Source organism: Microbispora sp. KK1-11 (assembly GCF_006874435.1).
Classification (GTDB): Bacteria; Actinomycetota; Actinomycetes; order Streptosporangiales; family Streptosporangiaceae; genus Microbispora; species Microbispora catharanthi.
This window is the reverse complement of record NZ_VIRJ01000019.1, coordinates 1-112,929: the sequence shown is the minus strand read 5'-3', so window position 1 is coordinate 112,929 and position 112,929 is coordinate 1. Positions and strand designations below refer to the sequence as shown.

106 protein-coding genes and 1 tRNA gene (1 of these 107 only partly in view) are annotated in these 112,929 nt (G+C 71.5%); 55 read left to right on the top strand and 52 right to left on the bottom strand.

What is annotated here, in order from left to right:
• Both FLW16_RS25575 and FLW16_RS25570 read left to right on the top strand, forming a co-directional pair.
• Positions 1-161 carry the final stretch of a hypothetical protein gene (locus FLW16_RS25575; RefSeq protein WP_142562669.1) on the top strand. It extends 502 nt beyond the left edge of the window, so 161 of the gene's 663 nt are visible here — the last part of the coding sequence; the start codon falls outside the window, past its left edge; the stop codon is at positions 159-161.
• 73 nt (positions 162-234) lie between these two features.
• Positions 235-783 (top strand): kinase, encoded by a 549-nt coding sequence (locus FLW16_RS25570; protein ID WP_142562668.1) that lies wholly within the window; start codon positions 235-237, stop codon positions 781-783.
• A 75-nt stretch (positions 784-858) separates the two neighbouring features.
• Here the strand turns inward: FLW16_RS25570 and FLW16_RS25565 are convergent, their stop codons facing one another.
• Entirely contained in the window at positions 859-2,370 is a 1,512-nt protein-coding gene (locus FLW16_RS25565) for a M48 family metallopeptidase (RefSeq protein WP_142562667.1), read from the bottom strand.
• A 107-nt stretch (positions 2,371-2,477) separates the two neighbouring features.
• On the opposite strand from FLW16_RS25565, the gene FLW16_RS25560 reads away from it, so the two are divergent.
• The gene (locus tag FLW16_RS25560) at positions 2,478-2,939 is read left to right on the top strand and encodes a hypothetical protein (protein WP_142562666.1); all 462 of its coding nucleotides are present in this window, start codon (positions 2,478-2,480) and stop codon (positions 2,937-2,939) included.
• Positions 2,940-2,979: 40 nt separating this feature from the next.
• Here FLW16_RS25560 and FLW16_RS25555 read toward each other — a convergent pair whose 3' ends face one another.
• Positions 2,980-3,318 carry an Imm51 family immunity protein gene (locus tag FLW16_RS25555; RefSeq protein ID WP_142562665.1) on the bottom strand — a complete coding sequence of 113 codons (339 nt, stop codon included), beginning with the start codon at positions 3,316-3,318 and terminating at the stop codon, positions 2,980-2,982.
• 129 nt (positions 3,319-3,447) lie between these two features.
• Between FLW16_RS25555 and FLW16_RS25550 the strand changes: the two genes are divergently transcribed.
• Positions 3,448-4,119, top strand: coding sequence for a hypothetical protein (locus FLW16_RS25550; RefSeq protein ID WP_142562664.1), 672 nt, complete (start codon positions 3,448-3,450; stop codon positions 4,117-4,119).
• A 144-nt stretch (positions 4,120-4,263) separates the two neighbouring features.
• Here the strand turns inward: FLW16_RS25550 and FLW16_RS25545 are convergent, their stop codons facing one another.
• The 4 genes from FLW16_RS25545 to FLW16_RS25535 form a co-directional block, all read right to left on the bottom strand.
• Positions 4,264-4,716: a hypothetical protein gene (locus FLW16_RS25545; RefSeq protein ID WP_142562663.1), complete on the bottom strand. Its 453-nt coding sequence runs from the start codon at positions 4,714-4,716 to the stop codon at positions 4,264-4,266.
• Entirely contained in the window at positions 4,713-4,871 is a 159-nt protein-coding gene (locus FLW16_RS43925; RefSeq protein WP_185949586.1) for a hypothetical protein, read from the bottom strand. The genes FLW16_RS25545 and FLW16_RS43925 overlap by 4 nt, the downstream gene beginning before the upstream one ends.
• A gap of 61 nt (positions 4,872-4,932) precedes the next feature.
• Entirely contained in the window at positions 4,933-5,673 is a 741-nt protein-coding gene (locus FLW16_RS25540; RefSeq protein WP_142562662.1) for a VOC family protein, read from the bottom strand.
• Between the two features lie 156 nt (positions 5,674-5,829).
• Positions 5,830-7,413, bottom strand: a complete 1,584-nt coding sequence (locus FLW16_RS25535; protein WP_142562661.1) for a serine/threonine protein kinase — start codon at positions 7,411-7,413, stop codon at positions 5,830-5,832.
• A 235-nt stretch (positions 7,414-7,648) separates the two neighbouring features.
• Here FLW16_RS25535 and FLW16_RS46260 point away from each other — a divergent pair, with 235 nt between their 5' ends.
• From FLW16_RS46260 to FLW16_RS25515, 4 genes are all read left to right on the top strand, one after another.
• Positions 7,649-7,846 (top strand): NUDIX domain-containing protein, encoded by a 198-nt coding sequence (locus FLW16_RS46260; protein WP_221891278.1) that lies wholly within the window; start codon positions 7,649-7,651, stop codon positions 7,844-7,846.
• Positions 7,828-8,241: an RNA-binding S4 domain-containing protein gene (locus FLW16_RS25525; protein ID WP_185949585.1), complete on the top strand. Its 414-nt coding sequence runs from the start codon at positions 7,828-7,830 to the stop codon at positions 8,239-8,241. The genes FLW16_RS46260 and FLW16_RS25525 overlap by 19 nt, the downstream gene beginning before the upstream one ends.
• A gap of 610 nt (positions 8,242-8,851) precedes the next feature.
• Positions 8,852-11,737, top strand: a complete 2,886-nt coding sequence (locus FLW16_RS25520) for a glycosyl hydrolase family 95 catalytic domain-containing protein (RefSeq protein ID WP_142562659.1) — start codon at positions 8,852-8,854, stop codon at positions 11,735-11,737.
• A 613-nt stretch (positions 11,738-12,350) separates the two neighbouring features.
• Entirely contained in the window at positions 12,351-15,044 is a 2,694-nt protein-coding gene (locus tag FLW16_RS25515) for an RICIN domain-containing protein (protein WP_221891277.1), read from the top strand.
• Between the two features lie 186 nt (positions 15,045-15,230).
• On the opposite strand, the gene FLW16_RS25510 is transcribed toward FLW16_RS25515, so the two are convergent.
• Positions 15,231-15,305 (bottom strand) — tRNA-Arg (locus FLW16_RS25510).
• A gap of 149 nt (positions 15,306-15,454) precedes the next feature.
• Between FLW16_RS25510 and FLW16_RS25505 the strand changes: the two genes are divergently transcribed.
• Positions 15,455-15,823, top strand: coding sequence for a response regulator transcription factor (locus FLW16_RS25505; protein WP_142562728.1), 369 nt, complete (start codon positions 15,455-15,457; stop codon positions 15,821-15,823).
• 73 nt (positions 15,824-15,896) lie between these two features.
• Positions 15,897-16,517, top strand: a complete 621-nt coding sequence (locus FLW16_RS25500) for a LysE family translocator (protein WP_142562657.1) — start codon at positions 15,897-15,899, stop codon at positions 16,515-16,517.
• On the opposite strand, the gene FLW16_RS25495 is transcribed toward FLW16_RS25500, so the two are convergent.
• Positions 16,518-17,225 carry an alpha/beta fold hydrolase gene (locus FLW16_RS25495; protein ID WP_260615575.1) on the bottom strand — a complete coding sequence of 236 codons (708 nt, stop codon included), beginning with the start codon at positions 17,223-17,225 and terminating at the stop codon, positions 16,518-16,520.
• Positions 17,226-17,307: 82 nt separating this feature from the next.
• Here FLW16_RS25495 and FLW16_RS25490 point away from each other — a divergent pair, with 82 nt between their 5' ends.
• Positions 17,308-17,901 carry a TetR/AcrR family transcriptional regulator gene (locus FLW16_RS25490; protein WP_142562656.1) on the top strand — a complete coding sequence of 198 codons (594 nt, stop codon included), beginning with the start codon at positions 17,308-17,310 and terminating at the stop codon, positions 17,899-17,901.
• A 270-nt stretch (positions 17,902-18,171) separates the two neighbouring features.
• Entirely contained in the window at positions 18,172-18,759 is a 588-nt protein-coding gene (locus tag FLW16_RS25485) for a DUF5666 domain-containing protein (RefSeq protein ID WP_142562655.1), read from the top strand.
• Between the two features lie 56 nt (positions 18,760-18,815).
• Here FLW16_RS25485 and FLW16_RS25480 read toward each other — a convergent pair whose 3' ends face one another.
• The 4 genes from FLW16_RS25480 to FLW16_RS25465 all read right to left on the bottom strand — a co-directional run bounded on the left by FLW16_RS25480 (position 18,816) and on the right by FLW16_RS25465 (position 23,003).
• Positions 18,816-20,204, bottom strand: a complete 1,389-nt coding sequence (locus FLW16_RS25480) for a glycoside hydrolase family 16 protein (protein WP_142562654.1) — start codon at positions 20,202-20,204, stop codon at positions 18,816-18,818.
• 306 nt (positions 20,205-20,510) lie between these two features.
• Entirely contained in the window at positions 20,511-21,914 is a 1,404-nt protein-coding gene (locus FLW16_RS25475; protein ID WP_142562653.1) for a DHA2 family efflux MFS transporter permease subunit, read from the bottom strand.
• A complete protein-coding gene (locus tag FLW16_RS25470) occupies positions 21,911-22,441 on the bottom strand; it encodes a PadR family transcriptional regulator (RefSeq protein ID WP_185949584.1) in 531 nt (176 codons plus the stop codon). Before FLW16_RS25470 ends, FLW16_RS25475 begins: the two co-directional genes overlap by 4 nt.
• 55 nt (positions 22,442-22,496) lie before the next feature.
• A complete protein-coding gene (locus tag FLW16_RS25465; protein WP_142562651.1) occupies positions 22,497-23,003 on the bottom strand; it encodes an anthrone oxygenase family protein in 507 nt (168 codons plus the stop codon).
• A 141-nt stretch (positions 23,004-23,144) separates the two neighbouring features.
• On the opposite strand from FLW16_RS25465, the gene FLW16_RS25460 reads away from it, so the two are divergent.
• The 6 genes from FLW16_RS25460 (at position 23,145) to FLW16_RS25435 (ending at position 30,013) form a co-directional block, all read left to right on the top strand.
• Positions 23,145-24,092: an AraC family transcriptional regulator gene (locus FLW16_RS25460; protein ID WP_142562650.1), complete on the top strand. Its 948-nt coding sequence runs from the start codon at positions 23,145-23,147 to the stop codon at positions 24,090-24,092.
• A gap of 208 nt (positions 24,093-24,300) precedes the next feature.
• Complete coding sequence (locus FLW16_RS25455; protein WP_142562649.1) at positions 24,301-25,602, top strand: ABC transporter substrate-binding protein; 1,302 nt, start codon at positions 24,301-24,303, stop codon at positions 25,600-25,602.
• A gap of 86 nt (positions 25,603-25,688) precedes the next feature.
• A complete protein-coding gene (locus tag FLW16_RS25450; protein WP_142562648.1) occupies positions 25,689-26,708 on the top strand; it encodes a carbohydrate ABC transporter permease in 1,020 nt (339 codons plus the stop codon).
• Entirely contained in the window at positions 26,701-27,525 is an 825-nt protein-coding gene (locus FLW16_RS25445; RefSeq protein WP_142562647.1) for a carbohydrate ABC transporter permease, read from the top strand. The genes FLW16_RS25450 and FLW16_RS25445 overlap by 8 nt, the downstream gene beginning before the upstream one ends.
• The gene (locus FLW16_RS25440) at positions 27,522-28,913 is read left to right on the top strand and encodes a GH1 family beta-glucosidase (RefSeq protein WP_260615574.1); all 1,392 of its coding nucleotides are present in this window, start codon (positions 27,522-27,524) and stop codon (positions 28,911-28,913) included. Before FLW16_RS25445 ends, FLW16_RS25440 begins: the two co-directional genes overlap by 4 nt.
• Before the next feature lie 104 nt (positions 28,914-29,017).
• A complete protein-coding gene (locus FLW16_RS25435; RefSeq protein WP_142562646.1) occupies positions 29,018-30,013 on the top strand; it encodes a LacI family DNA-binding transcriptional regulator in 996 nt (331 codons plus the stop codon).
• A 13-nt stretch (positions 30,014-30,026) separates the two neighbouring features.
• Here FLW16_RS25435 and FLW16_RS25430 read toward each other — a convergent pair whose 3' ends face one another.
• Positions 30,027-30,365, bottom strand: a complete 339-nt coding sequence (locus tag FLW16_RS25430) for a rhodanese-like domain-containing protein (protein WP_142562645.1) — start codon at positions 30,363-30,365, stop codon at positions 30,027-30,029.
• 36 nt (positions 30,366-30,401) lie between these two features.
• Between FLW16_RS25430 and FLW16_RS25425 the strand changes: the two genes are divergently transcribed.
• Together FLW16_RS25425 and FLW16_RS25420 are read left to right on the top strand one after the other, a co-directional pair.
• Positions 30,402-31,040: a TetR/AcrR family transcriptional regulator gene (locus FLW16_RS25425; RefSeq protein ID WP_142562644.1), complete on the top strand. Its 639-nt coding sequence runs from the start codon at positions 30,402-30,404 to the stop codon at positions 31,038-31,040.
• Between the two features lie 243 nt (positions 31,041-31,283).
• A complete protein-coding gene (locus FLW16_RS25420) occupies positions 31,284-31,955 on the top strand; it encodes a hypothetical protein (protein WP_142562643.1) in 672 nt (223 codons plus the stop codon).
• On the opposite strand, the gene FLW16_RS25415 is transcribed toward FLW16_RS25420, so the two are convergent.
• The 3 genes from FLW16_RS25415 to FLW16_RS25405 are packed head-to-tail and all read right to left on the bottom strand — an operon-like array spanning position 31,936 to position 34,773.
• Positions 31,936-33,132 carry a hypothetical protein gene (locus FLW16_RS25415; RefSeq protein WP_142562642.1) on the bottom strand — a complete coding sequence of 399 codons (1,197 nt, stop codon included), beginning with the start codon at positions 33,130-33,132 and terminating at the stop codon, positions 31,936-31,938. The two genes, FLW16_RS25420 and FLW16_RS25415, sit on opposite strands and share 20 nt — an antisense overlap.
• 2 nt (positions 33,133-33,134) lie before the next feature.
• Positions 33,135-33,521 (bottom strand): Rid family detoxifying hydrolase, encoded by a 387-nt coding sequence (locus FLW16_RS25410; RefSeq protein ID WP_142562641.1) that lies wholly within the window; start codon positions 33,519-33,521, stop codon positions 33,135-33,137.
• A 13-nt stretch (positions 33,522-33,534) separates the two neighbouring features.
• A complete protein-coding gene (locus FLW16_RS25405; RefSeq protein ID WP_142562640.1) occupies positions 33,535-34,773 on the bottom strand; it encodes an alanine racemase in 1,239 nt (412 codons plus the stop codon).
• Positions 34,774-34,888: 115 nt separating this feature from the next.
• Here FLW16_RS25405 and FLW16_RS25400 point away from each other — a divergent pair, with 115 nt between their 5' ends.
• Complete coding sequence (locus FLW16_RS25400; protein ID WP_221891276.1) at positions 34,889-35,566, top strand: tetratricopeptide repeat protein; 678 nt, start codon at positions 34,889-34,891, stop codon at positions 35,564-35,566.
• Between the two features lie 151 nt (positions 35,567-35,717).
• Positions 35,718-36,584 (top strand): alpha/beta fold hydrolase, encoded by an 867-nt coding sequence (locus FLW16_RS25395; RefSeq protein ID WP_142562638.1) that lies wholly within the window; start codon positions 35,718-35,720, stop codon positions 36,582-36,584.
• Positions 36,585-36,922: 338 nt separating this feature from the next.
• On the opposite strand, the gene FLW16_RS25390 is transcribed toward FLW16_RS25395, so the two are convergent.
• On the bottom strand, positions 36,923-37,249 hold the full coding sequence (locus tag FLW16_RS25390) for a hypothetical protein (protein WP_142562637.1): 327 nt from the start codon (positions 37,247-37,249) through the stop codon (positions 36,923-36,925).
• Between the two features lie 125 nt (positions 37,250-37,374).
• Here FLW16_RS25390 and FLW16_RS25385 point away from each other — a divergent pair, with 125 nt between their 5' ends.
• Positions 37,375-37,680, top strand: coding sequence for a hypothetical protein (locus FLW16_RS25385; RefSeq protein ID WP_142562636.1), 306 nt, complete (start codon positions 37,375-37,377; stop codon positions 37,678-37,680).
• Here the strand turns inward: FLW16_RS25385 and FLW16_RS25380 are convergent.
• Entirely contained in the window at positions 37,662-39,143 is a 1,482-nt protein-coding gene (locus FLW16_RS25380) for a nitrilase-related carbon-nitrogen hydrolase (protein ID WP_142562635.1), read from the bottom strand. The genes FLW16_RS25385 and FLW16_RS25380 overlap by 19 nt on opposite strands.
• Positions 39,144-39,372: 229 nt before the next feature.
• Here FLW16_RS25380 and FLW16_RS25375 point away from each other — a divergent pair, with 229 nt between their 5' ends.
• Entirely contained in the window at positions 39,373-40,506 is a 1,134-nt protein-coding gene (locus tag FLW16_RS25375; protein WP_142562634.1) for a sensor histidine kinase, read from the top strand.
• Positions 40,507-40,510: 4 nt separating this feature from the next.
• Positions 40,511-41,191, top strand: coding sequence for a response regulator transcription factor (locus FLW16_RS25370; protein ID WP_142562633.1), 681 nt, complete (start codon positions 40,511-40,513; stop codon positions 41,189-41,191).
• Between the two features lie 35 nt (positions 41,192-41,226).
• On the opposite strand, the gene FLW16_RS25365 is transcribed toward FLW16_RS25370, so the two are convergent.
• The 5 genes from FLW16_RS25365 to FLW16_RS25345 all read right to left on the bottom strand — a co-directional run bounded on the left by FLW16_RS25365 (position 41,227) and on the right by FLW16_RS25345 (position 49,367).
• Positions 41,227-42,222, bottom strand: coding sequence for an RNA polymerase subunit sigma-70 (locus FLW16_RS25365; protein ID WP_142562632.1), 996 nt, complete (start codon positions 42,220-42,222; stop codon positions 41,227-41,229).
• Positions 42,223-42,386: 164 nt separating this feature from the next.
• Positions 42,387-43,463 (bottom strand): zinc-binding dehydrogenase, encoded by a 1,077-nt coding sequence (locus FLW16_RS25360; protein WP_260615571.1) that lies wholly within the window; start codon positions 43,461-43,463, stop codon positions 42,387-42,389.
• A gap of 35 nt (positions 43,464-43,498) precedes the next feature.
• Positions 43,499-45,043, bottom strand: coding sequence for an amidohydrolase family protein (locus tag FLW16_RS25355; protein WP_142562631.1), 1,545 nt, complete (start codon positions 45,041-45,043; stop codon positions 43,499-43,501).
• Between the two features lie 13 nt (positions 45,044-45,056).
• Positions 45,057-48,653, bottom strand: a complete 3,597-nt coding sequence (locus FLW16_RS25350) for a DUF4153 domain-containing protein (protein WP_142562630.1) — start codon at positions 48,651-48,653, stop codon at positions 45,057-45,059.
• A gap of 24 nt (positions 48,654-48,677) precedes the next feature.
• Positions 48,678-49,367, bottom strand: coding sequence for a response regulator transcription factor (locus tag FLW16_RS25345; protein WP_142562629.1), 690 nt, complete (start codon positions 49,365-49,367; stop codon positions 48,678-48,680).
• Positions 49,368-49,566: 199 nt separating this feature from the next.
• Here FLW16_RS25345 and FLW16_RS25340 point away from each other — a divergent pair, with 199 nt between their 5' ends.
• Positions 49,567-50,160 (top strand): hemerythrin domain-containing protein, encoded by a 594-nt coding sequence (locus FLW16_RS25340; protein WP_260615570.1) that lies wholly within the window; start codon positions 49,567-49,569, stop codon positions 50,158-50,160.
• 273 nt (positions 50,161-50,433) lie between these two features.
• The gene (locus FLW16_RS25335; protein WP_142562628.1) at positions 50,434-50,628 is read left to right on the top strand and encodes a hypothetical protein; all 195 of its coding nucleotides are present in this window, start codon (positions 50,434-50,436) and stop codon (positions 50,626-50,628) included.
• 73 nt (positions 50,629-50,701) lie between these two features.
• On the opposite strand, the gene FLW16_RS25330 is transcribed toward FLW16_RS25335, so the two are convergent.
• Positions 50,702-51,022 carry a DUF3817 domain-containing protein gene (locus FLW16_RS25330; protein ID WP_142562627.1) on the bottom strand — a complete coding sequence of 107 codons (321 nt, stop codon included), beginning with the start codon at positions 51,020-51,022 and terminating at the stop codon, positions 50,702-50,704.
• Positions 51,023-51,090: 68 nt separating this feature from the next.
• Positions 51,091-51,891, bottom strand: coding sequence for an SURF1 family protein (locus FLW16_RS25325; RefSeq protein ID WP_142562626.1), 801 nt, complete (start codon positions 51,889-51,891; stop codon positions 51,091-51,093).
• A gap of 138 nt (positions 51,892-52,029) precedes the next feature.
• Here FLW16_RS25325 and FLW16_RS43920 point away from each other — a divergent pair, with 138 nt between their 5' ends.
• Together FLW16_RS43920 and FLW16_RS25320 are read left to right on the top strand one after the other, a co-directional pair.
• Positions 52,030-52,203, top strand: coding sequence for a hypothetical protein (locus tag FLW16_RS43920; protein ID WP_185949583.1), 174 nt, complete (start codon positions 52,030-52,032; stop codon positions 52,201-52,203).
• Between the two features lie 219 nt (positions 52,204-52,422).
• On the top strand, positions 52,423-53,886 hold the full coding sequence (locus tag FLW16_RS25320; protein ID WP_142562625.1) for an NAD(P)/FAD-dependent oxidoreductase: 1,464 nt from the start codon (positions 52,423-52,425) through the stop codon (positions 53,884-53,886).
• Between the two features lie 18 nt (positions 53,887-53,904).
• Here the strand turns inward: FLW16_RS25320 and ggt are convergent, their stop codons facing one another.
• On the bottom strand, positions 53,905-55,674 hold the full coding sequence (gene ggt, locus FLW16_RS25315) for a gamma-glutamyltransferase (RefSeq protein WP_142562624.1): 1,770 nt from the start codon (positions 55,672-55,674) through the stop codon (positions 53,905-53,907).
• 171 nt (positions 55,675-55,845) lie between these two features.
• Between ggt and FLW16_RS25310 the strand changes: the two genes are divergently transcribed.
• Both FLW16_RS25310 and FLW16_RS25305 read left to right on the top strand, forming a co-directional pair.
• Complete coding sequence (locus tag FLW16_RS25310; protein WP_260615568.1) at positions 55,846-57,003, top strand: sensor histidine kinase; 1,158 nt, start codon at positions 55,846-55,848, stop codon at positions 57,001-57,003.
• Positions 57,000-57,662 carry a response regulator transcription factor gene (locus FLW16_RS25305; RefSeq protein ID WP_142562623.1) on the top strand — a complete coding sequence of 221 codons (663 nt, stop codon included), beginning with the start codon at positions 57,000-57,002 and terminating at the stop codon, positions 57,660-57,662. Before FLW16_RS25310 ends, FLW16_RS25305 begins: the two co-directional genes overlap by 4 nt.
• A gap of 106 nt (positions 57,663-57,768) precedes the next feature.
• On the opposite strand, the gene FLW16_RS25300 is transcribed toward FLW16_RS25305, so the two are convergent.
• From FLW16_RS25300 to FLW16_RS25290, 3 genes are read right to left on the bottom strand one after another with little or no spacing between them, the layout of a single operon-like run.
• The gene (locus FLW16_RS25300) at positions 57,769-58,587 is read right to left on the bottom strand and encodes a MerR family transcriptional regulator (RefSeq protein ID WP_142562622.1); all 819 of its coding nucleotides are present in this window, start codon (positions 58,585-58,587) and stop codon (positions 57,769-57,771) included.
• Positions 58,588-58,608: 21 nt separating this feature from the next.
• Positions 58,609-59,769, bottom strand: coding sequence for an anhydro-N-acetylmuramic acid kinase (locus tag FLW16_RS25295; RefSeq protein WP_142562621.1), 1,161 nt, complete (start codon positions 59,767-59,769; stop codon positions 58,609-58,611).
• Between the two features lie 20 nt (positions 59,770-59,789).
• The gene (locus tag FLW16_RS25290) at positions 59,790-60,434 is read right to left on the bottom strand and encodes a TetR/AcrR family transcriptional regulator (protein WP_142562620.1); all 645 of its coding nucleotides are present in this window, start codon (positions 60,432-60,434) and stop codon (positions 59,790-59,792) included.
• Positions 60,435-60,510: 76 nt separating this feature from the next.
• Between FLW16_RS25290 and FLW16_RS25285 the strand changes: the two genes are divergently transcribed.
• The gene (locus tag FLW16_RS25285) at positions 60,511-61,230 is read left to right on the top strand and encodes a carboxymuconolactone decarboxylase family protein (protein ID WP_260615566.1); all 720 of its coding nucleotides are present in this window, start codon (positions 60,511-60,513) and stop codon (positions 61,228-61,230) included.
• 248 nt (positions 61,231-61,478) lie between these two features.
• Here the strand turns inward: FLW16_RS25285 and FLW16_RS25280 are convergent, their stop codons facing one another.
• Positions 61,479-63,044: a glycoside hydrolase family 10 protein gene (locus tag FLW16_RS25280; RefSeq protein ID WP_142562619.1), complete on the bottom strand. Its 1,566-nt coding sequence runs from the start codon at positions 63,042-63,044 to the stop codon at positions 61,479-61,481.
• 245 nt (positions 63,045-63,289) lie between these two features.
• Here FLW16_RS25280 and FLW16_RS25275 point away from each other — a divergent pair, with 245 nt between their 5' ends.
• Entirely contained in the window at positions 63,290-64,189 is a 900-nt protein-coding gene (locus FLW16_RS25275; protein ID WP_142562618.1) for a MurR/RpiR family transcriptional regulator, read from the top strand.
• A 131-nt stretch (positions 64,190-64,320) separates the two neighbouring features.
• On the opposite strand, the gene murQ is transcribed toward FLW16_RS25275, so the two are convergent.
• From murQ to FLW16_RS25245, 6 genes are all read right to left on the bottom strand, one after another.
• Positions 64,321-65,295: an N-acetylmuramic acid 6-phosphate etherase gene (gene murQ, locus FLW16_RS25270; protein WP_142562617.1), complete on the bottom strand. Its 975-nt coding sequence runs from the start codon at positions 65,293-65,295 to the stop codon at positions 64,321-64,323.
• A 66-nt stretch (positions 65,296-65,361) separates the two neighbouring features.
• The gene (locus FLW16_RS25265; RefSeq protein WP_142562616.1) at positions 65,362-66,366 is read right to left on the bottom strand and encodes an ABC transporter ATP-binding protein; all 1,005 of its coding nucleotides are present in this window, start codon (positions 66,364-66,366) and stop codon (positions 65,362-65,364) included.
• Complete coding sequence (locus FLW16_RS25260; RefSeq protein WP_142562615.1) at positions 66,363-67,394, bottom strand: ABC transporter ATP-binding protein; 1,032 nt, start codon at positions 67,392-67,394, stop codon at positions 66,363-66,365. The genes FLW16_RS25265 and FLW16_RS25260 overlap by 4 nt, the downstream gene beginning before the upstream one ends.
• A 2-nt stretch (positions 67,395-67,396) precedes the next feature.
• A complete protein-coding gene (locus FLW16_RS25255) occupies positions 67,397-68,305 on the bottom strand; it encodes an ABC transporter permease (RefSeq protein WP_142562614.1) in 909 nt (302 codons plus the stop codon).
• Positions 68,302-69,309, bottom strand: a complete 1,008-nt coding sequence (locus tag FLW16_RS25250) for an ABC transporter permease (RefSeq protein ID WP_142562613.1) — start codon at positions 69,307-69,309, stop codon at positions 68,302-68,304. The genes FLW16_RS25255 and FLW16_RS25250 overlap by 4 nt, the downstream gene beginning before the upstream one ends.
• A 3-nt stretch (positions 69,310-69,312) precedes the next feature.
• Positions 69,313-71,130 carry an ABC transporter substrate-binding protein gene (locus FLW16_RS25245; RefSeq protein ID WP_142562612.1) on the bottom strand — a complete coding sequence of 606 codons (1,818 nt, stop codon included), beginning with the start codon at positions 71,128-71,130 and terminating at the stop codon, positions 69,313-69,315.
• A 257-nt stretch (positions 71,131-71,387) separates the two neighbouring features.
• On the opposite strand from FLW16_RS25245, the gene FLW16_RS43915 reads away from it, so the two are divergent.
• The 3 genes from FLW16_RS43915 to FLW16_RS25235 are packed head-to-tail and all read left to right on the top strand — an operon-like array spanning position 71,388 to position 74,232.
• Positions 71,388-71,588, top strand: a complete 201-nt coding sequence (locus FLW16_RS43915) for a hypothetical protein (protein ID WP_143737724.1) — start codon at positions 71,388-71,390, stop codon at positions 71,586-71,588.
• Between the two features lie 2 nt (positions 71,589-71,590).
• On the top strand, positions 71,591-72,661 hold the full coding sequence (locus FLW16_RS25240; protein ID WP_185949582.1) for a sulfite exporter TauE/SafE family protein: 1,071 nt from the start codon (positions 71,591-71,593) through the stop codon (positions 72,659-72,661).
• 59 nt (positions 72,662-72,720) lie between these two features.
• Entirely contained in the window at positions 72,721-74,232 is a 1,512-nt protein-coding gene (locus FLW16_RS25235) for a tetratricopeptide repeat protein (protein WP_142562610.1), read from the top strand.
• Positions 74,233-74,248: 16 nt separating this feature from the next.
• Here the strand turns inward: FLW16_RS25235 and ald are convergent, their stop codons facing one another.
• Together ald and FLW16_RS25225 are read right to left on the bottom strand one after the other, a co-directional pair.
• Complete coding sequence (gene ald / locus FLW16_RS25230; RefSeq protein WP_142562609.1) at positions 74,249-75,364, bottom strand: alanine dehydrogenase; 1,116 nt, start codon at positions 75,362-75,364, stop codon at positions 74,249-74,251.
• 67 nt (positions 75,365-75,431) lie between these two features.
• The gene (locus FLW16_RS25225; protein ID WP_142562608.1) at positions 75,432-76,814 is read right to left on the bottom strand and encodes an aspartate aminotransferase family protein; all 1,383 of its coding nucleotides are present in this window, start codon (positions 76,812-76,814) and stop codon (positions 75,432-75,434) included.
• Between the two features lie 244 nt (positions 76,815-77,058).
• Between FLW16_RS25225 and FLW16_RS25220 the strand changes: the two genes are divergently transcribed.
• Entirely contained in the window at positions 77,059-78,411 is a 1,353-nt protein-coding gene (locus FLW16_RS25220) for a M20/M25/M40 family metallo-hydrolase (RefSeq protein ID WP_185949581.1), read from the top strand.
• Positions 78,412-78,522: 111 nt separating this feature from the next.
• Here the strand turns inward: FLW16_RS25220 and FLW16_RS25215 are convergent, their stop codons facing one another.
• Positions 78,523-79,800 (bottom strand): pectate lyase, encoded by a 1,278-nt coding sequence (locus FLW16_RS25215; RefSeq protein WP_142562606.1) that lies wholly within the window; start codon positions 79,798-79,800, stop codon positions 78,523-78,525.
• Positions 79,801-80,190: 390 nt separating this feature from the next.
• Between FLW16_RS25215 and FLW16_RS25210 the strand changes: the two genes are divergently transcribed.
• The 6 genes from FLW16_RS25210 (at position 80,191) to FLW16_RS25185 (ending at position 89,495) form a co-directional block, all read left to right on the top strand.
• Complete coding sequence (locus FLW16_RS25210; protein ID WP_260615562.1) at positions 80,191-81,138, top strand: LysR family transcriptional regulator; 948 nt, start codon at positions 80,191-80,193, stop codon at positions 81,136-81,138.
• Between the two features lie 126 nt (positions 81,139-81,264).
• Positions 81,265-84,450: a M28 family peptidase gene (locus FLW16_RS25205; protein ID WP_142562605.1), complete on the top strand. Its 3,186-nt coding sequence runs from the start codon at positions 81,265-81,267 to the stop codon at positions 84,448-84,450.
• A 156-nt stretch (positions 84,451-84,606) separates the two neighbouring features.
• The gene (locus FLW16_RS25200; RefSeq protein WP_221891274.1) at positions 84,607-85,443 is read left to right on the top strand and encodes a carbohydrate-binding protein; all 837 of its coding nucleotides are present in this window, start codon (positions 84,607-84,609) and stop codon (positions 85,441-85,443) included.
• Positions 85,444-85,687: 244 nt separating this feature from the next.
• On the top strand, positions 85,688-86,539 hold the full coding sequence (locus FLW16_RS25195; RefSeq protein ID WP_221891273.1) for an ATP-binding cassette domain-containing protein: 852 nt from the start codon (positions 85,688-85,690) through the stop codon (positions 86,537-86,539).
• Positions 86,536-88,884 (top strand): YhgE/Pip domain-containing protein, encoded by a 2,349-nt coding sequence (locus tag FLW16_RS25190; RefSeq protein ID WP_142562603.1) that lies wholly within the window; start codon positions 86,536-86,538, stop codon positions 88,882-88,884. The genes FLW16_RS25195 and FLW16_RS25190 overlap by 4 nt, the downstream gene beginning before the upstream one ends.
• A complete protein-coding gene (locus FLW16_RS25185) occupies positions 88,881-89,495 on the top strand; it encodes a TetR/AcrR family transcriptional regulator (RefSeq protein WP_142562602.1) in 615 nt (204 codons plus the stop codon). Before FLW16_RS25190 ends, FLW16_RS25185 begins: the two co-directional genes overlap by 4 nt.
• Positions 89,496-89,507: 12 nt before the next feature.
• Here FLW16_RS25185 and FLW16_RS25180 read toward each other — a convergent pair whose 3' ends face one another.
• Positions 89,508-89,864: a hypothetical protein gene (locus FLW16_RS25180; protein ID WP_260615561.1), complete on the bottom strand. Its 357-nt coding sequence runs from the start codon at positions 89,862-89,864 to the stop codon at positions 89,508-89,510.
• Positions 89,865-90,031: 167 nt separating this feature from the next.
• On the opposite strand from FLW16_RS25180, the gene FLW16_RS25175 reads away from it, so the two are divergent.
• Complete coding sequence (locus FLW16_RS25175) at positions 90,032-91,861, top strand: substrate-binding and VWA domain-containing protein (RefSeq protein ID WP_142562601.1); 1,830 nt, start codon at positions 90,032-90,034, stop codon at positions 91,859-91,861.
• Between the two features lie 31 nt (positions 91,862-91,892).
• Complete coding sequence (locus FLW16_RS25170) at positions 91,893-92,645, top strand: hypothetical protein (protein WP_142562600.1); 753 nt, start codon at positions 91,893-91,895, stop codon at positions 92,643-92,645.
• 8 nt (positions 92,646-92,653) lie between these two features.
• Here FLW16_RS25170 and FLW16_RS25165 read toward each other — a convergent pair whose 3' ends face one another.
• From FLW16_RS25165 to FLW16_RS25150, 4 genes are read right to left on the bottom strand one after another with little or no spacing between them, the layout of a single operon-like run.
• Positions 92,654-92,860, bottom strand: a complete 207-nt coding sequence (locus tag FLW16_RS25165; RefSeq protein ID WP_142562599.1) for a hypothetical protein — start codon at positions 92,858-92,860, stop codon at positions 92,654-92,656.
• On the bottom strand, positions 92,854-93,312 hold the full coding sequence (locus FLW16_RS25160; RefSeq protein ID WP_142562598.1) for a thioesterase family protein: 459 nt from the start codon (positions 93,310-93,312) through the stop codon (positions 92,854-92,856). Before FLW16_RS25160 ends, FLW16_RS25165 begins: the two co-directional genes overlap by 7 nt.
• A 1-nt stretch (position 93,313) precedes the next feature.
• Positions 93,314-93,946 carry a TetR/AcrR family transcriptional regulator gene (locus FLW16_RS25155; protein ID WP_142562597.1) on the bottom strand — a complete coding sequence of 211 codons (633 nt, stop codon included), beginning with the start codon at positions 93,944-93,946 and terminating at the stop codon, positions 93,314-93,316.
• A 47-nt stretch (positions 93,947-93,993) separates the two neighbouring features.
• Positions 93,994-94,944 carry a threonine/serine dehydratase gene (locus FLW16_RS25150; protein ID WP_142562596.1) on the bottom strand — a complete coding sequence of 317 codons (951 nt, stop codon included), beginning with the start codon at positions 94,942-94,944 and terminating at the stop codon, positions 93,994-93,996.
• A 76-nt stretch (positions 94,945-95,020) separates the two neighbouring features.
• Between FLW16_RS25150 and FLW16_RS25145 the strand changes: the two genes are divergently transcribed.
• Positions 95,021-95,899, top strand: coding sequence for a LysR family transcriptional regulator (locus tag FLW16_RS25145; protein WP_142562595.1), 879 nt, complete (start codon positions 95,021-95,023; stop codon positions 95,897-95,899).
• Positions 95,900-96,011: 112 nt separating this feature from the next.
• Positions 96,012-97,226 (top strand): serine hydrolase, encoded by a 1,215-nt coding sequence (locus FLW16_RS25140; RefSeq protein ID WP_260615560.1) that lies wholly within the window; start codon positions 96,012-96,014, stop codon positions 97,224-97,226.
• 6 nt (positions 97,227-97,232) lie between these two features.
• Here the strand turns inward: FLW16_RS25140 and FLW16_RS25135 are convergent, their stop codons facing one another.
• Positions 97,233-97,751: a hypothetical protein gene (locus FLW16_RS25135; RefSeq protein ID WP_142562594.1), complete on the bottom strand. Its 519-nt coding sequence runs from the start codon at positions 97,749-97,751 to the stop codon at positions 97,233-97,235.
• 280 nt (positions 97,752-98,031) lie between these two features.
• Between FLW16_RS25135 and FLW16_RS25130 the strand changes: the two genes are divergently transcribed.
• Positions 98,032-99,165: a hypothetical protein gene (locus FLW16_RS25130; protein WP_142562593.1), complete on the top strand. Its 1,134-nt coding sequence runs from the start codon at positions 98,032-98,034 to the stop codon at positions 99,163-99,165.
• Between the two features lie 20 nt (positions 99,166-99,185).
• On the opposite strand, the gene FLW16_RS25125 is transcribed toward FLW16_RS25130, so the two are convergent.
• A complete protein-coding gene (locus tag FLW16_RS25125; RefSeq protein WP_142562592.1) occupies positions 99,186-99,461 on the bottom strand; it encodes a helix-turn-helix transcriptional regulator in 276 nt (91 codons plus the stop codon).
• 54 nt (positions 99,462-99,515) lie between these two features.
• On the opposite strand from FLW16_RS25125, the gene map reads away from it, so the two are divergent.
• The 4 genes from map to FLW16_RS25105 all read left to right on the top strand — a co-directional run bounded on the left by map (position 99,516) and on the right by FLW16_RS25105 (position 102,772).
• Positions 99,516-100,283, top strand: a complete 768-nt coding sequence (map, locus tag FLW16_RS25120) for a type I methionyl aminopeptidase (RefSeq protein WP_142562591.1) — start codon at positions 99,516-99,518, stop codon at positions 100,281-100,283.
• A 57-nt stretch (positions 100,284-100,340) separates the two neighbouring features.
• Positions 100,341-100,979, top strand: coding sequence for a LysE family translocator (locus FLW16_RS25115; protein ID WP_142562590.1), 639 nt, complete (start codon positions 100,341-100,343; stop codon positions 100,977-100,979).
• Positions 100,980-101,087: 108 nt separating this feature from the next.
• Positions 101,088-101,774, top strand: a complete 687-nt coding sequence (locus FLW16_RS25110) for a VC0807 family protein (protein ID WP_221891272.1) — start codon at positions 101,088-101,090, stop codon at positions 101,772-101,774.
• Positions 101,771-102,772 (top strand): hypothetical protein, encoded by a 1,002-nt coding sequence (locus FLW16_RS25105; protein WP_142562589.1) that lies wholly within the window; start codon positions 101,771-101,773, stop codon positions 102,770-102,772. The genes FLW16_RS25110 and FLW16_RS25105 overlap by 4 nt, the downstream gene beginning before the upstream one ends.
• On the opposite strand, the gene FLW16_RS25100 is transcribed toward FLW16_RS25105, so the two are convergent.
• Genes FLW16_RS25100 through FLW16_RS25080 form a run of 5 tightly spaced genes read right to left on the bottom strand, consistent with a single transcriptional unit; the run spans position 102,745 to position 109,020 of the window.
• Positions 102,745-104,355 (bottom strand): acyl-CoA synthetase, encoded by a 1,611-nt coding sequence (locus FLW16_RS25100; protein ID WP_142562588.1) that lies wholly within the window; start codon positions 104,353-104,355, stop codon positions 102,745-102,747. The genes FLW16_RS25105 and FLW16_RS25100 overlap by 28 nt on opposite strands.
• Positions 104,356-104,373: 18 nt before the next feature.
• Positions 104,374-105,522 (bottom strand): thiolase domain-containing protein, encoded by a 1,149-nt coding sequence (locus FLW16_RS25095; protein ID WP_142562587.1) that lies wholly within the window; start codon positions 105,520-105,522, stop codon positions 104,374-104,376.
• A 9-nt stretch (positions 105,523-105,531) separates the two neighbouring features.
• Positions 105,532-106,557: a thiolase domain-containing protein gene (locus FLW16_RS25090; protein ID WP_142562586.1), complete on the bottom strand. Its 1,026-nt coding sequence runs from the start codon at positions 106,555-106,557 to the stop codon at positions 105,532-105,534.
• Positions 106,557-107,471: a Zn-ribbon domain-containing OB-fold protein gene (locus FLW16_RS25085; protein ID WP_142562585.1), complete on the bottom strand. Its 915-nt coding sequence runs from the start codon at positions 107,469-107,471 to the stop codon at positions 106,557-106,559. The genes FLW16_RS25090 and FLW16_RS25085 overlap by 1 nt, the downstream gene beginning before the upstream one ends.
• Position 107,472: 1 nt before the next feature.
• On the bottom strand, positions 107,473-109,020 hold the full coding sequence (locus FLW16_RS25080) for an acyl-CoA synthetase (protein ID WP_142562584.1): 1,548 nt from the start codon (positions 109,018-109,020) through the stop codon (positions 107,473-107,475).
• A gap of 210 nt (positions 109,021-109,230) precedes the next feature.
• On the opposite strand from FLW16_RS25080, the gene FLW16_RS25075 reads away from it, so the two are divergent.
• From FLW16_RS25075 to FLW16_RS25065, 3 genes are all read left to right on the top strand, one after another.
• A complete protein-coding gene (locus FLW16_RS25075) occupies positions 109,231-110,046 on the top strand; it encodes a crotonase/enoyl-CoA hydratase family protein (protein ID WP_260615557.1) in 816 nt (271 codons plus the stop codon).
• Positions 110,047-110,146: 100 nt separating this feature from the next.
• Positions 110,147-111,571, top strand: coding sequence for a serine hydrolase (locus tag FLW16_RS25070; RefSeq protein ID WP_221891271.1), 1,425 nt, complete (start codon positions 110,147-110,149; stop codon positions 111,569-111,571).
• Positions 111,572-111,595: 24 nt separating this feature from the next.
• Positions 111,596-112,327 carry a MerR family transcriptional regulator gene (locus tag FLW16_RS25065; protein ID WP_221891270.1) on the top strand — a complete coding sequence of 244 codons (732 nt, stop codon included), beginning with the start codon at positions 111,596-111,598 and terminating at the stop codon, positions 112,325-112,327.
• 53 nt (positions 112,328-112,380) lie between these two features.
• Here the strand turns inward: FLW16_RS25065 and FLW16_RS25060 are convergent, their stop codons facing one another.
• Positions 112,381-112,917 carry an ARMT1-like domain-containing protein gene (locus FLW16_RS25060; protein ID WP_142562580.1) on the bottom strand — a complete coding sequence of 179 codons (537 nt, stop codon included), beginning with the start codon at positions 112,915-112,917 and terminating at the stop codon, positions 112,381-112,383.
• Between the last annotated feature and the right edge of the window lie 12 nt (positions 112,918-112,929).

Genomic DNA, 112,929 nt, shown 5'->3' with positions numbered 1-112,929 from the left:
TCGACGTCCCCACGGGACTCGCACCTGACGAGATCCGTCCCGATTTCTGCGCCGACGCCGTCATCAGGAGAAGCAACGGCTACCGCTTCACGATCCTGTGGATCGGCTCATCGAATGTCATGTGCGGGAGCCTCGCCACCCTGTACACAGGCACCGCGTAAGGACGTGGAGCCGTGGCGGGTCGAAACCCGAAAAGACGGCGTGTCACCCCCGGACTGTTCGGACCGTGAGCCGGTGCGTACCGGCTCCCTCGACACCCGTTTGATCGTTCTGCGCAGGAACTCCGGCTCCGGGAAGACCAGCGTCGCCCGTGCCGTGCGGGCGGCCTACGGCCGTGGTCTGGCGCTGGTCGGCCAGGACGTCGTACGCAGGGAGCTGCTGCGGGAGCGGGACGTCGATGGCGGAGTGAACATCGGCCTCATCGACACGATCGTCCGGTACTCACTTGATCACGGGTATCACGTCCTGCTCGAAGGCATCCTCACCGCCGGCCGGTACGGCGCGATGCTGCGGTCCCTGCGCCGTGACCACGCCGGGACCAGCGCCTTCTTCTACCTGGACGTGTCCTTCCCGGAGACGCTCCGGCGGCACGACAGCCGCCCCCAGCGGTCGGAGTTCACCCCCGACCAGATGCGGGAGTGGTGTCGGGATCGCGACCTGCTCCCGGACGGGTGCGAGACGGTCATCGGCGAGCACAGCCCGCTGGAAGCATCGGTACGGCAGGTGCTGCGCCAAGCGCGCCTGACCCCGGCGCGGACCACCGGTGACGACGCCTCACGATGACGGCCGCCTCGATCGAGAGTGATCCCCTCACCGTGGCCGGCGAGAAGGTCCTGACCTAACCGGCCGAGGACGCCATTACACGCGCTGGACGGCCTGTCCCGGCCCTCGGCCGGTGTCAGGGGTGACGGGCGTCTGCGGCCTCAGCGACACGCCGATCTGGGCGAACCACTGGCGCATGCCCGGCACCTGCGCGGGATCGGCCGCGATCCGGGCCGCGTACTCCTCGACGTCGACCTCCTTCCCCGTCGTGTCGCGCAAGGTGGCGGGGCCGGTCCACGACAGCGTCCACCGGGCCCTGCCGCCGGCGATCAGCACGCCCTCGACGGCGCGGGCGAGGACCTTGGCCACCAGGTCCGGCGACGGCCGCCACCCGAGGCGGACGAGCTCCTCATGGAGGGCGGCGGCCTGGCCCCGGGCCAGCGCCTCCAGGGCGGCGTCCAGGGACGGCCCCGGCCCGCCCGCGACCCGCTGGCCCGCGGCCGACAGGTCCTGCAGCGCCTCGTCATTGACGCCCACGTACATGCCCTGGGCGACCATCTCCTCCCAAGGCAGCGGGCGCAGCTTCAGCGCCTCCTCCGTCCAGAAGGTCTGCTCCACAGCGCGCGCGGCGACGGCGGGGTCCCGCAGGAGCGCCAGCGCGGGACGCGGGTCGCGGGTGTGCGGGACGTCCTGCAGTACGGCGATCGCGGCCAGCCGCTCCGGCAGGCTCGGATGGGAGTCGTACGGCCCGGCCCCCTCGCCGCCCTCGTCCGCCTGGGCGATCTCCGTCCGACGCGCATCGGCGAGGGCGTGGAAGCCGCCGAACAGGTCGGCCGGACGGCTGCCCGCCATGCCGGTCATGCCGACGTATCGCTCTATGAACAGGTCCCAGACGTCCGCCGTGCCGTGCACCTTGCGCAGGGCGTTCCCGGCGGCCTCACGGCTCGCGACGGCGGCTGCGAACCGGTCGGCCTCCAGTTCCTGCCGGCGGGACACGGCCTGGGAGACCCGCAGGAAGAGCCTGGCGTACAGGGAGAAGAGCTTCTGGATGAAGGCGTGGTTCCGCAGGGAGGCGACCGCCGCCAGCACGGCGATCCTGCCGCGATACACCGGTGCGCCCAGCCGCGTGTGCGCACCGCTGTAGTGGCCGAGCTCGTGCCCCAGCACCGCGCGCATCTCGTCCACCGAAAGCGTCATCAGCAGGGGCAGGCCGACGTACATGATGCGCCGGCCCGCCCGAAGTCCCAGCCAGCTCGTGTCCTCCCGCACCGCCGCGTTCACCTCGGCGACCAGCCGGATCTCGTCCGGCGGGCGGGTCCCCACCCGTGCGGCCAGCTCCTCAACCGTCTGCCAGAGCACCGGCTCATCCCCGCGGCCGACCCCAACGCCCGGCTCCTCCTGGCGTCCGCGGCGGTTGACCAGGATGAGGCCGCGCAGCAGCGCCAGGGCGGCCAGGGTGAGCACGATCGCGATCTTCAGCGAGCCTGCGGTGACGTGCCGCAGGACGGCGACGTCGACGAGCACCGCGGCCCCGATCACGGCGGCGACCAGCACGTAGAAGCCCGCGAGCAGGCCGAACGCGATCGTCGCGCGAAAGGCGGTGACCATGTCATAACTTCCGGTAAAGGTGAGGATGAGAGGGCGAAATTAACGGATTTCGTCGGATCTGTCACTCGGATTGCGAAAGACCCCGGGACCCACGCGCAGCCGAAACCGTGCTGGATATAGGGGTCTTCGGAGACCAGCGTCTCGACGCCGTCATCGTCGACCAGGCCGGTGACACCGCCACCGTCAGGGCCACGCACACCGGCGGCGCCCCGGGGTGCCTCGACTCGCTGGCCGCCGTGCTCGACGGCGAGGAGGGCGAGCTGCGTTTCGTCAGCGGCGTGGTCGGGCGGACCGCGGGCGGTGTCGTCATCGAGCCGCTCGGTCTGGCGGTCGGCGGCCGCGTCGTCGTCCCCGACCTGCAGCCTGCCGGTGGGAGCGGCAGGCTCATGGGTGCCGAGGACGACCGGCTCGCCGCCGCGGCGCGGCGGTTGACCGTGCTCGGACTGCACCGGATCGCGCAGGCCGTCACGGCCTTCGCGGAGACGCGGACCGACGACTCCGACGAGGCGGTCGAACAGGCCTGGGTCGACGCTTACCTGCGCCTGGAGGTCGCTCTGGACCTGAACTGACGGATCTGTGGGCGCACTGTCCGGCTCAGCGGCGGGCGGGTCAGTCGTCGAACTCGAAGCCGTCCGCCTTGGCGGTTGCGACGAGCCGCCGCATGCGGTCGGCGTCTGCCGCGACGGCCGACATCCGGGTGCCCAGTTCCTCCAGCGCGCTTCGGTTCCCTCCGTACGCGCAGAACATGCCGCCTTCGGGGTCGTAGGAGAACCGGCCTTCCAGGGCGGGGGCCTCGGTGCTGACGAGCACGTGCGCGACGCCTTCCCAGAAATATCCGTTCGGCTCGTGACCGAGCTCCTCGATCACGTCGTCGACCTGCGTGGTTCCCGCGTCCAGCAGCAGCGCGTACTTGCCGGGGGTGGACTCGATCAGCCTCAACGGATGCATCGGCGCATGCTGCCACTTCCGGCGCCGAGCCGCAAGATCACGCTGAATCGGTGCGGCGTAAAACCGCTCGTCACGCCTGCGCGTCGCTCCTAGCATGCTTTCCCGAACGAGACACGAAACGGGGTGGGAGTGCGCCTGTCGGAGCAGACATGGCCGACGTTGATCAGCAAGGTCCGCCTCGGTCGCGACGAGTACCGCGTGGTCCGGCCGGCTCGGGCCGTGCAGCACGCGATGCTGTACGAAGACCGGCTCGGCGCGCAGTTCAGCGTGGACAAGCGAGCGGCCGTGGTGCTCGCGATGGCCTGGGGACTGGCTGCCCGCTCCCCGCACAGCTTGATCTACCTGCCGCTGCGCACGGCCCGCCCGGCAGGCTCGGCCAACCGGGAACGGCTGCTGGATCTGGTCCTGCTGCATCATCGCCTGGCGTTCCCGGTCTCCCGCTGGAAACATGTCCGCGCCCCATTGGGAGCGGGTAGGCCGCATGGCGTGAGACTTCCGCCTCAGGCGTTTCGTCAGCGCCCCGATGACGATCTGCGACGATGGACCCATCAGGACTTCCGTGACCATCTCCGCTGGGACATCGCCGCCGACACCCTCTTCCTGATCGGCAGCCGCGAGGCGTTCGAACTGGAGGCGGATCCGGTGCGTGCTCTGGCCGAGGACTGCCCCGCGCACCTCGCGAGATTTCCCGGCACCCATTGCTGCTCCGAAATCACCATGGGCCGGGCGAGGACGGGGTATCCGGACCGCCGCCGTCCGTGGGCGGAGCTGCACATCGAGTACTGCCAGCGCCACCGTTGACGCCCCCCACGCCCCCGCCGCGTCGAATTCGCCTCGATGTCCAGTGAGCTCCGCACCGCCGGCGAGCGCAGCAGCGAACGGCCGACCGTCACCAGCGAGATCCATCTGTCGTGATGACGGCCGACCGGCGTGGCTGTATCCGCATCACCCGACGCGGGTGGAGTCCATGGTCCAGTTGGTCTCCCAGGTCTGGCCGCCGTCATAGGAGAAGGCCTGCTCCCAGTGACACGAGTCCGGCGTGATCCCCGACCAGATGAACCGGACGCGGATCGGGCGGCCGTCGTCGGTGTCGTCGGCGTAGAAGGTGCCGACCCCGTCGACGAAGCGGCCGACGACCGGGACCGGATCCAGGCCGCGCCTGCTGTTGACCCAGTAGATGGACCACTCGTCCCGCTCGGCGTCGTACGTCCGGATCGTCGCGCCGTCGAAGTCCCTGGTCGGCAGCGTGAGTGTGTCGAAGCTGCCCGCGCCGTCGAAGAAGCCGTACGCGACACAGCGGCCGGGGAACTCCTCCCACTCGTCGCTGCCGACGCCCCGCTTCAACAGTCTCCGGTTGGCCACGTCCCACGTGCCGACGAGGAAATCGAAGTCGTTCACAGTCCCGCCCCTTCCGGCCGGATGCCGGTCAGGTGGTCGGCGCGGTCCGGGGATTCGCCCCTCGGCTCGGATGCCCGCATGGGCCTGTCGTCGTGATGCCGGCCGTCGACCGCGATCGGGTCGAGCGGCCGCGTGATCTTCTCGATGAACGCCATGCCGGGACCGTACGGCCCATCCACTGACACGTATCGTCAGTGGATGACGGTGGGCTCCGCGTCAGGCTGGAGCGAGGACGCAGAACTCGTTGCCCTCCGGGTCGGCCAGGACGATCCACGACGCGTCCCCCTGGCCGACGTCGGCGAGCGTCGCGCCGAGGGTCTGCAGCCGGGCCACCTCCGCCGCTTGGTCCTCAGCGGGGTGGGGCAGCAGGTCGAGATGGACGCGGTTCCACACGGTCTTCACGCCGGGCGTTGTGCGGAGGAACTCCAGATACGGCCCGACTCCCTTGGCGGAGCGCAGCCGCGCGTGGTCGTCGGTCACCTCGTGCACGGTCCAGTCCATCGCCTCGCCCCAGAACCGGGCCATGGCCCGCGGATCCGCGCAGTCGACCACCACCGCGGCGATCGGCCCGGTATCGCGGTAGATCTCCCGAGGCTCCAGCACGCAGAACACGTTGCCCTCCGGGTCGGCCAGGACCGTCCACGGGACGTCGCCCTGGCCCACGTCGGCGGGCGTCGCACCGAGCTCCTTCAGACGCGCGACCAACTCCGCCTGATGGGCCGCGGACGTGGTGGCGAGATCGAGGTGCACGCGGTACTTCACCGTTTCGGGGTCCGGGACGGTGACCACACAAACGCAGACGGCGGCGGAGTCGGGCCAGACGAAGCCCGCGGGCCCAACGCCTGTCACAGCGGGTCCCTCGCTGAAAACATCCCAACCGAGCGCCTCCGCCCAGAACCGGCCGAGCGCCGAGTTATCCCGAGCTTTGAGATTCAGCAGACTAAGTCGCAGCGCCATGCGGCCCACCCTATGTTCAGCAGAACGCGCACCTCCGGCTCTGCCGGCGGTAACGGGCGGGAACGTCCAGAGCCTTCTCGCCCGGCGACGAGGTCGGTCTCGGCGACAAGTACTGTCCGCAGATTCCTCAACCCCGGGGGTCTGAATGCGGAGTGGTCAGTCCTTGACCAGGAGGCCCTGGAAGGTGACGTCGCCTTCGTCGCCGTCCCATCGGTAGGAGAGCCCTTCGCCGGTCTGGATCAGGGTGATCCTGCCCGCGGCGCACTTGTCCAGCCGGAAGACGAGTGCCGTGCCGGAGCTGCGCGTGAGCGTCAGACTTCCCCGGCACGAACTGTTGGTGTCCTTCCAGCTTCCGTTGCGCTTGCCCGGCTCCAGCACGATCTGGACGTCGGTCTCGCTGGTTCCCACGAGCTGGTCTGGCTCGAGATGGCCTCCCCAGGTGCCGGCGAACGCGGCAGGAACCGTCCCGCCCGGCGTGGTCGACGGCACGGGGGTGGCCTTCGGAGTCGCTGTGGCATCCCCCGCGGCGTCGTCCGTCGTCACGGTGGCGTCCTGCCCCGCGCCGGCGTCGTCCTGGGTCGCACCGCCGTCGGCCGTGACGGTCTCCCCCGGCATGGCGTCGGCGGGCGGTGCCGGTGAGCCGGCGGTGTGCGAGACGGTCGTCGTGGCTGCGTGCGACGGAGTGGCGGCCGTGTCGCCGGACAGCAGGCGCGGCGCCAGCAGAGCGGCGGTGACCGACACCGCGCCCACGGCGGCCACCGCCCCGGCGACGATCCCGGTGCGGGAAGCCCGCCGACGGCCGCCCGCACCGGTGGTCTCCAGGCCCGACGGAATCGTCCCGGCCGGACCGGTAGCCGGGAAGGCCGGGAGGATCGCGGTCGTCCCGCCCTGCCGTACGCCTTCCGGTCTGGTGGTCGCCGCGGCCGCGCCCGCCTGCAGCGGGTCGGGGGCGGACCCGACGAGTTCCAGCAGCAGGTCGCGGGAGGCCGGCCGGCGCGCGGGATCCTTGGCGAGGCATCGTTCGACCACCCCGCGCAGCGACGGGGGCAGTGCCGAGGCGTCGGGTTCGGCGGTCAGGATCCGGTGCATGACGGCGGGGACGCTGGCGGCGCCGAAGGCCGGACGACCCGTGGCGGCGAAGACGATCGTGGCTCCCCAGGCGAACACGTCGGAGGCGGGCGTGGCCGGGTCCCCGGCGATCTGCTCGGGAGCCAGGTAGGCCGGGGTGCCGACCGGGCCCGCCGTGATCGTGTCACTCGCGCCGTGCCTGGCGATGCCGAAGTCCACCACCCGGGGGCCGTCCGGCCCCAGCAGCACGTTGGCCGGCTTGAAGTCCCGGTGCACGATCCCGGCCCCGTGAATGGCCGTCAGCGCCGTGGCCGTGCCGACCGCGAGGCGTTCCAACTCGCCGCCCCGCAGCGGACCGCCGGAATCGACCCGCTGCTGCAGAGACGGCCCGTCGATGAACTCGCTCACCACGTACGGCATCCGCCCATCGACCACCGCGGTCAGCACCCGGGCGGTGCAGAAGGGCGCGACTCCGCGCATCGCGTCGAGCTCGCGGACCAGCCGCTCCTTCACCGACGAGTCGAGCCCCGACTTGAGCACCTTCACCGCGACCTGTTCCCCGCGGGGCGACCGGCCGAGGAACACCACCCCCTGCCCGCCCTCGCCGAGCCGTCCCGTCAGTGTGAACTCACCCAGTACGCGCGGGTCATCGGGCTCCAGGGGGGTGACCATGGCACCGAACCCTAGCGACGCGGGGCGCGGCGCGGTACGCCTCACAACAGCCGGACGGCGACCACGGAGGCGAGCCCGCGCCGCTCCAGGTCGCTCGACCGAGCGTTCATCGACGCCTGCAACCACCGCCCCCCACCGGTCGTCGCCGCACCGCGCCACCCCCGCCCGGTCTACAACAACCACCGAGCGGGATGGGCAGGGAGGGAAAGTCGTCAAGCACCGCTGGAGAGGCTGAGTGGCGCCCGATGGGAAGGTCGAGCAGGGAGAACCCATACGGGACGCCGCCCGCCGTGAGCTGCACGAGGAAACCGGCGCCTGGATCCCGATGCACCACGACTGGGAGGGCGCCTTCCCCGAAGACAGACCACGGATCCGCGAGTACGCCAGGCATCTGGCTCGTCGTACAGTGTCGGCGTGTCGGGTGAGCAGGTGAGTGCGCGGGTGGACATCTGGATCTGGTCGGTACGGCTGACCAGGACTCGTTCGATCGCGTCCGACGCCTGCCGGGGCGGTCACGTCCGGGTCAACGGGGTACGGGTCAAGCCCGCGCACGTCGTCCGGGTCGGTGACGAGATCCGTCTGCGCCACGAGGGGCGCGAACGCATCGTGGTCGTCTCCCGCATCATCACCAAGCGCGTCGGCGCCCCCGTGGCCGCCGAGTGCTACGTCGACAAGAGCCCTCCGCCGCCTCCACGCGAGGAGGCCGTGACGGTGGCCGTCCGGGCACGTGGCGCGGGACGTCCCACCAAACGCGAGCGGCGCAGCATCGACAAACTGCTCGGGCGCCCGGTGGTGGAAGGGCGGGACCGCCGGGCACGCCCGGAGTGAACGGGCATGCCGCATCAAACCGTGCGGCGTGCGCGGTGATGCTGCGGAGATGTTGCCGCCGCGGGGACGGTCGAGCCCGATGCCGAGGCCGCCGTCGAAGCCGGCGGGATTCCGCTGGCGGTGGCATGGCTCGGGCGCACCTCCGCCGACGATCAGCAAGATTCCACAATCGCGCATGAATTCTTCGCCGCAGGTCTACCAAAGGTGGGATGACTCCCTGCGGACGCGTCGCGCCCACGGGTGAATGAAGGAAGTAACCGACGGTAGGCGCACACCTCGCGGTCGCCGTTCTGGCGTTCAACCTCCCTGTCGATGAAAGTTTCACCGAGCTCCTGAAGGAGTCGTCGGCCGTACTGGAACCGGGGACCAGGTTACGCGGCGCTCGAAATTGTTTCTTGACCCAATACATCAGACGTCATACGTTGCGCGAAACGCGCCGATTCATGGGATGTCCTCCCGACAAACCCAATTGTGTTCTTGCCTTCGGAGGCACCCCACTGACCGCATGCCTGCACCGAATGGCGGCCGTACGGCGGAGGTGGACCAGTCGTGGCGGCACAGCCGGCACTCGGCCGCGAGCATCACGCCCAACTCGCCACCAGGAGCTTCAATGAACATGCCGCTGAACCGTCGACGCTTCATCGCCACCACGGCGGCGACCGTCGGCGCTGCCGCGCTTCCTTCGGCGATCTTCGCTGACCGAGCGGCTGCCGCCGTGCCGCCGCAACTGCCGCAACGCGGCATCTACGACACGGCCTCCGCCGTGAGTTGGACCGATGCCTTCCTGACCGGCAACGGCGAGTACGGGGCCATGCTCTACGGCGCGCCCACCCTGGAGAAGGTCGTCTTCACGCATCATCGGTTCGTGATGCCCAACGGCACCCGTAACCTGACTCCGCCGACGCTGTCGGGCCGGTTGCCGGGCGTCAGGGACAAGGCGCTTGCCGGTGACTTCAACGGTGCCACCGGCGACTTCACCTCCGGCTGGTCGCTGCGCTGGACCCAGACCTTCCATCCGGGCTATGAGCTGCAGATCAGCACGCCGGGGATGACGACCGTCAACGACTACACCCGGATCACCGATTTCAGGACCGGGGAGGTCACCTCGACGTGGACCGACAGTTATGGTGCGTGGACGCGCCGGGCTTTCGCCTCCCGGGCCGACCGGGTCATCGTCCACGAACTCACTCCCGCGCCGGGGCGGACGATCGACACCACGCTGAGCGTCAACACGGCCCTGAGCGGCGTGCCGGGGTCCGTCGGCTTCGCCACCCTCGCCACGGTCGGCAACGGTGACGGCTACCTGAACCTGCGGGGCACATACCCCGCCGGGCAGGGGGCGTTCGGCTATGAGGGCGTCACCCGGGTGGTCGCGACCGGCGGTTCGGTACGGGTGAGCGGGTCGGCCATCGTCGTGGCCGCGGCGACCAAACTCGTGCTGCTGACCAAACTCGACCGCTACGAGTCGTCCACCGCGTGGGACGCGAAACCGCTGCACATGGCGCTGGCCGCGCTGAGCGCCGACTACGCGACGCTGCTCACGCGGCATACCGCCCTGCACACCCCGCTGTACGACCGGTCACGCCTCGACCTGAACGTCAGCGCCGCCGATCGGCAGCTGTCGACCACTGAGCTGATCGCGCGGCAGAATTCCAACCGCAATGCCATCGACCTCGCGTTGCTGGAGCGGATGTACGATTCCGGCCGTTACCTGTTCCTCAGTTCCAGCGGCGTCCTGCCACCGCGGCTGACCGGCCTGTGGACGGGCGCCTGGGATGCGGCGTGGGCCGGCGACTTCACCACCGACGCCAACGTCAACTTCCAGGTCGCCGGCGGCAACATCCTGTCCCTCACCGAAGCCATGGACGGCTACTTCAACCTGATCCTCGGCCAGATCAACGATTGGCGCACCAACGCCAGAAATCTTTACGGCACTCGCGGCCTGCTCGCTCCCTCCCGTACCGACGGCGAGTACGGCAAGATGCTGCACTTCGACAGCGGGTTCCCCGGCCACACCTGGATCGGCGGCGCCGACTGGCTGCTCTATCCGCTGCTCGAGTACTACCAGGTCACCGGTGACGCCACCTTCTACCGCACCAAGCTCGCTCCGGTCCTGATCGAGCTCGCGTTGTTCTACGAGGACTTCCTCACTCGCACCGACGCCAACGGCAAGGTCGTCTTCGTGCCGTGCTTCTCCATGGAGAACAGCCCCGGCAACACGGGCAGGCAACTGTCGATCAATGCGACCGGTGAGATCGCCGCAGGCAAGCATGCGCTGCGGGCCGCCATCGACGCCGCCGACTTCCTCGGCACCGAGCAGGGCCCAGGCCAAGGCGTGCAACGCTGGACCGCCTTGCTGGCCAAGATGCCCGATTATCGGATCAACGGCGACGGGGCGCTCGCGGAATGGTCGTGGCCCAGCCTGACCGACCGGTACAACCACCGTCACGTACAGCACATGTACCCGGTCTGGCCGCTGCACGAGATCAACCCCGAGGACAAGCCCGACCTGATTCGCTACGCGAGCCGCGCCCTGGATCTGCGAGGGGACGAGGGAGGGGAGGCCCACGGCGCCATCCACCGCAGCCTCGCCCGAGCCCGGCTCAAGGACGGCGCCGGCGTGTACGGCAACCTGCGGAAGATCCTGGGCAACAACATGGTCTTCCGATCGTTGATGACCTCGCACAACCCGAACCTGTCGATCTACAACGCCGACGCCGCCAACTCGCTGCCCGCGATTGTCGCCGAGGCATTGATCTACACCAGGCCCGGCATCCTGGAGTTGCTGCCCGCGCTGCCCGATCAGTTCGCCAAGGGCACGATCACCGGCGTGCGCGGCCGCAACCGCATCCGGATCGAATCGCTCACCTGGGACATCAGCGCCCGGACCGTCACCGCCACCGTCATCTCCGAAGTAACCCAAACCGTGACGCTCATCTGCCGGCGCGGGATCTCTTCCGTTACCACCAGCGCGAGCGTCGCCACCTCGCCATTGGGCGGCCACGCCCGGCAGGTGTCCCTGACCGCGGGTACGACGACCCAGATCACCGTCGAGCTGGGCACCGGCGGCCCGTCCACCGGCGTCGTCCGCCTGGTCAACCGCAACAGCGGCAAGGTGCTGGACGTCTACGGAGGCTCCACCGCCGACGGCGCCGCCGTCGTCCAATGGCCCTGGAACGGCGGGACCAACCAGCAGTGGCGGATGTCGCAGAACTCCGACGGCTCGTTCCGGCTGACCAGCGTCGGCAGCGGCAAGGTCCTCAGCAGCCCGAACGCCAACCAGGGCGCCGCCCTCGTCCAGATGACCGACACCAACGGCACGAACCAGCGGTGGAAACTCGTCCCCGCGGCCACGAGCGGCTACTACCGGCTCGTCAACGTGGGCGATGGATTATGTGCGGACGTCGAAGCCGGCTCCACAGCCGACGGCGCCCGAGTCATCCAATGGGCCGGCAACAGCGGCGCCAACCAGGAATGGCAGATCGTCGCCGTGTGACGATGAAAGTTTCACCAGCAATGTGATTCACCACTGCTGAGATGAAGTGGTTTCCTCCCTGCACCGGCCTGGAACGCGGCCGATGCAGCAGGGCTCCGGTGCGCCGCGGGCACCGCACGCACGATCGCGCCGGGCCGCCGCCGACCGGCGCGGAGACGGAGCCACCAGCCCTGACCTGGCAGATCGGAGGGCGAGCTGCCAGGTCGCGGTACGCATGACCGGCGGCGTCTCACCATCTCGCGAAAGATCACCTGGCGTCGCGGCGCTGGAGGTGGACGAAGATGCGCCTTCCCGCGCTCCATCGAGCGTTGCAGGGCCCCTTGTGATGCGACATTACCCCCTAGACATCAGTCGGCATACGTCATACGTTTCGCCTCGAAATGGTGATGCAACGTCTGCCACACATTCTTAGGGCGTGTTATGAGGAGACCTCGGGCCCCGGCGGTGACCTGCGGCCGGCTCCTCGGCCCGCAAAGGTGCACGCCCTCCGATCGATGTCCGCAACTGCAAGACAAGGCGCCGCGCCCGCGCGATGGCACACCCCGATGAGTTCTGCCACGACGGGGTGATTTCGCGGCGAAAATCTGCTCGGAACCAGCGAAAGGAACAGAGCGTGAAGTCAGCCCTGTCCACCACTGGGAAGGCGTTAGCAGCGCTTGCGGTGTTCGTCGCCGCTGTGTTGCTGCCGGCCTTCACAGGTAATACCGCGGCCTCGGCAGCGACCCAGGCAACCTATTACGTCGCCCCCGACGGCAACGACGCCAACCCTGGAACGATCACGTCGCCGTTCAGAACCCTGCAGCGCGCGAGGGACGTCGTCCGCACGGTGAACGCCGACATGACAGGCGACATCTACGTGTACCTCCGCGGGGGCAACTATCCGGTCGGCAGCACAATCGACTTCACGCCGGCCGACTCCGGCACGAATGGATTCCGGGTCGTATACGCCGCGTACCAGAACGAGACGCCGATCCTCAGCGGAGGCGTTCAGGTAACCGGATGGACGCAGCACAGCGGTAACATCTGGAAAGCGCCGCTGAATCGCAGCAACAAGCTCCGTGCGCTCTATGTCAACGACAAGCGAGCGTACATGGCTTCGAAAACAATAAACTCGCAGGGGTGTTACGGAACCTACACCATCACGGCGGGACAGGCGCCCTGGGCGTGGGAATCGGGTTCGCAGTGCGCGGGAGCGAAGTACAGTCTGAGCGATTTTCCCGCCATCGCCGCCAATCAGGACGACATCGAAATAGAGACGGCGACGACCTGGACCACGGCCATCGTGGGAGTCCGGCAGGTCACCTCTGACGGCACGAACCGTATAGCTCAGTTCCAGCAGCCGGGAGCGGCTATCGCCCAGGGCGCCTTCAACGGGAACGCCCAGGTCGGCGGCACCCACAAGGTCATGAACGCCTACGAGTTCCTGGACACGCCGGGCGAGTTCTTCTTCGACAAGACGAGCCGGACGTTGTACTACTACAAGGCAACCTCCGAGGACATGACGACCGCGACGGTTTTCGCGCCGAACAACGTGTCCACCCTTCTCAGGGTCGCCGGCACCTCCACCAGCGCTCGCGTCCGGAACATCACATTCGCCGGCCTCACGGTCCAGCACTCCGACTGGAACCTGTTCAACGTGGCCGGCTCGGTGCTCAAACAAGCCCAGCAGGGCAATCTCGGCGCGCTCGCATATGCCAAGCAGAACTTCCACGTCTATTACTACCGCAATGTCGACATGGCGCCCGGCGCCATTCAGATCGACAACGCCGACGGGCTCGTCCTGCAGAACAACCGGATACAGCACACCGGCGTCGACGGAATCACCATGGCCAACGACGTGGTGAACACGCAGTTGATCGGAAACTACACCAACGACATCGCCGGGTCCGCCATCGTCGTCGGCCATCCCCAGCATGTCTACATCGGGGACTACACCTCCACCAATCACGAGAAGTATCCCGTGGGTGTCGAAGGAGCGCCCAAGAACATCGACATCAAGAACAACTACATCTACGACAGTGCCGTGTTGTTCAACGGGCACAGCCCCATCTCGGCGTACTTCGCCGACACCTTGACCATCCAGCACAATCGCATCGAGAAAGCCCCGTGGTCCGGCATAACGCTCGGCTGGGGGTGGTGGAACTTCGACGGATCGTCAGGTTCGATCCAGCCCAACCGGCCCACCACCACGGCGAAGAACAACAACATCAGCTACAACCACATCATCGACACGGTGCAGCGCCTGGGCGACACGGCTCCCATCTACACGCTGGGCAGCCAGCCGGGAACCACGATCAGCAACAACTATCTGCAGGGCGTCCCGGCCGGTCACAAGTACGGACTCCACCCGGACGAAGGCTCAGCGTACATAACGTTCCGCGACAACGTCCTGAGCGTGGACAAGAATGTCACGTGGCTCATCAACTCCGACGACTTCGGACGTAAGCATGATCTGAGCATCACGCAGACATACGGCCCTATCAACAAAGTCTCCAACAAGAACCTGCCGAACAGCACGGTCCAGGACATCCTCGTATCCTCGGACTACGTCTGGCCGTCGCAGGCATACAGCATCGCCGTGAACTCCGGACTCGAGGACGCGTACAGGAACATCATCCCCCAGAGCAATCTTTCTCTGCCGGATTACGTCCTGCCCGCCAGCACGTTCGTCGGCGCCGGTGTGACATCGATTCCCATCCGCAGCACCGGCGATGCGAGCAAGACGGTCTGGCTGGCCCCCTCGGGTACGACCTCCTTCGCCGTCGGCAACACGATGACCCGGGCAAGCGGAACCGCGACCTCCATTGCCGTTCCGACGTCGACCGGTGAGTATCGGCTCTACGTCGTGGACGCCCAGGGGAATCGATCGGCAGAGTCGAAATCGCTCGTCAGGCAAGGAAGCGGCGGGAGCAGCCAGCAGAGCGGCTCGATCGTGGGCGGCCAGTCCGGCCGATGCGTAGACGTCACCGGCGCCTCGGCGACCAACGGCGCGCAGGCGCAGCTGTGGGACTGCAACGGACAGACCAACCAGCGGTGGACGTACACGTCCGGCAAGCAACTGCAGGTGTTCGGCAACAAGTGCCTGGACGCCTACGGCCAGGGCACCTCGAACGGCACCCAGGTGGTGATCTGGGACTGCAACGGACAGACCAACCAGCAGTGGAACGTCAACTCCAACGGCACCATCACCGGTGTGCAGTCCGGGTTGTGCCTGGACGCCAACGGCGCCGGCACCGCCAACGGTACGAAGATCATTCTGTGGGCGTGCAACGGCGGCACGAACCAGCAGTGGAGCCTGCGCAGCTGATGTGAGGTCCTACCGGGCCGCGGACGGTCATACGCGCACCGCCCGCGGCCCACCCTGCCGACGGTCCCGCGTGCTGCCCGCAGACCCTGTCGCGACGCGTCCGACACCGTCGCAGAACGACAGGATCGCGACAGTCGTACGGCACGAAAAAGACCAGCTCACACGATGTGTGGACTGGTCTTGATCTGGTGCCCCCTGCAGGATTCGAACCTGCGCACCCGGCTCCGGAGGCCGGTGCTCTATCCCCTGAGCTAAGGGGGCTCAACCGCTGATAAGGCTACCAGCACTTGAAGGCCGTTCGTGACATCAATACGGCCGCCTGAGGGCGCTGGCATGTGGATCAGCGAAAACCGCGCGCCCACCCCGTCTCATTGGCTAGCTTTGCCGCCGTGGGCGAGCTTCTGGGACGCGTGCTGGTCGTGGATGACGACGAGGTCATCCGGCAGCTCATAGCGGTCAACCTGACCCTGGAGGGGTTCGAGGTCGAGACCGCGTACGACGGGCAGGACTGTCTGGACCGCGTGCATGACGTGGATCCCGATGTGATCACGCTCGACGTGATGATGCCGCGTCTGGACGGCTGGGAGACGGCCACGCGGCTGCGGGAGGACCCGAGCACCCGGCACATCAAGGTCATGCTCATCACCGCCCGGGCCCAGGAGGACGACCGCAGGCGGGGGTACGACATCGGCGTCGACGCCTACCTCACCAAGCCGTTCGACCCGGCCGAGCTGATCCAGATCGTACGGGACCTCGCCAAGGGCCCCGAGACGCTCTGAGCGCATTGGTCCACGGACGCGGGCGCCGATTGGCCCGGGCGCGCGGGCCGGGACGCTTCTAGCCTCGGCAAGCGTGATCGATACCTCGACGTTGCTGGTGTACGCGGCCGCCTCGGCGGCGGTGGTGGCCGTGCCTGGCCCCAACCATCTCTACATCGCCGCCCGGGGCGTGGCCCAGGGCCGCCGCGCCGGGGTCGCCTCGGCCCTCGGTGTGGAGACGGGCACACTGCTCCACATCGCCGCCGCGGCGGCGGGCCTGTCCTATCTGCTCGCGCGGTCCGCGGAGCTGTTCACAGCGGTGAAGTGGGCCGGCGTCGCCTACCTTGTCTATCTCGGCGTCCGTGCCCTGACCGGCCGGGGCTCCGACGGCGACGAGCCGAGGCCGCAGCCGCTGCGCCGGGTCTTCCTCGAAGGCGTCGTGGTCAACGTGCTGAACCCCAAGACCGTGCTGTTCTTCCTGGCGTTCCTGCCGCAGTTCGTGGATCCCTTCGGCGACGTGCCCGGGCAGGTCCTCCTTCTCGGGCTGGTCCTCGCCGTCATCGGGCTGGCCTCGGACCTCGTGTACGCGCTGACCGCCGGGTCGCTCGGCCGCCGCCTGCGCGCGAGCACGCTCAGGTACGCCTCGGGGCTGGTCTACCTGGCGCTCGCCCTCGTCGCCGCGCTGAGCGGGGCCGGGCGTACGGCGCGGGGCTGATCAGGCCGCGCCGACGGACAGGTCCCGGGCCGCCTCGTCGATGAAGCGGGCCAGCCGGGCGGGATCGGCGAGCACGGTCAGGTGCCCCCGGCCCGGCACGTGGGTGAGGCTGCCGTCGGCGCACGCCCGCAGGAACGCCCGCTCGTCGGCCCGGAAGGGATCGCGGGCGCCGTTCAGCAGCCAGACCCGGCCGGGGTAGGCCGCCAGCGAGGCGAGGGGGTCCTCCGCCGTGACCGCCGCGACGACGGACGCCACGACCTCGCCGCTCAGCCCGCCCTCGATCATGGCTTCTCCGGCGGCCCCGGGCAGCATCCGGCGCAGTGCGAAGCGGCTCACCCGGTCGGCCATCGTAGGGTTGCGTGCGGCCAGGCGCCCGGCGAGCCGGTAGGCGTGCGCCCTGGGCCGGTCGGGCCGCGTCGTGCAGCCCATCGCGACCAGGCCGGCGACGAGGCCGGGATGCCGCGCGGCGGCGGCGATGCCCACGTAGCCGCCGAGGGACAGCCCCACGACGAGGGCCCGTCCACCCAGGTCCGCGATCGCCTCCGCGACGACGTCGCAGGCCACCTCCGTGGTGTACGGCAGGCCGCGTCGGCGGCCGTGCCCGGGCAGGTCGGGCGCGGCGGACGGGGCCCGCAGCAGCGCCCGGACCGGGGACCACATCGTGCCGCTCAACCGGGTGCCGTGGACGAAGACCACCGGCATGCTCATGACGCGCCTCCTCGAATAGCAACGCAACGTTGCGTTGCATTCGCCATTAAAACACAACGGTGCGTTGCAGTAGGCTCCCACCATGGCCCCACGCAAGAAGGACGACATCCTGAACGCCGCGCTGCGCCTGCTCGCGGAGAAGGGCTACGAGGGCCTGACGATCGAGGGCGTGGCCGAACGGTCGGGGGTCAACAAGACGACGATCTACCGGTGGTGGCCGTCGAAGGCCGCCCTGCTCGGCACGGCGCTGGTCGAGGCGCGGGCGCTCGACTTCGACGTGCCCGACACCGGGAGCCTGCGGGGCGACCTGCACGCGCTGCTGGACGGCCTGGCCCGCCTGCTCACCACTCCCCCGGCGGCGGACATCGCCGTCGCGGCGCTGGGAGCCGCCGCCAACAGCCCCGAGCTCGCGGAGGCGGCGAGGGGCTTCTTCGCCGACCGGTTCGCCCGGGAGCGGCCGATCTTCGAGCGGGCCCGTGAGCGCGGCGAGATCGGTGATTCCGCCGACCCCATGATGATCATGGATTTGCTCGCCGGCGCGGTCTGGCTGCGGGTGGTATTCCGGCAACTGCCTCTGGACGACGGCTTTACCGAGCGGGCGGTGAACACCGTGCTCGATGGGGTAGGGCGGCCAGGGGATCCGAAGGCGGGCCGACCGGCAGGGGCCGGCGGCTGACCGAACGGATCGGCCCGGACAGATCGACCGGGCGGCCCGGCCAGGAGTACCACTGGCGGGCCCTCCGCGACGGGTTCGCGGCGCCGCGCGCTCCATGCGCGGCCGCGTACGCCCGGCGCGTCGTTCCCGCGGACGTTCCATGACCCGCCACGGTCACGTCCGCTCACGTCGTTCGCGCACATCCCAGCCGCGCCGGCCACGTCAGGCCGCACCGTGTCATGTCGCACCGTGTCATGTCGTGCCCCAGCGCCGAGTGGAGGGAGCACACCGATGACCATGTCCAGCAAGCCGCCCCAACCTCACGGCAAGCGGCCCCGGCTTCTCCTCGGAATCGCCGCGGCGCTCACCCTCGTCACCGGCGCCGGCCTCGCCGCGGCGGGCGCGCCGGGCCACGACCAGCCGCGGTACGCCCAGGGGGGACAGCTCCGGCCAGGTCCGGAGCAGTTCGGCATGACCGAGCTCGGCCTGCTCCAGCTCGCACAGCCCCAGCAGCCCCGCACGTCCCGCGACTACCAGACCTTCACCAGCCAGACGGGCGCGGTGGACTCCGTGAAGAGCGGCGCCCTCACGGTGGACGGCCGCACCTACACGGTCGACGAGTCGACCAGGATCGTCGCGGACTACAAGGGCCTGCAGGGGATCCAGCAGGGCGACCAGGTGTGGGTCGTGGGCACGACCGGTGGCAGCCCGAGGGCGCTCATCGTCGCGGACGCCAGCCGCCCGGCGCTGCCGGGGCACGGCGGAGGCGGCGCACCCCCGCCGCAGACCCCGCAGACACCGTCCGCGCCCGCCACACCCGGTGAGTCCGTCGCTCCCGGCGGATCGCCGTCGCCGGAGACGGTCTCGCCCACCGGGTGACGCCGAGAGCTGCCCATGGGCGGGGACCCGCAGCGGCCCCGCCCACGGCGTGACGGTCAGGACGTGGCGAACGTGAACCAGTTGAGGTTGACGAAGTCGGCCGGCTGGCCGCTGCTGAAGGTGATGTAGACGGTGTGGGTGCCGGTCGTCGGCGTGATGTTGGCCGGGACGGTCGTCCAGCTCTGCCAGCCGCCGGTGTTGCCGACGGCGAAGTCGCCGATCGGGGTGGCCGTCGGGCTGTCGAGCCTGACCTGTACGAGGCCGCTCACGCCGGCCGCCGCGCCGGAGGCGACCCTGGCCTTGAACTGCCGCGCCGCCGTCGAGCCGAAGTTGACGCCGTCGAAGCGCAGCCAGTCGCCGTTGGAGATGTAGCCGACGTTCTGGCCGCCGCCGCTGTCCTGGGTCGTCTCCACCTGCGTGCCGCTCTGCGCCTGGTAGTTCTCCGCCTGGATGGTGGAGCGGGCGTCCACGCCGCCCGGCGGGGGCGAGCTCGGCGGCGGGCTGCTGGTCGCGCCGCTCTGCCACACGGCCACGTAGTCGACCACCATCGGCCGCCCGGACACGGTGGCGGATGTGGGCGTGGAGAACCCGGCCACGCCGTTGGGGAAGCCTCCGCCGATGGCGACGTTCAGCAGGATGAAGTATCCGGCGTGGGAGGTCATGTTCGACCACGTCGTGGCGTCGAGCTGGCTCTGGCTGATGCTGTGGAACTGCTGGCCGTCCACATACCACCGGAGCTGGTTGGGGCTGACGCTGCGGTCCCACTCGAACCAGTAGGTGTGGAAGGCCGACTGGCAGGTCGAGCCGGGGCAGGCCCGGCTGCTGCCCAGGCCGTTGGTCTCGTTGCACGGCCCGCCGGGATTCACGCCGCAGTGCAGGGTGCCCCAGACCGTGTTGAGCCCGTTCACGTTCTCCATGAGGTCGAGCTCGCCGATCGAGGGCCAGTTCTGGTAGTTGCCCCGGTAGGGCGCGCCCAGCGCCCAGAAGGCCGGCCAGTAGCCGAGGGCGGCGTCGCCCGTGACGTTCGGCATCTGAATGCGGCCCTCGATGCGCAGGATGCGGCCGTCGGCCGGCTTGAAGTCGGCGCGGCGGGTCTCGATCCGCGCGGAGGTCCAGTTCTGGCCGCTGCCGATCGGGGTGATGCGCAGGTTGCCGCTGCCGTCCAGGCTCAGGTTGGAGGTGCTGGACGTGTAGTTCTGGATCTCGCCGGTGCCCCAGTTGCCCGGGCCTCCGGGGTACGAGTGACCGGTGTCGATGATCCAGTTGGTGGACGACGGGAGCGTTCCTGCCGTGCCGTTGAAGTCGTCCGACCAGACGAGCGACCAGCCGGACGGTGTCCCGGGCACCGACGCGTCGGCGGGCCGTACGGCGAGGGCCATGACCGCGGCGGCCACGACGAGCAGCGCCAGCACCGAGCGCCGCCATGGGGAGTGGAGCACACGCATGAGTACCTCTCTCCTCGGTCCGGTCGTCGCGGCGGGGGGATTGGGGGGTGCGGGTGGCCTCACGGAGCGAAGACGGTGGACGTCTGCAGGGCCGGACGGCGGCGTCCGGAGAGGGTCGTGAGGGCCCGCGCACCGCGATCGCGGACCGCTTGAGCGACACTGTCCCCTTTGAATCTCACTCGCGTCAAGGGGGTCTGTGAAATCTGAGAGAGCGTTCTCAGTACATGCCCCCCGGTGTGAGCAGTGACGAGAGAGCGCTCTCCAATCTGCTTCCGCAGAGAGCCCGACCCGTGCCCCCTCGCCACGTCAGGCGGAGCCCGGTCCCGCCCTGCGTTCCGGCGCCGGCGTCAGGCGGAGCATGGTCGCGCCCAGCGTTCCGAGCAGTGCGGTCGCGGCCAGGATCAGGGCGGTCTCGCGGAAGCCCGTGAGCGGCGAGCCCGTCGCCGCGCCGCGCGTGGTGAAGAACGTGACGAGCAGCGCGATCCCGAACGATCCCGCGAGCCGCTGCGCCACGCTGAACAGCGTGTTGGCGTCCGGGACGCGTTCCGGTGCCAGGCCGCCCAGCAGCGAGACCACCAGCGGCTGGCTCGTGAACCCGATGGCCAGGCCGCGTCCAGACAGGACGAGCGTGGTGAGCCACACGGGCGTGTCCGGCGTGAACAGCGCCATCAGGCCGGTCATCACCGTCAGGAGCACCATGCCGAGCACCACCGCGAACCGCACCGACCGGCGTTCTGCCACCCTGTGGCCCAGCGGGGCGGACAGCCCCATGGCCAGGCCCTGCGGCAGGAGCGCGAGCCCGGTGACGAGGCTGGAGTGGTGCTGGATCGTCTGGAGATAGAGCGGCGCCAGGAACAGCACGGCGAACAACACGACGCTCGACACCGCGCACAGCGCGAGGGTCGTCGCCCGCGCCCGGTCCCGCGCCAGGTCGAGCGCCAGGGCGGCCTGCGGCCGGCGGCGGGCCCACAGCACGTAGCCGGCCAGGAGCGCCAGGCCGACGGGCCACGACGGGGTGGCCCAACCGTGGGCCGCCACCCGTTCGACTCCGTAGGTCGCCAGCCCGAGCCCGGTCGCCAGCAGGACCAGCCCCGGCAGGTCCGGGCGTACGGCGCGGTCGCCCCGGACGCCGAGACCGGCCCGGTAGGCCGCGAACGCGCCGGGCAGGGCGAGCAGCCCGATCGGCAGGTTGATCAGGAAGATCGAGCGCCAGCCGTACGCCCCGATCAGCAGGCCGCCCAGGGAGACGCCGAGCGCGGGCGCCGCGAAGAACGCGAGACCCGCGGCGAGCGGCACCCTGCCGTTCGAGCCCGTCGCGGCCCCGCCCTCCCCGATGAGCAGGCCGATCGCCAGCGGGACGAGCGGGGCGCCGCCGAGGCCCTGCAGCGCTCTGCAGCAGATCAGCGCGCCGGCGTCGGGGCTCAGCGCGCACGCGGCGGACGCGAGCGTGAACAGGGCCAGGCTGCCGATGTACGTCGGGACCAGCCCGAACCTCCTGGCCAGGAAGGACGTGAGGGCCAGGCCGACCGCCAGCGCGAGCAGGTAGCCGCTCACGGCCCACTGCACGACCTCCAGCGGCCGGTTGAGTTCGCGTGTCAGGTCGGGCACCGCGAGGTTGACCACCGACGAGTCGACCATCGACAGGATCGGGCCCGCGACGAGCCCGAGGGACATGAGACGGGTGGGCCTGCCGGCCTCGGCGCCTGTCATAAGGACTCCCCCGGCGCGGGTTCCGGAAGCGCCGCCTCCAGTTCGTCCAGCCAGGCGAGTTCCAGCCGGTGGCGCTCGATGTTGAATCGGAGGACGCGCAGGCCCCACGGCTCGTGTCCCGCGGCAGCGGCCAGCTCCTCCTGCGCCGCCAGCGAATGCTCCACGCACTCCCGCCGCACCTCGATGATCCTGCGGCGGTCGGGCGCGGGCAGCAGATCGAACAGGCCCACCCTGACCTGGAACTCCTCGTCCTTCATGAGGAGCATCGGATCGGCCGTGCGCAGCAGCGCCCGCAGCCGCTCACGGCCCTTGTCGGTGATCCGGTAAATGGTCCTCGGCGGACGGCCCGGGGCGACCTCCTCCGCCACCTTCTCGATCTCGCCGCGCTGCTCGAAACGCCGCAGCGCGGGATAGAGCGTGTTGTTGTTGAGCAGCCCTCCCGTGACGCGCTCGATGTACTTCTTGATCTCGTAGCCGTGCTTCGGCGTGTTGAGCAGCCCTCGGAGGATGACTATGTCGGAGTACACCCGTCCAATCTAACCTAGGTTAGGTTAACCGGCACAGATGAACGAGCGGCGTGGATCAGGAGCCCCGGCCCCAGCGGTAGGCGCCGTAGCCCATCAGCAGCAGGCTCACCGCGCCGGCCACGGCCCGCCAGGAGTTCCAGGTGGTCCACCGGGCCGAGTAGTCCGACCAGATCCGGGCGGCGGCGCCGGCCGGGTCGCCGTGGGCCGCCGCGGCGGCCAGGGCGTCGTTCATCGGCACGTTCACCGCGGCCGTGATCAGGATCACGCCGACGGCGTACACCGCGGCCGCCGCGAAGAACGGCCAGGCCGCGCCGGAGCGAGGGGTGGCCAGCAACAGGCCCCCCGCCCCGGCGGCGGCGACCGGGGCGAGGACGAACGCCGCCAGGAACACCGGGTTCTGGATCTTCACGTTGACGGCGTTCATCGCGTCGATCGCCGAGGAGGCCGGCGCCGCGTTCAGGCCCGGCATGACCCCCACGGAGAACCCGAAGAAGGTGCCCGCCATCCCGGCGGTCATGAGCATGGACAGGGCCGCCGCGACAGCGGCCAGGAGGTACGTCATGACGCCCTCGCCGCGGCGCGGGCGCCGATGGTGACCAGGATTCGCACTGTCGTCGTCATGACGATCAGTCAACCGGCGGAGGGCTCCGGGCGACATCGCCGAGACGCTCGACCGCATACCCGGCCGTCTACGATTCCGGGCATGGACGCGCTGGCCGACCTCCTCGACGGACCCAGGGCGCGGGGGGCCTTCCTGCTGCGGGCGACGCTGAGCCCGCCCTGGTCGGTGCGGATCCAGGACGAGGCGCCGCTGTGCCTGGTGGCGATGGTGCGCGACGAGGCGTGGATCACCCCGGACGAGGACCGGGCCGTACGGGTGGGGCCCGGCGACGTGGCGGTCGTGCGTGGTCCCGCGCACTACACGGTCGCGGACGACCCGGCGACCGCGCCGCAGGTCGTGATCCATCCCGGGCAGGTCTGCACCACGCCGGACGGCCGCGCCCTGTCGGCGGAGATGGACCTGGGCACGCGCAACTGGGGCAACGACCCGGACGGCTCGGCCGTGATGCTCATCGGGACCTACCAGATGCGCGGCGCGGTCACCCAGCGGCTGCTGGCGGCGCTGCCCACGCTGCTGGTGCTGCGCGGCGACTCCTGGGACGGCTCCCTCGTCACGCTGCTCGGCAGGGAGATCGTCAAGGACGAACCGGGCCAGGAGGTGGTGCTCGACCGCCTGCTGGACCTGCTGCTGATCGCCGTGCTGCGGACGTGGTTCTCGCGCCCGGACGCCCAGGCCCCGGGCTGGTATCGGGCGCACGGCGACCCGGTGGTCGGGCCGGCGCTGCGGATGCTGCACGCCGACCCGGCCCATCCGTGGACGGTCGCCGAGCTGGCGGGCCGGACAGGGGTCTCCCGCGCCGCGCTGGCACAGCGGTTCGTGAAACTGGTCGGCGAGCCGCCGATGGCCTACCTGACCGGGCTGCGGCTGGCGCAGGCGGCCGACCTGCTTCGGGAGACCGACGCGACGCTGGAGGCCGTGGCCCGGCGGGTCGGCTACGGCACCGCGTTCGCGCTGAGCTCGGCCTTCAAGCGGGAGCGCGGCGTGAGCCCGCAGCGGTACCGGGAGGGCCTGAGCCGGCCGGCCGGCTGAAATCCATCCGAGAGAACCCGTCCGCGGGCCGGACGCTCCCCACGCTGCGCCGATAGCCGTGGGAGCGCTCTCACCAGTGATTACGCCGACCCGAGATAACGGGAATCGTTACTGATCGGCCCCTTGACGACCCCACGGACGACTCCCACTCTTGTGCGAGAGCGCTCTCTTCATGATCGATTTCATATGCGGAACCCAAGGAGGGTTCATGGGCACTCCCCACCCGGGCCGCCGGATCGTCCGGTTCTTCGCCCCCATGCTCGCCGCCTCCCTGCTCACGCTCACGGCGTGCGGCGGGGGCGGATCCGACGCCAAGACCGGCGACGGCCGGTCCACCGAGAAGATCAAGCTCAGCGTCGGCCTCTTCGGCGACTTCGGCTTCAAGCCGCTGTACGAGGAGTTCAAGAAGACGCACCCCAACGTCGAGATCGAGGAGCGCCAGGCGGCGTACGCCGACCACCACACCAACCTCGCCGCGCATCTCGCCACCGGCGCGGGCGCCGCGGACGTCGAGGCGATCGAGGTGGGCTACATCAGCCAGTTCACCTCGCAGCCCGACAAGTTCCACGACCTGAAGCAGTACGGCCTCGACAAGCGCCAGGGCGAGTACCTCGACTGGAAGTGGCAGCAGGGCCTCGCCCCCAGCGGCGCGCTCATCGGCCTCGGCACCGACGTCGGCGGCCTGGCCATGTGCTACCGCACCGACCTGTTCGAGAAGGCCGGCCTGCCGAGCAAGCGCGACGAGGTGTCGGCCCTGTGGCCCACCTGGGAGCAGTACATCGAGACCGGCAGGAAGTTCGCCGCCAAGGCGCCCAAGGACGCCAAGTTCTTCGACAGCCCCGGCGAGATCTTCCGGGCCATCATCGCCCAGGCCCCGGTCGGCGTGTACGACGCGCAGGACAACATCGTCGTCGCCACCAACCCCGACGTGAAGAAGGCGTGGGACCTGTCGGTCCAGATGATCGACGCGAACCTGTCGGCCAAGATCGGCGCGTTCACGCCGGAGTGGAACACCGGCTTCGCCAAGGGCTCGTTCGCGACCGTGATCTGCCCCGCCTGGATGACCGCCTACATCCAGGACCAGGCCAAGAACGCGGCCGGCAAGTGGGACATCGCCACCGTCCCCGGCGGCGCGGGCAACTCCGGCGGCTCCCACCTCACCGTGCCCAAGCAGAGCAAGCACCCCAAGGAGGCCGCCGAGCTGATCGACTTCCTGACCTCGGCGCAGAACCAGGCCGCGGTGTTCAAGGCGATCGGCAACTTCCCGTCGATCCCGTCGCTGTACGACCAGCCGGACATCCAGAACTTCACGAAGGACTTCTTCAACGACGCCCCCGTCGGCAAGATCTACTCCGACGCCGCGAAGAACCTCAAGCCGCAGCACCTCGGCCCCCGCGAGGGCGACGTACGCACCGCCGTCGGCAACGGCATCGGCCGGGTCGAGCAGGGCAAGCAGTCGCCCGACGAGGCGTGGGCCCAGGTTCTCAAGGACGTGGAAGGCATCAAGTAGTCCGTCGCAGGCAGGGCCCCCGGACGATCCGTGCGATCCGCTCCGTGCTATCCGTTCCGGGGGCCCTGCCCGAAGGAGGATCTCCCATGGCATCACCCCCGGGCGGGTCCCTGCGGACCGTGGCGCCCTCCCCCGGCGGCCCTCCGGGCCTGCCCACCCCCGCACCCGCGCGAGCGGCGTCGGACCGGCGCTCGCGCCTGCACCGGCTGGACCGGCAGGCCTCGCCGTACGTCTACGTCGCGCCGTTCTTCCTGCTCTTCGCGGCCTTCGGCGTCTTCCCGCTCATCTACACGGCCTGGGTGTCGCTGCACGACTGGAACCTGCTGAGCAGCGACAACCCCTTCATCGGCCTGGACAACTACAAGGCCCTGTTCGCCGACGGCTACTTCTGGAACGCGGCGTTCAACACGCTGTCGATCGGGGTCCTGTCCGCGATTCCCCAGCTGCTGCTCGCGCTCGTGCTGGCGCACCTGCTGAACCGGCCGCTGCGGGCGCAGACGCTGTTCCGCATCACGCTCCTGCTGCCCAACGTGACCAGCGTCGTGGCCGTGGTGGTCATCTTCAGCCAGCTCTTCGGGCGCGACTTCGGGCTGATCAACATGGTGCTCGACTGGCTCGGGTTCGGCCGGATCAACTGGCAGGCGGGCGTGGCCACCTCGCACGTCGCCATCGCCGTGATGATCATGTGGCGGTGGACCGGCTACAACGCGCTCATCTATCTCGCCGCCATGCAGGCCGTGCCCAAGGAGATCTACGAGGCGGCGACCCTCGACGGCGCGTCCAGCCTCAAGCAGCTGTGGGGCATCACGCTCCCGATGATCCGGCCGACCGTCATCTTCACGGTCATCGTCACCACGATCGGGTCGATGCAGATCATCGCCGAGCCGCTGCTGTTCGGCGCACAGGTCAGCAACGGCGCGGCGGCCACGGGCGGCACCGACCGCCAGTTCCAGACCCTGGCCCTCTACCTGTACGAGAAGGGCTTCCGCAGCTTCGAGTTCGGCTACGCCTCGGCGGCGGCGTGGATGATGTTCCTGCTCGTGGTCGTGGTCGTGGCGTTCAACTACCTCGTCGTACGGCGCATGCGTGGAGGACTCGATGCTTAGAGCGCTGCGCGGGCATCCGCTCACCTATCTCACCCTCGTGGCGGTGGCGTTCTTCTCGGCGTTCCCGGTCTACTGGAGCGTGATCGTCGCCTCGCACGACAACGCGGCGCTGGCCGAGGTGCCGCCGCCGCTGCTGCCCGGCGGCAACTTCTTCGCCAACGTGCAGCGGGTCTTCGACACCGCGCCGTTCGCGCTGGCGCTGCTCAACTCGTTCGTCGTCGCCGGGACGATCACCGTGTCGGTGATGTTCTTCTCCACCCTGGCCGGCTTCGCGTTCGCCAAGCTGCGCTTCCGCGGGCGCAACGTGCTCCTGCTCATGACCGTCGTGACGATGATGGTCCCGACGCAGCTCGGCATCATCCCGCTCTACATGCTGATGATCAAGCTGGAGTGGACCGGCACGATGTACGCCGTGATCGTCCCGGCGCTGGTCAACGCGTTCGGCGTGTTCTTCATGACGCAGTACCTGAGCCGCGCGCTGCCGACCGAGCTGCTGGAGGCGGGGCGGATCGACGGATGCAGCACGGCCCGGCTGTTCTGGCACGTCGTGATCCCGGCCGCCAGACCGGCGGCGGCGGTGCTCGGCATGCTCACGTTCATGACGGCGTGGAACGACTACTTCTGGCCGTTGGTGGTCCTCACCCCGGACAATCCCACTGTGCAGGTCGCGCTGTCGCAGCTCGCCAGCGGCTACGTGCGGGACTTCACGCTCGGCCTCACCGGCACGGCGGTGGCGACCCTGCCGCTGGTGCTCATCTTCGTCCTGCTCGGCAAACAGATCATCGGAGGAATCATGCAGGGAGCTGTGAAGGGATGACGGCGACGACCACGGCTACTCGGGGGACCGGATCGTCGAAGATGGTCTTCCCTGACGGCTTCGTCTGGGGCGCCGCCACTGCGGCCTACCAGATCGAGGGCGCCGCCGCCGAGGACGGCAGGGGCCCCTCGATCTGGGACACGTTCTCCAAGGTCCCGGGCAACGTGGCCGACGGCCACACCGGCGACGTCGCCTGCGACCACTACCACCGTTACGCCGAGGACGTGCGGCTCATGGCCGGCCTGGGCCTGGCGGCCTACCGCTTCTCGGTGGCCTGGCCGCGGATCCTGCCGACCGGAGCGGGGCAGGTCAACGCCGCGGGCCTCGATTTCTACGACCGCCTCGTGGACGAGCTGCTCGCCCACGGCATCACGCCCTACCCCACGCTGTACCACTGGGACCTGCCGCAGGCGCTGGAGGACGCCGGCGGCTGGGCCGTACGGGACACCGCCGCGCGCTTTGCCGACTTCGCCGCCGTCGTGCACGAGCGGCTCGGCGACCGCGTCGGCACCTGGACGACGCTGAACGAGCCGTGGGTGGCCGCCTTCCTCGGCTACTGCTCCGGCGTCCACGCCCCGGGCAGGCGCGACCCGGCCGCCGCCTTCCGCGCCGCCCACCACCTGCTGCTCGGCCACGGGCTGGCGGCGCGGGCCCTGCGCGCGGCCGGGGCCGCCGAGATCGCACTCACCCTCAACCTCTCGCCGGTCGTTCAGACGGACGACGGCCACGAGGAGGCCGCACGGGTGGACGCGCTGATGAACCGGCAGTTCCTCGACCCGGCGCTGCGGGGCCGCTACCCGGAGGAGGTGCTGGAGATCGCCGCACGCCACGGCGGCCTCGACCACATCCGGGACGGCGACCTGGCCGTCATCCACCAGCCGATCGACCTGCTCGGCATCAACTACTACAACCCGTCCTTCGTGTCGGCCGCGCCCGGCGAGCCTGCCAACCCCGCCTTCCCCGGCACCGAGGGCGTCCGGTTCGAGCCGCCGACCGGCCCGACGACCGCGATGGACTGGCCCATCGAGCCGTCCGGCCTGGAGACCCTGCTCGTACGGCTGTCGCGCGACTATCCCGAGGTCGGGCTGCTCGTCACGGAGAACGGCGCGGCCTTCGACGACCACCTCGCCGGTGACGAGGTACACGACAAGGACCGGATCGGCTACCTCGACGGCCACCTGCGGGCGGCGCACGCCGCGATCTCCGCCGGTGCGGACCTGAGGGGTTATCTCGTATGGTCGCTCCTGGACAATTTCGAGTGGGCCTACGGCTACCACAAGAGATTCGGCATCGTGTACATCGACTTCGAGACCCAGCGACGCGTTCCCAAGGACAGCGCGCTGTGGTATCGAGACGTCATCGAACGCAACGGGCTGGGGAGTGCCTGACACATGCTGCCCGTCGCGAGCGTGGATCCAGGTGGATGCATCGGGCGCCGCCTGGGCCACGCGCAGCAGGGCTTGATGTGTCAGACACGACCAAGGGGGATTGAATGAAGCGACCCACTCTGGAGGCGGTGGCGGCACGGGCAGGGGTGTCCCGCGCCACCGTCTCCCGGGTCGTCAACGGGCAGATGACGGTGACACCGCAGATCAGGGATGCCGTGATGCGCGCCGTGGACGAGCTGGGATACGTCCCCAACTCGGCGGCGCGCAGCCTCGTCACCCAGCGGACCGACTCGATCGCGCTGGTCGTGTCGGAGCCGCCGACCAGGGTCTTCGCCGAGGACCCGATGTTCTCCACGGTCATCCGCTCGGCCAGTCTGGAACTCGAGGCCGCCGACAAGCAGGTCGTGCTCATGCTCGGCGGCTCGGCCCAGAGCCACGCGAGGATCGAGCGCTACATCGCCAGCGGCCACGTCGACGGGGTCATGCTGATCTCGATGCACGGCGCCGACCCGCTGCCCTCCGCCATCGCGCGGATGGGCGTCCCCGTCGTCTCGTACGGCAGGCCGGCCGTGCCGGTTCCCCTGCCGTACGTGGACAACGACAACGTGGGCGGTGCGGTGAAGGCGGTGCGCCACCTGCTGGACAGCGGACGGCGGCGCATCGCCACGATCGCCGGGCCACAGGACATGATCGGCGGCCAGGACCGGCTCAAGGGCTACCGCGACGCGCTGCGCGAGTCCGACCGGCGGTCGATCGTCGCCGTCGGGGACTTCACCCGGGAGTCCGGCGCCGTCGCCATGCGCCACCTGCTGCAGGACGACCCGGACCTGGACGCCGTGTTCGTCGCCAACGACCTCATGGCCATCGGGGCGCTGCAGACCCTGCGCCAGGCGGGCCGCCGGGTGCCGGACGACGTGGCAATCGTCGGGTTCGACGACATCGAGGCGGCCCGCTACACCGAGCCCCCGCTGACCACGATCAGGCACCCGATCATCGAGCAGGCCGCCGCGATGGTCCGGCTGCTGCTGGACCTGTTCAAGGGCGGCCCGGCCGACCCGGTGATCCTCCCCACCGAGCTGGTCGTCCGGGGCTCCGCCTGAACGGCCGGGGCGATCAGGACGCCGTGGTCAGCGACTCGACCGGCAGGCCGGCCTCGACCCAGTCCTGGATGCCCTCCCGATACTTGCGCACGTCGGTGTATCCGAGCGCGGTCAGGCGGTTGGCCACGGCCTGACTGTTGGGGCAGGAGGGATTCGAGCAGTAGGTGACGATCGCGGCGTTCTTGTCCGGCAGCAGTTCGGCGGCCCGTTCTGCGACCTCGGCCTCCGTCAGCGGGATCGCTCCCGGAAGGTGCTGCTGCGCGTAGTAGTCGCCGCCCAGCGCGTCGACGACGGTGACGACACCGGCGTCGATGGCGGCCTTGAGCTCGTCCCTGCTGATGAGAGCGGTCATTGCGTCCTCCAATTAACTGGACTACAGTCCGGTTGTGTGAACAGCTCGGAACTTACCGGACCGCAGTCCGGATCGTCAAGGGAACTCGCCTCCCTGCTGCCGGAACCGCCCCGTGAACGCGCGGACGCGGCGCGTAACCGGCGACGGGTGCTGGAGGCGGCGGCGAAGCTGTTCCGGGAGCACGGTGTCGAAGCGGTCTCGATGGACGCGGTGGCGGCGGAGGCCGGGGTGGGCAAGGGCACGCTCTTCCGCCGGTTCGGGGACAAGTCGGGGCTCGTTGCGGCCCTGCTCGACGACAAGGAACGGGAGCTGCAGGAGCGGATCCTGTCCGGGCCGCCGCCGCTGGGGCCCGGCGCATTACCGGCCGATCGGGTGCGGGCGTTCGTCGCGGCCTACGCCGACTACCTCTTCGCACACCTCGATCTGCTGCGCGTCTCCGAGACCGCGAGCCCCGGAGCCCGATATCGGATCGGCTCCTATCGTTTCTGGCACCGCCACCTGGCGATCCTGCTGGCCGAGGCGCGTCCCGGCGCCGATGCCGATTACCTCGCCCACACGCTGCTCGCCCCGCTGGCCGCCGAGCACGTCACCGCCGTGCTGCGCGAGTGCGACGCCGGGCGGGTCGCCGCAGGTCTGGCCGTCCTCGCGGACGCCCTCGTCGCCGACCGGCCGTGACATCCGGGGCACTGGCCGCCGGCCGGCCGGTCCTCGCCGGGAGCCGGACCGGGCCGACCCGAGCGATCCATGGTGCCATCAGAGCGAGCGGGTGATCGGCGGCGGCCTGCTCGGAGATGACCCCTGCGACAAGGCGCCTGTGGCACCCTTGCTCACACAAAGCTGTGCCCCGGCTGCGTACCGTAGCAGAGGCAACACCGGGGCTTATGTCACTCACAGTAGCACAGGGGGCACGAGCGGGAAATGGAAGAGGCCGAGGCCGTACAGCTGCGGGAGGTGCTGTCGGTCGCTCGTGTCGCCGAGTACGAGGCACGGTGCGATGGACAGACCATGGCCGCACTGCGCCTGCACTGCTGGAACACGGAGATCTGCGCGGCCTTCTACGGCCCACTGCAGTACCTGGAGGTCGCGCTGCGCAGCGTCCTCAGCCGCGAAATGGTGAGGCTGTTCCAGCGGACCGACTGGTGGGAGGATGCCGACCTGCACTTCGGCGCCCAGCGCAAGATCAGTGAGGCACGTGATCAACTGCGCAGGCAAGGCCGTACGGGCACCGCCGACCAGATTGAGAACGAACTGCCCTTCGGCTTCTGGGCCTCCCTGCTCGGTCCCGGCAACAATTACGACCAACGCCTGTGGCGTACGGCCCTGCACCGGGCCTTCCCCGGCTACCGAGGCGGGCGCAGGAAACTGCATCGCAGTCTCGACCACCTACGCGTGCTGCGCAACAAAATCGCTTACCACTGCCCGATCTACCACCGCCATCTGCAAGCCGATCACCACGCCATCCTGCAGTGCCTCCGCTACATCGACGCCGGCCTCGCCGGCTGGGTCGACCGGCTACAGCCGCGTACCCGGCGTTCTCGCCTGCCGACCGTAACCCTCGGTATATATGGCCTCAGGCGAGCGCCTCGGTGATGCGGCCGAGCGCCTCGTAGGGCGCCAGGCCGTACGCGTAGAAGTCGGCGGCCCCGGCCCCGGCCGTACGGGCCGCGCGCACCTTGGCGGCCAGCCGGTCGGCGGAGTCGGTGTCCGGCGCGCCAGGGCGAAGCACGACCCGCAGCTCCGGGTTCTTGCCCACGGAGCGCCGGTAGGCCGCGACGTCGTCGGCCACCCGGGCGGGGTCCCTGGCATACCCGAGTACCGCGAACGACGGGACCAGGTCGCCGAGCGCCACCAGGTCGATCCCGAGCTGCCAGGAGTCGTGCGCGGCCAGACCGGCGGAGGGCAGCCCGTGGGCGTAGCCCTTGGCCGCGCCCGTCGCGTCCAGGAACGTCAGCCGCGCGCCTTCGGCCGTCACCGCCGCCGCGACCTCCCCCACCAGCGACGTGACACTCTCGGAGCGGGCCCGCGCGTACGCCACCGTCTCCGGGCCGGCGTAGGCCGTCAGGGCCGCCCGCGTGACCTCGCCCTCCGCGGGAGGATCGCCGTCGAGCACGCCCCCGACGATCCTGGCGCACTCCTGCCTGGCCACCTCGGCGTTCACCCCGAGGTCGGCGGCCCGGCGCATGCAGTGGGCGCAGAAGCACAGGCCGAACAGGAAGGCGTCCATCGGGCCGAGCGCCACGAAGCACCGCTCGTACGCGAAGGCCCCGAAGTGCAGCGACTCCGCGACGACCGTGTCCACCCCCTGCCGCGCGACGGCCCGGGCCAGCGCCACCGCGTACGCCCGCACGTCGGGATGCGAGGGGCACAGGTCGGACGGGGAGCCGTGGTCGCCGAAGCAGTTCTCCACCGTGAGGTCGGGGTGAGCCAGGCCGAGGGTGGCGTTGTGCAGGAACACGGTCCAGCCGTGCAGCCGCATCCCCCGGTCCGCGCAGGCGCGGCGGAGCTCGTCGATCGGCCGGTCCTCCGCCCCCGGCTGCACGGGCGGGGCCAGGCGCAGCCCGCCGAACAGGTCGTCCGGTGGCGGGAAGTGGACGCCGTCGCGGCGCAGCGTGAGCCGCGACGCGCCGTGCGGGGTCACGTCCCTGGCCTGGTGGTAGGCCGCGGCCACCGCGACGCCTCGCACGCCGTACGCCGAGGCCCGGTCGAGCAGCCCCCGCACGCCCTCGGCGCGCAGGTCCTCGACGAAGACGTACAGGGCGCTGTCCATCGTCAGCGGCCCGCGTACGCCACGAAGTCGATCTCGACGAGGATGTCCATGAGATCCGAGCCCACGGTGGTGCGCACCGGGTAGGGCCGGGTGAAGTAGGACTGGTAGACCTCGTTGAACGCGGCGAAGTCCTCCTTGAGGTTCTGCAGGTGGACCGTCGCCTTCACCACGTCGTCGAACGTCAGGCCGTGGGCCTCCAGCACCGCCCCGAGGTTGCGCATGGTCCGGTGCGTCTGGGCCGCCACGTCGTCGCCCACGACCTCGCCGGTCTGGGGGTCGAGCGGCCCCATGCCGGAGGTGTAGAGGAAGTCGCCCACCACGAGCCCCTGGGAGTACGCGCCGATCGGCGGGGCCCCGGCGGTCGTACGGATCTCCTGCTTGCCAGCCATTGTCACCGCTCCATCAGAAACACGTATTGATCAAATCAATCACGATGTCGTCGTCGTCCACCACGGGGATGACGCGCCATTTGTCGAAGGCCGTACACGGATGGGACAGCCCGAACGACACCAGGTCTCCCGGGCGGAGCCCGGCGTCGCCGTCGAGATAGGCGTGCTGGTCCTGCACCTTGACGACCGTCACCCCGGTCAGCGGCTCGGCAGGACCCCGGCCACCGCGGCGCACGGCCCGGGGAAACGGCAGGTGGATGTCGTGGGGCACGTCCCGCTTGCCCATGCCGACCAGCACGAGACCGGGCTCGGGCACGGACAGGACCTGGGCCCAGACCTCCAGCGCCGGCCGCAGCTCGCCCTCCAGCCGGTTGTACGGCGTGTGCTCACGGTAGTAGCCGTCGTCGTGGGCGATGTAGGCGCCGCTGCGCAGCACCACGGTGGCGCCCAGCGCCCCGGTCAGCGGCGCGAGCTCCTCGGCCACCAGGTCGAACCACGAGCTGCCCCCGGCGGAGACCACCATGGGGCCGGCCACCTCCGGCGCGAGCGTCCGGGCGGCGCGGGCCAGGTCGCGCAGGAACCCGCGCACCTCGGCGGCCTCGTGGTGGGTCCCCTCGTATCCGGCGACCCCGGCCAGCTCGGTTCCCCGGGCCTCCCGCGCCGCGCGGGCCACCGCCAGCAGCTCGTCCTGGCCGCGGCAGCCGGTCCGGCCGCCCGGGTGGCCCAGCTCGACCAGCACGCGGAACGGCACGTCGCCGGCCGTCTCGTCGAGCACGCGCACGCCCTCGACGGAGTCGGCGTAGCAGAGGAAGTCGAAGCGCCCGATCTCTCCGGCCAGCCAGCGCAGCGCGCCGCGGTCGAAGATCTCGTTGGCCAGCAGCACGCGGGGGACGCCGAAGGAGCGGTGGACGAGCACCTGGCCCGGCGTGGCGGCACTGACCCCCCACGCCCCGGCGTCGAGCTGGGCCCGCACGAGCTGCGGCGACATCGTGGTCTTGGCATGCGGCGCGAAGGCCAGGCCGTGCCGGTCGGCGAAGCGCGCCAGCGTCGCGATGTTGTGGTCGAGGGCCGAGCGCCTCGCCGTCATCACCGGCCAGGTGAACGCGCCGTCGAACAGGGAGTGCCGGGCCTCGGCGAACTCCCGTCCGCCGCTCGGCTCGCCCGGCCACAGGAAACCGCGCGTGCGCGCGTCGACGACGATCTCCGGGAGTCCTCGCGGTGTGTCCTGCCGGGGGCTGTCCGCGAAACCCACGCCGCCCCCTCGCTGTCCCGGTTCAGACCACCTTGTGGATCGTACTGGACCACCACGCCAGAGGTAGACTCGCGACCTCGCAGCGCGATCGGATGGGGTCGGGATGAGCGGCGACGTGCGACTCGAACGGGCAGAAGCCCTCTACGAGCAGGCCGTCTTCGGCGGCGACGCCTCGGCTCTCGCCGCGGCCGACCGGGAGCTGGACGCGGTGGAAGCCGACCTGGCCACGGTGGGAACGGGACGGGACATCGGCGTGGTCGAGGCCGGTCTCGCGCTGGCCCGCGGCCGGGTCGTCCACGCGCGGTTCCTCGAACACCGTGAGGAGGACCCCCGCGAGCTCGAGCTGTTCGAGCGGGCCGCCGATCTCTATCGGCGGCTCGGCGACGGACGCGGCGAGGGCGAGGCGCTCTTCTGGATCGGCTGTTTCCACCAGGTCGTGCGGCACGACGACGAGGCGGCCGGGCCCGCGCTGCGGCGGTCGTACGAGCTCGCGGCGAGGGCCGGCGACAGGCTGACGATGTCCTACGCGCTCAGGCACCTGGGTATCGCCGAGCACAAGGCCGGACGGCTGGAGGCGGCGCGGGAACGGCTGGAGGAATCGGTCCGGCTGCGCCGGGAGCTCGGTTTCGATCCCGGCGTCGCCGCCAACCTGGTCGGGCTGGCCTACATCGCCGCCGCGCAGGACCGCCGGGATGACGCCCTGCGGCTGCTCGACGAGGCGGCCGCCCTCGCGAAGTCGAGCGGGGCTTCGGGCATCGCGCGGCACGTGGAACAGGCGCGTACGACTCTGTGACCACGGCCGGTCGGCAGCGCGTCGCATCGCCGCGCCGGGTTCCCCGAGTCGGCCTGCATTCGATGACACGTTCGAGATAGGGTGTGATCGCCCTCACAAGGGCTCTGTGGTTCCGCAGTTCAGACACAGGATCAGACAGAGGAGCGACCCCATGACCGAGCCCAGGACCCACACCCTTGAGGTGCCCGGCTGCGTTCTCCACTACGACGTACGCGAGGCCGAGGGAACCAGCGAGCCGATCCTGCTGCTGATCGGATCGCCGATGGGCGCCGCCGGGTTCGCCGCCCTGGCGCGGCACTTCCAGGACCGCACCGTGGTCACCTACGACCCGCGCGGAAGCGACCGGAGCACGCGGACCGACGGCGCCGCCGAGTCGACCCCCGACCTGCACGCCGACGACCTGCACCGCCTGATCGACGCGCTCGGAGGCGGGCCGGTGGACATCTTCGCCAGCAGCGGAGGCGCGGTCAACGGGCTCGCGCTCGTCGCCCGGCATCCGGAACAGGTGCGCACGCTCGTGGCGCACGAGCCCCCCGCCGCCCAGGTGCTGCCGGACCGGGAGCAGGCGCTGGCCGCCGTGGCCGACATCCGGCGGACGTACGACCGGGAGGGTTTCGGGCCGGCGATGGTGAAATTCATCGCGGTCGTCGGCCACCAGGGCGAGATCCCGGCGGACTTCGCCGATCAGCCCATGCGCAGCCCGGCCGAGTTCGGGCTGCCGGCGGAGGACGACGGTGCGCGTGGCGACGTGATGTTCGAGCAGAACCTCATCACCTGCACGCACTACGAGCCCGACTTCGACGCGCTCCGCGCGGCCCCGACCCGCGTCGTGGTCGGCGTCGGCGTCGAGTCGGAGGGGCAGATGGCCCGCCGCGCGGGCGAGGCGGTCGCCGGGCGGCTCGGCACCAAGCCCGTGATCTTCCCCAGCAACCACGGCGGGTTCCTCGACGACACGTTCGGCACGCCGGGCGACCCGGACAACTTCGCCGTCACGCTGCGCCAGGTCCTGGCCGAGTAGGCCGGCGAACCCGTCGAGCCGGGCGGCGAACTCCACCACGCGATCGCGCGTCCAAGGTCCATGAGCCCGCGCGCGCCGTCCACCCCGGCCCTGTCAGCCGCCGTCGTCGTGGCCGTGCTGACCGGCGCCTGCACCGCCCCGCCCGCCCGCGAACGCGTGTCCGAGCGGGCACCGGCGCCCGCCGCCACGGGTGTCGCGCCGGCCACGCCGGCGGCGGACGGGAAGGGATTTCGAGGGGCCTGGGACTATCTGTATCCGGACGATCCGCCTGAGCGGCACCGGCCCGTGACGGTCGCGGCCGACGAGTCGGGGCCGTGGCGGCTGCGCCTGCTCGCCGACTACGGGGTGTTCGACCAGGTCACCTGTGTCGTCGCCCCCGCGCCCGGAGTGGCCTGGGCGTTCGGGTTCGACGAGACGTGGCGGGGCCGGCTGGTCGCACTGCGCTGGGACGGAGCCCGCTGGACCAGGTACGCCTCGGCGCAGCGGGCCGACCCGGTGGCGGCTGCGGCCTCGGGGCCGGACGACGTGTGGCTGCTGCTGCGGGAGGCACGTCGCGGGCAGGTCCTGCACTGGGACGGGGCGCGGTGGGCGCCGGTCGGCGGCGGCGGGTCGTTCGCCCGGCTGGGCTCGGCGGGCCGGGGCCGGGCGTGGGCGCTGGACGGCAAGGAACCCGCGATCCGGCTGTCCGACGGCGGCCCCTGGCGGCGGGTACCGGGACCGGGGCCGGGCATGGCGGTGCGGGCGGAGGGACCCGGTCGCCGCGCACTGGGACGGGCGGGCCTGGCGGCCCGTGGCCGTGCCCAAGGGCTGGCGGTTCACCGACGCGGCGGTCGCCGACGGGCAGGGCGGGCTGCGGGCCGTGGTGGCAAGCACGACCGGCGACGAGGACGTCGTCGCGGCCGAGACCGCCGTCCTCTCGCTGACGCCCACCGGCTCCGCCACGCCGGCCGAGCCGAAGATCGCGGGCGGACGGGTGGTGCTGCGCGGGCTGGCGAGAGTCCCGGGAACGCACCGCTTCTGGGCGGTGGGCGCGGCCTTCCCTGCGTCGCCGGAGATGTCCGCGTCCACCTCCGTCGTCTACGGCTGGCGGCCCTGAAGGCGCTGCGGCCGGGCGTCTGCCACGCCCCGGGTGCGGGCCAGGGAGGCGAGTGCGAGCAGCAGCAGGAGCGCGCAGGCCCAGGCGAACCAGTCGCCCAACCTTGTGTAGGGCGTGTCGGCCGAGCGGGTGGGCAGCGGGGTGAGGGTGGACACGAACGGCGCGTCCGCGCTGTGCGCCTCGGTCCGGATCCGGCCGTTGGCGTCGCTCACGACCAGGTCGCCGTCCCGCGCCGCGCGTGCCACGGTGAGCCCGGTCTCGACGCCCCGGGTGACGGCCATCCTGCCGTGCAGCCAGCGGTCCCTGTCGAAGTCCCAGGCGGGCACGAAGATCGTCGTGGCGCCGCTCCTGCGGTAGTCGCGCACCAGGCCGGGCAGGTCCAGGTCGAAACAGATCGCGATCCCCCAGCGGGAGCCCGAACCGGGCACGAAGGCCTTACGGTTCCCGGGTTGGAAGTCGCTTTCCAGTCCGGGAATGAGGTGATGCTTGAAGTACTCGACCGGCCGGCTCCCGTCGGCGGGGAAGTCGACGGCCGCGTTGCGGAGGCTGCCGGACCGCTTGAGGATCAGCCCGACGATGATGTCGACGTGATGATCGGCGGCGAGCCGCGCCAGCGGCGCCGCCAGGACGGGCAGCGTCGCGTCGTCGGCGATGAATGCCTTCTCCGGCATGACCACGACCCGCGCGCCGCGTGCGGCGAGGCCCGGGATCCGCGCCGTGTACCGCCCGAGGAGGGCACGTCCCTCAGCCGAGGCGACCGGGACCCAGCCGTCCCGGTCGGCGGCGAGCAGCGCCACCTTCTCCGAGCCCTCACCGTACGGCGCGTGCAGCCGCCAGGCGCCGTACCCCACCGCCATGGCCAGGACGATCACGGCGGTGACCGCCACCCGCAGCCGCCCGGCCGCCCCCGGTGCCGTGGGGAGCGGTGCGAAGAGCGCGGCGGCGGCCGCGGGAACCCCGAGGACCAGGAAGGTGATCCCCCACGGTCCGGTGACCGAGACGGTCTGCAGGACCGGAAGGACGTCGGCCTGGGTGTAGGCCAGGCTCCACCATGCCCCGTTCGGTGACAGCACCGAGACCGCGTACTCGACGGCGACCCAGGCCGCCGGCACGACGGCGACGGCCGTCAGCGGGCGTCCCCGCAGCAGGAGCGCCCGTGACGCCAGGACGACCAGCCCGAACAGCAGGGCCGACCCGACGACCATCGACACGACCATCGGCGGCGGGAGCTGCACCGTGTCGAGGTAGTAGCCCCACATCGCCGTCTCACCGCCGAGCCACGCGGCCGACGCCGCGAGGAACGCGGTGCGGCCGCCGACGCGGTAGGCGAGGACGAGCACCGGCAGCGGTGCGAGCCAGGTGAGCCAGGGCACCGGCGTGAGCCCGGTGCCGAAATGGAACAGCGTCGCCGACAGGGCCGTGGCGGCGAGCGCCACGGCCAGACGCCGAATCGGTGAATTCATCGTGCAGCCTCCTTCTCCAGCCGCCCCGACCCTCCTGGCTACGGCCTGGACGCACATCACCGGTGGGAGCGATCCGGGTGCCGGTCGCAGGGACGGGGACCGCTCGGAGGGTCGTGGCAGCGGGCTTCACTCGAAGGAGTGAGACGGCCATCAGCCGGGCGGCTGAGGCGGCGGCGGGGGCCGCGCGCATAGTCTTGCCGGGTTCCCTCTGACAACCCCGGAGCCGGTCATGCGGGCGAGCATCCTCAGTTCGTCAAGGTCCGACGTCGCGATCGCCGCCGTCGTCACCGTGATGACGGTGACGCCCGTCCTCGTCCCGCACCGCCAGCCGTGGTGGGCCGTGGCGCTCGCCGTCCTGATGTCGGTGCCCGTGCTGTGGCGGCGCCGCGCCATCCTCCCCGTCGGGGCGGTCGTGGGCTGCGCCACGACGATCCTGGCGATCGCGGCGAAGTCGCTGCCACACTCCGCGGCTCTGGTGCTGCTGCTGCCCTACGGCGTGCTCGTGTGCACCTACACCTTCGCGGCGGCGGATCTCTCCCGGGCGTGGCGCGCCGGGGGCATCGCGGGTCTCGTCGTCGGCGTGGCCGTGTCGCTCGTCGTCCCGCACGAGGATCTGGAGACCTACCGTTACCTCCTCACCGCGATCGTCGCCGCGTACGCCCTTGGTGTGAGCGCACGGGCCCGGCGGGCCGGCCGGGACGCCGAGCGGGAGCGCGAAGCGCGCATCCGCGAGGAACGCGCCGCCGCGGTCGCGCGCGAACGCACCCGGATCGCCCGCGACATGCACGACATCGTGACCCATTCGGTCGGCCTCATGGTGATCCAGGCGGAGACCGGCCCGCTGGTGGTGCGCGATCACCCGGAGAAGGCCGAGGAGGTCTTCGAGGCGATCGCGGCGGCCGGGCGGGACGCGATCGGCCAGCTCCGTCTCATCCTGGGCGCGCTGCGCGGAAGCGAGGCACCGGGCGGTCCGGCTCCGGCCCGGGGGCCGCAGCCCGGGCTCGACGCCCTGCCCGGCCTGTTGGACAACGCCCGCCGGGCGGGCCTGGACGTCTCCGCCGACGTGCGTGGCGAGCCGCGGCGCCTGCCCTCCGACGTGGACATCGCCGCGTACCGGATCATCCAGGAGGCGCTGACCAACACGATCCGGCATGCCGGAGCGAGCACCGTCCGCGTAGGGCTCCGCTGGTCCGGTGACACCCTGGACGTCGAGGTCGCCGACGACGGCCGGGGCGGGCGGGAGCTACGGGAAGGACACGGCATGATCGGGATGCGGGAGCGGGTCACGGCGTGCGGCGGCCGGCTTGCCGTCCGGCCGGGGAACCCGGGTCTCACCGTCACCGCGTCCCTGCCGATCGGCTGACGGCATGCTGCGCGTACTCGTCGCCGACGACCAGGACCTGTTCCGCGGCGGCTTCGCGATGATCCTCAACGCCCATGACGACATCACCGTGGTCGGCGAGGCGGCCGACGGCGCCGAGGCCGTCGCGAAGGCGGTCGAACTGGAGCCGGACGTGGTGCTCATGGACATCCGGATGCCCGGCGTGGACGGCGTCGAGGCCACCGCACAGGTGTGCCGCAGGACCGACGCGAAGGTGCTGGTCCTCACGATGTACGACGTCGACGAGTACGTCTACGACGCCCTACGCGCCGGGGCCAGTGGCTTCCTGCTCAAGGACGTACGGCGGGACGACCTCGTACGCGCCGTCCGCCTCGTCGCCGAGGGGGAGTCGCTGCTGGCTCCTGCGATCACCCGGCGCCTGGTCGCCGAGTTCGTCGGGCGTGGCCGTGCCCGGCCCCGGCTGCGGCAGCGGCTCGGTGAGCTGACCGACCGGGAGATGGACACGCTGCGGCTGCTCGCACGCGGCCGGTCCAACGCCGAGATCGCCGCGGATCTGGTGGTCACCGAGCACACGGTCAAAAGTCACGTGAGCAACCTGCTGACCAAACTGGACCTGCGCGACCGCGCGCAGGCCGTGGTCTTCGCGTACGAATCCGGCCTGGTCGTCGCGGGTGACCAGGACATGTTCCGCACCGATGGGCGATGACGGCCCGGTGCCCAGCCCGGCCCTCGCGGTCTTGGTCAGTGCGCAAGCACGTCCGGGAAGCCGAACGTCGCGGCCAGCGCGGGATCGTGGAACTTGATCACGCGGGAGACGCCGGTGGCGGTGGGGGCCAGCACCACGACGCCGGCGGCTCGGAGCGCGGCGTCCGCGTCCCGGTGGTACACGACGGCGGAGGGCTGGCCGTTCGCGGTGGTCGCGATCATCCGCCAGTCGCCCGGTGTGCCCAGCACGTACGCGTCGAGCATGTGCATGCACATCGCCCGGCCCGACTGCCAGTCGCGGAACGGCGTCGCCTCAAGCGTGGCGTCCGTGCGAAGCACCTGTTCCAGCAGGCCGACGTCGGAGCGCTCGAAGGCCGCGATGTAGCCGTCGAGCAGCGCGCGGGCCCGTTGGTCGTTCGGTTCGAGCAGTTCCGCGGGCTCGGGCCCCAGTTCGTCGAGCCGGGCGCGGGCGCGCTGCAGACCGCTCTTCACCGCCGCAGTGGTGGTGTCGAGGATCTCCGCGGTCTCGGCCGTCGAGAAGGCCAGCACTTCGCGCAGGATGAGGATCGCGCGTTGGCGGGCGGGCAGGTGCTGCAGGCTGGCGATGAGCGCCAGTCGTAGCGACTCGCGTTCGACGATCACCGCGGCCGGATCGTCGGCCGGCGGAGCGATCCATGCGTCCGGCAGCGGTTCCAGCCACGAGACCTCGCCCGGCGCGAACGAACTCGGCGGGCGATCGGGTCCGTCGTACGGACCTGTCAGACCCGAGGGCAGCACCCGGATCGGGCGCGGCTCCAACGCGGTCAGGCAGGCATTCGTGGCGATCTTGTAGAGCCAGGACCGTATCGACGCCCGGCCCTCGAATCCGGAGTAGGACCGCCACGCCCGCAGATACGTCTCCTGCACCAGGTCCTCGGCGTCGTGCGCCGAGCCGACCATTCGGTAGCAGTGCGCCAGCAACTCCCGGCGGAACCGTTCGGTCTCGGCGGTGAACCGGTCTTGATCCGGTGCCGCTCCCAGATGTGCCGTCACGCCGAGAGCCTGGTACTGCGACACGCCTGGGCCTGGTCCACGTGGCGATGCCGCCGGCGACGACCAGGCCCGGCCTCAGTCACCATCTGTTTCGACTCCTGTCATGGGAACCTCCGGTGTGCGGCGTCACCGGCTCGGTACTGGCTCGGTACTAGGGGGTTTCCTCAGGGCAGCAGGGCCAGCTTTCCGATGGTGGCTCTGGATTCCAGTTCCGCGAGCGCTTTCGGGCCGTCCGCCAGTTCGTACGCGGTGGGCCGGCCGGGGGCGAGCACGCCGGCGGCGATGAGCGCGGACAGCTCACCCATGACCTCGCCGAAGATCTGCGGTGCGGCCTGGATCAGCACGCCGATGTTGAGGCCGATGACGTGGACCTGATGCCTGTACACCAGGTCCCAGTTGCTGATCGCGGCTTCGCCGCCCGCGACGCCGTAGACGACGACACGGCCGGTGACCCGCTTGGCGGCGGCCAGGCTGGCGTCGAAGGTGGCCCCGCCCGCCGACTCCAGCACAAGGTCGACGCCGGCGCCGCCGGTCAGCCGCAGCACATCGGCGGCGATGTCGCCGCCGAGGGAGTCCAGGATGTGGTCGGCTCCCAGTGCCAGCACCGTCTCATGCTTGGCCGGCGAGGCGGTGGCGATGACCGTCGCGCCGTAGTGTTTGGCCATTGTGACCGCGGCCTGACCTGTCGCGCCCGCCGCAGCATGGATCAGCACGGTCTGCCCCGCGGTGATACCGCCCAGAGGCTTGAGAGCGGCCAGCGCGGTGGGCCGGCTCACGACCAGGCCGAGCGCCTGCTGCTCCGTCCAGCCGGGGGGCACTGGCATCGCCGCGGCCGCGGGCAGCACCATGTACTCGGCGAAAGCGCCGTTTCCGACGCCGATGACGCGGGTCCCCGGTTGCGGGCCGGTCACCCCCTCGCCCATCGCGACAACCTCACCGGCGGCTTCGAAACCGGCCAGGTAGGGCGGCCGCGGGCCGTCCAGGAACGTGCCGTGGGCCTTCGAGATGTCGGCGAAGTTGACGCCGGCGGCGGTGACCCGGATCAGGACCTCGCCCTGGCCGGGGCTCGGCACCGGCGCGTCGGTGATCAGGCGCATGTCCTGCGGGCCGTTGAGGGAAGTCTGCTGCAGCGCGCGCATGGTCGCGGGAATGCTCATCGGTGATCGGCTTTTCCTTCTCGGCGTACATGAGGGATCGGCCCGGCGCGCGGGCCGATCCCTCATGTAGACCCCGGCCGCCACGAAAAGGAATCGGCCTCTCCCGAACGGCATCGCCTTCAGGCGGGCCGCAGCGCGCGGCCGGGGGTGGCGCCGGTGAGTTCGCCGCCGCGCAGCACCGGCACGCCGCCGACGAGCACGTCGTCCACGCCCACGGCGAGCGATCGGGGCTTCTCGTAGGTCGCCGTGTCGGCCACCGTGGCCGGGTCGACGACGACCAGGTCCGCGCCCTGGCCACGCCGCACGAGACCGCGATCGGGCAGCCGGAAGCGGCGCGCCGGGTGTGAGGCCAGGTGCACGACGGCCTGTTCCCAGGTGAGGTCGCCGAGTTCGCGTACGTGCCGGCCGAGGTAGCGGGCGAACGCGCCGAAGCCGCGCGGGTGTGGGTGGCCGCCCACGTAGATGCCGTCGGAGCCGCCGGTGTGGCCGGAGTCGCGCATGACGGCGCGCACCGACTCCTCCCCTGCCGGGCCCTCGTCGGGGCGGGCCTGCACGCAGCCCGCCTGGAGCCGGGTCTTCACCAGGAGCACCCGGCAGAACTCCGCGGGGGTGGCGCCGTACTCGGCCGCGGCGGCGGGCAGGGTCATCCCCTCGGCCCACTCGAACCCGGGGGCGTGCGAGAGAGTGATCCGCGGCCACAGGTCGTCGCGTCCCGCCCACTCCTCGGCGAGACGGTCACGCTCGGAGGACAGCATGGCCACGGCGCGGTCGGGGTCGGCGGCGGGCACCCACGGCGGCAGCGTCACCATCGCCAGGATCGTGCTGGACCGCAGGTAGGGATAGGTGTCGAAGGTCAGGTCGACGTCCTGCCGCCGGGCGTCCTCGACCAGCGGCAGCAGGACGGACGCCGGGCCGTGGAGGTGCGAGACGTGCACGGCCGCGCCGGACCGCCGGGCGATCTCCACGACCTCCGTCATCCCCACCGACGCGGACGCGCCGTAGGCGCGCATGTGGGTCACGTACGGCAGGCGGCCCAGCGGTGCGCACAACGCCGCCAGTTCGGCGGCGTCGGCGTACCGGCCGGGGGCGTACTCCAGGCCCGACGACAGTCCGGCCGCCCCTTCGGCCAGGCCCGTCTCGACCGCGCGCAGCATGGCGCGCAGTTCGTCCCCGTCCGCGGCGCGTTCCGCGGGGCCCATCGCGTCGAACCTGATCGTCGCGTGCGGCAGCAGGTAGACGGTGTTGAGCGCGGTCCTGCCGTCGTATCCGGCGAGCAGGCCGGCGACGCTCACCGGCCCGTCCAGATGCGGGTGCGGGCCGTTGACCGCCGCGAAGTAGCGGCTCGCGTAGGCGAAGGCGGCCGGGGAGGTGGCCGGCGCGAACGACAGCCCGTCCTGTCCCAGCACGAACGTCGTGACCCCCTGTCGCAGCGCGGCGTGCTGCACGAGAGGGTCGAACACGGCCGCGTCGCCGTGCGCGTGGCAGTCGACCAGGCCCGGCAGCACAAGTTTGCCCGCCGCGTCGATCCGAACCGCCGCCTCGGCCGCACCGAGGCGGCCCACCGCCTCGACCCGGCCCCCGCGCACGCCGACGTCGGCACGGAACGCGGGGGCTCCGGTGCCGTCGACGACGCGGCCACCGGTGATCAGCACATCGAAGGTCACGTCCTCGATTAGATCAGTCGTACGGACCGGGCACACGCGACGAGCCGGGGCAGTCGCCGGGCCGCACGAGGGGCCGCCGCTCCAGCACCTCGCGGGCGCGGGCCCTGGCGAGGTTCCAGCCGTTCCAGGGGTCCGGCGTGGACAGGTGGTTGACCGCCACCACGTCGCTCAGCACGCAGCTGCGGTCCGGCTCGGGCAGGCGGTCGAGGATCGGCACGGCCTCCGCCCCCAGGTCGCTCAGGTAGCCGTGGTCGAGCCGCTCCACACCCCGGACCGTCAGCTGGGTCTCGGCCACCCGCGCGTCTGGGTCCCACACCGCGAACGCCAGCAGCGACACCCCGGTGAGCAGCACGAGCGCCCGGAAGAACCAGGACGTGCCGCCGCCGGACAGGCGCACCGCTCCCACCGCCAGGACCAGCACGAACACCGCGCCGAGCCACCAGATCGTCGCCTCCACAGAGGCCCGCAGCCGCGACAGGCCGTACGCGTCGGTGTAGAGGCCGAGCCGATGCAGCGCCGAGGCGAGGATGACCAGCGTGAACCCGCACAGCAGGCCGAGCAGCACGGCGAGCAGCCAGCGGTCGGCCCGGCTCTCGCGGCGCAGCAGGGCCACCGCGCCCGCCACGATCCCGAGCACGAAGAGGCTGACCGTGACGAGTTCGAAGAAGCCCGACCTCGCGTACTGCGCGTAGGTGAGGCCCGCCGTCGTCAGCACCCTGCGGCTCCCGCCGAACAACACCGTGATCTGCACGGTCACGAACGCCGCGAACAGCAGGTTCAGCCCGAGCAGCGGGATCACCCACACCTGGCGGCCGAGGGACATCCGCAGGTCGGGCGCGGCGGGCTCGGCCACCGGCCGCAGGCCCACCAGCACCGCCGCCGCGGCCCCCGCCGCGAACACGCAGAACACGAAGACCCGGTAGGGCAGGCTCTGCGCCCACTCCGGCGTCCGCAGCAGGTCGCTGAGGAAGGCCGAGAAGACGGCGTCGGCGGAGGAGAACAGCAGGCCGAAGACGGCCAGCAGGACGACGGTCACGACGACGCTGACCAGTGTGGGCAGCATCCGGCGCCGCCGCGTCAGGGTCCGCAGCGGCCCGGCCAGGAACCACGGCAGCGGCAGCACCGAGAACGCGACCGAGACCCCTCCCCTGATCACCGCGAGCCAGCCCCGTCCGCCGCCCGACACCGCGAGGGATCCGACTCCGAACGCGGCCAGCAGCACCGGCCCGACCAGCCACTCGGCGTCGCGGAAGAGCGCCACGGAGACCAGCGCGTACGCCAGGAGGCCGAAGGCCACCGTCCACGGCGTGATCCGGCCACGCCGGAGCGGCAGCACCGCCGGGAACGCGGCCGCCCCCATCGCGACCGCCGTCAGCACGAATCCCAGCCCGGGCGACGCGTACGGCAGGGCGACGGCGGCGACCAGGCCGGCCGCCGCTGCGGCCGGCAGCAGCCACCGGGGCGCGTCCGGCAGTTCCGGCCGCGGGAACAGCGGCGGCGGCACGTACGCGGGCGGCGGCGGGTATCGCCCGGACCCCTGCGGGCCGGTCACGGGCGGCTCAGGGGAGACCGGCCGCTGTTCCGCGGGTGCCGGGGCGGTGAGCACCGCGGGCGGCGGGGAGACGCCCTCGCCCTGGGCGGCGAGCTCGGCGGAGCCCATACGGGCGACCGGCACGGGCGTGGGCACAGGCGCCGGACCAGGCGCCGGACCAGGGGCCGGACCAGGGGCGTGGGCCTGCCAGGGCGACGGCGGCACGCCCGCCGCCGCGGCTCGGTGGGCCGATGAAGAGCCGCGCACCAGTCCCGCGATCGTGCCGGCCACGGTGAACAGCAGCAGCGTCATGACGCCCAAGCCGAGGATGACCGAGACGACCAGCCCGGTGAGGAACCCGGCGAACATGCCGACGCCCGCCCCCAGCGCCACACGTGCCAGGTGCCCGGCGCGGTCGTAGCCAGGGTGTGGCGCGGGCATGTGCGGGCCGGAGCCCGCGACCGGCGCGGCCGCGTACGGCTGATCCGCTCGCGCGTGGACGAGGTCGGGCCGCCGGGGCTCCTTCCGGTCCTCGCCGTCGCCGGCGGCACCGGTGCCGTCTGCGTAGCCGCCGTGGTCGCCGATCCGAGGGGCGGCGGTCTCCGCGCTCCCGGTCCGCGGGGACGGAGCCGGGCCCTCGTGGAGGGGCTCCGATCTGAGAGGCTCCGACCTGAGAGGTTCTGATCCGAGGGGCTCCGACCTGAGAGGCTCCGATCCGAGGGGCACCGGTCTCTCCCCCTGGCCGTCCTCCGGTCGCTCACCACCGTCCGGGGTCCCGGACGGCCGGGCATCCTCGTCCCGCGCGCCGTGTGCGTGCCGCTCCGCGCCTCCGCCTGGCCGAGCGACCACGGCGCCGATCTCTCCCGGCCTCTCACCGGCGACGAGGGCGCCTTCGGTCAGGTCTGCGCCGTCGTCCCCGGCCGGGTCCTTCCCGCCGGGCCGACCGGCGGTGCGGCCCGCATCCGCTTTCCGGACGTCCATGTCTCCCTTTCCGGCGTGGACGGGTCCGTCCACGCTCTCCCCGGCCGCGGCCTCCCCGTGACGCGGCAGCACGACGACCATCCGGCACCCCGGGGCCGTCCTCCGGCCTCCCCCCGCGGCCCGTCTCGCGGCGGTCATCACTGCCGGGATCGGGTCCGACACCGCGATCGACCCGCCGTGCAACTCGACGATCTCCTTGGCGATGGCGAGCCCGAGCCCGGCCCCGCCCGCGTCGGCGGCCCGTCCGGCGTCGAGCCGCGAGAAGCGTTCGAACACCCGGGCCCGCTCCGCCGGTGGGATGCCGGGGCCGTCGTCGGTCACGCTGATCTCCAGGTTCGGCCCGGCCTGCCGCGCCTCCACCCGGACCGTGCCGCCGGACGGGCTGTGCCGTACGGCGTTGTCGAGCAGGTTGGCCAGCACCTGGGCGAGCAGGGCGGCGTCGGCGGACAGCACCGTCCCCGGCGTGACCGCGCTCGCCACCGTGACGTCGTCACGCGCGAGAGTCGCCTCCGAGACGGCCTGGCGGCACAACGACGCCAGGTCCAGCTCCTCCGGCTCGATCAGCCGGGCCCCCGAGTCGAGCCGCGACAGGTCGAGAAGCTGGGCCACCAGGCGGCCGAGCCGCTGCGTCTGGGCGAGGGCCGTGCCCAGGGTGTCGAGGTCGGGCGGCGTGACGCCGTCCACGACGTTCTCCAGCACGGCCTGCAGGCCGGTGATCGGCGTGCGCAGTTCGTGGCTGACGTTGGCCACGAGTTCGCGCCGTTGGCGATCGACCTCGGCGAGGTCGGCCGCCATGGCGTTGAAGGCCCGCGCGAGCTCCCCCACCTCGTCCCGGGACGTCGCGCTCACACGCAGGCCATAGCGGCCCTTGGCGATCGTCTGCGCGGCGGCGGCCATCTCGCGCAGCGGCCGGGTCATGCCGCGGGCGAGGAGCTGCACCATGATCAGCGCGAGCACGACGGCGATCGCGATCCTGAGATCGCGGGACAGGCCGCCGTTGATGCCGACCTCGTTGACGACGAACGCCGCGACCACGGCGAGCACGATCACGATGCCGAGCTTGACCTTGATCCGGCCGAGGAAGTCGAGCGGCCTCAACGCCTTGCTCTCCCTAATGAAGCGTCACGGGCGGACGAGCGCGTATCCCACGCCATGGACGGTGCGGACGACCTCCGGGCCGAGCTTGCGGCGCAGCGCGCGGACGTGGCTGTCCACGGTCCGCGTCGCGGCGGCCTCGGAGAAGCCCCAGATGTCCGACAGCAGCCGTTCGCGCTCGAAGACCTGGCCGGGCCGCTCGGCGAGACGCCGCAGCAGGTCGAACTCGGTCCGGGTGAGCTGGGCCTCGGCCCCGCGGACGAACACGCGGCGCTCGGCCGTGTTGATCTCCACGTCGCCGACCCGGATCACCGTGTCCTCGTGGGCGAGCAGGCTGGCCCGCTCCACCCGTCGCAGCAGGGCGTGGATCCTCGCGACGAGTTCCCGCATGCTGAACGGCTTGGTGATGTAGTCGTCGGCCCCCACCCCCAGACCGACCAGCACATCCGTCTCCTCGCCGAGCGCGGTGAGCATGAGGACCGGCACCGGCCGGGCGGCCTGCATCCTGCGGCACACCTCGAGCCCGTCCAGGCCGGGCAGCAGCCGGTCGAGGACGACGACGTCGGGCTCCGCCTTCGCGTAGGCCGCGAGCGCCCCCTCGCCGTCGCTCGCGACACGTACGTCGAAGCCCTCCGCCGCGAGCCGGAGCCGTACGGCGTTCGCGATGGTGTCGTCGTCCTCGACCACGAGGACGCGACGTTGCTGAGGGGTAGCCATGGAGGGAAGCGTAGATGCCCTCTGTGCAGAGCCGTCGTCCGGAAATGTGCAGATCCCGTGCATCGGTGAACGCCGCCCGCCCGCGCCTTCCGTGTCGGGGCCGCGGGCCGCGGCACCGCCTCCGTGAGCCGAATCCGCAGGTCAGGGGTTTCGCTTCCCCGTTGCGGGTAGCCCCGATATGACCAGGAAGGAGGCGCTAATGGACCGCCAGTCAAGGCCGGAGACCATGCGGGAGAACGACGTGATCGATCTCCTGACGCAGCAGCACGTTCTCATCCGGGAGCTGTTCGACGAGGTCGACAGATGCCAGGGGGAGCAGCGCAGGGAGGCCTTCAGCCGCCTCGTCCGCCTGCTCGCCGTCCACGAGACGGCGGAGGAGGAGATCGTCCACCCCTACGCGCGTCGCAAGCTGGTCGGCGGCGACGCGATCGTGGACAACCGCCTCCAGGAGGAGGAAGAGGCGAAGGAGTTGCTCAGCCGCCTCGACGACATGGACGTGACGACGCCGGAGTTCTCCCAGGAGCTGGAGAGACTGCGGGCCGCCGTGTTCGCCCACGCCGCCGCCGAGGAGCGCTACGAGTTCTCCGAGCTCAAGGCGAGCACGTCCGAGGGCGAGCGCAGGGCGATGGCCGTGGGCGTCAAGGCAGCCGAGGCGATGGCTCCCACGCACCCGCATCCCGGGGTCGAATCGGCGACGGCGAACATCCTGATGGGGACGCCGGTCGCGATCATGGATCGCGCCCGCGACCTGATCCGCAAGGCGATGGGCAAGTCGGAGTCCGGCGAAGGCTGAGTCTCGGGCGGGCCGCCGTACGGGAACGCAGTTCGTCCCGTCGACATCGGGAGCGCGGCCCATGCCGGAGACCGGGGAGCGTGCGCGGCGTCGCGGAGCCGGGCGGAGACGGTCACTCGTCTCCCCGGGCGCCGCGGCGCCGCGGCGCGCAAGAGCGCCGGCCGGGATCGGGCGTCTCCCCGCGGGCGTTCGCGGAACTCCGCCGGGACTTCGGACGTTCTCCCAGGCGACGGGACGACGTCCCGCGCGGGACCCGACACGAAAGGCCTGACGATGTCGCCACTGGGCAAGTACTACGTGGGCGCGGCGGTGGTGGCCGTGCTGGTCTTCATCCTTCCGGTGCCGACGCTCCTGGCCTGGCTGATCGCGATCGGCGCGCTGGGTGCGCCGGTCGTCGCCTACTTCATGCTCGACGAGTCGCAGCGGGCGCGGCTGCGGCGCATCCGCCGCCGCCAGATCGGCGGCTGAGGCTCCACAGAGACGACCAGACGAAGGAACACGGGCCGGGCGGCCGTCGCGGCGCCCGGCCGTTCCGTTTCGCTCAGGAAGCGGCGGCGATCCTCCTGCGCGCCCGCTCCGTGACGCTGCGCTCCATCACGAAGGACAGGAACGGGATCGTGCCCGCGATGAGCACCAGCAGCAGGTAGCCCACCGACCAGCGGGCCTTGATCAGGCCCAGGTTGATCGCGGCCACCAGATAGACCATGTACAGGAAGCCGTGGATCGGCCCGACGACCGCGACCATCGTGCCGCTGTCGAAGCCGTACTTGACGACCATGGCGGCACACAGCACGAGCAGCATCACGCCGACGATGTACGCCATGACGCGATAGAAGTTGAGCGCGGATTCCACGTCGATCATTACCTCTGCTGGGGAAACGGTCACCACACGATATCCGTGCCACCCGATGGTCCAGGCTTCAGGGCCGATCAGGCCTCCACGTGCGCGGCGGGCTCGGCCGGCTGCGGCTCCTCACGCTCCCGCTCCCGCTGCCCGCGCAGGGCGTCGCGTACGAAGTGGAACCACATGTACACGGCGAACAGCGCGAAGATCCACCACTGGAGGGCGTAGGCCAGGTTGCGCCAGGTGAAACCGCCGCCTTCGGTCGGCGCCGACACGGCCACCGGCGTGGCGCGGGACGGCGGCTCCTGCGCGGTCGCGACGACGAACCCGTCCCGCACCCGCGCGTCCGGCCACACGTTGATCAGCTCCGCCGTCGACACCGTCGCCACCTGGCCGCGCGGCAGGTTCCCGCTGCGCATCACGTCGTCGGTCTGCTCGGCCGGCCGCAGCCGGCCCGTCACGGTCACGGTGCCCTCCGGCACGGCCGTGGCGGGGTCGGCCGCCGTGGGAACCCAGCCGCGTACGACGGGGACGACCGTGCCGTCCGTGAGCCGCAGCGGCGTGAGCAGCCAGAACCCGCTCCCCCGGGCCGCCCGGCCGCCGGGGGCGGCGACGTCCGCGACCCGGTCGGCCACCAGCAGCTGTTTCGCGGCGTCGTAGGTCCCCGTGGCGGTCACCCTGCGACTGATCGCGGTGCCGCTGACGTGCTGCCCCACCTGGGCCAGCTCGGTGACGGCCACGGGCGCGGGGTCGGGGGCCCGCCGTGGGGCGCCCGACGCTTCGAAGACGCCGAGTTGCCAGCGGCCGAGGAAGGTGAAGGACACGAGCACCCCGATGACCAGCAGGTGCAGGGCCACCAGCCGGGGAGCCAGGAGGGTGCGGAGCATGGATACAACGCTATCCGCCGCCCGCGCCGGTCCGGTATTCGCGCCGGTGCCTTTGGTGAACGCCAAGGCACGATCAGGAGAGGGCAAAATCCGACAAATCACAGCCGGGCCGCACCATGTGTCGCTAGAGTCATGCCCATGTCCGACCCTCAGATCGACCCGGCCGGTAACACCCAGGCTTTCCGGGCGTTCGCGCAGCAGCAGGACACGGAGGCCTCCAAGGAGCAGCCGTCCCGCCTGCCGATTTGGATCGCCGTCGGTGCGGCGCTCGTCGTGATCCTCGCCGTGGTGGCGTACCTCCTGGTTCGCTGACATACCTGTACCAGCCGCCGACGTCCGCGCCCGTCGGCGGCTTTGTCATGCCCGCCGACGACTCGGCCCCTCGCTGTCACGACATACAGTGACGGAGTGCCCCCCCCCGGCGCTTGCGGAGGCACTCCCCGGCTGCTCCGGCCGTACGCACCGGTCCCTGGACCCGGCCCGCCCGCAGGAATATATTGGACAAATCTTCCAATAGGACGGGGAGGACGCATGCCCAGTCCGGGCGTCACGATCATCGGTTCCGGGTTCGCCGGGCTGTGCATGGCCATCAAGCTCAAGGAAGCCGGCTATCACGACTTCGTGATCCTGGAGAAGGCCGGCGAGCTCGGCGGCACCTGGCGGGACAACACCTATCCCGGCTGCGCCTGCGACGTCCCCTCGCCGCTGTACTCCTTCTCGTTCGAGCTCAATCCCGGCTGGACACGGCTGTTCTCCCCGCAGGAGGAGATCTGGGACTACATGCGGGCCTGCGCCCGCAAGCACGGCCTGGAGCCCCACCTGCGGTTCGGCAAGGAGGTCTGCGGGCTGGAGTACGACGACGAGCGGGCCCTGTGGCGGGTGTCGACCGGCGACGGGGAGACCTTCGAGACCCATGCCGTCGTGTCCGGCGTCGGCGCCCTGCACGTGCCGTCGCTCCCCGAGATCCCCGGCCGTGAGCGCTTCACCGGCACCGTGTTCCACTCCGCCCGGTGGGACCACTCCGCGGACCTGAACGGCAGGCGCGTCGCGGTCGTCGGCACCGGCGCGTCGGCGATCCAGTTCGTCCCGGTCGTCGCCGAACAGGCGAGCCGGCTCACCGTCTTCCAGCGCACCCCACCGTGGATCCAGCCCAAACCGGACCTGCCGATCGACGGACGGCTGAAGCGGGCCATGGAGACGCCCGGCGGCGCCCGCCTGCTGCGCGACGCCGTCTACTGGCTGCTGGAGACCCGGGCCGTGGGCTTCACGATCGACCCGCGGCTGATGAAGGTCCACCAGGCGATGGCCGAGCGGCACCTGGCCCGGCAGGTGCCCGACCCCGAGCTGCGCGCGAAGCTGAGGCCCGACTACACCATCGGCTGCAAGCGCATCCTGCTGTCCAACGACTACTACCCCGCGCTGACCAGGGACAACGTCGAGCTGGTCACCGACCGGGTCACCGAGATCAGGGAGCGGTCGGTCGTGGACGCCGCGGGGCGCGAGCACGAGGCCGACGTGATCGTCTACGGCACCGGCTTCCGGGTGGTCGACTCCCTCAACGAGCAGCGGATCGTCGGCAGGAACGGCGTCAAGATCCAGGACGCGTGGCGCGACGGCATCGAGGCCTACTACGGGATCACGACCGCGGGCTTCCCCAACCTGTTCTTCCTGCTCGGTCCCAACACCGGTCTCGGGCACACCTCGGTCGTCTTCATGATCGAGTCGCAGGTCCGGTATGTCATGGACTGCCTGCGGCTGCTGTCGAAGACCAAGGCGAAGGCCATGGACGTACGGCCGTCGGCGCAGCGGGCCTTCAACGACCGCCTGCAGCGGCGGCTCGACCGGCTGGTGTGGAGCGAGGGCGGCTGCACGAGCTGGTATCTCGACGAGCACGGCAGGAACCGCACGCTGTGGCCCGGCTTCACCTTCGAATACTGGGCACGGACCCGGAAGGTGAAGCCGGCGGCCTACGAACTCATCGGCGCCCGAGGCTGACCAGGGGGCCGACTCGGCTCAGCGACGCGGGCTGACCACGAGGGCGCTGCCTCCACCACGCCTGGCGGGCTCGGCGACCGCCTGGACACGGCCGTTCCGCAGGAACTCCAGGCCGGTCGCCGCGCCGATCTCCCCCGCCGGCGGCCCGGGGACGTCCGTCAGCGTGTGACCGAGCGCGGTCAGCTCCGCGCCGTACCGCTCGGCGAACGCGGGCTCGGCCTGGGTGGCGGCGGTGTTGCGCTGCGAGGCGCGCGGCGCGGCCACGGCGTCCGGGAGCGACATGCCGAAGTCGAGCCGGTTCACCAGGATCTGCAGCACGGTCGTGATGATCGTCGCGCCGCCGGGCGAGCCGACGGCGAGCAGCGGCCTGCCGTCCTTGAGCACGATGGTCGGGGCCATGGACGACCTCGGGCGCTTGCCGGGAGCGGGCAGGTTGGGGTCGCCCGGCGCCGGGCCGAAGGTGAAGTCGGTCAGCTCGTTGTTGAGCAGGATGCCGCGGCCCGGCACCACGATCCCGCTGCCGCCGGTCTGCTCGATCGTGATGTTGTAGGCCGCCACGTCGCCCCACCGGTCGGTCACCACGAGGTGGGTGGTCTCAGGACCCTCCTTCTTCTCCTCCGGGACCGAGGCTTCCTGGGACGTCGAGCAGGAGGAGTAGGAGCCGTCGGGCGACCCGGGCGCGGCGGGGTGCGCCATCGCCCGCGGGCCGATCAGGCAGGCGCGCTCCTTGGCGAACCCGTCGGACAGCAGCTGATCCAGCGGCACGTCCACGTACGCCGGGTCGCCGACGTAGGCGTTGCGGTCGGCGAAGGCGAGCCGGGACGCCTCCAGGTATTCGTGCAGGCCGACCTTCGGGAGGGCCTCCAGGATCTTCAGCGCCTCCCCCACGGTGGAGCCGCCGGACGACGGCGGCGCCATGCCGTACACGTCGAGGCCCTTGTACGCGACCTTGGTGGGCGGCCGTTCGAGCGCCCGGTAGGCCGTGAGGTCGGAGACCTCCATCAGCCCGGTCCTGACGTTCCTGGTGGCGCCCTGGCGCACCGGCGGCTTCTTCACCGTGGCGACGATCTCCCGGCCGAGCGCGCCGCCGTACAACCAGGCCGGGCCGCGGATGCCCAGCTCACGGTAGGTGCGCGCGAGGTCGGGGTTGCGGAAGACCGAGCCGACCGGCGGCGGCTGCCCGCCCGGCAGGTAGAGCGAGGCCGTCGTGGTGAAGTCGGCGAAGCGGCCGGCGTTCTGCTGCGTCTGGTCGTGGAACGTCTGGTCGACGACGAAGCCCTTCTCGGCGATCTCGATCGCGGGGCGCAGCGCCTGCCGCAGCGGCATCGTGCCGTACCGGCGCAGCGCCATGTCCCACTGCGCCACGCTGCCCGGGACGCCGACAGACAGCCCGCTGGTGACCGCCTCGTCGAACGGGATCCCCTCGAACGCCGTCGAGGTCATCGCCCGCGGGGCGGTCTCCCGCCCGTCGATCGTGGTCACCTTACGCTTGCGGGCGTCGTAGTAGACGATGAAGCCGCCCCCGGCCAGCCCGGCCGAGTAGGGCTCGGTCACGCCCAGCGCCGCCGCCCCCGCCACCGCCGCGTCCATCGCGTTGCCGCCCTGGCGCAGCACCGAGAGCGCGGCCTTGCTCGCGTCCAGGTCCACGGTGGCCACGGCCCCGCCGTACCCCTCCGCGACGGGCCGCTTGACCGCCGCCGCGGACTCCACCGGTGCGGCGTGGACAGGCGGTGCGAGGAAGCCCGCGAACGTGACCAGTCCCAGCGACGTGACGACGACGCTCCTCATGCCCCGGCACCTCCACCACTTGCGCGATCACTCCAGCATGACTCATGGAAGTCAGAATCGCTGCGGGATTGTCCGCTTTTGGACGCCGGTGCGGGCTACTCCTTCCGGCGTACGGCGGACTGCCGCGCCGGGCGGATGCGGTGACCAGCGGCGATGGCCTAGCGTGCGGGTGTGCGTTCCCGTTCCGCGATGTACCACCGCATCGATCCCGTTCTGCCGGTCATCATCGGGATCGTCCAGGTGTTCCTGACGATAGGCGCCCAGTACTGGCAGTTGCGCAACCCGGACCTCGGGCGGGTGCCGCTGAACTGGGGGGGCTACGCGCTGCTGCTGGTCGGGCCGCTCGCGATCGGGCTGCGCCGGCGGGCGCCGGTCGGCGTTCTGGTGGTCACGCTCACCTCGACCTCGCTCTACATGCTGTTCGGCTACGCGTACGGGCCGGTGTTCCTCAGCCCGATCATCGTGATCTTCAACGCGGTGCTGTCGGGGCACCGGCGCGCGGCATGGCTGTCATCGGGGGCGTTCTTCCTGTTCGTAGTCGTCTATGCCACCTGGTTCATCCCCCATCGGGCGAGCCTCTTCCACCACACCGCGGTCGCGGCCTACCTGCTGCTCACGCTCACCGTCGCGGAGTTCCACCGGATGCGCCGCGAGCGGCTCGCAGAACGCCAGCGGGTGGCGCGGGAGGAGGCCCGGCGGCAGGCGAGCGAGGAACGGCTCACCATGGCCCAGGAGCTGCACGACGTGCTCGCCCACAACATCTCGCTGATCCACGTCCAGGCGTCCACCGCCCTGCACATCCTGGACGACCACCCCGAGCAGGCCCGCACCGCGCTGACCACGATCAAGCAGGCGTCCAAGGACGTGCTGACCGAGATGCGCGGCGTGCTGAGCCTGCTCAGGGACGGCGCGCCGCGCTCCCCCACGGCCGGGATGGCCCACCTGGCCGACCTCGCCGAGCGCAGCGGCCTGCCGGTCACGCTGGAGGTCACCGGGCAGGAGCGCCCGCTGCCCGCCGGCATCGACCGGGCCGGCTACCGGATCGTGCAGGAGTCGCTGACCAACGTCTCGCGGCACGCGCCCGGCTCACGGGTGACCGTACGCGTGGCGTACGCGCCTGAGGAGCTGACCGTGGTGATCGAGGACGACGGCGCGGGAACGGCGCGGGCCGAGGCGGGCCTCGGCAGCGGCAACGGCATCCCCGGCATGCGCGAGCGGGCCGCGGCGCTCGGCGGGTCGCTGGCGGCGGGCCCCCGGCCCGGCGGCGGCTTCCGCGTCGAGGCCCGTCTCCCCCTACCCCCGTCCGCCACCCAGAAGGAGCCGAATTGATACGCGTCCTGCTCGCCGACGACCAGGCACTGGTCCGTGCCGGGTTCCGGGCCCTGCTCGACGCGCAGGAGGGCATGACCGTCGTCGGCGAGGCCGGCGACGGCGAGCAGGCCGTCCTGCTCACCCGGGACCTGCGCCCCGACGTGGTGCTGATGGACATCCGCATGCCCGGCACCGACGGCCTGACGGCCACCCGCCGCATCGGCGACGACCCCGCCCTCACCGACGTGAAGATCGTCATGCTCACCACGTTCGAGCTGGACGAGTACGTCTTCGAGGCCCTGCGCGGCGGTGCGAGCGGCTTCCTGGTCAAGGACACCGAGCCGGCCGAGCTGATCCAGGCCGTCCGGGTGGTGGCCTCCGGCGACGCCCTGCTGTCCCCCGGCGTGACGCGCAGGCTCATCGCGGAGTACGTCGCCCGCGCCAAGGAGCCCGGCATCGCGACCCGCCTCGACCCGCTCACCGAACGGGAACGGGAGGTGCTCGCGCTCGTGGGCACCGGCATGACGAACGACGAGATCGCCGCCAGGCTCTACATGTCCCCGGCGACGGCCAAGACCCACGTGAGCCGCACGATGAGCAAACTCCACGCCCGCGACCGGGCCCAGCTCGTCGTCATCGCCTACGAGTCGGGCCTGGTCAAACCCGGCTGGCTCTGACACGCAGGACGGCCGCACCCGCCGCCGAGCCGTGACGGAGAGCCACTCTGGCCGGAGGCCCCCAGCCGGCCTGCGACGGCGACCGGCTGGGGGCCTCCGGCGTCCTTCAGCCGGCGAGCGGCTCCTGGAGTTCGGTGACCCACCGGGCGGGATCCTCCCCGGCCTCCAGGTAGAGCTCCCTGGCGTACCCGGCGGAGCGGTGGCCGCCGTCGGCGATCCACCGGGCCAGCGTCTGCGCGGCCGGGAGGACGTCGTCCATCGGGCCGCGGTGCACGATCGTGGCCGCCCGCTCGATCGCGGGCAGGTCCACGATCGCGAAGTCGTGGCCGTCCCCGGGCGCGACCGCGACCGGCATCGCCACGTGCGCGAGGATTCCGTCGCCGCCGGGGGCGTCCTCGTAGTAGGCGATCCCCGGCCCCACCGGGGTCACCGCGGCCTCGTCCAGTCTGCGGCACAGCTCCTCGAACAGCGGGCCGACGACCGGGCCGATGTCCTCGGGTTCGTAGCTGCGCGCCACGCCGCTGAGTTCCGCCACCCGGACGGCGGGGATGCGCTTGACCACCACGTCGTCGGTGTTCATGTGTCCCTCACTCTCGATCGTCCGGAGCCTCGCCTCGACCTGGGCCAGCCGGGCCGCCGCGGCGGCCATCGCCGCCTCCAGCTCCGCCTGCCGCAGCCGCAGCATCCCGCGCAGCTCCTCGGCGCTCACCTGCTCGTCCAGGACTTCCCCCACCTGTCTGAGGGTGAAGCCCAGGTCCTTGAGCGCGGTGATCCGGTTGAGGCGGGCGAGCTGGCCCGCCTCGTAGAAGCGGTAGCCGCTCGCGGGATCGACATGGGCCGGGCGGAGCAGCCCGATCGCGTCGTAGTGGCGCAGCATGCGGACCGACACGCGGCCGTGCCTGGCGAAGTCTCCGATGGTGAACATGGTGTGGCCGATTCCAGCGCCTCACACGGTGTCAGGGTCAACAGCGCTCATGCGGAGGCGGCGGGGCGGCAGGTCCAGCGGCTCCGGGAGCCGCAGCGGCCCGCGGCCCGGGGTGATCGTGCCGAGCACCCGCGATCCGGCCGCGCCGGTGCAGGCGGGCACCGTGCCGGGCAGGCCGTGCGCGGTCAGCCAGCCGAGGTAGGAGAACGCGACGGCCTCCTTGGCGTCCGAGGGCACGCCGAGGTCGTCGCTCGGCAGCAGCCGCACGCCTCGGGCCCGCTCGCGCAGCGCGCGCATCAGGGCCGGGTTGCGGACGCCGCCGCCGGAGACGACGACCGTGCCGAGCCCGTGCCGCCGGATCTCCGCCGCGACCGTCTCGGCCGTGAGCACCGTGAGCGTCGCCACCAGGTCCGGCAGGCCCAGCGCGTACGGCCCGGCGACCCGGTCCAGATAGCCCGCGTGGAACAGTTCCTTGCCCGTCGTCTTGGGCGGCGGCCGGTGATAGTACGGCTCGGCGAGCAACTCGGCCAGCAGGCCCTCGTGGACCTTCCCCGCCGCGGCCAGCCTGCCGTCCTCGTCGTACGGCATGCCGGTGGCGGCGCGTACGGCCGCGTCCGTCAGCGCCGAGGCCGGCCCGGTGTCGTAGGCGAGCGGGGGCTCGCACACGGTGAGGTTGGCGATGCCGCCGAGGTTCAGCGCGCCGGCCCGGCCCGCCGAGGCGGGCAGCCCGGACAGCAACGGCAGGTCGAAGGCGGACACGAGCGGCGCGCCCTGCCCGCCTGCGGCCACGTCGCGCACCCGCAGGTCCGACACGACCGGCACGCCGAGCCGTTCGGCGATCCAGGCGGGCTGCCCGAGCTGGAGCGTCCCGCGCACGCGCCCGTCCTCCACCCAGTGGTACATCGTCTGCCCGTGCGAGCAGACGAGGTCGGCGGCCGGGCAGGCCGCCGCCGCCCCGGCGAACGCCCGGCCCACGAGCGTGTCGAGGCGGCAGACCTCGCCCATGTCCGTATGGTTCGGCGGCAGCGCGGCGACGATCGCGGCCCGCAGGTCAGGCGGGTAGGGCACCGTGCCGGTGTGCTCCACGACACCGGTGAGCAGGTCGCCGTCGCGCGACCAGTGGACGAGCGCGCAGTCGATCCCGTCGTGGGAGGTCCCCGACATCAGCCCGAGTACGCGCACACCTGCCTCGCAAGGATCGTTCAGCCGGCTCTCTGCGGGAGGCCGACGAGCTTGGTGAGGAAACGGTCGATCTGCTCCTCCGCGGGCGGCCAGGGCAGGTCGGGTTCGTTGATCCGCTGGGACAGCATGCCGTTCACCGCCGTGCGCAGGTCGATCGCGACCGTCGTCGCGTCGTCGCGCGGGGCGGCCCCGGCGTCCATGCAGCGCTGGACCGCCTCCGTGGTCCTGGCGACCAGCACCTCCTTGAACGGCATGCCGAGCCGGCGGTGGACCGCGCTCTCGTGCAGCACCTTGTAAAGGCCCGGATGCTCATGCGCCCAGGCGGCCTGCGCGAGGATGCGCGCCCGCAGCCGCGCCGCGGGGTCCTCCTGCGCCGCGTCCGCCTCGTCACCGGTCCGCACCAGTTCCTCGTGGCAGCGCCGCAGCACCGCGAGCACCAGCGCGTCGCGGTCGGGAAAGTGCAGGTAGACCGAGGTGGCCGCGATCGACACCTCGCGCGCGACGGCCCGCAGCGACAGCGCCTCGTCGTCGGCGAGGTCGTCGAGCATGCGCATGGCCGCCGCGACGATCTCCTCGCGCAGCCGCTCGCCCTGCCCTCGCGCGTTCGGACGGCGGCGGGCGGCGGGATTCGGGGGCCCAGTTGTCGGAGGTGGGGTGGCTTCCATGACCGGCCCATTGTACGAGGACGATTGTCACGCTACAGTCGTAGCGCTACAGCCGTTTACCAAAGGAGCGATCCCTGTGACCGTCGACGCTTCGACGAACTTCGACACGATCAACGAGATGGACCCGGTGTTCGCCCAGATGGCGGCCGCCAGTGTGGAGCACTGCTGGGCGGTGCCCGAGCTGACCGACCGCGAGAAGGTGTTCCTGGCCCTGGTCGCGGACGTCTGCCAGCCGGCCCTCGGGTTCCCGTTCGAGATGCACGTCCGCGCGGGTCTGCGGCGCGGCGTGTCCACCGCGGACATGCGGGCGCTGCTGCGCCTGATCTCCTACGACAGCGGGTATGTCGCGGCGCTGGCCGCGCTGGAGCGGCTCGCCGAGATCGAGGCGGCGGCCGGGCTGTCCCGTCCGGACGCGGAACCGCTGCCCCGGGAACTGCTGGTGACCGGTCCCGGCGCGGCGCCGACCCCGCTGCCCGAGCCGGTGCGGGCCGAGCTGACCGAGCTCGACCCGTACTTCCTGGAGTACTTCGACCTCCAGTCGCGGATGCGGGGCGTCCAGGGGCCGGGCACGTTGAGCGTCCGCGAGCGGGCGTTCACGACGATGAGCATCGACGTGCACTACCAGACACTGGACGAGACGTTCCGCATCCACGTGGGCCGCGCCCTCGGAGCCGGCGCGTCACCCGAGGACGTGCGGGCCGTGCTGCGCTTCAACGCGCAGTTCGGGGCGACGCGGGTGTGGCAGGCATGGAAGGCGCTCAACGCCTGTCTCGCCGAGCTCGCCCCCGCCCGCTGACGCCCTGACGCAACGGCCCGCACCGCCTGACCGTGCGGACCGGCAGGGCGGACCGGCAGGGCGGACCGGCAGGGCGCGGGGACCGGCCGGGCGGGACGCCGGTGCGTCACGGCGTCCCGCTCCGGCCGGAGGGCTACTCGGCCCCGCGCTCATTGCACCCTGCTCAAAGCGCCTTGCTCAGTGCACCCTGCTCAAAGCGCCCTGCTCAATCCACCCTGCTCAAAGCGCCCCTGCTCAATACGCCCTGCTCAGTGCGCCCTGCGTTCCTGGCTCGGCTCGCTCTGCCGGGACGCCCGGTCGACGGCCGTGACGTGGTAGCGGTGGCCGGGCGCGCCGTCCGGGTCGACCCAGCGGACGTGCCTGCCCGCCGGGACGACCGCGACCAGGTGCGCCGCGTCGGCGAAGTCCTGCCGGCGGGCGGGCCGGTCGAACCGGAAGACGGCGAACTGGAACGGGGCGCGGGGGCCCGTGGCCTCGACGTGCAGCTCCACGCCCCCGCTCACGCGGCGGGCCGAGGCGAGCACGGGACGACGCGGCGGCTCGCCGCCCGCGAGCCTGGGCAGCAGCGGCGCGAGCGCCGGACGCGTGTAGTGCCCGCTCACGACCGCGCCGATCGACCCGAGCCGGTCGTCGCGGACGTCGGCCGCGTTGTACCAGATGTCCCCGCCGACCTCCGGGTGGTCGCGGTTGAGCGTGAGGTGCCGGGACAGCTCGTCCGGCTGGAGCCACTCGGCGGGCTGCCCGGCCGTCCCCGCCTTGTACGCCGCCTGGCCGATCCACAGCTGCACCCCGGTGCCGGCGGCCACGTCGGACCACCAGGGGACGAGCTTGGCGTAGTCGGCGTTCGACTGGCCGATGTACCAGTAGAGCTGCGGCGCGACGTAGTCGAGCCAGCCCTTCTTCACCCAGCCGCGGGTGTCGGCGTGCAGGTTGTCGTACGACTGGCCGCCGCTGGTGTCGGAGCCGAGGGGATCGGTGGCCTTGTTGCGCCAGATGCCCGAAGGGCCGATGCCCCAGATCACCTCGGGCTTGGCCTGCCGTACGCGCTGCTGCATCTCCCGGACCAGCAGGTCGACGTTCGCGCGCCGCCAGGCGGCCAGGTCGGGGAAGCCCGCGCCGTAGGCCGCGTAGGCCGCGCTGTCGTCGAACGCCGTCGTGTTGACCGGGTAGAAGTAGTCGTCGAAGTGCACGCCGTCGATGTCGTATCGGGTGACGGCGTCCATCATCGCGTCCTGCACGAACGCCCGGACCTCGGGAATGCCGGGGTTGTAGTAGAGCTTGCCGCCGTACGGGACGATCCACTCGGGATGGCGGCGGCCGGGGTGGTCGGGGTGCAGCTTGGCCGGGTCCGCCTGCATGGACACGCGGTAGGGGTTGAACCAGGCGTGGAACGCCAGGCCCCTCCGGTGGGCCGCCTCGACGGCGAAGCCCAGCGGGTCGTAGCCCGGGTCCTGCCCCTGGACCCCGGTCAGATACTGCGACCACGGCTCGTACGGCGACGGCCAGAAGGCGTCGGCGGTCGGCCTGATCTGCACGAACACGGAGTTGAGCCGGCGCGCCACGGCCAGGTCGAGCCAGGCCGTGAACTCGGCCTGCTGCTGCTCGGGCGTCAGTCCGGTCTTGGACGGCCAGTTGATGTTGACGACCGAGGCGATCCACATACCGCGCATCTGGCGCAGCGGCGGGACGTACCCGGCGGGAGAGGCGGAGAAGGCGGAAGCGGGGGATGCGGCGAGGGCCGGCAGCGGGACGGCCGACGCCGCGGCGGCGAGGGCCAGGCCGCGCAGCACGGCACGCCGGGAGGGGGAGCTCAATCGGACCTCCGAAGGCCGGGGGGATGCGGCGATCACGACACTGGCAGAAACTTACTTTCAGATCAATGCGAATAAAAGAAAGTGTCATCGACGTGTAATCTGCCCCAAGAGGTCCTCATGGGAGACGACGACGGGCGTCCAGGTCACGCCGTACATGTCTCGACATGTGGACTTCTGGTCCCGTTGTCCCGCACCGGCGGGCGCATGGATCTAAGCTGATCGCGCGACAGGAGAGGCTGCAGGTGATGAACGAGAACGAGGGCGCCGCACCGGCCAACCCGATCGCGACGGTGCGTGCGGTGCTGCCCTCGCTCACCCCCGCCGCCCAGACCATCGCGCGTCTCATCCTCGACGACCCCGCCATGGTGGCCCGCAGCACCATCACGGAGGTCAGCGCGGTCTCGGGGATCAGCGAGGCGACGATCGTGCGGACCGCACGGGCGCTGGGCTTCGCCGGCTACTCCCAGCTGCGGTTCGCCCTGGCCGCGGCCGTGGCCAGGGACACCCCCGAGCGGCTCGTGCCCGGCGACCTCGCCCCGGACGACCCCCTGACCGACGTGATCGCCAAGGTCACCCGGGCCGAGTCGCAGGCGCTCGCCGACACGGCGGCCCAGCTCAACCCCGACGGGCTCGGCGCGGTGGTGGACGCCGTCTCCGGCGCCCGCCGCGTGGACGTGTACGGCGTGGGCGCCTCCGGCCTCGTCGCCGCCGACATGGCGCAGAAGCTGATGCGGATCGGGCTGCCCGGCCACTACTTCACCGACGCGCACCTCGCGCTCACCAGCGCCGCGCTGCTCCGTGAAGGAGACGTGGCCGTCGGGGTGAGCTGCACCGGCGAGACGCCCGACGTGCTCGGCCCGGCGCGGGTGGCCCGCAAGGCCGGCGCGACGGTCGTGGCCATCACGAACAACCCGCGCTCGTCGCTGGCCGGGCTCGCCGACCACGTCCTGATCTCCGCCGGGCGCGAGACGGCGTTCCGGCCGGGAGCGCTGGCGAGCCGGATCAGCCAGTTGCTCATCGTCGACTGCGTCTTCGTCGGCGTCGCGCAGCGCACCTTCGACACCTCCGACGCGGCCTTACGCGCGACCCGCGACGCGCTCGCCGACTACCTCGGCGACGCCCACCGCCGCGCCCGCTCGGCCTGACCCACCCGCAGGGAGCCGGCCGCTCCGCCGGTCTCGCGAGTGCGCGGCCGCCTCGAAGCGCCCTCCGGCCCGCCCGGCCGGCCCTCCTCACGGTAAAGGCCGGGAGGAAGGGCCGGGAAGGTCGGCACTCTTCAGGCGGCGCCTCCGGCGTGGCGGGCGGCCTCCAGCCGGTCGCCGCTGGCCTTCAGCAGCGCACGGGCGCCGTCCGGGCCGAGGTCGCGCTCGATCATCAGCACGGCCACCTTGACGTTCCAGTCCGCCGCCTCCAGCGCGGCCCGCGCGGCGGCGGACCCGGCGCCGGTGATGTCGCCGACGATCCGAGTCGCCCTGCCCGCGAGCTTCTCGTTCACCGCCGAGACCTCGATCATGGCGTTCCCGTACGTCCTGCCGAGCCGGATCATCGCGATCGTGGAGATCATGTTGAGCACGAGCTTCTGGGCGGTCCCCGCCTTGAGCCGGGTCGAGCCGGCCACCACCTCGGGACCGACGACCACCTCGATCGGGTGCTCGGCCCGCTCCGACAGCGGCGACCCCGGGTTGCAGGACAGGCTCACGGTCAGCGCCCCGCGGCGGGCGGCCTCGCCCAGCGCCCCGAGCACGAACGGCGCGCGACCGCTGGCGGAGATCCCCACGACCGAGTCGAGCGGGCCCAGGCCGCGGCCGGCGACGGCCGCCGCCCCGCCGTCATGGTCGTCCTCGGCGCCCTCGACCGACCGGGTCAGCGCGGCCTCGCCGCCCGCGATGACACCCTGCACGAGTTCGGGGTCGGTGCCGAAGGTCGGCGGGCACTCCGAGGCGTCGAGGACGCCCAGCCTGCCGGACGTCCCCGCCCCCACGTAGAACAGGCGTCCGCCCCGCGCCATGCGGGCGGCGATCGCGTCGATGGCGGCCGAGACGGCCGGAATGGCCCTGGCCACCGCGCCGGGCACCGTGGCGTCGGCCGCGTTCATCAGGCGGGCGATCTCCTCGGTCGGCAACCGGTCGATCTCGCGGTAACGCGGATCGCTCTGCTCGGTATAGAGCTCGCTTCGCTCTGTGTCGAGCCCGCTTTGCTCTGTGTCGAGCTCGCCATGCTCTGTGGACAGGCCCGTCAATGGGTCAGTCATCTTGTCCCTGTCGTCGGTTTCCAACTCCGGCCTCCCCCGTTCGCCGTACGCGTCCGAAACGACTCCTCACCGGCGGCTCACCGGCACGGCGACCACGCTGCGGCGCTCGGGATGGAAGCAGGCGTGCTCCTGCGGCATGTCGCCGTCGCGGCCGAGCGCGGGCCGCTCGCGTTCGCACCGCTCCGTCCTGAAGGGGCAGCGCGGCGCGAACAGGCAGCCGTCCGGGTGCTCCCCCGACGCCTCCACCGGCACGACCCGCTGCTCGCCCGGCGACTCCAGGCCGTGCAGCACCGGGATGGCCGACAGCAGCGCCTGCGTGTAGGGATGCACCGGAGCCGAGATGACGGTCTCGACCGGGCCGCGTTCGACGACCTGGCCGCGGTAGATGACGTACAGCTCGCCGTCGGTGCCGATGTAGCGGGCCGTCGCCACGTCGTGGGTGATGAACAGCACGCTCACCCCGAGCCGCTCGCGCAGGTCCTTCAGCAGCGCGAGGATGCCCAGGCGCAGCGACACGTCGATCATCGAGACGGCCTCGTCGGCGACCAGGACCTCGGGGTCGACGGTGAGCGCGCGGGCGATCACCACGCGCTGGCGCATGCCTCCGGACAGCTGGTGGGGATAGCGCGGCAGCACGTAGCCCGGGTCGAGCCCGACCAGGCCGAGCAGTTCCCTGGCCCGCTCGTCCGCCCACGAGCGCGGCCGGCCGGTCTGCCTCGCCCGCAGCGCGAGCGGCGCGGCCAGCGCCTGGTGGATCGTGCGCGTCGGGTTCAGCGCGGAGTAGGGGTCCTGGTGGATGAGCTGGACCCGGCGGTAGTACGGCTGCCGCCTGCGGTGGCTCAGCGACGACATCGCCACGTCGTCGATCACGATCTCCCCGGAGTCGCAGGTCTCCAGCCCGGCGATGATCCGGCCGAGCGTGGTCTTGCCGCAGCCCGACTCGCCGATGAACGAGACGGCGCCGCCCTTCGGAATGGCGAAGTCCACGCCGCGCAGCGCGGGCACCTCACGGGCGCCGAGCACGCCGCCGCGCTGCCGGAACGTCTTCGTGATGCCGGTCCCGCTGATCACGCCTGGTCCTCCCCCGTCGCGGCGGCCACGGCCGGTCTGTCCCCGTCCTCGTCCCGTACGGCGTGGCAGGCCGCCGACCGGGAGCCCGAGACGACCACCGGTGGCCGGCCGGTCTCGCACACGTCCATACGCAGCGGGCAGCGCTCGCGGAACACGCACCCGTCGGCCGGGATGTCGGCCAGCGTCGGCGGGCGGCCCGGCAGGGCGTGCGCCTCGCCGATGTCGCCGACGAGGCGCGGGATGGCCCCGAGCAGCCCCCGCGTGTACGGGTGGCGCGGCTCGGACAGCACCTCGCGGGTGGGACCCTGCTCGGCCACCCGCCCGCCGTACATGACCGCGAGCCGGTCGGCGACCTCGGCGACCACCCCGAGGTCGTGGGTGATGACGAGCGTGGTGAGGCCGCGCTCGGCGTGCACCTCCCTGACGATGCGCAGGATCGTCGCCTGCGTGATCATGTCGAGGGCGGTCGTGGGCTCGTCCAGCACGACGAGGCGGGCGTTCAGCACCAGGGCCAGCATGATGCCGACCCGCTGGCGCATGCCGCCGGACAGTTCGTGCTGGTAGGAGTCGAGCACCCGGGCGCCGTCCAGGCCCATCCGGCCGAGCAGGTCGCGGGCGTCCGCCAGCAGGCCGCGCGGGTTCTCGACGCCGTGGGAGCGGCCCAGGTCGAGCACCTGTTTGCCGACCGTCTTGAGCGGGTTGAGGGAGTTCTGCGCCGCCTGGAAGACGTACCCGACGTGTCGTCCCCGGGCTCGGCGCAGCCCCTCGCCGCCGAGCGCGACGACGTCGCCGAGCCCGTCGATCTCGACGCTGCCCGCCGCGATCCTGCCGGGCGGCTGGACGGCGTTGAGCAGCGACAGCGCGAGCGTGGACTTGCCTGAGCCCGACTCGCCGACGACGCCGGTGATCGTGCCCGGCGCGAGGTCGAGGTCGACGCCGGACACCGCCGGCAGCTCGCCGGCCGGGGTGCGGTAGACCACGGTCAGCCCGCGGATCCGCACGCCGGGAGGACTCTGCTCGGGAGCCATGCTCACTCCTCCCGCAGCCGGGGGTTGAAGATCTCGTCCATGGCGTCCACGACCAGCACGATGCCGAGCGTGAGCAGCAGGATCGCCAGCAGCGGCGCCAGCAGATACGGCAGCGCGGCCGTCGTGGTCAGCGCGCCGCCGCCGAAGACGGCGAGGTTGAGCATGACGCCCCAGTTGTTCGCCTCGAACGGCAGCACACCCAGGAAGAACAGGCCCACCTGCGCGTAGACCGCGCCGGTCACCGCGATGAGCGCGTTCATCGCGATGTACGGAGCCATGCCGGGCAGCAGTTCCCTGCCCACGATGTGCGTCGTGGACAGGCCGAGCCCCCGTGCGGCCTCGATGAAGCCGCGCTCGCGCAGTGAGAGCGTCTGCGACCGCACGGCCCGGGCCACGCCGCCCCAGCCGAGCAGCCCCAGCACCAGGCCCATCTCGACGGCGCCGGTGAACTTCCACACCGTCGACAGCACAAGCAGCAGCGGCAGCCCCGGGATCGTGAGCTTCATGTCGGTGAACCGCATGAGCACGCTGTCCCAGCGGCCCCGCCGGAACCCGGCGAACAACCCCACGCCCGCGCCGACCACGACCGTGATGACGGCCGTCACGACGGCGGTCAGCAGGACGTACCGGGAGCCGGTGACGACGAGGGCGAGCACGTCCGTGCCCTCGAAGTCGGTGCCGAACGGATGCCGCAGGCTCGGCGAGGCGTAGAGCGCGCTCGTGTCGCGGGGCAGGGGGTCGGGGTAGAGCATCGGCCCGAAGATCCCCATGAAGGCGAACACCGCGAGGATGACCGCACCGGCCATCCGGCTCGGCTTGCGCCGCATGACCCGCCAGACGCCCCGCCAGAAGTTGCGGCGGACCGCCGCGGCGCCCCCCGCCTCCGCCTCCGGCACGATGGTCGCGCTCATGCCGCCTCCCCTCCGCTGCGCACCCGGGGGTCGATGACCGTGTAGAGGAGGTCGGCGGCGATGTTCGCGACGACGATCGCGGTCGTGATGAGCAGGAACGCCCCGCCCATCAGGGAGTAGTCGCGGTTGTTGATGCTGTCGATGAGCATCAGCCCCAGGCCCGGGTAGTTGAAGATGCGCTCGATGAAGATCGCGCCACCGAAGAGCAGGCCCAGCGAGAGCGCCAGGATCGTGAACAGCGGCAGGATCGCGTTGCGCGCCACGTAACGGAAGATGATCGACCGCTTCATCCCGCGCAGTTCGGCGGCCAGGATGAAGTCGTCGCCGAGCACGGTGACCACGCTCGACTTCATCGCGAGGATCCACCCGCCGTAGCCGGCCAGCGCGTACGTGACGACGGGCAGGGTGGCGTGCTGGACCAGCGAGCCGATGTAGTCGGCGGTGAAGCCGGGGTCGATCATGATGTCGGCCGTCCCCCCGGCGGGGAGGATCGGGACCAGCGTGGTGAAGATCGCCCCCAGCAGCAGCGCCAGCACGTACTGCGGGACGCCGTGCAGCAGCGATCCGGAGATCGCGAGGAGGTCGCCCAGCACGCCCGTCCTCTTGATCGCCGCGTAGACGCCCATGACGACGCCGACGAGGAAGCTCAGCAGCGTCCCGGCGAGCACCGGGATCACGGTCCACTTGGCGGCCGAGAACAGCACGGTGGACACGCCGGCGCCGGGCACGGACAGCGACTGCCCGAGGTCGAGGTGGGCCAGCCCGCCCATGTAGTCGAGGTACTGCTCCCACAGGCCGCCCTTCGGCGTGAAGCCGTACAGCGCCTCGACCGCGCGCTGGGCGGCGTCGGGGGCCATGCCCTGCTCGACGAGCTTCTGATAGCGGGCCGCGAGCGGGTCGCCGGGGACGCTCCTGATGATCAGGAAGCTGATCGTCGTGACGACCAGGATCATGACGAACCCGCGGGCCACATGGCCCGCGAGCCGCCGCAGGAGAACCGCCATGGACTACTGCTTCTTCTTGATCAGGCCGAGCTGGATCCAGACGCCGGAGGGCTGGCGCAGCAGGTCGCTCTCGTCCTCGGGGAAGCCGGTGAAGCGGTTGGTGTTGACGAACTGGGTGTTCACGTAGTCCCAGAGCTGGATCACCGGCAGGTCCTGGTTGGCCGCCTTGGCGAGCTTGGCGATGACGGCCTTCTGCTCGTCGCCGCTGACGCTGTTGAGCTGGGCGGTCAGCTCGCCGGGGTTGACCGCGCCGACGCCCTCGACGTCGATCGTCTCGGGGCCGCCCATCCAGTTGCCGTCCTTGCCGGGGGCCGAGTGCTTGACCTTGCCGCCGAGGATGTTCCAGCCGTTGGAGGAGCCGTACAGGCGCTGGAAGATGTTGTACGGCGCGGGGCCGAGCGCGATGAGCCAGAAGCCGAGGTCGTACTTGCCCTCGTTGAGCTCGGACAGGTAGAGCGGGTAGTCGGCGGTGGTGACCACCTCGGCGTCCACGCCGGCCGTGGTGAGCTGGCTGGTGATGGCCTTGGCCGCGGAGACCCAGTCGGAGAACGGCGCCGGGATGTGGATGGTCACCTTCCACGGCTTGCCGTCGGCCAGCGTCCACTTGCCGTCCTTCTTCTGGAGGCCGGCCTCTGTGAACTCCTTGTCCGCCGTGGCCGGGTCCAGCTTGTACGGCTCCAGCGCGTCGAGTTCGGCGCCGAGCCATTCCCTGGCGGCCTTCTGGTGGATGCCCGAGGTGGTCACGGCCGCCGTGCCCCCCTCCGGGGAGGCGATCTGCGTGACCTCCTCACGGTTGATCAGGTAGGCCAGCCCGCGCCGCACGTGCACGTTGTCGTACGGCTTCTTCGCCTGGTTGAACGCCAGCGATACGGCCACCGGGGAGTAGCCCTTGATGACCTGGTTGCCGGGCGTCGCCTTGATTCGCTTCATCACGTCGGCGGGCACCGCGGTGAACGGGGCGTTGTCGAGCTTGCCGGAGGTCAGATAGTTCCAGATCTGCTCGTTCCCGGTGGTGTTGAGCAGCTTGAGCTGGTCGGGCGCGACGTTGGCGGCGTTGTAGAAGTTCTTGTTCTTCACCAGCAGCGCCTCGCCGGGGTTCATCCGCTTGAGGACGAACGGCCCGGCCGACACGTCCTGGGCCGGGGCGAACGCGAGCACCTTCTCCGACAGCGCCTTGATCTGCCCGCGCGCCGCCTCCGCCTCCGGGCCGTCGCCGCGGGCGGCCTTGAGCGTCTCCCAGAAGTCGGCGGGGACGACGCTCTGCCACACGTGCTTCGGCACCACGAAGGCGTCCATGACCCCGCGCACGAACGTGACGCTGGGGTTCTTCATGTCCTGTGTGATCTTGATGGTCTTGTCGTCGACGACTTCGACGTCCGAGGCGGCGCCGGCCGCGCCGGGGTCGACCGCGAAGGCGGTGCTGCCCTGGGTGTAGGCCAGCGCGATGGAGAACTTCACGTCCTCGGCGGTGACGGGCTGCCCGTCGGACCACTTGTTGCCCGGCTGCAGGTGGAGGGTGATGGAGGAGTTGTCCGGCGCGATGTCCCAGCTCGCCGCGATGCCCGGATAGAACTGGTTCGGGTCGGTGAGGGTGTTCTTCGCCCAGGCGATCCTCATCGCGTTGTAGCCCCAGAACGCGTTGCCCTTGGGGTTCCACGGGTTGATCGGCGCGTTGACGTCGAGCGACGGTTTGTTGATATCCACCGTGGTGTAGACGCCTCCACCGCCGCCGCCTGTGGAGTTCCCGTTCGTGCCGCCGCCGCTGCATGCCGCGACGGCCGCGAGGCTGAGCAACGCCGCGACCGCTGTCAGACGTTTCATTGACCGCTCCGGGGGGTTGTTCTGATGCGGATCTTGTCCGGACCTTATGCGGCGGCCCAAGCTCAGGTCAATAATCTGCAAAACTCGTGAGGGTTCTGCAACTTTCCTTCATTCGGATCACGGCGAAACCGAGCGCCGCGATCGCCCGCCTGGAGTGGCGGTCTTCTCTCCGGCCGGTCAGCGAACTGTTACTGGTCGCCTCCATGCGATCACATTACGTTGCGAGCAAAAGGCCCCGCCGTACGAGGAGGACTGGCGTGAAGTCCATCGCCCGATTCTGTGGCAACTGCAGCTGCGGCTGCCCCGAGCTGTTCGTGGACGCCTCCGCCCCGGCAGAGCGTCAGGTCGTCATCACCGACGACTTCGGCCAGAAGGTGGAGATGAGCCTCGACCAGCTCGGCTCGCTCGTGGAGGCGGCGAAGACCGGCGCGCTCGACGACCTCGCGCTCACCGGCTGACCGTGAACCCGGCCGCCCTGTTCGCCGGGGGCCTCGCCGCCGGCCTGGCCGCGGGCACAGCGTCGTGCGCCGCGGTCCAGGGCGGCCTCCTCATCGGCCTCGTCTCCCCCTCCGGCGACCGGCACGGCCCGTCGCGCGGCCTCCCGCCGGTGGCCGCGTTCCTCACCGGCAGGCTCATCGCCCACACCGCCCTCGGCGCGTTGCTCGGGCTGGCGGGCGCGGCCGTCCAGGTCGGCCCCCGCACCCGAGCCGCGCTGCTCGTCGCCGCGGGAACCGCGGTGGTCGTCCTCGCCGTACGGATGCTCCGCCGGCGCCGCGAGGCGGGCTGCGTGCCGGCGAGGAAGGGGCCCGCCCCTGCAGGCGGCGACCCGCACGCATGCTCGTGCCCGGACAGCGGGCACGGACACGATCGCGCGCCGGTGCGTGGCGCGGCCGGTGGCACCGGTTCCCCGGACACCGGCGCCCGTTCCCCCACTCTCGTGCGGGCGGCGGCACTGGGCATGGCCACGATCTTCGTACCCTGCGGCGTCACGATCGGCATGGAGATCGTGGCCGTCTCCTCGGGGTCGGCGCTCGGGGGCGCGGCCGCGCTCGCTGGGCTCGCCCTCGGCACGGCTCCCGCCTTCGCCGCCCTGGGACTGCTGCTGCGCACGCTCGCCTCGACGAGGCTGGCCGCCCTGGCGGGGATCGCGGCCCTGGCCGCCGGACTGTTCACCGTCGGCTCAGGCATGCGACTCGGCGGCTGGCTGCCAGAGCTCGGTTCTCCCGCCGCCGCGGCGGGGCGCGCCCTCACCGGAACGGACGGCGTCCAGCGGCTCACCATCTGGGCGACCGCTGAGGGTTTCCGGCCCGGCATCGCCGTCGCCGCCGCCGGCCGGCCCGTCGAGATCGTGTTCAGGACCGACGACAACCGGGGCTGCACGCGCACGCTCGCCATCGACGACCGCGACGTCGTGCTCCCCGTGACGGGCGCGCGCGTGGTGCGGCTCGCCGCCCGTCCGGAGGGGCGGCTGCGCTACGCCTGCGGGATGGGAATGTACGTGGGCTTCGTCAGGTTCGAGCGCGTCCCCTGACGCCAAGGTCTTACCAATAACCCTCCGTGACGTCTCGGTTACGTGTCACGCTGTCTCCCATGACACTAGTGGGAGCGACGGAGGCGACCGCGTGGCCCGGGATACCGATCCCGCGTACCCCTGAACCCCTGGACCCGGCCGAGGCGAACCTGGTCGACAGGGCCCGCGACGGCGACCGCGACGCGGCGCACCGGCTGGGCCGGCTGTGCGCGGAGCGCGACGACCGACTGGGCGCCCGGCACTGGTGGGAACGGGCGGCGCGGGCGGGCAACGTCGACAGCGCCTACAACCTGGGGCTGTGGCACCGCACGCACGGGACGACCGAGGAGGCCATCGGCTGGTTCGAGCTGGCGGCGGCCACCGGCGACACCGACGCGGCGACGAACCTCGCCTCGCTGCTGCTGGAGCGGCGCGGCGACACCGACGGAGCGCGCACGTGGTTCGAGCGGGCGGCGGAGGACGGCTCCCGCCACGCGGCCCGGCGGCTGGCCCTGCTGTGCGAGGACCAGGGCGACGGCATGGGAGCACGGCGCTGGCACTTCAGGGCGGCCGTCGACGGCGACCTGCGCTCGGCGCACGACCTGGGCTTTCTGGGCTACGCCGCGGGCGACGAGGCCGAGGCGCTGCACTGGTGGGAGTACGCGGCGCGCGGCGGCCACGCGGAGGCCGCCTATCACATGGCCCTGCTCCTGCACGCGGCCCGCGACGAGAAGGGCGCGGAGGCGTTCTACCGGCTCGCCGCCCGCGCCGACCACCCCGGCGCGGCCTTCCGGCTCGGCGACATGGCGCTGTGCCGGGGCGACCTGCCCACGGCGCGCGCCTGCTTCGAACGGGCGGCGAAGACCGGGCGGCCGGACGCGCGGCGGATGGCCGGCCTGGTCTGCGCCCGCATGGACGACAAGGCGGCGACCGCCCACTGGTACGGGCGGGCCGCGGCCGACGACCCGGAGGCCGCCTTCCGGTTCGGGCTGCTGCTCGTCGCGGAGCACAACGACCTGAAGGGCGGGCGCCACTGGTTCAGGCGGGCGGCCGAACGCGGGCACCACGGCGCCATGGTCGAACTGCGGACGCTGCTGCCCCTGCTGGGCGCGTCGCCCGAGGCCGAGGAATGCCTGCTCGACCCGGCCGCGCCCTACTGGAGCCGGCCCGCGGAACCCGTGCAGGCCGCGCGCGCGGAGCTCGCCGTGGCTGCGGCACGCAGGCGCGGCGACCCGGCGGCCGAGCCCGCGGACCTGGTCGAGATCCTCGGCACGTGGGATCTGGTCACAGGGGACCTCGTCACAGGAGATCTGGTGACAGGGAATCCGGTCACCGGGGATCTCGTCGCCGGTGGCCTGTCGAGCGCTGACGTCCCCAGCGGCGCGTTACCCGCCGGGAACGAGGTGAGCCCGGCGGACACCGTGGGGTGGCTCGCCAGGGCGAGCGGATTACACCGGGCCGCGATCGAGCACCTCGGCCTGGTGCGCGCGACGCTGCTGCGGCCGGGCACGGCCCCGTGGCCCACTCCGGCCGAGGTCGAGCACGTGCTCGGCACCGCGAGGGATCTGCGCAGACGCCTCGGCCTGCGCTGATCCCCCACGTCTGCGGTCAGGCGGCGAGGATCTCCGCGACCGGCGTGTACTGCAGGTCGTGCGCCTCCGCGACCGGCTCGTTGGTGAGCACGCCGGCGTGGGTGTTGAGGCCCAGGCCGAGCGCCTCGTCGCCGCGCAGCGCGTCCTTCCAGCCCTTGTCGGCGAGCTTGACGGCGTAGGGCAGGGTCGCGTTGGTCAGGGCGTAGGTGGAGGTGTTGGCCACCGAGCCCGGCATGTTCGCCACGCAGTAGAACACCGACTCGTGCACGCGGAACGTCGGCGCGTCGTGCGTGGTCGGGCGGGAGTCCTCGAAGCAGCCGCCCTGGTCGATCGCGATGTCGACGAGCACGGAGCCCGGCTTCATGCGGGAGACCAGCTCGTTGGAGACGAGCGTCGGGGCCTTGGCACCCGGGATGAGCACGGCGCCGATGACCAGGTCGGCCTCGATCACGGCCCGCTCGATCGCGTACGACGTCGAGACCAGCGTCTTCAGCCGGCCCTGGTAGATGGCGTCGATGAAGCGCAGCCGGTCGATGTTGACGTCGAGGATCGTCACGTCGGCGCCCATGCCGACGGCGATCTGCGCCGCGTTCAGGCCGGAGACGCCGCCGCCGATCACGACGACCTTGGCGGGGGCCACACCGGGCACCCCGCCGGGGAGCACGCCGCGGCCGCCGTTGAAGCGCATCAGGTTGTACGCGCCGACCTGGGGCGCCAGCCGCCCGGCGACCTCCGACATCGGGGCCAGCAGCGGCAGGCCGTTGCCGACCTGGACGGTCTCGTACGCGATGGCGGTGGTGCCGGCCGCGAGCAGCGCGTCGGTGCAGGACCGGGAGGCCGCCAGGTGGAGGTAGGTGAACAGGATCTGGTCCGCGCGGAGCCGGTGGTACTCCTCCGCGATCGGCTCCTTGACCTTGAGGATCATCTCGGACTCGGCCCACACCTCGTCGGCGCCCTCGACCAGCTTGGCGCCGGCCGCGAGGTACTCCTCGTCGGTGATGTGGGAGCCGAGCCCGGCGCCGCGCTGGACGCTGACCTCGTGGCCGTGACGGACGAGCTCGTGGACGCCGGCCGGGGTGGCGGCGACGCGGTACTCGTGGTTCTTGACCTCGGCGGGCACACCGATCTTCATGAGTTGTGTCCTTTCAAGCGGTCACTCGTCACGGTCGCCCCCTACCCGGCCGCACGAGCTCCTTGGTCTACAGTCGGGCCCACGCCTCGGTGAGCACCGAACGGAGGATCGACTCGATCTCGTCGAACTCCTTGGGGCCGCAGATCAGCGGCGGGGCGAGCTGCACGACCGGGTCCCCACGGTCGTCCGCCCGGCAGTACAGGCCGGCGTCGTACAGCGCCTTCGAGAGGAAGCCGCGCAGCAGGCGCTCCGACTCCTCCTCGTTGAACGTCTGCTTGGTGGACTTGTCCTTGACCAGCTCGATCCCGTAGAAGTAGCCCGAGCCGCGGACGTCGCCGACGATCGGCAGGTCCAGCAGCCGGTCGAGGGTCGCCTTGAACACCGGCTCGTTGGCCGTCACGTGCTCGAGCAGGCCCTCCCGCTCGAAGATGTCGAGGTTGGCCAGGGCGACGGCGGCCGACACCGGGTGGCCGCCGAAGGTGTAGCCGTGCGCGAAGGTCTCGGTGCCGTTCTTGAACGGCTCGAACAGCCGCTCCGAGGCGATCATCGCGCCGATGGGCGAGTAACCGCTGGTCAGACCCTTCGCACAGGTGATGATGTCCGGCACGTAGTCGAACTTCTGGCCGCCGAACATCGTGCCGAGCCGGCCGAAGGCGCAGATGACCTCGTCGGACACGAGCAGCACGTCGTGGGCGTCGCAGATCTCGCGCAGGCGCTGGAAGTATCCGGGGGGCGGCGGGAAGCAGCCGCCGGCGTTCTGCACGGGCTCGACGAAGACGGCGGCCACGGTGTCCGGGCCCTCCATCTCGATGGCCTTGCCGACCTGGTCGGCGGCCCAGCGGCCGAACGCCTCGGGGTCCTTCTCCAGGCCGGGGAAGCCGGAGATCTCGTCGGCGCGGTAGAGGTTCGTGTTGGGGGCCTTGATCGCGCCGGGCACCAGCGGCTCGAAGACCTGCTTGAGCGCCGGGATGCCGGTGATCGACAGCGCGCCCTGCGGGGTGCCGTGGTAGGCGATGGCCCGGCTGACGACCTTGGTCTTCAGCGGCTTGCCCTTGAGCTTGTAGTACTGCTTGGCCAGCTTCCAGGCCGACTCCACGGCCTCGCCGCCGCCGGTGGTGAAGAACACGCGGTTGAGGTCGCCGGGGGTGAGCTCCGCGAGCCGCGCGGCGAGCTCGGCGGCCTTCGGGTGCGCGTACGACCACAGGGGGAAGAACGCGAGCTCCTGGGCCTGCTTGGCGGCGGCCTCGGCCAGTTCGGCGCGGCCGTGGCCGACCTGGACCACGAACAGTCCGGCCAGCCCGTCGAGGTACCGCTTGCCGTGGATGTCGTAGACGTAGGCGCCCTCGCCGCGCACGATCATGGGCACCTCCCCTCCCTCGTAGGAGGAGTGGCGCGTGAAGTGCATCCAGAGATTGTCCTGTGCGGCCTTGAGAACGTCGGGGCGCGTCATCGCAACCTTCCCGTCAGGTGATCCGTCGCTGTTGGACAGTGTGCATGCCGCTTCGGCGTTTTGCCAAGTGATTACGTGGCTCCACTGTGAAAGAAGTTCGGATTCCGTGACATCGACATGTAACGGCAACGAAATCCGTCACGGTAGATTGAGGCCGTCCAGGCCTGGGAGATGGGTCCGCCGGACCTGTGGTCAAATGGGGTCCACCCAGCCGGGAAGATCCGCGTACATCCGGGAGAACGCCGTGACACCAGAGGAGATCGAGCGCGCCGTCGAGGAGGGCATGCCGCAGACGGTCGAGGACCTCAGCCGCCTGGTCGCCATCCCGTCCGTCGCGTTCCCCGGCCACTCCGAGGCCCCGGTCCTGGAAGCCGCGGCGCTCGTCGAGCGGCTGCTGCGCGCCGCAGGTCTCCCGCACGTCCGGCAGATCCCCATCGAGGGCAGCTTCCCCGCCGTGTTCGCCGAGGCGCCCGCCCCCGACGGGGCCCCGACCGTGCTGCTCTACGCGCACTACGACGTGCAGCCCTCCGGCGACCTCGCCCTGTGGCGCACTCCGCCGTTCGAGCCCACGGTCGCCGACGGCATCATGTACGGCCGGGGTGCGGCCGACGACAAGAGCGGCGTCATCACCCACGTGGCCGCGCTGCGCGCCTTCAACGGCCGGTTCCCGGTCGGCGTGAAGGTCATCATCGAGGGCCAGGAGGAGTACGCCGGCGAGCGTCTGGAGGCGTTCGTCGAGGCCAACCCCGAGCTGCTGCGCGCCGACGCCATGGTCATCGCCGACGTGGGCAACCCCGAGGTGGGCGACCCCGCGATCACCACGTCGCTGCGCGGCATGGCCGCGTTCACCGTGGAGGTCCGCACGCTCGCCGAGGCCGTGCACAGCGGCGCGTTCGGCGGCGCCGCGCCCGACGCGCTGGCCGCGCTCATGCGCATGCTGACCGCCATGCACGACGATCAGGGGAACGTACGGGTGCCCGGGCTCGAACCGGGGACCTTCCCCGGCGCGGCGCTCGGCGATGAGGAGTTCCGCTCGCTCGCCGGGGTGCTCGACGGCGTGTCACTCGTCGGCGACGGCTCGCTCGCCGACCGGCTCTGGGCGTCGTACGCGATCACGGTGACCGGGCTGGACGTGCCGACGGTGACCGGCGCGATCAACGCGGTTCAGGCGGTGGCCCGGGCCCGCGTCACGATCCGCATCCCCGCGAGCGGGAACGCCAGGCAGGCGCTGAACGACGTGACGGCCTTCCTGGAGAAGGTCGCGCCGTGGGGGGTCAAGGTCTCCTTCGGCGACTTCGTCAGCGGCTCGGGCTTCCAGATCGAGCCGGGCGGCCCGGCCATGAACGCCGCGGAGCGCGCGCTGGAGCGCGCCTTCGGCCGGAAGCCGCGCCAGGTCGGCCAGGGCGGTTCGATCCCCCTGGTGGCGGCCCTCGCCCGGCAGTTCCCCAAGGCCGAGATCCTGCTGTACGGCGCGGAGGACGACGGCGCCTCGATCCACGCCCCCAACGAGCGGGTGGTGCTGGAGGAGCTGCGCCGCATCATCACGACCGAAGCCCTGTTCCTCGCCGACTACGGCGGCTGGCACGGCGCGGCCTGAACCCGATCGTTGTAGCGGGAAGGCCCGGTGGCGGGGGGGACCACCGGGCCTTCCGTCTTTCTCGCACCGCCGTCACACGTGGCCCGGGGATCCCGGGACCGGCCGGCGCGCTTACTGGTAGTGGATGTCGGAGGAGCTGTAGATGCAGTTCGTCCCGTCGGCGCCGCTACCGATCTCCGTCGGCTCGCTGCCCTTCGGCACGCCCTTGTACTTCAGGCACACGATCATCTTGTGGTCGGGGTCGTTCTTGATCGTGATGTTCGAGAAGCGCGCGGTGTCGCCCCAGTTGGTGTTGATGCCCGCGAGCGCCTTGCCGGGGTAGGTCGCCACGATGTTCGACATCTGGACGTGCCGCTGGTAGGAGTTCGTGCAGTTGCCGCAGGCACGGTAGAGCTTCCCGAAGTTGTCCACCTGGAAGTTCTTGATGACCATCGTGCCGGGGCCGTTGTGCTGGAACACCTTGTCGGACGCGCTCTTGGCGCCGCCGCCGTCGATGGTCATGACCTGCGACGACGAGCTGCCCAGCAGGGTCGCCGCGTCCTCGCCGACGTCCTCCCACCAGACGTTCTGCAGGGTGCAGCTGCCCAGGCAGTGGATGCCGTCGGCGCCGGGCGAACCGATGATGACGTTCTTGAGCGTCGCGCCGTTGGCCAGCTCGAAGATCGGGTCCTGACTCTCGCTCTGTCCGCCGTCGCCCATGTCGCCGCTGGCGTAGTAGCGCTTCAGGCCGCCGTCCATGGTGCCGGAGACGCTGATCGTGCTGGTGACCGCCTGCGAGCCGTTCGCGCTGGGCCAGCCCGACGGCGGCGTCGGGTTGGTGGTCGGGCTCTTCGTCGGCGTGGCGGTGGGGGTGGACGACGGCTGGGAACCGGCGGGCTGGAGGGTCCACTGCTTGGTGTCCACCGAGTCGCAGGAGTTCTGCTGCACGAGCGCGCCCGAGGACGTGGAGTTGTCCTTGGTGTTCAGGCACTTGTCGCTGTTGGCGTTGATGACGCGGTAGGTGGATCCCGAGGCGGTGAGCTGCCAGGTCTGCGACGAGGCGCCGGTGCATGATTCCTGCTGGACGGCCTTGCCCGCGGAGGTGGAGGCGCCGGCGACCCCGGCGCACTTGCCGCTGTTGCCCGCGGCCAGGCGGAAGCCGCTGCCCTGGGCCGACAGGTTCCAGGTCTGGTTGCTCGCGCCGTTGCAGGCGGCAACCGTGAGCTGCACGCCGTCCGCGCCGCTGCCGCCGGGAACGGTGAGGCACAGGCCGCTGGCGCCGTTCACGATCCGGTAGGGCCCCGCACTGGGCGCCGCGTTGGAGACGCCGGTGAAGACGCCGCCGACCAGGGCGGCGACCCCGGCGAGGGTGCCGATCACCCCGACTCCGGTTCTGGTACTCCTTCTCAAAGCCGAGCTCCTCGCAGGTCGTGCAGGACCCCTGACCGAGGCGGTGGCCGGCGCCACTTCTGGTCCCGCTGGGGGAATTCATGAATGTGAACAACATCCATGAACCGGAACACGGCCAAAATTACGGACCTCGGGAACCCGGGTCAATGCTCCATGTCGGCCAGTTGACGATCCGGTGCGGGCACCCACCCATCCCGGCAGGTGAGAGCCGGTGCACCCGGTGTCCGCCGGTGAAATTTTCATGAAACACGGAACACGCCGGGGAAGCGCCCGCTCGTGCAGGCGGCGGTGACCGGATGACCACCAGACTCCCCCTGCGCGGCGGCCACCAGCTCTGACAAGCCGCTATTGGGTCTACTGCAAAGTTTCTTTACTTATTACCCTCGTGGCGTGGAGCTAGAAGTGCGTCATCTGCGCGCGGTCTGCGCCATCGCGGACCACGGGAGCATCTCCAAGGCCGCCGCCGCGCTGAAGACCTCCCAGCCGTCCCTGACGGCTCAGCTTCGGCGCATCGAGTCGATGTTCGGCAGCCCGCTGTTCGAGCGGGGGAGGGAGGGAGCCTCGCCCACGCCCCTCGGCGAATGGGTGCTGGCACGCTCCCGCTCGCTGCTGCCCGCGTTCGAGGAACTGCGGCGCGACGGCATGCGGTTCGCCGGCCGCAGGGTGCTGCGCGTGGGCTGCATGTCCAGCCACCTCGCGCTGCACATCATCGGAACGCTCCGAGAGCTGCTGCCGGACGCCGAGGTCACGCTGCGGACCGAGGAGGCGATGGACGTGCTGCCGAGCCTGCTGCGCTCGCGGCGGCTGGAGCTGGCGACGCTCGCCGACTACCCCGGCCTCCCGCTCACGCCGCCCGCCGGCGTCGGGTACGCGCCGGTCGCGTGGGAGCCGATCTTCGTCGGAGTCGCCGAGTCGCATCCCCTGGCCGCCCGGCGGGAGATCGACCTGGCCGACCTCGCCGAGGAGGAGTGGTCGCTGCCGGTGATGATCGAGGTCGGCCACCGCGAGCACTTCGGCGAGGCCTGCGCGCGGGCGGGGTTCGTGCCGAAGATCGGCTGCGAGGCCACCCTCAGCGTGGCGGTGGACCTGATCGCCGCGTCCCGCTGCGTCGGGATGTTCCAGGCCACCAGCCGCGGCTATCCGGGCATCGCGATCCGCCCGCTGGCCGGGACGCCGCTCAGCTTCCGCCACCTGATCGGCTGGACCGAGGCCGGTCCCGTCGATCCGCAGATCGCCGAGCTCGTGAGGGCGGTGCGCCGCGCGTACTGGGCCGACGCCGAGAAGTCGGCGGTCTACCAGGACTGGCTCGGGCGTCACGGGCCGCTTGCCCAGCCATAACCCCCCTATACCGCGACCGTATAGGAAGGTGCGGGGTTACCCGTCTCCCGTCGTCGATGTCACGGTGTGTCTCAGCCCCGGCCGGGCTCCTCCCCTCAACCCCCCAAGGGACAGGAGTCACCAGGAGTGAGACCCCCTGCAAGGTCAGCGGCGCTGGCCGTACTGACGGCGGTAGCCCTGACCTCGTCATCCCTCGCGGGAACGGCCACCACGCCGGCTTCCGCGTCGAGCGCCCCGGCCCCACCCGGCCCCCAGGCGCGCGCACTCGCCAGCGCGGCGAGCGCTCTGGCCGCTTCGGCGCAGGCGCTGCACACCGCGCCCTCGGACGAGTTCACGCTCGCCCGCACCGTCACCGGCGCGGGCGGGCTGCGCTACCTGACCTACGCCCGCACCCATGCGGGCCTGCCCGTCCACGGCGGCGACGTCATCGTCTCCACCGACGCGTCCGGACAGACGGTGCAGGTCGTCACCACCGGTCAGCGCACCGAGCTGAACGTCTCCGAGGCGCCCCGCGTGACCGGGGCACAGGCCGCCGTGAAGGCGCGCGGCCTGCTGACCTCGGTCGAGTCCGTCGGCACGCCCACGCTCCTCGTCGACGCCGCTCTCGACACGCCCAGGCTGGCGTGGGAGACGGTGGTCACCGGCAGGAAGAAGGGCGACGTCCCGAGCGTCCTGCACGTCTTCGTCGACGCTCTCACCGGCACGGTGCTCGACTCCTACGACGACGTGAAGGCCGGCGTCGGGCACAGCTACTACAACGGCAACCCGGTGACGATCCAGACCTCCGGGTCCGCCGGCAACTACTCGATGACCGACACCACCCGCCCCGGCCTACGCTGCGGCGGCCAGAACGGCACCGCCTACACCGGGCCCGACGACGACTGGGGCAACGCCTCGGGCACCAGCCTCGAAACCGCGTGCGTCGACGCGCTCTACGCCGTACAGACCGAGTGGAACATGCTCAGGGACTGGCTCGGGCGCAGCGGCATCAACGGTTCCGGCGGCGGCTTCCCGATCCGCGTGGGCCTGGCCGACGTCAACGCGTACTGGAACGGCAGCTACACCTCGTTCGGCCACAACCAGGCGAACAACCAGCAGGCGACCTCGATGGACGTGGTCGGCCACGAGTTCGGCCACGCCATCGACCAGTACACGGGCGGCGGCGCGGGCAGCGGCAACGAGGCCGGCGGCATGGGCGAGTCGACCGGCGACATCTTCGGCGCGCTGACCGAGGCGTACGCGAACAACCCGAACGACCCGCCGGACTACCAGGTCGGCGAAGAGGTCAACCTGGTGGGCGGCGGGCCGATCCGGTACATGTACCGGCCCTCGACCAACGGCGACCCGGACTGCTACAGCGCCTCGATCCCGAACACCGAGGTCCACTCGGCGGCCGGCCCGCAGAACCACTGGTTCTACCTGCTCGCCGAGGGCACCAACCCCGGCGGCGGCAGGCCGAGCAGCCCCGTCTGCAGTGGGCCCTCGTCGCTGACCGGCATCGGCATCCAGAAGGCCGGAATGATCTTCCTGGCCTCGCTGAACCTCAAGACCCTCCCGCGCACGCACGCCAAGGCGCGCGTGAACACACTGAACGCCGCCAAGTCGCTGTTCCCCAACAGCTGCGTGGAGTTCAACGCGGTCAAGGCGGCCTGGACCGCGGTCAACGTCCCGGCGACCAACGACCCGACCTGCACGGCGAACCCGGGTGGCAACGACTTCTCCGTCTCGGTCACCCCGGCCTCCGGCAGCACGCAGGCGGGCCAGGCCGTCACCGCCACGGTGAGCACGACGGTCACCACGGGCAGCGCCCAGCAGATCACGCTGCGGACCGGCACCCTGCCCACCGGCGTCACCGCGACGTTCACCCCGGCCTCCATCACCGCCGGGCAGACCTCGCAGCTCAGGCTGGTCACGTCCGCGAGCACGCCCGCGGGCGCCTACCCCATCACGATCGTGGCGGACGGCGCGGACGTGGACAGGCAGGCGACCTACTCGCTCACGGTGGGGTCCGGCAATCCCGACCCGGCCACGCCGGACATCCCGGTGGCGAACATCAACGCCCACCTGCAGCAGCTGCAGTCGATCGGCAACCGGCCCTCGCCGTCCGGCGCGTACACCAACGCGCTGAACTACGTGAAGGCCAAGCTCGACGCCGCCGGGTACGCCACGCGGACGCAGAGCTTCACCTACAACGGCCAGACGCACACCAACCTCATCGCCGACTGGACCGGCGGGCCGGCGAGCCCGACCGTCATGCTCGGCGGTCATCTCGACAGCGTCGCGGCGGGCCCCGGCGTCAACGACAACGGGTCGGGCTCCGCCTCGCTGCTCGAGGTCGCGCTCACCCTCGCCGCGCGCAATCCCACCCTCACCAAGCACGTGCGGTTCGCCTGGTGGGGCGCCGAGGAGCTGGGCATGCGCGGCTCGACGTACTACGTGCAGAACGGCGGCGCCGCCGGAGTGGAGACCTATCTCAACTTCGACATGACCGCCTCGCCCAACGCCGGCTACTTCGTCTACGACGACGACCCGGCGCTCCAGAAGCTGTTCAACGACTACTACGCCACGCTCGACATCCCGACGGAGATCGAGACCGAGGGCGACGGGCGCAGCGACCACACGCCGTTCAAGAACGCGGGCGTGCGGGTCGGCGGCGTCTTCACCGGCGCGGAGACGATCAAGTCGGCGGCCCAGGCGCAGAAGTGGGGCGGCACGGCCGGGCAGGCGTTCGACCGCTGCTACCACTCCGCGTGCGACACCTACCCGTCCAACGTCAACACCACGGCCCTGGACCGCAACGCCGACGGCATCGCGTACGTGCTGTGGAAGCTCGCGGTCGGGCAGGGCCCGGCGCCCACCGACGACTACACCGTCTCGGCGAACCCGTCCTCGGCGTCCGTCCAGGCCGGCCAGTCGACCACGACGACGCTGTTCACCCAGGTCAGCTCGGGCAACGCCCAGCAGGTGACGCTGTCGGCGTCGAGCGTCCCCGCCGGGGTGTCGGTGTCGTTCTCGCCGCAGACGATCATCGCGGGGCAGTCGTCCCAGGTGACGATCTCGACGACCGCGGGCGCGGCGCCGGGCACGTACGCCATCGGTCTCAACGCCGACGGGAGCAGCGCCGACCACTCGGCCTCCTTCTCCCTCACCATCGGCGGCGACCAGGGCGACACCACCTGGAAGGAGTGGACCGCGTACACCGCCGGCCAGACGGTGACGTACGCGGGCAGGACCTACCGCTGCCTCCAGTCGCACACCTCGCTGCCCGGCTGGGAACCGCCGAACGTCCCGGCCCTCTGGCAACCCGTCTGACCACACGACGTCGCCCGGACCTGACTCGCGAGAGCGGGCGACGTCTCCCGACCGGGCGGAAGCCGTCCGCCCGGTGAGGAGTCAGGACGGCGTACCCCGCGGAGGGGGGCCGCCGTCCTGACTCCTCCGCACCCCGACCACCACATGGAGGAAGCCATGGAACCCGTGGACCTCGGAGACGAGGAAAGGCCCGGCGGGATCACCCGCAAGACCCTGCTCAAGGCGGCGCTGATCGGCGCCCCGATGTCGATCCTGGCGGGCACGGCGGCCCATGCCTCGCTCGCCCGCGACGCCGCGGTCACCGGCGGGCCGCTGCTCCCCACCCCTTTCTGCGACGACGACGACGATCCGACGGTCGAGCAGATCGAGGGACCCTACTTCAAGCCGAACTCCCCGCAGCGCACGACGCTGCCGGGCAGCGGCACCCCGCTGACGGTCAGCGGTTACGTCTTCGGACTCTCCTGCCGTCCACTCGCCAACGTGCTGCTGGACTTCTGGCAGGCGGACAGGAACGGCGCCTACGACAACGCCGGCTTCAACTTCCGCGGCCACCAGTACACCGGCACCGACGGCTCGTACAAGCTGACCACCATCGTCCCCGGGCTGTATCCGGGACGGACACGGCACATCCACGTGAAGGCGCAGGCGCCCAACAAGCCCGTCCTCACGACGCAGCTGTACTTCCCCGGCGAGCCGCGCAACAACACCGACACGATCTACGACGCCAGGCTGCTGATGAACGTCCGCAGCAACGGCGCCGGCCTCGAGGCGACGTTCGACTTCGTGCTGAACGTCCAGGGCGCGCCGCCCACCGGCAGCCCGTCCGCCAGCCCGACGACCGGACCCGGGAGGACCTGGCAGGCCGGCCGAACGTACACGGCCGGCGACACGGTCACCTACGGCGGCTCGGCCTACCGCTGCATTCAGGGACACACTGCCCAGGTCGGCTGGGAGCCGCCGAACGTGCCGTCCCTGTGGCAGCGCGTCGGCTAGAGGCCGGCCACGACCCCGGCACGGCCGCCGCACCATCCGCCGGCGTAGCCCGGACGCCCCGGCGGCAGGCGGCGGCCGTGCCGCTCCGTCGACGAGCCCTCCTCCCGCACCCACGAGGCCCGGTCACCGCTGACCGGGCCTCGTCTTGTGTAGGTGAAATCACACCATGACGGGCATAGGGCGAGGAGCTCTCGGCGCTACTCTTTTGTACCGACTGGTCAGTGCAAAAGAATGGAGCACAGACGTGGATGCCGGGCGGACCGCCGGGGACGTCACCCCCTCAGCCGGAACTCCCGCCGGGCCGTCCGGCCGAATGGCCGGCGGCGCGGTCGGCCCCATGGCCGGCGGCGTGTTCCGCGGCGTCGAGGTGGAGGCGCGGGAGCTGGGCGTGCGGGGTGGTCACGGCTGGGTTTACCGGCACGTCTCCCTGCACGCGGCCCCCGGGACGCTCACCGTCGTCACGGGCGAGGCGGGCAGTGGCCGTACGAGCCTGCTGCTCACTCTCGCGGGACGGATGAAGCCCACCGAGGGGACGCTCACCGTCGGCGGCCTGGCGACGCCCCGAAGGATCAGGCAGATCGCCGCCCTCGGGCTCTTCACCGAAGTGAACCCGTTCGACGACGCCCTGACCGTACGGGAGCACCTGCAGGAGCGGCTGCGCCCGCACGGGTTCCTGTGGCGCAGGCGGCACCCGGACGCCGCGCGGTCGGCGCTCGTCCACGCCGGGCTCGACCCGGATGAACTGCCGCACGGCGACCGGACCCTGACCAGGGAGCTCACCAGGGACCAGGCGGTGCGGCTGGGCGTCGCGCTCGCCCTGCTCGACCAGCCGGGCCTGCTCCTCGTGGACGACGCCGACACCGGCATCCCCGCGGGCAGGCGGCACGAGCTGTGGGACGTCCTGCGCGGCCTCGCCGACCAGGGGCTCACCGTCGTCGCGGCGTGCACCGACGCCGGGGAGGCGACCGGCGCGGCCACCACGCTGCTGCCGCTGCCCGTGCCCGCTCCCCCGCCGCCTCCACCCCCGCCGCCCGTCGCGGGGGACGACACCGGCGTGGCGCGCGGCGATGAGGCGGAGGAAGGAGAACGTCGATGAGGGTCCCCCTCCCCGGCCGGCTCGAACTGCGCAGGTTCATGCGCTCGCGGCTCACCAGGGCCGCGCTGGTCGCCGTGATCATGCTGCCCTTGCTGTACGCCGGGCTCTACCTGTGGTCGTTCTGGGATCCGCAGGCGAACCTGAACCGCGTACCGGTGGCCCTGGTGGTGGAGGACCGTCCCGCCACCACCGCCGGCGCCGCGGGAGGCCCGCCGAGCACGGTGGACGCGGGCCGCGAACTCGCCGCAGAACTGGAGCAGCGCAAGGTCTTCGCCTGGCACCGGGTCGACGCGGCCGAGGCCGACAGAGGCGTCCGCGAGGGCCGTTACTACCTGTCGCTCACGATCCCGGCCGGCTTCAGCGCGGACCTCGCCTCCCCCTCCGGTGACGGCACGCCGCGCCCGGCCCAGCTCGGCGTACGGGTGGACACCGGGCGCAGCTACATCATGCGGACGATCTCGGACGCGGTGTTCCGCGAGGTCAAGGAGGCGGCCGGGCGCAGCGCGGTCAAGGACTACCTGGACCAGATCTTCCTGTCCTTCGGCGAGCTGCACGACAAGACCACCCAGGCGGCCGACGGCGCCGATCAGTTGCACGACGGAGCCGCCGCCGCGAGCGACGGCGCCGCCTCGCTGGCCAAGGGGCTCGGGTCCGCGCAGGACGCGACCGGCAAGCTGTCGTCCGGAGCGGACGCCCTCTACGGCGGGTCGAGGCAGCTGACGAGCGGGCTGCACCAGGCCAGGACGGGCTCGGCCTCCCTGTCCGCCGGTCTGTCGAAGGCGGCCGCGGGCGCGGCCGACCTCCGCAAGGGCCTGTCCGCGCTCGACAAGGGTGCGGCCAAACTGGCCGAGGGCAACCGCGAGGTCTACCGCCAGGTCCACACCCTGTCTCCCACCGTCAACCGGGCGGCCGACAGGTACGTCCCCGTGCTGGAGAAGAACGGCGACCGCATCCGGCAGGGCGCGCTCACCCTCGCGGAGGGCGCCGACGGCTTCGCCGACGCGCTCGACGGCCTGCCCCGGCAGGTGCAGGGCTCGGCGGGCACGGCCCGGCAGGACCTGCGCGCCGTCCAGCGCTGGCTGAGCGCCCATCCCGACGCCGATCCCGAGCTGCGCGCGCTGGTCGAGCGGGCCTCCGGGTCGGCGGGCGACCTCGCGTCGGCCGCCGGACGGCTGCAGAACCGACTCGGTACCCAGGCGGGCAGGCTCGACGGCCTCGCCGGCACGGCACGGGCGGTGGCGGACGACGCCCGCGAGCTGGCCGCCGCCGCGCCCGGCCTCGGCAGCGCGCTGGACGACGCCCGCGACAAGTTCAACCAGCTCGACAAGGGGCTCAGGCAACTGGCCGACGGAGCGTCCGGCCTCCGCGACGGCGCGGGCAAGGCCGTGAACGGAGCCTCCTCACTGTCGCGCGGCCTCGGCACGCTGAACAACGGCGCGCGGAGCCTGTCCACCGGCCTGGCCAGGCTCGACAACGGAGCGACCGGTCTCAACACCGGGCTCGCCTCGCTCGCCTCCGGCGCGGGCAAGCTCGACAACGGAATCGGCAAGCTGCAGCGGGGGGCCGGCAAGCTCGACTCCGGGCTGGTCAAGCTGACCGACGGCTCGGGCGAGCTGGCCGGCAAGCTCGGCGACGGGGCCGCCCGGATCCCCGACTACGGCACGCAGGAGCGCGACAGCCGTACGGACATGATGAGCGACCCCGTCCGGCTCGCCACCAAGGTGGACAACGAGGTGCCCAACTACGGGACCGGGTTCGCGCCGTTCTTCGTGCCGCTCGCGTTGTGGGTCGGCGCGATGGTGACGTACATGCTGCTGCGGCCGCTCAACCCGCGCCTGCTCGCCGGGTCGGCTCCGGCGTGGCGGACGGCCCTGGCGGGCTGGCTGCCGGGGCTCGCGATGGGGACGCTCCAGGTGGGGGTGCTGCTCGCCGTGCTGCGCTTCGGCCTGGGGCTGGAGGCGGCGAACTGGCCGGGCGTGGTGGCCTTCCTCGTGCTGGTCACGGCGGCGTTCCTCGCCGTCGTGCAGGCGGTCAACGCGCTGCTCGGGCCGCCCGGACGGGTGGCGGTGCTGGCGCTGCTCATGCTGCAGCTCACCTCGTCGGCGGGCACCTATCCGATCGAGACCTCCCCCGGGTTCTTCCAGGCCATCTCGCCGTGGCTGCCGATGAGCTGGGTGGTGTCGGCGATGCGCCGCCTCGTCAGCGGTGGCGACACCGCCGTGGTGTGGCAGGCTTGCGGCGTGCTGTCCGCGTTCGTCGCCCTCGGTCTCGCCCTCACCGTGCTCGCCGTCCACCGCGGCCGTACGTGGTCGATGCGCCGCCTCAAGCCGGAGCTGTCGCTGTGAGCCGCTCCGGGGACGGACCGGCGAAGGAGCAGGGCGGCAGGCGGGCCGAGACGCGGCAGCGGCTCTACCGGGCCGCGGCCGACCTCATCGCCGAGCAGGGCTTCGCCGCCACGACCGTCGACGCGATCGCCGAACGCGCGGGGGTGGCCAAGGGCACCGTCTTCTACAACTTCGGCAGCAAGGAGGCGCTGTTCGCCGGCCTGCTCGACCACGGGATCGAGCGGCTCGCCGACGCCCTCGCCGAGGCCACGCGCGGCCCCGCCGCCTCACCGGTCGCCGTGCTCGACGCGCTCATGCTCGCCCAGCTCCGCTTCTTCGACGACTACGGGCCGTTCGCCCGGGTGCTGCTGGCCGAGCTGTGGCGGGCGGCCTGGCAGGACGCCGTCCTGCGGCTGCGTACGAGCGTGCTCGCGGTGTACGAGCGGGTTCTCGCGGACGCCGTGGAGGCCGGCGAGCTGCGCCCCGGCTTCGACACCGGCACCGCCGCCACGGCCGTCTTCGGCATGGTGCTCACCGTCGCCATCGAGCGTCGCGCGCTGCGCCCCGACCAGCCGGTCGAGGACGTGCTCGCGACCCTCGCCGAGCTCGTCCACCGCCGCATCTCGCCCTGACCGGCGCGGACGTCAGACGAAGAGTTCGTCCACCGACGTCACCGTCACCGCCCGGCGAATCCACTTCTCCAGCAGATGCAGGTCGGAGCATCTGCTGATCCGCTCACGCGCTTCGGAGGGAATGTCCAGCCCACGGGCGTCGAGCACGGTAAGGATCGCCTCGATCTCACCCTCCGCGCGTCCCTTGGCCTCACCCTCCGCGCGGCCCTGTTCCAGGCCCTTGTTCACCCACTCGGAGAAGTAGCGGGCGGCGATGACCTTCTCGTAGCCGGTTGACGCTGTCATCAGAAGCTCCTTCAGGCGCTCACCCACCACTGCGGGTAACAGGCCGAAGAAGTCGACGGTCTGCTGATGGATGAACTTCGGCACGCCGCAGACATTACTAAATGTGTTCGAGTGATTACTGTAAGTTACCAAGTTCTGTGGATGGGCGTGGGAACGGGGCTGGGGCGTTAGCAGGACGAGATGATCGGCAACTAACGTGATCCGCCGTTCGTCGGGATAAATGCAGGTATCCCGGGACAATGGAGGAGACCGTGTACCCCCCACCGCAGCAGAAGCGCCGCCGCAGCGTGGCTCCGTTCGTCATCGCGGTCATCTTCGCGGGAGCGCTCATCGTCGGGCTGAAGCTGCTGTTCGGCGGGGCCTCGGGCGGCGGCGGGAACGCCGGTGACGACGAGGGCGGGAACGCGAGCAGACGCGCCTGCGGCGACGACGGGATCACGCTGACCATCGCCGCCTCGAGTGAGAAGGCCGAACTGCTGCGCACGATGGCCAACGACTACAACGGCCACAAGGTGGACGGGCAGTGCGTGGACGTGGTCGTGAACTCCAAGGCGTCCGGCGGGGCGATGCAGGCCCTGGCCCGCGGCTGGGACGAGCGGCAGGACGGCCCGAAGCCGGACGTCTGGACGCCGGCGAGCACCGGCTGGGTCACCCTCCTGCGGCAGCGCGTCGAGGGCGGCGACCAGGCGTCGCCGGTGGCCGCGGACAACCCGACGATCGCCACGTCTCCGCTGGTCATCGCGATGCCCAAGCCGATGGCCCAGGCGCTCGGCTGGCCGTCCAAGAAGATCGGCTGGTCGGAGATCCTCGACCTCGCCAACGACCCCAAGGGCTGGGCGAAGTACGACCACCCGGAGTGGGGCAGGTTCCGCCTCGGCAAGACGAACCCGAACTTCTCCACTTCCGGCCTCAACGCCACCGTCGGGGCGTACTTCGCGGCCACCGGGCTGTCGGGCGACCTGACGGAACGGGACGTCGCCGCGGCCAAGACGCGCGACTTCGTCAAGGGGGTCGAGCGGTCCATCGTCCACTACGGCGACACCACCCTGACCTTCCTGTCCAACCTCCAGCACGCCGACGACTCGGGGACGGCCATGTCGTACATCTCCGCCGTGACGGTGGAGGAGAAGTCGGTGTGGGACTACAACCAGGGCAACCCGACGGGCGATCCCAAGACCCTCGGCGACCACGCCAAGCCGAAGGTGCCGCTGGTGGCGATCTATCCCAAGGAGGGCACGCTCTTCTCCGACCACCCGTACGCCGTGCTGTCCTGGGCGGACGCCGCGAAGAAGGCCGCGGCGGCGGACTTCCTGAAGTACCTGCGGGAGCCCGATCGGCAGCGGGAGTTCGAGAAGTACGCCTTCCGGTCGTTCGACAGCAAGCCGGGCGACCTCATCACGACCGCCAACGGCCTCGACCCCAAACAGCCGGCGACCACGCTCAGCACCCCGACTCCGCAGGTGCTGGACCGGATCCTCAAGAGCTGGGCCGAGCTGCGCAAGCCCGCCAACGTGCTGATGGTGATGGACGTCTCCGGCTCGATGGGCGCCGAGGTCGCCGGCACCGGCAAGACCAAGCTCGACCTCGCCAAGCAGGCCGCGATCAACGCGCTGCCGCAGTTCGGGCCCAACGACCGGGTCGGCCTGTGGTTGTTCAGCCTCAAGCAGGACGGCGACAAGGACTACCGCGAGCTCGTCCCCCTGGGCAGGGGCAACCAGTCGCGGCTCAAGAGCCGCATCAACGGCCTGATCCCCAGCGGCGGCACGGGGTTGTACGACACGGCCCTCGCGTCGTACCAGTACGTGATGCGGCACCAGAGCGGCGACGCGATCAACGCGGTCGTGTTCCTGACCGACGGCAAGAACGAGGACAACAACTCCATCTCGCTCGAGAACCTGCTGCCCGACCTGCGCAAGGAGGCCGGGCAGGAGACCGTGCGGATGTTCACCATCGCGTACGGCGGCGACGCCGACCTGAACGTCCTGCGGCGCATCTCGCAGACCACGGACGCGGCGGCCTACGATTCGCGCAAGCCGGGAAGCATCGACGAGGTGTTCACCGCCGTGATCTCCAACTTCTGATCGACCCCCACCGTCCGACCTGGGAGCCCCCTTGTCCCGCTTCACCGAGGAACTCCGCGATCCCTGGGCGCTGCTCATGGGCGCCACCGCCGCGGGCGCGGCCTGGGCGGTCGGCGTCCCTGCTGTGGGGGTGCCCGTCGCCGGGGTCGCGGTCTGGCTCATCAAGGCGTTCGCCTCCGCGTGGCAGTCCACCGGAGGCGAGAGCCGTACGGAACCGCAGGCCCCGCCGGTCGCGAAGGGCAGCGCGGAGGAGGCGTGGCTGCGGCGGGCGGAGCGGGCCGCCGCGTCGTTCACCGACCTGACCGCCTCGATGCGCGGGCAGCTCCTGCTCGACCGGATCGCGGCGATGCGCCCGCAGGTGGACGACACCGTCGGCACGCTGCGCCGGCTGGCCGGGCACGCCTCCGTCACGGGCTCTGCGCTGGCCCGCTTCGACCCCCGGTTCCTGGAGCAGGAGCGCGTACGGCTCACGCAGGCGCGGCAGACGGCCCGGCAGGAGGTCGCGGGCGAGCTCGACCGGTCGATCGCCGCCCTGGACGCGCAGCGCGAGGTGTACGACAGGTTGTCGGGCGCACGGGAGAGGGTGCTGGCCCGGCTGCAGTCGGGCGCCATCAGCCTGGAGGGCCTGGTCGCGCGGGCCGTCGAGATCTCCGCCATGACGGCGACCTCCGACGGCTCGGGCGGCGGCGCCCGAGCACTCGACGAGCTGACCTCGGAACTCGAACTGACCCGGCAGAGCCTGCACGAGGTCGAAGAGGCCACCCGCCACGACATCGCCCCCTGATTTCTCGCTCAGCCGGGGGAAGCGGTCAGCGCGCGCCACAGGGCTGCCCTGTCCACCGCGCCGGGCAGCGACGGCCACAGGCGGCTCAGCGACAGGCCGCGCCGCGCGATGCCGGGCAGGTCGAGCATCCGGTCCGTCCGGAAGTCCGTCAGCGCGGCGACCAGCGGTCCCGGCCGTTCCACCGCGGGCCCGGCGATCCAGCGCGACCTCAGCACCGCGCCGCCTCCGGATGCGCCGCGAGCGCCGGGAGCAGCAAAGGCGCGGCGGCCTCGCGGATCTCGTCGCTGAACGGCGTCGGCCGGAAGGTGGCCGGATCCAGGTTGACGTTGACGCGGTAGCCCTCGGCGTGCACGGTGGCGCGGTCCGCGGACAGGACGCGAAAGCCGTACACCCCACTGGTGCGTCCCATCCGCTCCAGCCAGAAGTGCACCAGCTGCTCGCCCGGCTCCGCGATGGGCGCGTGGTAGGTCACCTTGAACTCGCGTACGGCCATGAGCACGTCCGTGAAAGCCGACCTGGCGGGGTCGGCCGCCCAGCCGAGCCGCTGCCAGTAGGCGCCGATCGCCCGCTCGACCAGCACGGCGTAGCGCGAGTTGTGCAGCAGCCCCATCGCGTCGAGGTCGTCGAAATGCACCTGCACGGTCTCGTGGACGCCACCTGCGGTCATGTCATTCCTCCGGGAGAAGTGCGGGGTCGGGGCAGAGCGCACGCAGGCGCTCCAGCACGCCGCGGCGGGCATGGACGAGGGCCTGCGCCCCGTCGTGCAACCGGGAATGGATGATCACCATCTCGCCGAGCGCGTCGATCTCGTAGGCCAGCTGGGCCGGATCGACGCCGCCGGTCAGTTCGCCCAGCGTCACGGCCTCCGCGACCAGCCGGCGCAGAAGCCCCTGCCACTCGCCCATGGCCCGCGAGAGCCGGTCGCGGACGGCTCCGGGACGGTCGTCGAACTCGGCCTGCACGGCGAAGAAGAAACACCCGCCGGGCAGCACGCCGTCACCGTAGAAAGCCAGTCGCGCCTCGTGCAGCGCGAACAGGCGCCGTACGCCCGCGGGGGCGCGCAGAGCGGGCCCCACCACCTGATCGGTCCACTGCCGGACGGCCCATTCCACGGCGTCGAGCTGCAGTTGCTCCTTGTCACGCCAGTGGGCGAAGAGCCCGGACTTGCTGACGCCGGTCGCCGTCGCCAGCCGCCCCAGGGACAGCCCGTCGAGCCCTTCGACGGAGGACAGCTCCACCGCCTGCCGGAGGATCGTCTCGCGGCTGCGCAACCCGCGCAGCCGCCGGCCGTCTTCTGTCACCCGGCCAAACTATATGAACGACCGGTCGGTCGTCTACTTGCCGTCGTCTAACCGGCCGAGGCCAGTAGACGGGCGAGTTCGGCCGGGCCGGCGTTGCCGCCCGTGCACACCACGGCCACCTTGCGCCCGGCGAACTCCTCGCGCCGGGCCAGCAGCCCGGCGAGCGCGGCGGCCCCCGCCCCCTCGGCCAGGGTGTGGGCCTCGGTGAGCAGCAGCCGCTGGGCCCGCAGGATGTCGTCGTCGTCCACCAGCAGGAAGTCGGCCAGGCCGTCCCGCATCACGGCCTGCGGGAGCGCGAACGCGGAACCGGTGGCGAGCCCCTCCACGACGGTCTTGATGGGCCTGGTCACCGGTTCCCGCAACCGCCAGGAGTCGTGCGCGGCCGGAGCCTGGGCCGACTGGACGCCGATCACCCGGCAGCCAGGCGCGAGCGCGGCGGCGGTGATGCACGCGGCGGCGGCCCCGCTGCCGCTGCCCACCGGCACGAACACCGCCTCCAGGTCCGGCCGGGCGGTGAACAGCTCGACGTAGAGCGTGCCCACCCCGGCCAGGATGTCCGGCTCGTCGGCCGGGCTGATCAACCTGCGTCCCGCGCGCTCGGCGAGGTCGCGCGCGTGCTCGGCGGTCTCCATCATCGTCGCGCCCCGGACCTCGACGGTCGCCCCGAGCGCCTCGACCGCGGCGACCTTGGCGGGGTTCGGATTCTCCGGCATCAGGACGGCGCACGGCACGCCGTACAGGCGGGAGGCGTACGCGACGGACTGGGCGTGGTTGCCGGTCGAGTACGTGACGACCCCGCGACGGCGATCGGCCATGCGGGCCAGCAGCGTGATGCCGCCGCGCACCTTGAAGGCCCCCGTGGGCTGGACGTTCTCGTGCTTCACGTGGACCTCGGCGCCGACCGCCGCGTCGAGCACGGGATAGGACCACATGGGAGTCTCGGGCAGGTGCGGGGCGATGAGCCGTCGAGCGTCCAGGATGTCGCGAATGTCGGTCATGGCTCCCAGCCTGGCCGCCGACGGGACAATAGGTCCAACTGAAGTTCTGAGGCGAATCCATAGACGGGATCGATGAATGCCGCTCGACGTCGTACGACTGCGCGTGCTCGTGGCCGTGGCCAGGACCGGCACGGTGACCGCCGCGGCGCGGGAGCTGCACTACTCGCAGCCCTCGGTGAGCCACCACCTCGCCCGGCTGGAGGCGGAGACGGGCGCGAAGCTGGTGCAGCGCGTGGGGCGCGGCATCCGCCTCACCGAGGCGGGCCGCCTGCTCGCCGAACGGAGCGCGGAGATCCTCGGCCGCCTCGACGCGGCGTCCGCGGAGCTCGCCGCGCACGTCGGGCTGCGGGCCGGACGCGTACGGCTGGCCGCGTTCCCCTCGGCGCTCGGCACGTTCGTCCCGGCCGCCGCCGCACGGCTCGCGCAGGACCATCCGGGGCTGGACCTGCGGCTGATGGAGGCCGAGCCGCCCGAGGCGCTGCGCCTGCTGCGGGCCGGCCAGGTGGACGTCGCCGTGGTCTTCCGCTATGGCGAGACCGCTCCCGAGGACGACGGCGTCCGCCTCGTCCACCTGCTCGACGACCCGAGCTTCCTCGTCACCCCCGCGGCGTACGGCGGCGCGGGGGATCTGGCGGCGCACGCGGACGGGCCGTGGATCGCGGGGTGCGAGCGGTGCCGCGCGCACCTGCTCGCGCTGTGCGCCGAGGCGGGCTTCGAGCCGCGCGTCTCGTTCACCACGGACGACTACGTGGCCATGCAGGCCATGGTCGCGGCCGGGCTGGGCGTGGCGCTCCTCCCCCGGCTGGCGCTGTCCGCCCACCGCCGCCCGGACGTGCGGGTGTCCGAGCTGCCGGGGTCGGACCGCCGGGTCTACGCCGCGACGTACGGCGAGCCGCCCGACCCGCCCGCCGTCGCCGCCCTGGTCGCGGCTCTCCTCCCTCAGGCATTTGCGTGATAAGTCGGCGACGGCGGCGTTGATCCACTAGAAATTGGACATGCAGAAAATGTCGCTGTTCGCGTCCGCATCTGAGGATCAGGGAGGTCTGAGCAGGAGGAACCTCCTCCAGATGGGCGCCATCGCGGTGCCCGCCCTCGCGTTCGGTTCGAGGGTGCTCCCCGCGCCCGCCGTGGAGGCCACCGGGGTGGCGCCGGCCTCGCTCGCCGGATTCGACACGCTGATGAAGACCTACATCAAGGAGCGGGGGATCACCTGCGGGCAGCTCGCCATCTCCAAGGGCGGCAGGCTGGTGCTGGCCAGGGGCTACCGATACTCCGACGGCAGCCATGCCGTACCCGCCGTGTCGCCCACGTCGCTGTTCCGCATCGCGAGCCTGAGCAAGCACATCACCGCCATCGCGATCATGCGGCTCGCCCAGGAGGGCAAGCTCAGCCTGACCGCCTCGGCCGCGAAGCTCCTCGGCCTGTCCACCTCGGCCGACTCCCGGCTGGCGAACGTGACGGTGTGGCGGCTGTTGCAGCACACCGGGGGCTGGGACCGGGACGTCTCCGGCGACTACCTGCACATGGACCTGACCATCGCCAAGGCGCTCGGCGTGCCGCTGCCGATCACCCAGGACCACATCGTCAAGTACGCGAGCGCCCGGCCGCTCGACTTCGCCCCCGGCACCAAGTTCGCCTACAGCAACTACGGCTATCTGCTGCTGGGCCGGATCATCGAGAAGGTCTCCGGGACGAGCTACGAGACCTACGTCAGGCAGAAGGTCCTGGCGCCTCTCGGCATCACGCGTCCGCGGCTGGGCCGTACGCTCCGGACGCAGGCCGCCTCGGGAGAGGTGATCTACGAGTCGCGCTACACGGGCCAGACCATCCTGGACCAGTCCGGCCAGGTCCTGCCCGCGCCGTACGGCGGCGGGTTCAGCATGGCCTGCCAGGCCCCCAACGGCGGCTGGATCGCCTCGGCGGTCGACCTGGTGCGCCTGGCGAAGGTGCTCGACGCGCCGAACACGGTGCTCAACTCGACCTCCATCGGCAGGATGCTCGCCAAGCCCGAGATCGGCGCCAACCAGTACGGCTCCTGGTATGGCGCCGGCCTGTGGGTGCGCCAGGTGACGGGGCACGTCAACACCTGGCACGACGGCTCACAGCCCGGCACCTACACCTACATCGCGCGCCTGCAGAACGGCGTCACCTACGCCGCCCTGTTCAACCGGCGGGAGGAGAGCGGCTCGCCCGACTTCGACGTGCTCGCCGACCTGTTCAACGCCCAGATCGGGAAGGTGCGCCTCTGGCCCGCCAACGACCTCAGCTCGCGCTACTTCTGACGAGGTTCAGCTGGGACTCGGCGTGGGGACGTCGTTGTCCAGCTCCCTGGCGGTCCACACGGCGACGCCGCTGCCCGGCAGCTGACTGATCCGGGACTGGAACGTGGCGGTGCCGTCCGTCGCGTCGTCGTCCTCCTCCGCGAAGACGATGAGGGACTGCCAGGTGCTCCATCTGTCCGCGGGGAAGAGCAGCCGGGGGCCGATCGACAGGTCCGGGTCGCCGAACAGCCGCTCGCTGTCGACGGTCACCCAGCCGTACGACGGCCTCTGGCTGAGCCGCACGTGGATGAGCGCCGAGCCCCCTTCGGGCACGAGGACCTCGGCCGGCGAGACGATGACGCTCGGCGTGGCGCTCACGGTCGGGGTGGGAGTGGGAACCGGGCTGGGCAGCAGGCGGGCCACGCGAGCCGCTCCGCTGGGCGCGGCGTCGGCCGCGCCCGGAACGAGCCCGGTCGTCGCGGACGCCGCGGCCACGACGGCCGCGAGGACGACCGGACCACGTAACCGGCCACGGGGGAATCGCATCGGGCACCTCCATGGTGAGCTGACCACGCCGTCTCGGGCCGGCTGCCCCTGATCGCCGGCGATGCTCCCAGCGTCCGATCTCCTCCGCCCGCTGTACAGGAACTCCTGCGGCCCGCCCTCGCCGTGGGCGGCCAGACGTATGGCGGCCGCCCCCGCTCATCTCCCCGAACGCCGCCGACGGCCGCCGGCGCGGTGAGGCCGCCACGTGTGAAGACCGCTGAAAGATTCAGATGAGTCGAACCCCGCGACCGTGTTGCGGCCCTCATGCGATCATGTCGGGATGCGTACCGGTGCGGGAGCAGTCGCCGCCCTGGTCCTCCTGTGCGCATCCGCGATGACCTCCGACACGGCCCGGCACGACGCCGGATGGACGGCCGGCCACGCTGTCGAGTCGTCGTCGCGGTGGACCCTGAGGTACGCCGCCAGGGACCACGCGGACTTTCCGTTGTCCATGGTCCCCGCGCCGGACGGCGGAGTGTCGCTGTTCATCAGGAGGAGACCGGGCCCCGGCTGGTCGATGCTGCGATGGGACGGGACCTCCTGGAGACGCGCCGGGCTGCCCGCGCAGTTCGCCAGGGCCTGGGGGCTCGAGATCGGCGGGTCTCCGTCCGGGGAGACGATCTGGGCGGCCGTAAGCGTCCCCCAGAAGTACGACACCGTCGCAGAGCACCTGTGGCGGTTCTCCGGCGGGCGCTGGGCGCGCCTGCTCTCCCGGGACGCGACGTGGAGCGGAGTGATCGACATCTCCGTCGATTCGCGGGGCGGCGCCTGGTTCGCCACCGGCATGGACCCGGACGGGGCTCCCTCCACCGTGCTGCGCTGGAGCGGCAACGCCTGGCGCCGGCAGCCGTCGCCGCCGGATTTCGACTTCACCGCGGTCGCCGCGGCAAGCCCGGACGATGTGTGGATCGTCAGCCGGGAGCGGGGGGACAGAACGCTGCACTGGGACGGCGCGTCATGGAAGGACGTGCCCTACCCGTGCGCCGTCGACTCCGCTCGTCCGCCCTGTCGCGGGCGTTCCCACCTGAGCGATCTGGACCTGGCTGTGCGGCCGGACGGCCAGGCGTGGGCGGCCGGGCCCTACTGGGCGGACGGTGGCAGCCCCGTCGTCCTCCACTGGGACCGCACTCGATGGGCGCAGGTGGGCACGGACCTGACGAGGACGGGCCTGACGGCGGTGCGCGTGGACCCCGAGGGCGGCGTGTGGATGGCCGCCCGTCCCGCCTCCGGCGCGCCCTACGTCCTCACCCTGCGCGACGGCGGATGGACCAGGTCCACCCTGCCGGCGGGCGGCCCCGGCGAGCGGATCGTCGACATCGCGCCCGTGCGGGGCACGACGCGGCTCTGGGTACACACCCGGCGGCCCGATCCCACGGGCGGCGGGACGACCTCGCTGGTGTACGAGCTCTCCTAGGGAACGGCGCGGCCGGAGTGTCAGCCGGCTTGGCGGAATTCGGCGGCCTGTGGGCCCTCGGCGCAGGCGGCGGCCAGTTCGTCCAGGGACAGGCCCAGCGCGGCGGCGAGCGCGGCGACGGTGAAGAAGGCCGGGGTCGGCGCGCGGCCGGTCTCGATCTTGCGCAGCGTCTCGGCCGAGAGCCCGGCGGCCGCGGCGACCTCGACCATGCTGCGCTCGCCGCGCGCCTGCCGCAGCAGGACGCCGAACCGCTCCCCCCGCTGCCGCTCCTCGGGGGTCAGGGGCACTCTCACCATGACCGTGATACTAATACCGGTATAGTTATTGGTGCCACCCCGGGAGGGCATGTCATGGTGGAAATCAAGACCGACGCCGCGCTGGACGCGATGCGGGAGGCGGGTCGCGTCGTGGCCCGCGCGCTGGAGGCCGTGCGGAAAACCGCGGCCATCGGGGTGCGGCTCAGCGACCTGGACGAGACGGCGCGGGCGGTGCTGCGCGAGGCCGGGGCGAGCTCCCCGTTCCTCGGCTACCGGCCGCACTTCGCGCCGACGCCGTTCCCCGCCGTGATCTGCGTGTCCGTCAACGACGCCATCGTGCACGGCATCCCGACCGACTACCGGCTGCGTGACGGGGACGTCGTCGGCGTCGACTGCGGCGCGATACTGGACGGCTGGGCGGCCGACGCCGCCGTCACGTTCATCGTGGGCACGCCGCGACCCGGCGACCTGGAGCTCGTCGACACCACGCGCCGGGCGCTGGAGGCCGGGATCGCCGCCGCGACCGTGGGCAACCGCATCGGGGACATCTCGGCGGCGATCGGCGCGGTCGCCCAGGAGGCCGGGTACGGCATGCCGAGGGACTTCGGCGGCCACGGCATCGGCCGCCGCATGCACGAGGACCCGTCGGTGCCGAACCACGGCAGGCCCGGCCGGGGCTATCCCCTGCGGCACGGCCTCGCACTGGCCATCGAGCCGATGTTCATCGCCGGAGGCCGGGACGGTTACCACACGGCGGCCGACGGCTGGACGCTGCACAGCGTGGACGGCAGCCGGGCCGCCCACATGGAGCACACGATCGCGATCACCGAGGATGGCCCCCGCGTGCTGACCGCGCTCTGAACACCGCGCTCTAAATCCACGTGCCGGAACGGGCGCGGTGTCCGTACCATCCGAGCCATGCCGACTCTGCCCACGCTCGCCCTGTTCGCGACCGCCACGCTGGCGCTGCTCCTGGTTCCGGGACCCGCCGTGCTCTACATCGTCACCCGCAGCGTGGCCCAGGGCCGTACGGCGGGGCTGGTGTCCGTCCTCGGCGTCCACACCGGTTCGCTGGTCCACATCGCCGCCGCGGCGTTCGGGATCACCGCGCTGCTCGCCGCCTCGGCCACGGCGTTCGCCGTCGTGAAGTACCTGGGCGCGGCCTACCTCGTCTACCTGGGCATCCGCAAGCTCGTGCGGCGGACGGAGGCGGAGGAGGCCGAGATCAAGGTGGCCTCGCCCCGGCGGCTGTTCGGCGAGGGGTTCGTGGTCAACGTGCTGAACCCGAAGACGGCCATGTTCTTCCTCGCGTTCCTGCCGCAGTTCGTCGATCCGGCGCGCGGTCCCGTGGCGCCGCAGGTGCTCGTGCTCGGGGCCGTGTGGATCGCGCTCGGCATGGCCAGCGACGGCTCGTACGCCCTGCTGGCCTCGGTCCTGGCCGGGCGGCTGCGCTCCTCGGCGCGGGCCCGGCGGCGGCTCGACCAGGGCAGCGGCGTCGTCTACCTCGGCCTCGGCGCCGTGGCCGCCCTCGCGACCGAGGGCGCCAAGAAGCTCTGACGGCTACCCGGGACATTTGTACTGCCGCAATCGGGATCGCTGAATCTGCCCGGCTCCTCCGGCTTTCGAGACGCTTGACGCGGACACGGAGACGCACTGGAGGAGCCGATGACCGAGACCCTGACCGCTCCGGCAAGAGCGGAGCAGCCCCAGCAGCGGGGCAACCTCGGCAAGATGCTCGTGCCGCTGGCGCTCGACGTCGCCGCGCCGATGGCGTGCTACTACCTCCTGCACGGCGCGTTCGGCATGAGCGAGGTCGCCGCGCTGGGCGTGAGCGGAGTGATCCCGGCCGTCCGTGTGGTCGCCGGGATCGTCAGGGACCGCACGCTGAACGGGCTCGCCGGGCTGACGCTGGCGGTCAACGTGGCGGGCATCGCGCTGAGCTTCGTCACCGGCGACGCCCGCATGATGATCGCCAAGGACTCGGCCCTCAGCGCCGTGATCAGCCTGTTCATGATGCTCTCGGCGTTCACCGCGCGCCCGGTGATGACTCCGGGCATGCGCGCGTTCATCACCCGGGGGAACCCGGTGCGGGAGGCCGCCTGGGAACGGCTCGCGAACACCGCCAGGTTCCGCCGCGCCGAGCGCCTCTTCAGCGGCATCTGGGGCGGGGCGTTGCTCGCCGACTGCGTGGCCCGGCTGATCGGCGCGTTCACGCTGCCGGTGTCCACCATGGTCTGGCTGTCCAACGTGATGCTGATCGCCGCCCTCGTGGTGGGGCTCCTGGTCGCGGGCGCGTTCGGCTCCGGGCCGATCATGTGGATGATCAACAACGAGACGAGGAACGCGCGATGAGGGGCAGGGGCATCAACTACGACACCGGTTTCCTCCCGGGCGGGCACATCAGCAGGGAGACGTTCGACCCGGAGACGGTCCGCGCGGAGATGCGGGTCATCGCCGATGAGCTGCACTGCACGGCCGTCCGCATCACCGGCGGGCATCCCGAACGGCTCAGCGTCGCCGCGCGGCACGCCGCCGACGCGGGGCTGGAGGTGTGGTTCGCGCCCTTCCCCTGCGAGATGACGACGCGGGAACTCGCGCCGTACTTCGCGGAATGCGCCGAGCGGGCCGAGGAGGTGCGGCGCGACGGCGCGGAGGTGGTGCTCGTGACGGGGTGCGAGCTGAGCTTCTTCTGCGCCGGTTTCCTGCCCGGAGAGACCTTCTTCGACCGCATGGCCGCGCTCGGCACGGGAGATTCCGAGCTGTACGCCCGCTTCGCCGAGATCCCCGCGCGGCTGAACCCCTTCCTGGCGGAGACCGCCGAGGCCGCCCGCACGGTCTTCGGCGGACGGGTGACGTACGCCTCGGGCGGCTGGGAGGACGTCGACTGGAGCCCGTTCGACATCGTCGCGGTGGACGCCTACCGCGACGAGCGCAACGCCGCGACCTACCGCGAGGAGCTGCGCTCCCGCTTCCGGTTCGGCAAGCCGGTGGCGGTCACCGAGTTCGGCACGTGCGCCTACACAGGGGCAGGCGCACGTGGCGGCATGGCGTGGGCCATCGTGGACTACACCGTGAATCCGCCGCGGCTGGACGGCGACTACCGCCGCGACGAGGGCGAGCAGGTCCGCTACCTGCGCGAACTGCTCACCGTGTTCGAGGAGGAGGGCGTGGACAGCGCCTTCTGGTTCACCTTCGCCGCCTACAACACGACCTACGACCCGGACCCGCGCGGCGACCTCGACATGTCCTCCTACGGAGTGGTCCGGCTGCTGAAGGACGGCGGTCGGGAGCCGAAGGAGGTCTTCCACGCCCTCGCCGCCGCCTACTCCGGCCGACCCGCGGCCGGCTGAGATGCGACGGCGGCCACCTGGCCGGCCCACCGGTAGTCGGCCTTGCCCGCCGGGGAGCGGAGGATCTCCTCCACGAACGCGTAGGTCCGCGGCACCTTGTAGCCCGACAGCCGGGTGCGGCAGTGGGCGTCGAGCTGCTGCGCCGTCGGCGTCGTCCCGTCGTACGGCTGGACGACGGCCGCGACCCGCGAGCCCCAGCGTTCGTCGGGGATGCCGGTGACCACGGCGTCGAACACGGCGGGATGTCCCTTGAGCACCGCCTCGACCTCCTCGGGGAAGACCTTTTCCCCTCCGGTGTTGATGCACTGGGAGCCGCGGCCGAGGATGCGGATCGTGCCGTCCTCCTCGACCGTGGCGAGGTCGCCGGTCAGCAGCCACCGGGCGCCGTGGGCGTCGGTCACGAAGGTGCGGGCGGTCTTGTCCGGGTCGTTGTGGTAGCCGGACGCGATCCGGCCGGTCCTGGCCACGGTGCCGATCCGTCCCGAGCCCGGCGCGACCGGGGTCAGCGTCTCGTCCAGCACGGCCACGGAGGCGCTGGCGTTGGGCCGGTAGCGCAGGCCCGACTCGGGCGACGACCCGTCGACGGCGGACGCCGTGTATCCGGACTCGGTCGAGCCGAAGTTGTCGAGGATCATCCGGCCTGGCAGGAGCTCCTCCAGCCGGGCGCGTACGGCCCCGCTGAGGATCGCCCCGGTCGAGCTGAGCGCGAACAGCGACGACAGGTCGTAGGAGCCGGCGGCCATCTCGTCGGCGAGCGGGCGGGCCATGGAGTCGCCGGTGATGTTCAGGCTGACGACCTTCTCCCGTTCGATCGCGCGCAGCACGGCGGCGGCGTCGAACCTGCGGACGTACACCATCGTGCCGCCCATCCACCAGGCGATGAAGGTGCCCACCTGCGCCGCGCCGTGCATCAGCGGCGCCGCCGTCATCATGACGACCGGTGACGCCGCGCCGCGCGCCTGCTCGATCACCGCCTCGGGCGTCTTCAGCGGCTCGCCGTACGGGTTGCCGCCGCCGAAGGCGTAGAACAGGTCCTCCGACCGCCACATCACGCCCTTGGGCATGCCGGTCGTGCCGCCGGTGTAGATGACGTACACGTCGTCGCCGGACCGGGGCGGGAATCCCCTGCCATCGGGCTGCCCCGCCACCGCCTCCTCGTACGGCACCGCGCCCGGCACGGCCGTGGGGCCGCCGACGGCGACGAGATGGCGCAGCCCGGGGACCTGCGCGGCCACGGCCGCGACGCGGTCGTCGAACTCCACGTCGAACAGCAGCGCCCCGACGCCGGAGTCCCGGTAGAGGTAGAGCAGCTCCGACTCGACGTACCGGTAGTTGACGTTGACCGGCACGGCCCGCAGCTTCAGCGTCGCCAGCAGGCCCGCGACGTACTCCACTCCGTTGTAGAGCTGCATGCCGACGTGCGTGCCGTGGCCGACGCCGCACGCGGCCAGGTGGTGGGCGAGCCGGTTGGCGTGGGCGTCGAGCTCGGCGTAGGTCAGGCGGTCGTCGCCGCAGACCACCGCCACGCGGTCCCCGATGGCGTCGGCGAGCCCCTCGAAAAGATCGGCGTGGTTGAACTCCATCCGGCGGACCTCCCGCGCTCAGGGTTTACTGCTGCCGACGATCCACATCGCGAAGAACTGGGCGCCTCCGCCGTACGCGTGGCCGAGCGCGAGCCGCGCCCCCTCGACCTGGTGCTCCCCCGCCATGCCCCGCACCTGGAGCGCCGCCTCGGCGAAGCGGATGAGGCCGGAGGCGCCGATCGGGTTGGACGACAGCACGCCGCCCGAGGCGTTCCACGGGGTGTCGCCGTCGAGGGCCGTGCACCCGGCCTCGGTGAGCTTCCAGCCCTCCCCTTCGGCGGCGAAGCCGAGGTTCTCCAGCCACATCGGCTCATACCAGGAGAACGGGACGTACACCTCGGCGACGTCGATCTCCCGGCGCGGGTCGGTGATCCCGGCCTGGCGGTAGACGTCGGCGGCGCAGTCGCGGCCCGCCTGTGGGCTGACGACGTCGCGGCCCGCCAGCATGATGGGCTCCGAGCGCATGGCCGTGCCGTGGATCCAGGCCGGCGTGCCGGTCACCTTGTCCTCGGCCGCGAGCACCATCGCGCAGGCGCCGTCGGACGACGGGCAGGTCTCCAGGTAGCGGATCGGCTCCCACAGCATCGGGGTCGACTCGACCATCTGCCGGTCGATCCCGGGGATGCGCAGGTGGGCGTACGGGTTCTTCAGCGCGTTCAGCCGGTCCTTGACCGCGACCAGCGTGCCGACGTGGTCCGGGGCGCCCGACCTGCGCATGTACTCCCTGATGTGCGGCGCGAAGTAGCCGCCCGCGCCCACGACCAGGGAGGCGTTGAAGGGCAGGTGCGTGGTCAGGGCCCAGGTGGCGTTCGACTCCGACTGCTTCTCGAAGGCGACCACCAGCACCCGCCCGTGCACCCCGGCCTGGACGAGCGACGCGCCGACCAGCGCGGTCGAGCCGCCGACCGAGCCTGCCGTGTGCACGCGCATCACCGGCTTGCCGGCCGCGCCGAGCGCGTCGGCGAGGTACGCCTCCGGCATCATCACGCCCTCGAACAGGTCGGGGGCCTTGCCGATGACGACCGCGTCGATGTCGGCGAACGTCAGGCCGGCGTCCTCCAGTGCCCGCAGGGCGGCCTCGCGGACCAGCCCGGCCAGCGACACGTCCCGCCGTCTGGTCTGGTAGCGGGTCTGGCCCACGCCGATGACGGCACAGCGGTTTCCCACGGCGACTCCCTACGCGGACGTTTCGAGCACGGCGACGAGGTTCTGCTGCAGGCACGGTCCCGAGGTGGCGTGCGCCACCGCGCGGCCGGCCGAGCCGTCGAGGATCCGCCGGGCCGCCTCGCCCACACGGATCAGGCCGGTGGCCATGACCGGGTTGGCCGCGAGCGGCCCGCCCGACGGGTTGACCGTCACGCCGGCGGACAGGCCGAGCGCCTCGCGCAGGATCGGCTCCTCATGGCTGAACTGGGTGTGCAGCTCCGCCACGTCGACCGGGCCCTTGCCCACCCCGGCCGCCCGGCCCGCGTCGGCGGTGGACACCGACCGGGAGAGGTCGCGCATGCCCAGGTAGTGGGGCTCGGCGCGGTGGGCGATGCCGGTGATCCAGGCGGGCCGCCCGGCCAGCTCGCGGGCGCGGTCCCCCGCGGCCAGCACCACGGCCGCCGCCCCATCCGTGACGGGCGCGACGTCGTACGGCCGCAGCGGCTCGACCTCGAACTCCTCCCCTGAAGGATCGGGCAGGTCGAGGGCGTAGGGGTTGGCCCGGCCGTCCGCGCGGCTGCGCCGTACGATCTCGTCCAGCCCCGCCCTGTCCGCGTTCACCGCGGCGGCCTGCAGCGCGGCGTACGACACCTGGTCGAGCCCGAGCGGCGCCAGATAGTACGGATCGAGCTGGAGCGTCATGATCTCCCGGATGTCCGACATCGACGACTTGCCGAAGCCGTAGACCAGCGCGGTGTCGATGTCGCCGTGCTGAAGGCGCACCCACGCCTCGTACAGCGCGAAGGCTCCGTCCATCTCGACGTGGCTCTCGCTGATGGGCGGCCAGGCGCCGACCGCGTCGAGCGCCGAGACGAACGAGAACGGCGCCCCGGCCAGGTAGTCGCACGAGCCGGAACAGGTGAAGCCGAACCTCTTCAGCCCGGTGGCCCGCTTGACCTCGTCGATCACCGGCAGCAGCAGCTCCGGCTCGGCCAGCCCGGTGTCGTGGCCGGTGTGGACGGTCTGGGCGAAGGCGACGACCGCGACGTCCCGCATCAGGCACCACCTCCGCTTTCGTCGAGGTCGGCGTCCGGCTCCCCGGTCGGCTCGAACCACTTCACGTTGGTCATCGACAGCGTCCGCTCCTCGGGCGGCACCCATACGGCGCGCACCCGCATGCCCTGCCGCACCTCGTGCGCCGGCACCCCGCCGATCAGCGTGATCATCGGCGTGTCCGCGCCGTCCAGCAGCACGTACGCGGAGACGAACGGCACCTCGGGGGCCCGGGGGTCGGGCAGGTTGTTGATCGCGAAGGTGGTGACCGTGCCGGTGTCGGCGACCTCCACCTCCTCCTCGATCACCGAGCCGCACGCGGGGCACGACTCGCGGTAGGGCACGTAGACGGCGGCGCATTCGGCGCACCGGCCGCCGACGAACCGCCCGTCGCGCACGCCCTCCAGGAACCGGGTGAGCGCCCGGCCCGGCGTGACGCGATACTCGGCCCGAACCGGTGCGACCAGCGAGGCGACCTCGGGCAGGAAGCACTCGATGTCGGTGATGTGCCCGGTGGTGGCGGCCCGCCAGCGCGGGCGCACCCGCATGCCCGGCCGCAGCGCCTTCGGGCTCCCCGCGTCCACCGCGTGGACGAGGGCGCTGTCGGCACCGTCGAGTCTGATCAGCGCCCAGGCGAACGGCCGGTCGAGCGGGTGGCCGGGGCGCGGGGAGCCGACCCAGGCCCACGCCTGGACGGTCCCGGCCGGTCCGACCTCCACGTACTCCTCGGCGACCGGCTCGCCCGTGTCCGGGTCGTACTCCAGCGGCGGCACCAGCACCCGTCCCCCGGCCGTTCGGACCCCGACCAGCCGCCGGTCGCGCAGTTCGGTGAGGAACCGCCCGATGACCGGCCCGGTCGTCCGGGTGTAACCGCCGGGGAACTCCAGGACGTGCGTCGCGACCAGGTCCTCGGACATGTCAGATGGCACGGTCCCTGCCTTCCCAGTAGGGGGCGCGGAGCTTGCGTTTGAGCAGCTTGCCGTTCGGCTCGCGGGGCATCTGGTCGATGAAGTCGATCGAGCTCGGCCACTTCATCCGGGCCAGGCGTCCCTCCAGCGAGCGGAGGATCTCCTCGGCCAGCTCGGGCCCGGGCACCACGCCCGGCGCGGGCTCGACGACGGCCTTGATGCGCTCGCCCCACTCGTCGTCCGGGATGCCGAACACCGCCGCGTCGGCGACCTTGGGGTGGACGAGCAGCTCGTTCTCGATCTCGGCCGGGTAGATGTTGGCCCCACCCGAGATGATCATGTCGGCCTTGCGGTCGCAGAGGAACAGGAAGCCGTCCTCGTCCAGGTAACCGATGTCCCCGACCGTGAAGTAGTCGCGGAGCCGGTTGGCCGCGGTCTTCTCCGGGTCGCCCTTGTATTCGAAGGAGATGCCCATCTTCATGTAGACGGAGCCGGGCGTGCCCGCGGGCACCGGCGCGAGCTCGTCGTCCACGATCAGCAGCTCGCTGCCCGGCCATGCCTTCCCGACCGTGCCCGGCCGCTTCTTCCAGTCCTCGGGGGTGGCGATCGTGCCGCCGCCCTCGGTGGCGGCGTAGTACTCGTAGATCACGTCGCCCCACCACTCCAGCATCTGCCACTTGACCGGCACCGGGCAGGGCGCGGCGGCGTGGATCATCCAGCGCAGCGACGACAGGCCGTAGGAGCGCCGCGTCTCCTCGGGCAGCGACAGCAGCCGCTTGAAGTGCGTCGGCACCAGGTGGGAGTTCGTCACGTGGTGGCGCTCGCACAGGCGCAGGGTCTCCTCCGCGTCCCACTTGTCCATGAAGACGAGCGTGTGCCCCATGTGCAGCGCCGTACCGGCGAACTGGGTGACCGCCGTGTGATAGCTCGGCGACGTGACCAGGTGGGCGTTCGGCCGGCCCGTCGTCACGCCGAACAGCCGCAGCAGGCCCGTCATCAGCTCGGCGGAGTCGTCGGGGTCGAGGCCGGTGAGCGCCCGCCGCACGCCCTTCGGCCTGCCGGTGGTGCCCGAGGTGTAGTGCATGGTGGCCCCGGCCGTACGGTCGGGGGGCGTGCTGTCCGGCCTGCCGTCGGTCAGCTCGGCCACGGGCCGGAAGCCCTCGACCTCGCCGTAGGAGAAGCACCGGTCGGCGGCGATCCCGGCTTCCTGGGCGCCCCTGACGGCCTCCGCGGCGTACCGCTCGTGGGCGAAGAACGCGGCGGCCTCGCTGTCGGCGACGATGTAGCCGATCTCGGGCCCGGTGAGGTGCCAGTTGACCGGCGTGTAGTACCACCCCGCCTGGAGGGCGGCGAGGTAGAGCACGAGGCCGTCCGCGCCGTTGGGCAGCAGGCCGCAGATGCCGTCCCCGGGACGCAGGCCCAGCTCGCGCAGGCCGTGGACCATGCGGTTGGCCCTGGCGAGCAGCTCGCCCGCGGGATGTTCCGTTCCGTCGGGATCGACCGCGGCGATCCACGCCGGGTCGGCCTGCGCCAGCCTCCAGAAACCGAGTGAGCCCATATGCCAGCTCCTTTAAGGCCGCACTGCCGGGGCGTCCGCGGCGCGAGCGGCCCCGAAGTGAAGCACGCCGGCACGACGCTGACAAGACCTGGCAATGCGGAGCGACTCAGATGAGAATCGGTTCTAGTTCTTGCGGGCAGACTAACCCCGCGCGCCATGTCTAACAAGCGTTTGATCGAGCCGGTGACGCCACCCAGCCGGAGGACACCTGTGGAGCTCCTGCCCATCAGCACCCCGCACTGCCGGATCGAGCGCGACGGTCACGTGGTGATCGTCACGATGGACCGGCCCGAGGCCAGGAACGCGCTCTCACAGGACATGCTGGTGGGGCTCGCCGAAGCATGGCAGTACATCTCGGACGAGCCGGAGGTGCGGGTCGGCATCCTCACCGGCGCGGAGGGAACGTTCTGCGCCGGGGCCGACCTCAAGGCCATGGGCACGCCGTCCGAGGACGAGCGGGTGCGCCGCCGAGCCGCCGAGATCCCCGACTACCACTGGAAGGGCCTGCTGCGCGATCCCGAGGCGCTGCCCGCCAAGCCCATCGTGTGCGCGGTCGAGGGGTACGCCGTCGCGGGCGGCACCGAACTGCTCGTCGGCACCGACCTGCGCGTCGCCGGCGAGAGCGCCACGCTCGGGCTGTTCGAGGCACGGCGGGCGCTGTTCCCGATGGGCGGCAGCGCCGTACGGCTGCCGCGCCAGATCCCGTACGCGTTCGCCATGGACGTGCTGCTCACCGGCCGGGCGATCACGGCGGCCGAGGCGCTCGCGATGGGCATGCTCAACCGGGTCGTGCCGGACGGCCAGGCGCTCGCGGCGGCGCGCGAGATCGCCGGCCAGGTGGCCGCCTGCGGGCCGCTGGCCGTCCAGGCGATCCTGCGCGCCTACCGCGAGACGCTGGGCATGCCGGAGGCCGAGGCGTTCAAGGTCTCCGACGCGTTCGGCTGGCCGGTCATCGGCTCCGAGGACGCCAAGGAGGGCTCCCGCGCCTTCCGCGACAAGCGCCCGCCCGTCTACCAGGGGCGTTGACGCGCCCCCTGCGCTCCCCTGCGCTCCCCTGCGCTCCCCTGGGGGGCGACCACGCCGCCTCTTGACCTTGCCCCTGGGTCAGGGTTCGACGATGCTCCGCATGAACGACAACGCGCTGCACACCGTCGAAGCCCGGATCCGCGAGCAGGCCGCCGCCTACTGCGAGTCCGGCAACGTCCCCGGGTTCGTCGCCGGCGTCCACCACGCCGGCGAGCAGGTCGTCGTCGCCCACGGCACCGCGAACGTCGCCACGGGCGCCCCGATGCGCGAGGACACCGGATTCCTCTTCGGCTCCGTCACCAAGGTCCTGACCACCACGCTGGTCCTGCAGCAGGTCGAGCGGGGGCTGTTGCACCTTGACACACCGGTGGTGCGGCACCTTCCCGACTTCGCCCTGACCGCACCGGGCGCGGCGGACAAGATCCTGGTCCGGCACCTCATCTCACACACCAACGGCATCGACGCGGACCTGTTCTTCCCCGACGCCAAGGGCCGCGACGCTCTGAAGAGCTACGTCCACGGCCTCGCGAGCGGCTGCGGCACCCTGTTCGAACCCGGCGAGCAGCTCAGCTACAGCAACGGCGGCATGATCGTCGCGGGCCGCCTGCTGGAAGTGGTGACCGGCACGCCCTTCCCCGAGCTGCTCGAGCGCGACATCTACGCACGCGTCGGCATGAAGGACTCCGGCACCTCGGCCGAGCAGGCCATCTTGCGCAGCACGGCGATCGGTCACTTCCCCGACCCGCGGAGCATGGCGGCAAGGCCCACGGGCATGTTCATGCTGCCAGAAACCTGGGGGCCGGCCGGCGGCACACCGATCGGCACCATCGCCGACCTGCTCGCCTTCGGACGCACCCACCTCGCGGGCGGTCTGTCCCCATCGGGCGCACGTGTTCTGTCGGCCGAGTCGACCGCGCTGATGCAGCAGGTCTCGTACGACATGGCGACCCCGAACGTCCCGCCGATGGGCCTGGGCTGGGTGCGGTACCCGTTCGGCGACACGACCGTGCTCGCCATGTCGGGCGCGTCGCCCGGCGGTGTGTCCATCCTGTGCGTCGTGCCCGAACACGACCTGGTCTTCGCCGCCTTCGGCAACACTCCGGGGGCGATCGTGCTGCACGACCGGATCCTGCAGTGGCTCCTGAGCGAGCATCTCGGCGTCCGGATCCCCACCCTGATCACCGAGTCGGAACAGGACGTCGACCTCACCCCCTATGCGGGCACCTACCGCTCCGATCAGCTGCGCATCGACGTCCGCGTCGTCGAGGGTCAGCTCGAGGAGCGGACGACGTACGAACCGGCGGACGAATCACAGAAGCGGATCTTCACCGAGTTCGCCGGCGGCATGACCTCCGCCCCGCCGCAGCGCTACGTGCCGATCCGGCCCGGCCTTTTCGCACCCGCCGGATACCCACTGGAGACGTTCGACGGATACCTGCGACTGCTGCTCGTCTCCTACCACGACGTCCGCGACGGCGGAGCGCGTTTCCGCAACGGCGGCGGCCGCCTGACCCGGCGGGCGTGACGGTCCGGTGGAAGGATGTCCAGCGTGATCACGATTGGCCGGCTCGCGGACTACGCCGGAGTGACCATCAAAGCCGTCCGCCACTACCACAAGCGCGGTCTGCTCCCCGAGCCCGGCCGCGACTCGTCCGGCTACCGGCGCTACACCGCCGAAGACGCCGTCGACCTCGTCAAGATCAAGACTCTGACGCAGGCGGGCGTGCCGCTGGCCCGCGTCAAGGACCTCCTCCACGCCGACCCCGATGCGCTCACGGCGGCCATCGCCGAGATCGACCGCGACCTCCGAGACCGCATCGCGCACCTGCGGCGAGTCCGCGACCAACTCGCCCAGCTGCGCGGTGGCGACCGGCTTTTCGTCTCCCCGGAGGTCGCCGACCATCTCGACGATCTGCGCCGGCTCGGCGTCAGCGAGCGCCAGATCCAGCTGGAACGCGACGGCTGGATCCTCATGCAGACGGCCTCACCCGAGGACGCCGCCCTGTGGATCGCCGAGAAACGCGAGCTCATGACCGACCCGGAGTTCCGCGCGCTCTACCTCGACCACGACGCCGCCTACGACTGGCCGCCGAGCGATCCCCGCCTCCCCGCCCTCGCGGACCGCACGCGGAGCTGGTTCGCCAGACAGCACGGCCGATCCGAGACCCGCCCCGTCCGTAACCCGGATATCGCGCGGCTGGCCGGGCAGACCCAGCCCGGAGCCTCATCCCCGGCCTGGGACCGACTGGCCCAACTCGTGGAAGGCCAGGCGCGTGCCTGAGCCGGCGCCGGCGGACGAGAAGGCCGAAGCACGCGGACGGATCCGGCGGCCGCTCAGGGGCGGGCCTGGACCATGGCATGGGTGCCGGTGGTACGCCAGGGGCGGCCGGCCGCGTCCAGCTCCGCCAGCGTGCGCTCCGGCACGCCGACGAGCGCGTCCGACTTCAGCGTGCGCAGCGCGACGACCGGCCCGGGGAAGTAGGCGGTGACCGCGGCGAACGGCGTGCTCGCCGGCCACATCCGGTCGCCGACGAGCCGCCGGTAGTTCAGGTCGCCCTTCATGACGGTCAGCGAGGCCGACGCGAACTCCTCCCGCAGATCGTGCGGCATGTCCGCGTAGGGCAGCGGAGCGCAGGCGAAGGGATGCGCCCGCAGCGTGAGGCGTCCCTCCTCCATCGCGCCCCAGAGGCGGGCGCCCGCCCCTCCCGCGCTGCCCGGCGCGGCGGCGGGGCGCCGCCGGGATGCGAGGACCTCGGCCGGGGGGGGGGCGGAGACGGAGAAAGGGGAGGGGTTTACGGGGGGGAGGACCCCACCCCCGAGCCCCCGGGCGGGGGGGGGGGCAGGTCGGGAGAGAACACCTCTGAAATCCAGTCACCAAATTGT

Excerpts from the sequence above, each read along its gene's own strand:
- FLW16_RS25395 (WP_142562638.1), top strand. The coding sequence starts at position 35,718 with ATGACCGAGCCCAGGACCCACACCCTTGAGGTGCCCGGCTGCGTTCTC.
- FLW16_RS25200 (WP_221891274.1), top strand. The coding sequence starts at position 84,607 with ATGGAACCCGTGGACCTCGGAGACGAGGAAAGGCCCGGCGGGATCACC.
- FLW16_RS25325 (WP_142562626.1), bottom strand. The coding sequence starts at position 51,891 with ATGCTCCGCACCCTCCTGGCTCCCCGGCTGGTGGCCCTGCACCTGCTG.
- FLW16_RS25435 (WP_142562646.1), top strand. The coding sequence starts at position 29,018 with ATGAAGCGACCCACTCTGGAGGCGGTGGCGGCACGGGCAGGGGTGTCC.
- FLW16_RS25455 (WP_142562649.1), top strand. The coding sequence starts at position 24,301 with ATGGGCACTCCCCACCCGGGCCGCCGGATCGTCCGGTTCTTCGCCCCC.
- FLW16_RS25410 (WP_142562641.1), bottom strand. The coding sequence starts at position 33,521 with ATGGCTGGCAAGCAGGAGATCCGTACGACCGCCGGGGCCCCGCCGATC.
- FLW16_RS25535 (WP_142562661.1), bottom strand. The coding sequence starts at position 7,413 with ATGGTCACCCCCCTGGAGCCCGATGACCCGCGCGTACTGGGTGAGTTC.
- FLW16_RS25130 (WP_142562593.1), top strand. The coding sequence starts at position 98,032 with ATGCGTACCGGTGCGGGAGCAGTCGCCGCCCTGGTCCTCCTGTGCGCA.
- FLW16_RS25370 (WP_142562633.1), top strand. The coding sequence starts at position 40,511 with ATGCTGCGCGTACTCGTCGCCGACGACCAGGACCTGTTCCGCGGCGGC.
- FLW16_RS25465 (WP_142562651.1), bottom strand. The coding sequence starts at position 23,003 with ATGACGTACCTCCTGGCCGCTGTCGCGGCGGCCCTGTCCATGCTCATG.
- FLW16_RS25460 (WP_142562650.1), top strand. The coding sequence starts at position 23,145 with ATGGACGCGCTGGCCGACCTCCTCGACGGACCCAGGGCGCGGGGGGCC.
- FLW16_RS25250 (WP_142562613.1), bottom strand. The coding sequence starts at position 69,309 with ATGGCGGTTCTCCTGCGGCGGCTCGCGGGCCATGTGGCCCGCGGGTTC.
- FLW16_RS25375 (WP_142562634.1), top strand. The coding sequence starts at position 39,373 with ATGCGGGCGAGCATCCTCAGTTCGTCAAGGTCCGACGTCGCGATCGCC.
- ggt (WP_142562624.1), bottom strand. The coding sequence starts at position 55,674 with ATGAGGAGCGTCGTCGTCACGTCGCTGGGACTGGTCACGTTCGCGGGC.
- FLW16_RS25340 (WP_260615570.1), top strand. The coding sequence starts at position 49,567 with ATGGACCGCCAGTCAAGGCCGGAGACCATGCGGGAGAACGACGTGATC.
- FLW16_RS25090 (WP_142562586.1), bottom strand. The coding sequence starts at position 106,557 with ATGCGGGACGTCGCGGTCGTCGCCTTCGCCCAGACCGTCCACACCGGC.
- FLW16_RS25115 (WP_142562590.1), top strand. The coding sequence starts at position 100,341 with ATGCCGACTCTGCCCACGCTCGCCCTGTTCGCGACCGCCACGCTGGCG.
- murQ (WP_142562617.1), bottom strand. The coding sequence starts at position 65,295 with ATGACTGACCCATTGACGGGCCTGTCCACAGAGCATGGCGAGCTCGAC.
- FLW16_RS25330 (WP_142562627.1), bottom strand. The coding sequence starts at position 51,022 with ATGATCGACGTGGAATCCGCGCTCAACTTCTATCGCGTCATGGCGTAC.
- FLW16_RS25245 (WP_142562612.1), bottom strand. The coding sequence starts at position 71,130 with ATGAAACGTCTGACAGCGGTCGCGGCGTTGCTCAGCCTCGCGGCCGTC.
- FLW16_RS25555 (WP_142562665.1), bottom strand. The coding sequence starts at position 3,318 with ATGCATCCGTTGAGGCTGATCGAGTCCACCCCCGGCAAGTACGCGCTG.
- FLW16_RS25105 (WP_142562589.1), top strand. The coding sequence starts at position 101,771 with ATGAGGGGCAGGGGCATCAACTACGACACCGGTTTCCTCCCGGGCGGG.
- FLW16_RS25320 (WP_142562625.1), top strand. The coding sequence starts at position 52,423 with ATGCCCAGTCCGGGCGTCACGATCATCGGTTCCGGGTTCGCCGGGCTG.
- FLW16_RS25145 (WP_142562595.1), top strand. The coding sequence starts at position 95,021 with ATGCCGCTCGACGTCGTACGACTGCGCGTGCTCGTGGCCGTGGCCAGG.
- FLW16_RS25135 (WP_142562594.1), bottom strand. The coding sequence starts at position 97,751 with ATGCGATTCCCCCGTGGCCGGTTACGTGGTCCGGTCGTCCTCGCGGCC.
- FLW16_RS25485 (WP_142562655.1), top strand. The coding sequence starts at position 18,172 with ATGACCATGTCCAGCAAGCCGCCCCAACCTCACGGCAAGCGGCCCCGG.
- FLW16_RS25540 (WP_142562662.1), bottom strand. The coding sequence starts at position 5,673 with ATGGCGCTGCGACTTAGTCTGCTGAATCTCAAAGCTCGGGATAACTCG.
- FLW16_RS25475 (WP_142562653.1), bottom strand. The coding sequence starts at position 21,914 with ATGACAGGCGCCGAGGCCGGCAGGCCCACCCGTCTCATGTCCCTCGGG.
- FLW16_RS43925 (WP_185949586.1), bottom strand. The coding sequence starts at position 4,871 with ATGGCGTTCATCGAGAAGATCACGCGGCCGCTCGACCCGATCGCGGTC.
- FLW16_RS25235 (WP_142562610.1), top strand. The coding sequence starts at position 72,721 with ATGACACTAGTGGGAGCGACGGAGGCGACCGCGTGGCCCGGGATACCG.
- FLW16_RS25495 (WP_260615575.1), bottom strand. The coding sequence starts at position 17,225 with ATGAGCATGCCGGTGGTCTTCGTCCACGGCACCCGGTTGAGCGGCACG.
- FLW16_RS25440 (WP_260615574.1), top strand. The coding sequence starts at position 27,522 with ATGACGGCGACGACCACGGCTACTCGGGGGACCGGATCGTCGAAGATG.
- FLW16_RS25260 (WP_142562615.1), bottom strand. The coding sequence starts at position 67,394 with ATGGCTCCCGAGCAGAGTCCTCCCGGCGTGCGGATCCGCGGGCTGACC.
- FLW16_RS43920 (WP_185949583.1), top strand. The coding sequence starts at position 52,030 with ATGTCCGACCCTCAGATCGACCCGGCCGGTAACACCCAGGCTTTCCGG.
- FLW16_RS25160 (WP_142562598.1), bottom strand. The coding sequence starts at position 93,312 with ATGACCGCAGGTGGCGTCCACGAGACCGTGCAGGTGCATTTCGACGAC.
- FLW16_RS25150 (WP_142562596.1), bottom strand. The coding sequence starts at position 94,944 with ATGACCGACATTCGCGACATCCTGGACGCTCGACGGCTCATCGCCCCG.
- FLW16_RS25070 (WP_221891271.1), top strand. The coding sequence starts at position 110,147 with ATGAACGACAACGCGCTGCACACCGTCGAAGCCCGGATCCGCGAGCAG.
- FLW16_RS25300 (WP_142562622.1), bottom strand. The coding sequence starts at position 58,587 with ATGTTCACCATCGGAGACTTCGCCAGGCACGGCCGCGTGTCGGTCCGC.
- FLW16_RS25190 (WP_142562603.1), top strand. The coding sequence starts at position 86,536 with ATGAGGGTCCCCCTCCCCGGCCGGCTCGAACTGCGCAGGTTCATGCGC.
- FLW16_RS25275 (WP_142562618.1), top strand. The coding sequence starts at position 63,290 with ATGAACGAGAACGAGGGCGCCGCACCGGCCAACCCGATCGCGACGGTG.
- ald (WP_142562609.1), bottom strand. The coding sequence starts at position 75,364 with ATGAAGATCGGTGTGCCCGCCGAGGTCAAGAACCACGAGTACCGCGTC.
- FLW16_RS25445 (WP_142562647.1), top strand. The coding sequence starts at position 26,701 with ATGCTTAGAGCGCTGCGCGGGCATCCGCTCACCTATCTCACCCTCGTG.
- FLW16_RS25380 (WP_142562635.1), bottom strand. The coding sequence starts at position 39,143 with ATGAATTCACCGATTCGGCGTCTGGCCGTGGCGCTCGCCGCCACGGCC.
- FLW16_RS25450 (WP_142562648.1), top strand. The coding sequence starts at position 25,689 with ATGGCATCACCCCCGGGCGGGTCCCTGCGGACCGTGGCGCCCTCCCCC.
- FLW16_RS25080 (WP_142562584.1), bottom strand. The coding sequence starts at position 109,020 with ATGGGCTCACTCGGTTTCTGGAGGCTGGCGCAGGCCGACCCGGCGTGG.
- FLW16_RS25100 (WP_142562588.1), bottom strand. The coding sequence starts at position 104,355 with ATGGAGTTCAACCACGCCGATCTTTTCGAGGGGCTCGCCGACGCCATC.
- FLW16_RS25345 (WP_142562629.1), bottom strand. The coding sequence starts at position 49,367 with ATGGCTACCCCTCAGCAACGTCGCGTCCTCGTGGTCGAGGACGACGAC.
- FLW16_RS25110 (WP_221891272.1), top strand. The coding sequence starts at position 101,088 with ATGACCGAGACCCTGACCGCTCCGGCAAGAGCGGAGCAGCCCCAGCAG.
- map (WP_142562591.1), top strand. The coding sequence starts at position 99,516 with ATGGTGGAAATCAAGACCGACGCCGCGCTGGACGCGATGCGGGAGGCG.
- FLW16_RS25140 (WP_260615560.1), top strand. The coding sequence starts at position 96,012 with ATGGGCGCCATCGCGGTGCCCGCCCTCGCGTTCGGTTCGAGGGTGCTC.
- FLW16_RS25085 (WP_142562585.1), bottom strand. The coding sequence starts at position 107,471 with ATGTCCGAGGACCTGGTCGCGACGCACGTCCTGGAGTTCCCCGGCGGT.
- FLW16_RS25255 (WP_142562614.1), bottom strand. The coding sequence starts at position 68,305 with ATGAGCGCGACCATCGTGCCGGAGGCGGAGGCGGGGGGCGCCGCGGCG.
- FLW16_RS25290 (WP_142562620.1), bottom strand. The coding sequence starts at position 60,434 with ATGGAAGCCACCCCACCTCCGACAACTGGGCCCCCGAATCCCGCCGCC.
- FLW16_RS25520 (WP_142562659.1), top strand. The coding sequence starts at position 8,852 with ATGAACATGCCGCTGAACCGTCGACGCTTCATCGCCACCACGGCGGCG.
- FLW16_RS25415 (WP_142562642.1), bottom strand. The coding sequence starts at position 33,132 with ATGGACAGCGCCCTGTACGTCTTCGTCGAGGACCTGCGCGCCGAGGGC.
- FLW16_RS25335 (WP_142562628.1), top strand. The coding sequence starts at position 50,434 with ATGTCGCCACTGGGCAAGTACTACGTGGGCGCGGCGGTGGTGGCCGTG.
- FLW16_RS25420 (WP_142562643.1), top strand. The coding sequence starts at position 31,284 with ATGGAAGAGGCCGAGGCCGTACAGCTGCGGGAGGTGCTGTCGGTCGCT.
- FLW16_RS25125 (WP_142562592.1), bottom strand. The coding sequence starts at position 99,461 with ATGGTGAGAGTGCCCCTGACCCCCGAGGAGCGGCAGCGGGGGGAGCGG.
- FLW16_RS25490 (WP_142562656.1), top strand. The coding sequence starts at position 17,308 with ATGGCCCCACGCAAGAAGGACGACATCCTGAACGCCGCGCTGCGCCTG.
- FLW16_RS25430 (WP_142562645.1), bottom strand. The coding sequence starts at position 30,365 with ATGACCGCTCTCATCAGCAGGGACGAGCTCAAGGCCGCCATCGACGCC.
- FLW16_RS25225 (WP_142562608.1), bottom strand. The coding sequence starts at position 76,814 with ATGACGCGCCCCGACGTTCTCAAGGCCGCACAGGACAATCTCTGGATG.
- FLW16_RS25565 (WP_142562667.1), bottom strand. The coding sequence starts at position 2,370 with ATGGTCACCGCCTTTCGCGCGACGATCGCGTTCGGCCTGCTCGCGGGC.
- FLW16_RS25480 (WP_142562654.1), bottom strand. The coding sequence starts at position 20,204 with ATGCGTGTGCTCCACTCCCCATGGCGGCGCTCGGTGCTGGCGCTGCTC.